The organism is Paraburkholderia translucens (assembly GCF_020881035.1).
Lineage (GTDB): Bacteria > Pseudomonadota > Gammaproteobacteria > Burkholderiales > Burkholderiaceae > Paraburkholderia > Paraburkholderia translucens.
Genome location: NZ_JAJITC010000009.1, coordinates 1 through 114,197, shown reverse-complemented (window position 1 = coordinate 114,197; position 114,197 = coordinate 1). Strand labels below are relative to the sequence as shown.

The following is a 114,197-nucleotide window of genomic DNA, read 5'->3' as shown; positions in this document are numbered from 1 at the left end:
TTTCGCAATCTATTCTCGCGTCGTCAACACGGGCGCATCGCTTGGCCAGGTGCTGGACGGCGCGTTTCCGTGGTGTCGCGAGTGGCAGGACGATCTGCGCCGGCTGTTCGCCGCTTACGTCGAGGCGAAACAGAAGCAGAGTGTGCTCGACTACGACGACCTGCTGCTCTACTGGTCGCATATGGCTGCCGAACCGGCCATCGCTGCCGATCTGTCGGCACGCTTCGATCACGTGCTGGTCGACGAATACCAGGACACCAACCACCTGCAAGCGTCGATCCTCCTTGCGATGAAGCCGGACGGCCGGGGCCTGACCGTGGTCGGCGATGACGCGCAGTCGATCTACTCGTTTCGCGGCGCGACCGTGCGCAATATCCTCGATTTCCCCGCGCTGTTCGACCCGCCCGCCCGCCAGGTCACGCTCGAGCAGAACTACCGGTCGAGCGCGCCGATTCTCGCCGCGTCGAACGCGGTGATCGAGCTCGCGAGCGAGCGCTACACGAAGAACCTGTGGACCGACAAGGCCTCGGCGCAGCGCCCGCGCCTCGTCACGGTCGCCGACGATGCCGCGCAGGCTCGCTACGTCGTCGAGCAGGTGCTGGAAGCGCGCGAGCAGGGGGTGAAGCTGAAGTCTCAGGCGGTGCTGTTTCGCACTGCGCATCACAGCGCCGCGCTCGAAATCGAGCTCACGCGCCGCAATATTCCATTCGTCAAGTTCGGCGGCCTGAAATTTCTCGACTCGGTGCATGTGAAGGACGTGCTCGCGGTGCTGCGCTGGGCCGAAAATCCGCGCGACCGCGTCGCCGGCTTTCGGGTCGTGCAACTGCTGCCGGGCGTCGGCCCCGCCACCGCGGCGAAGCTGCTCGACGACCTCGTCGCTCGCGCGGACGGCGGCGATCCTGTCGCGACCGCCGGCAGCGTGCTGGCCGCGTTTGCCGCCCCCGCACGGGCGCAGGAAGACTGGCATCCGTTCGTCAGGCTGATGTCGAGCGTGTATGGGCGGCAAACGCCGTGGCCCGCCGAGTTCGAAATGGTGCGGCGCTGGTACGAGCCGCACCTGGAGCGCAATCACGAAGACGCGGCGATTCGTCACGCAGACCTGCTGCAGATGGAAAGCATCGCGGGCACGTATCCGTCGCGTGAGCGCTTCCTGACCGAGCTGACGCTCGATCCACCCGATGCGACCAGCGACGAGTCCGGCGTGCCGCTGATCGACGAGGATTACCTGATCCTGTCGACGATCCATTCGGCGAAAGGCCAGGAGTGGCGCAACGTGTTCGTGCTGAACGGCGTCGACGGCTGCATTCCGTCCGATCTCGGCACCGGCAGCGACGAGGAAATCGACGAGGAGCGGCGCCTGCTGTACGTGGCGATGACGCGCGCGAAGGAAGACCTGCATATCGTCGTACCGCAGCGCTTTTACGTGCACAACCAGACGCATCTGGGCGACCGGCATGTCTGGGCGTCGCGTACGCGCTTCATCGCCACGCCGATGCTGCCGCTGTTCGATGCCTACGCGTGGCCGCGCGCGCCGGTGGCGAGCGCCCCGAGCGCGGCGGGACTCGCCGCGGCCGCGCAGGCGAAGATCGAGATCGCGGCGAAGCTCAGGAAGATGTGGGATTGAGCGGGCCGCGCCGGCTTGCGCCCGATGCTCGGCGCAATGCCCGCTCAGCGCGACTGGTGCTGCTGTTGTTTCGCGACCGGAGCCGGCGGTACGAAAAAGTTGCGCAGCCATGCCGCGAGCCGCGAAAACACGTCGTACGGCTCCTCGACGAAGATCTCCGGCTTGAGCAGCCGCAGATATTCCATGATCTGCTGCGCTTCCTGCTTCTGGAACGTGCCATGCGAAATGCCGAGCCGCAAGAGCCCGCGCAGTTCGCCGAGCTTCTCGCGCGCGGTGCTCCCCACGCTCGTCTCGCATGCGATCTTCGCTTCGTAGATGCGCTGACGCAGCGATTCGACGAGCCGCCATGCCGGCGTCTGCATCTCTTCCTCGAGCGCCTGAATGTCCTGCACCGTGCTCTTGATCTGGGCGGCGAGCGGGTCGATCAGCGCCGCATCGCCTTCCGCTTCCTTGACGATCGCAGCCGCCCACTCGCGGCATTGCTTGGCGTGCTCCTCGGGCGTCCATTCGGAGCGTGACGCGAAACCGAAGCCGAACTCGCTCGCCTGGCGCATCAGGATCGAAACGACGTCCGGAAACTCTTTGTCGAGCGTGCGTTTGGCCCACGCGTACTGGCCGCCCTGCAGCATCCGCTGCACTGCGTGCTCGGTGAGCGGCACCATGTTGTCGAGCAGCTTCGCGCGCAAGAAGTCCTCGAACGACGGCGTCGCGAACTGCGGATCGAGCTTCAGCGAGACACGCAAAAACGCCTCGAAGTCCTTGCGCAGCGACGCGACAGTCTCGTCCTTGAGCTTCAGGGTGATTTGACCCATGTGTTATCCCGTTTAATGCGGCCGCGCGCGGCGTGCCGCCGCAAGATCGCCCGTCCGGATGCGGACCGGGGCGACGCGACGCCGGCTGCCGACGCGCCTGATTCCATCCTGTTGCCGCGTAACCAGCGGGACGACTCCCGATGAGCGGACCTCGACTGCATATCGGCGGGGTGGCGGGAAACTTGAGGGCGGCCGGCGCGGCGTCAGCGGAGCGCTGATGAGTTGGTGGGCGGGCGCGAAGAGTGCGCTTACTTCAGCACGACGCCCTGCCAGACGAAGAACACGACGAGGCCGACTGCAATCGTCAGCAGCGGCCGGCGCGTCAGCGCACTGACGACGATCGCCGCGAGCGCGCCGACCAGTTGCGGGTTGCGCCATGTCAACTCGGCGCTGGTGCCGTGCGGCGAAACGGCCATCGGTACGATGATCGCCGTCAGCACCGTGACAGGCACGAAGCCGAGCGCGGTGCGCAGAAGCGGCGGGAACACGAGCCGGTCGCCAAGCACGAACACGGCCGCGCGTATCAACCATGTAATCGCGGCCATGCCGACGATCAGAACGACGTAGCTCATCGCGTAGCCTCCACGCTACGGCGCGTGCCGCGCAGGTTCAGACGCGGCATCGACAGCAGCACGCCGAGCGCGACCCCCGCGAACACTGCGCCGAGCAGGCCGAGCTTGTACGGCCATGCCTGCCAGAAGAACGCCAGCGCACCGGCGGTGACGGCCGCCGCGATATAGCGCAGCGCAACCAGTTGCGGCACGACGATCGCGATGAACGTCGCGACCATCGCGAAGTCGAGACCGAGCGACTGCAGGCCCGGGAAGGCCGCGCCGAACAGCAGGCCGGCGACGGTCCACAACTGCCAGTTCAGATACATCGCGATGCCGGCGCCAAAGAAGTAGTGCGGGCCGACCGTGCCCGGCTCGCGATGCCGGTAGTGCTCCCACGCGACCGCGAAGACCTCGTCGGTAAGCAGCGCGCCGAGCGCCCAGCGCCAGCGCTTCGGCAGATGCGCGACGTGCGGCGCGAGCGTCGCGCTATACAGCACGTGACGCAGATTGACGACGAGCGTGGTCGCCCAGATCACGGCGAAGCTCGCGTGCCCCGCGATGAGCCCGAGCGCGATGAACTGGGCGGAGCCCGCGAAGACGACGAGCGACATCAACTGTCCGTGCCACGGATGCAGCGGGCCGGACGTCACGAGCGTGCCGAAAATTACGCCGAACGGCGCGGCCCCCACCATCATCGGGATGATGTCGCGCGCGCCGGCGGCGAATTCTTTGAGATGGCCGCCCCGGTTGGGCTGGCCTTGGCTGAAATCGGTCAATCTGAGCCTCCTTGATTGCGCAAGCATAGCGGCTGACCGGCGTTCGGACTTGTACGTTCTTGCGGCGGGATGGCTGGTGGATGATGGCAGGGGCGGATTGCGGCGGCGCGCTCACGGCGCGCGTTGCAGGCGCCGATGGCGCCGCGTATGGGGCGTTACGCGGCGCGGTGCGTGCCTTGCCATTGGCCCGGCGGTACGCCGAACATGCGCCGGAAATGCCGCGTGAAATGGCTCTGGTCGGTAAAGCCGCTGGCGGCGGCGACCTCGGTCACCGGAACGCCGGCGCGCAACGGCGCGAGTGCGCGTTGCAGGCGCACCTGATTGCGCCACGCGTGCGGCGGCAGGCCAGTCGATTGCGCGAACAGCCGCGCCGCGTGGAACGGCGACAGACCCGCCGCCTTTGCAACCTCGGCGAGCGTCACCGGTTCGACGAGATCGCCAGCCAGACGCTCCTGCATGAGCGCGACACGCGTGTCGTCGGTGGCGATGCGCGTGGAGACGGGACGCGTCTGTGCGTACCGGACCAGTAGCGTGGACAGTGCGTCGAGCATCGCGGCTTCGGCCGCGAGCGGGTCGTCGCCGGCCTCGAGCAGACGGTGGGCGCGCGCGAGCCGTATGGCGAGATCGGCATCGTGGATCACGCCGGGCGCGAACCATGGCAAGGCTTGCGGCTTGCCGGCCACTTCGTCGGCAAGCGCGCGGATAAAGTCTACCGGCGCATACATCACGCGATACCGCCAGCCGGCCTCGACCGCCCTCGAGCCGGTATGCAACTCGCCCGGATTGATGATCGGCACGCTGCCCGCTTCGGCGACATGGTTCTCGCCGAGATACCGGTAGCATTCCGCGCCCGCCATGATCACTGGAATCGTGTAGGCGTCGTGCCAATGCGGCGCAAACTCATGGTCGTGATATTCGGCGGTGAGCAGATCCGCGCCGGGCAGAAGCGGCGTGCGCCAGTAGCGGGCGGAATCGCGGAAACGAGGCGTGGCGGTCATGACGAAAGTCCGGCAGGACCGCTCAGTTTAACGCCTCGTAGCCGGAGACGGCGGCGGGCCCCCGCGTGCACCGCCGCGCGCCGCCGGCGCCGTCACTCTCGCTTATTTGACAGGAATCGTCGTGCCGGGCGGCATCGGCACGGCGCTTACGCTATTTTTCGCGCTGCCGCTCACCACGCGGTCGCTGTAGGTCAGATAGACCAACGCGTTGCGCTTCGTGTCGACTACGCGTACCACGTGCAGCGACTTGAAGATCAGCGACATGCTGACCGAAAACACGTCGTCCTTCTGTTTGACGGGGCCGGTGAAATTCAGCGGCCCGACCTGGCGACACGCAATCGAGGCCTCGGTCGGATCTTCGGCGATGCCGAGCGTGCCCTTGATACCGCCGGTCCGCGCGCGCGACACGTAGCAGGTGACGCCTTGCACGACGGGATCGTCGTACGCCTCGACGACCACGCGGTCAGAGCCGGTAACGTGGAAATTCGTATTGACGCTGGCGATTTCTTCGCCCTGCGCCGAAGAGAGCAGCAGCGCGCCGACGGCCGCGAGCCCGATGCGTAGCGAGGTGATTTTCATGAGCTTGCCGGTTCAGTGTCTGGAGTGGGCCGGCGCCGGAGAGGAGTGAAACGTGCGCCGTGAAGCCGCCATCGTATAACGGCGCGGGGCCCGGAATCCAAGCCGCGAAAACAAAAGGCCCGCACGGATGCGGGCCTTTCAGAATTTTGGCTCCTCGACCTGGGCTCGAACCAGGGACCTACGGATTAACAGTCCGGCGCTCTACCGACTGAGCTATCGAGGAACAGCAGTACAACTTGATCTACATAAAAAAACCCGTTTTGATTAACGGGCTTTTGCAATTCTTGGCTCCTCGACCTGGGCTCGAACCAGGGACCTACGGATTAACAGTCCGGCGCTCTACCGACTGAGCTATCGAGGAACAGAACAACAACAGCAGAGAAGCGAAATTGTAGGTGCGGCTAAAACGTCTGTCAATACCCCCGCGCTCATCCCGCTATTAAATCTGAATCGGCGGAGCAAGGGTGACAAGCGACGGTTGCCGGCGGCCGCGCTCAGCGCGCGAGCAGCGCGAGCTTTTCCTTCACGTCCTTGAATTCGTCGGCTTCCGGAAGCGGCGCCTTGGTTTTCGTGATGCTCGGCCACGCCTTCGCCAGATCGGCGTTCAGCGCGATGAAGTTCTGCTGGTCGCCCGGCACGTCTTCTTCAGCATAGATGGCATTCACCGGGCACTCGGCCACGCACACGGCGCAGTCGATGCATTCATCGGGGTCGATCGCGAGGAAGTTGGGACCTTCGCGAAAGCAGTCCACCGGGCACACATCGACACAGTCGGTATAGCGGCACTTGATGCAGCTTTCGGTCACAACGTGAGTCATTCAGGCAGCTCCTGCATGCGGAATCAGGGAAGGCGCGGACGCCGAAAGAGCTATTGTAACGTAACGTCAAGAGGCACATGAAGCATCGGCCCGCGCGTCTTATATGTTTTTGTGATTAGTTTATGGGGTGCCGCGAGCCTCCACGGACGACAGGCGAAGGTCCGGTGGCGCGCTGGATTCGGACGCATTCGGGTAACATGCGTCAGGTTGGCGCGCCGCTCGGCTCAGCGCGTCCGTTGCAAGGGTGCCGTGAGCCCTTTTCGTTTTTTCAGCGGTCCAGTTCGTACCATCATGATTATTACTTCGCTGCTCGATACCGATCTGTACAAGTTCACGATGATGCAGGTGGTGTTGCATCACTTCCCCGCGGCGAACGTGGAGTACCGTTTCCGCTGCCGCACGCCGAATGTTGACCTGGTGCCGTACATCGACGAGATTCGCGACGAAGTCCGCAAGCTCTGCGAACTGCGTTTCAGCGACGACGAGCTCGATTACTTGCGGCGCATGCGCTTCATCAAGGGCGACTTCATCGAGTTCCTCGCGCTGTTCCATCTGAACGAGAAGTACATTTCGATCACGCCGTCGCCGAAGGGCAATGGCGAAATCGACATCGACATCAAGGGGCCGTGGCTGCATACGATCCTTTTCGAAATTCCGGTGCTCGCGATCGTCAATGAAGTCTATTTTCGCAATACCCAGCAAACACCCGACTACCACGTGGGCCGCGGCCGTCTGCTCGACAAGATCCAGTTGCTCGGCGCGCGTCCGGAGTTCGCCGACTGCAAGATCGCCGACTACGGCACGCGCCGCCGCTTCTCGAAGCAGTGGCACGAGGAGGTGATCCTCACGCTGAAAGACGGCCTCGGCGAGCAGTTCGCCGGCACGAGCAACGTCTTCTACGCAATGAAGCACAGCCTGACGCCGCTCGGCACGATGGCGCACGAGTATCTGCAAGCTTGCCAGGCGCTCGGTCCGCGCCTGCGCGACTCGCAGATCTTCGGCTTCGAGATGTGGGCGAAGGAGTATCGCGGCGACCTCGGAATTGCGCTTTCGGACGTGTACGGCATGCAGGCGTTCCTGCGCGACTTCGACATGTACTTTTGCAAGCTCTTCGATGGCGCGCGACATGATTCCGGCGATCCGTTCGACTGGGGCGAGCGCCTGCTCAAGCACTACGAGGCCAATCGCTGCGACCCGCGCACCAAGATCCTCGTGTTCTCCGACGCGCTCGACATCCCGAAGGTGCTGCAGCTATACGAGCGGTTCCGCGGCCGCTGCAAGCTCGCGTTCGGTGTGGGCACCAATCTGACCAACGACCTTGGGTACAACCCGCTGCAGATCGTCATCAAGATGGTTCGCTGCAATGGTCAGCCGGTCGCGAAATTGTCGGACTCACCGGGCAAGAACATGTGCGAGGACAAGGCGTATCTCGCCTATCTGCGTCAGGTATTCGGGATCGCGCAGCCGGAAGAAGAAGCGGCGAAGTAGCGCGCTTTGCGGCTTGCTTATCGGTTCATTGCGTGGTCATCATCTGCTTGTGTTCTGGTTGTCGTGGCGAACAGTGTCGCCGCGCTCGCGACGTTCGACAATATGCCGTTCGGCCAGGGTGTTCGCGCAAAGGGCCGCCGGTATAATCCTCGCCATATCGCACGGCTGTCGACACGAGGATTTCGCCCATGGACACATCGATTGCCCGCCGCAACATTCTGGCGCGCATCCGCGCCGCGCAAGGGCGTGAGCCCGAACCGAGCGCCGCCGAGCGCGAAGCCGCGGCAGACTATCTCGCGCGTCATCCGGCCGGTCCGCGCCCGGACATGCCCGCCGACCTGCGCGCGCGCTTCATCGAAGAAGCGCAGAAAATGGCGAGCACCGTCGACACCGTTCAAACCCTCGCCGAAGTGCCCGCCGCCGCGCATCGCTATCTGACGCAACAGGGCTTGCCGTTGCAGGCCATCGCATGGCAAACGCTGCACGAGCTGCCGTGGGCCGAAGCCGGCCTCATCGTCGAATTTCGCAAACCGCAAGACCAGGACGCGGTCGGTCTCACCGGCTGCTTCTGCGCGACTGCGGAGACCGGCACGCTCGTGTTGCTGTCCGGACCCGAGACGTACGCGTCGGCTGCGCTGCTGCCGCAGACGCATATCGCGATCGTGCCGGCGTCACGCATCGTCGCCGGTCATGAAGAGGCGTTCGGTCTGATCCGCAAGGAGCGCGGCGAGCTGCCGCGCGCGGTCAATTTCGTCTCGGGACCATCGCGTACCGGCGACATCGAGCAGACCATCGTGCTGGGCGCGCACGGCCCTTACCGGGTGCATGCAATCGTCGTGCAGGATGCTTGAACGCGTCGCGCGGCGGCGTGGTAGCGCATTCGCGACCCGTGCGGTTGCAAACTGTCGCACGGCCTGTATCGGCATGAGTTCGCGGGCGGGCCGCGCGGGCCTGTGCCTCGCCGTGGCATCAATGCTTGCGCTGTGCTCGCGGCCCGTGCTGGCTGCAACGCTCGACGGCGCGCATCTGTCGGCGCTGTGGGGCTTGCCTTTCGCGGGTGTGCTGCTGTCGATCGCAATCTTTCCACTCGTGGCGCCAGCCTTCTGGCATCACCATTTCGGCAAGATCGCGGCGGCGTGGGCGCTCGCTTTCCTCGCGCCGTTTGCAGCGAGCTTCGGCGTGAGCGCGGCGCTCGGTGCGCTCGCGCATGCCATGTTCGACGAGTACATCCCCTTCATCATCCTGCTGACCGCGCTCTACACCGTCGCGGGCGGCATCTGCGTGCGCGGCAATCTGCATGGCTCCCCGCGTCTGAACACTGCGATTCTCGCGCTCGGCACCTTGCTCGCGAGCGTGATGGGTACGACTGGCGCCGCGATGCTGCTGATCCGCCCGTTGCTGCGCGCAAACGATAATCGCCGCCATGTGACCCACGTCGTCGTGTTCTTCATTTTCCTCGTCGCGAACGTCGGGGGGGCGCTGTCGCCGCTCGGCGACCCGCCGCTGTTCCTCGGCTTTCTCGAAGGCGTGGGCTTCTTCTGGACCACCCAGCATCTCGCGCGGCCCATGCTGTTCGTGAGCGGCATGCTGCTCGTCGCTTTCTATGCGCTCGACTCGTACTACTTTCACCGGCGCGAGGAGGTGCGTTCAGCGTTCCTCGATCCCACGCCCGATGGGGCGCCGCTCGGCGTCGACGGGAAGATCAATTTCGTGCTGCTCGCCGCGGTGATTGCGCTCGTGCTGATGAGCGGGCTGTGGCGCCCGCAAATAGCATTCGATGTGTTCGGCACGCACCTCGCGTTGCAAAACATCGTGCGCGACGCCGCGCTGATCGGCGTCACACTGCTGTCGCTCGCGTTGACACCGCGCGCCGCGCGCGCGGGCAACGACTTCAACTGGGCGCCGATCGAGGAAGTCGGCAAACTGTTCGCCGGTATCTTCGTGACGATCGTGCCGGTCATCATGATGCTGCGCGCAGGCGAAGCCGGCGCATTCGCGGGCATCGTGCATCTGGTGAACGAGCCGTCAGGCGAGCCGCGCGACATCATGTACTTCTGGGCGACCGGCCTGCTATCGTCATTTCTCGACAACGCGCCGACCTATCTCGTGTTCTTCAACCTGGCCGGCGGAGATGCGCAGACCTTGATGAGCACCGGCGCTACGACGCTCGCGGCGATTTCGGCCGGTGCCGTCTTCATGGGCGCTAACACCTACATTGGCAATGCGCCGAACTTCATGGTGAAGGCGATCGCGCAATCGCGCGGCGTGCGCATGCCGAGCTTTTTCGCGTATATGGGCTGGTCCGGCGCGGTGCTGCTGCCGTTGTTTGCGCTGACCGGCTGGCTCTTTTTTGGACGCTGAATCTGCAACGCCGAGGCAATCCCTCGACGTGCGATACGGAGACTTGCAATGCAGAAAATCCTCGTCGCCCGTTCGATCTTTCCCGATGTGATCGACCGGCTCAAGCAGTACTTCGACGTCGACTGGAACGAGGGCGACGTGTTGCCCGCCGACGAACTGAAGCGCCGTCTCGCGGACAAGGACGGCGCGCTGACGGCCGGCGAGATGATCGACGCGGGTGTGCTCGCCGCGGCGCCGCGTCTGCGCGTCGTGTCCAACATGGCGGTCGGCTACAACAACTTCGATATGGCCGCGTTCAACGCGGCGAACGTACTCGGCACCAACACGCCGGACGTGCTGAACGAATCGACCGCTGACTTCGGCTGGGCGCTGATGATGGCCGCCGCGCGCCGCATCGCAGAATCCGAGCACTGGCTGCGCGCCGGGCATTGGCAGAAATGGAGCTACGACGGTTTCCTCGGCAGCGACCTGTACGGCTCGACGCTCGGCGTGATCGGCATGGGCCGGATCGGACAGGCGCTCGCGCGGCGCGCGCGGGGCTTCAACATGCGGGTCATCTATCACAACCGCTCGCGCGTCGCGCCGCAGATCGAGACCGAGCTGAACGCGGAGTACGTGTCGAAAGATGATCTGTTGCGGCACGCCGACCACGTCGTGCTGGTGCTGCCGTACACCAAAGACAACCACCACACGATCGGCGCGGCCGAACTCGCGCTGATGAAGCCGAGCGCGACGCTCACGAACATCGCGCGCGGCGGCATCGTCGACGATGCGGCGTTGGCCGACGCGCTGCGCAACAGACGCATCGCGGCGGCCGGTCTCGACGTGTTCGAGGGCGAGCCGAATCTCAATCCGGCGCTGCTCAACGTGCCAAACGTCGTACTGACGCCGCACATCGCGAGCGCGACCGAAACCACGCGCCGCGCCATGGCGAACCTCGCCGCGGACAACCTGATCGCCGGATTGGGCGTTGGACCGCGCGCCGGTCAGCCGCCGAATCCGATCAACCCCGACGTCATCGGCAAGGCGCGTTCATGACGATGATTCTGGTGGCCGCCGTCGCGGTCCTGGCGGTTGCCCTCGTGATTGCGCTGACGTTGCTGCTGCGCGGTCACGACCGCACGGAATGGCACGAGCAATTCGAGATGCTGAACGAACGCGTCGATGCCGTCGTCGACGCCCACGCCCATACCGCCGAGCGGCTCGAGCGGCAATTGCGCAATGACATCGCCGAGACGGCGCGCGTGTCGCGCACCGAGCAGAGCAGCGGCTTCGCGCAGTTTCAGCAGACGCTCGCCTCGCAGTTCAGCAGCATGACGACGGTGCAAGGCGGCAAGATCGACGGTTTTGCGCAGCAGCTCGATGCCGTGCGCCACAGCCTGCAGGCGCAGGCGCAGCAGGCGCGCGACGAGCAGGGCCGCTCGCTGAAGCAGTTCGGCGACACGCTGAGCCTGCAACTCGGACAACTGACCGAGGCGAACGACCGGCGCTTCGCCGAAGTGCGCGCGACGATCGAGCAGCGCCTGAAGGACATCGAGGCGAACAATGCGGCGCGGCTCGAGGAGATGCGCCGCACCGTCGACGAAAAACTGCACGCGACGCTCGAGCAGCGGCTCGGCGAATCGTTCAAGCTCGTGTCCGACCGGCTCGAACAGGTGCATCGCGGCCTCGGCGAAATGCAGACGCTGGCGGCCGGCGTCGGCGATCTGAAGCGCGTGCTGACCAACGTCAAGACGCGTGGCACATGGGGCGAAGTGCAGCTCGAAGCCTTGCTCGAACAACTGCTGACCGCCGATCAATACGCGAAGAACGTCGCGACGGTGCCGAAGAGCGCCGATCGCGTGGAGTTCGCAATTCGTCTGCCTGGGCGGCCGGAGCCCGGCGGCGCGAATACGCCGGTGTGGCTGCCGATCGACGCCAAGTTCCCCCGCGAGGACTACGAGCGGCTGATCGAAGCGCAGGAGCGCGCCGATCCGCTCGCGGTCGAGGAAGCATCGCGTGCGCTCGAGGCGCGGATTCGCGCGGAGGCGCGCACGATCGCCGAGAAGTACGTGGCGCCGCCGCATACGACCGACTTCGCGCTGCTATTCCTGCCGACCGAGGGCCTGTACGCGGAAGTGCTGCGCCGGCCGGGGTTGACGGACCTGCTGCAGCGCGACTATCGCGTGACGATTGCTGGGCCGACCACGTTGACCGCGTTGCTCAATAGTCTGCAGATGGGTTTTCGCACGCTGGCGATCGAGAAGCGTTCGAGCGAGGTGTGGCAGGTGCTCGGCGCGGTGAAGACGGAATTCGGCAAGTTCGGCGACGTGCTCGCCAGGACCAAGGCGCAGCTCGAAACCGTCACGCGTTCAATCGAGGCCGCGGAAACGCGCACGCGCATGATGAACCGCAAGCTGCGCGATGTCGAGGCATTGCCGGGCGACGAGGCAAACGGGCTGCTCGGCGATGCGCTGTCGGGTGCGGAGCCTGATGAGCAATGAGCGGCGAGGCGCTAGAACTCGAGCGCCTCGAGCCGGCCGCTTCAGATCGTCGCTCAGGCTTTCCTGAGTCGCGGCGAAGATGTGCGTGAGGTCTCCGGCCCGCGCGAGCCCGTGGCGGAGCGGGAAGCTCGCACCGGCATCCGCGTACGTGGCGGCGCGGATCGTCGCCGGCATTACGCTTCTTCCGGTGCGTCGGCCAGATGGATTTCAATACCACCGAAGCGCGACGCGACCCAGTTGTAGGCGTGGCACGCGATCCACAGCAGCACGAAGCCGAGGATCGCGTTCAGCAGCAGCGCGCTGAACACCGTGCTCAGCTCCACCGAGCCATAGCGCACGAACGCGACCACCACGCCGAGCAGCACGATCGGCACTGAGAACGTCAGATACACGAGGATCAGCGCTTTGGCCGTCTGTCCTGGTGCGATGAACGAGATCTGTTTTTTCATGTAAGTCAAACCCGTGTGTGTCGTAGTGATAGGGGGTGGAGTGCGGATGCGGCGCCGATCTGGTGCGATCAATGCGCCGCGCGGAACCTCAGATGAGACCGTCGAACAGCATGATCGACACGCGTTCGCCGACGTCGATGTCGCCCTCGTCGTGGCCGAGCACGATGAAGCAGTTTGCTTCGCTCATCGAACTCAGCACGCCCGAGCTTTGCGAACCGGTCGGGCTCACGTGCCAGTGCCCATGCGCGTCCTGTTCAGCGATGCCGCGCTGGAATTCGGTGCGGCCCGCGCGCTTGGCCAGCGCCACGCGGCTGGTCGCGTGAATCACCGGCAGCGGGCGCGGCGTCGTGCCAGCCATCAGCAGCAGGGCTTCGCGCACGATCTGATAGAACGTCACCATCACGGCGACCGGATTGCCCGGCAGGCCGAAGAATAGCGCAGGATGGCCGAGCCCTGGACGCGCACCGGACCACAGGCGGCCGAACGCGAGCGGCCGGCCGGGGCGCATCGCGAGGCTCCAGAAGGCGACGTCGCCAAAGCTCTGCACCAGTCGCTTCGTGAGGTCAGCTTCGCCGACCGACACGCCGCCCGAGGTCAGCACCACGTCGGCATTGGCCGCGGCGCTGTGCAGCGCGGCTTCGAGCGCGGCCGGCTCGTCGCGCACGACGCCGAGATCGAGCGTGTCGACGTTCAGGCGCCGCAACATCGCAAACAGCGTGTAGCGATTGCTGTCGTAGACCGAGCCGGCATCGAGCGGCTCGCCGAGCGAGCGCAGTTCGTCGCCGGTCGAAAAGAACGCGACCCGCAGACGCCGCCGCACGCTGACTTCGCCGATGCCGAGCGAGGCGAGCAGACCGAGGTCCGACGCGCGCACGATGCGGCCAGCATGCAGCGCGACGTGACCGCGCGCGAGATCCTCGCCGGCGCGGCGGCGGTTCGCGCCCGCCGTGACCGCGTTGGCAGCGAAGCGGATCGACGGGGACTCCGCGCCGTCGCGCGTCACCCGTTCCTGTGGCACGACGGTGTCGCAGCCCGCGGGCATGCAGGCGCCGGTCATCACGCGCACGCACTGATTCGCCGCAACGCGGCCCGTGAACGGATGTCCGGCTAGCGCCGTGCCGGTGACCATCAGCTCGACACTGTGTTCGCCGCCTTGCGTGCCGCCGCCGAGCGCGGCGTGGTTGAACGCATAGCCGTCCATTGCGGAGTTGTCGTGCGCGGGCACGTCGATCGGTGACACGATGTCGGCGGCCAGCACGCGGTCGAGGGCATCGCGCAAGGACACGCGCTCGATGGCCGCGACCGGTGTCGCCCACTGCCGGACAATCGCCTGAGCGGCCGAGACGGGTAGCGCGTGTGGATCGTACTGCGCGACGCAGCGGGAAAAGTCGTTGAGCGTGGTCATGAAGGGCTGGGCGCCGCGACTGGAGACGGGCGCGGCTGTTGCCGTGCGGCCGGAGCGGCTGTCAGCCGGGGCCTCGATTACGTTCGAGGTCGGCGAGTTCTTGTAACGAGTTGGCATTGTAAAACGCGCGCTCGTCGGTAAAGACGACTTCGACTGTCGTGTGGCGCGCGTACCACGCGCGGACCTTGCGCTCGCCAGCGGCCAGAAACGTGGCCATGTCGTCCGCGAGGGCGGCGCGCATGAGCGCGAACACTGGATGCAGCGACGTCCCGCCGTGGGCGTCCACGGTAGTGACGGTGGCGATGTCGGCGTGGTTCGCCTCGAGTGCGTGCGCGAGGCACGCGGCGAGATTGGTGGGCAGCCACGGCGAATCGCAGGGTGCGCTGAGCAGGTACGCGGTGCGGGCGGCGCGCAGTCCAGAGAGCATGCCGGCCAGCGGACCGGGAAAGTCGGGGAGGCTGTCGGCAAGGACGGTGGCGCGATAGGGCGCGCCGAGCGCCGCATAGACGTCGGGATGACGGTTCGCGCTGATCAAGAGCGGGCCGGTCTGCGGAGCGAGGCGCCGCAGCACGTGAGCGGCGAGCGGTTCACCGTGGAGCGGCTGGAGCCCCTTGTCGACACCGCCCATGCGCGTGCCGCGTCCGCCCGCGAGCACGAGGCCGGTGATCTGTTCGCGGGTGATGGACATGCGCCGGCCGCTCAGCCGCCGATGTAGGACATTTCGACGCGACGTCCGCCCGGCTCGCCCGGATCGGCCGGCTGGCTGCCGCGCAGCTGCGAGTAGCGGTCGCTGCGGCCTTGCCAGATTTCGGCAATGGCGGTGGCGATCTCAGCGTCGCTCGCGGCGCCGCGCAGCAACGCGCGCAGATCGTGACCGGTCGATGCGAACAGGCACAGGTACAGCTTGCCCTCGGTCGACAAACGCGCGCGCGTGCAAGCGCCGCAGAACGCGCGCGTGACGCTCGAAATGACGCCGATCTCGCCGCCGCCGTCGACATAGCCCCAGCGCTGAGCGGTCTCGGCGGCGCTGTGCGCTTCGAGCGGCACGAGCGGGAAGTGCTCGGCGATGCGCGAGACGACCTCGGCGGAGGGCAGCACTTCAGTCATGTTCCAGCCGTTCGACGTGCCGACGTCCATGTACTCGATAAACCGCAGCACCGCGCCGGTGCCTTTGAAATGCCGCGCCATCGCGACGATTTCGCCGTCGTTGGTGCCGCGTTTGACGACCATATTCACTTTCAGCGGCGCGAGCCCGACCGCGTGAGCGGCGGCGATGCCGTCGAGTACGTCGGCGACCGCGAAGTCGGCGTCGTTCATGCGGCGGATAAGGGCGTCGTCGAGGGCGTCGAGGCTGACGGTCACGCGCGTGAGGCCGGCGTCCTTCAGGCTGCGCGCCTTGCGCGCGAGCAGCGAGCCGTTGGTGGTCAGCGTGAGATCGAGCGGACGGCCCGCGGGCGTGGTCAGTCGGGCGAGCCGGTCGATCAGGAATTCGAGGTTCTTGCGTAGCAGCGGCTCGCCGCCGGTCAGGCGAATCTTCTCGACGCCATGCGCGACGAATAGCTGCGCGAGCCGTTCGATCTCCTCAAAGCTCAGCAGCGCGCTGTGGGGCAGGAACGCATAGTCTTTGTCGAACACTGCGCGTGGCATGCAGTAGACGCAGCGGAAGTTGCAGCGGTCCGTCACCGAGATGCGCAGATCCCGCAGCGGACGCGCGAGCGCGTCATGCAGCACGCCGCTAGGCGTTTGCGTCGGGCCTGCGATGACCGGCGCCGTGCTGAGATCGGCAACGGGGATGATGCGTCGGGACATGAGGTGCTTCGTCAGGTGCTTGATCGGCTGCGGATGATTCATTCTATCGGAAATGCCCGGGGCGGCAGGCCTGCCGCGGGCGTTGTCGGGGTATACGGGGAGCGGCATGACCCGGCTCGCGGCGACGAAAGGCCACCAAAAGAAAGAGCCCGCCGGGAAGGGCGGGCTCTTTCACTGACAACGACGCGACTTACTGCGGATGCTTGATCGTTTCGACCTGTTGCATCGGCGTGGTGTCGACCGGCGGCAACGCCTTGCGCTCACGGATCACGCGCGGCGGCTTGATCGTCTGCGCCGCCGCTTCCTGCGCGGCGCGCAGCTTGTCGGCGTCGGTGTTGACCCAGATCAGGCCAGCCTGTTCGAGGACCGGCTTCAATGCATCGGCCGATGCGGGTGCGGTGCTGCGAGCGGGAGCCTGCTGCCCCGCCGCGGCGACGGCTGCCGGTTCGAACGCGGCCGGCTCCTTTTCGACGGCCGCTTGCGACTCGACGATTTCGGCCTGCGGTGCCGGCTCAGCCGCCGGTGCCTCGACGATCGTGGCCGGAGCCGCGGTGTCGAGCGCAGCCGGAGCGGCTTGCGGTTCGCTCGGGGCGGCCGGTTGCGCTTGCGCGACCGGCACGACTGCCGGCGCTTCGACATGCGCGACCGGTTCAACCGGCGCAGCCGCTTCGCCTGCGGCCGGAGCGGCTTGTTCTGCTACCGCCGGCGCTTCGACAGCCGGTTCCACCGGCGCTGCAGGTTCGATCGATGCCGCCGGAGCCTCTTCGACCGGCACCATCTTTTCGGTCTTCGCGGCATTTTCCGCTGCCAGAGCCGGCGTTTCGGCCGCCGCGTGCAGTTCGGTCACGACGACGGTTTCCGTCGCAACAGCGGCGACGACCACTTCGACCGGCGTCACGTCTTTAGCTTTGCTGGCTTCAGCCGTGTGCTCGAACGGTTGCTCGATGCGCAAGGGCGCTTCGTCGCTGGCGGCGACGTTGTCGCCTTCTGCTTCCGCGACGTCTGCTGCGAGGTTGCCGTTCACGTCCTCTTCGCGCTCACGACGGCCACCACGACGGCCGCGGCGGCGGCGGCGACGCTCCTCGCCGTCACGCGCGACCGCTTCCTGATCCAGCGGCGCGCCGTTTTCACCGACTGCGGCGCGGTTGCGCGCCTGTTCGTCGGCGGCCTGAGCGTCGGTTTGCGTCAGCGCCGCGGCCGCTTCCGCCTGCGGCTTGCGGCGCTCGCCACGTTCGACGCGTTCAGCGCGCTCGCCACGCTCGCGGCGCTCACCGCGTTCCTGGCGCTCGGCGCGCGCCGCGCCTTCGACGGCTTCTGCGCGCTCAACGGCACGGTTGTCGCGCTCGCGACCTTCGCGGGGTTCGCGCGCCTCACGCGGTTCGCGTGCCTCGCGGCCTTCCCGGGCCTCACGCGGTTCGCGCTGTTCACGGGGAGCGCGCGGCTCGCGGCCCTCGCGCGCCTCACGGCCCTCGCGTTCTTCGCGACGCTGCGACGGTTGCTGACCTTGCGCCTGGCGGCCGCCGGTCACGCCCTCGCCGCGCGTTGCCGCGTCGCGTCCGCCTGCACCGCCACGGCGGTTGCGGTTGCGATCGCCGCTACGCTCGCCCGTGCGCTCACCGCGCTCCGTGCGTTCACCGCGTTGCGGACGGGCTTGCTTGTCGGTCGCGGCTGGCGCGACGGGTGCCGGAGCAGCCGGCTCTATGCCGAACAGATTCTTCAGCCAGCGGATGAAGCCGCCGCTGCCCGGCGTCACCGCGACCGGAGCCGGCGTGGCCACCGGGCGGACCGGTGCGCTCGGCGCCGGCTTCTCGGGCGTGATGCCCTTGACCGCCGCTTCCTGCTTCGGCTTCGCTTCCTCGGCGCGCTTGCTGTAGCCGGTTTCCGATTCGAGCTCGCGGGCCGCTTCTTCGGCCATCTTCCACGATGCGCGCGGGTCGTCCAGACGCGTGTCGTCGTGACGCAGGCGCTCGAGCTTGTAGTGCGGCGTGTCGAGGTGCTTGTTCGGGATCAGCACGACGTTGACCTTGAAACGCGACTCGATCTTGTTGATTTCGGCGCGCTTCTCGTTCAACAGGAAGGCGGTCACTTCGACCGGCACCTGGCAGTGGATCGCCGCGGTGTTTTCCTTCATCGCCTCTTCCTGAATGATCCGCAGCACTTGCAGCGCGGACGATTCGGTATCGCGGATGTGGCCCGTGCCGTTGCAGCGCGGGCACGTCACGTGGCTGCCTTCCGACAGTGCCGGACGCAGACGCTGACGTGACAGCTCCATCAGACCGAAGCGCGAGATCTTGCCCATCTGCACGCGGGCGCGGTCGTGCTTGAGCGCGTCTTTCAGGCGCTGCTCGACTTCGCGCTGGCTCTTGGCCGATTCCATGTCGATGAAATCGATCACGATCAGGCCGCCGAGGTCGCGCAGACGCAACTGCCGGGCGACTTCGTCGGCGGCTTCGAGGTTCGTGCGCGCGGCCGTTTCCTCGATGTCCGCGCCCTTGGTCGCGCGCGCCGAGTTCACGTCGATCGCGACGAGCGCTTCGGTGTGGTCGATCACGATCGCGCCACCCGACGGCAGCGGCACGGTGCGCGAGTACGCGGTTTCGATCTGGTGCTCGATCTGGAAGCGTGAGAAGAGCGGCACGTCGTCGTGGTAGCGCTTCACCTTGCCGACGTTGTCCGGCATCACGATATCCATGAAGGCGCGCGCCTGGTCATGAATTTCGGTGGTATCGATCAGGATTTCGCCGATATCGGGCTGGAAGTAGTCACGAATCGCGCGGATCACGAGGCTCGATTCGAGATAGATCAGCATTGGCTGACCGGCCGTGCCGCTCTGCGACGCGGCTTCGATCGCGCGCCACAGTTGCATCAGGTAGTTCAGGTCCCACTGCAGCTCTTCGGCGCTGCGCCCGATGCCGGCCGTGCGCGCGATGATGCTCATGCCTTCCGGCAGTTGCAGCTGCGCCATGGTTTCGCGCAGTTCCTGGCGGTCGTCGCCTTCGATCCGGCGCGACACGCCGCCGCCCCGCGGGTTATTCGGCATCAGCACCAGATAGCGGCCGGCGAGCGAAATGAACGTGGTCAGGGCTGCGCCCTTGTTGCCGCGTTCCTCCTTTTCGACTTGGACGATCAGTTCCTGACCCTCCTTGAGCGCGTCCTGGATGCGCGCGGAACGCATGTCGACGCCTTCGCGGAAGTACTGGCGGGCGACTTCCTTGAATGGCAGGAAGCCGTGGCGGTCTTCGCCGTAATTGACGAAGCAGGCCTCGAGCGACGGCTCGATGCGCGTGATGATGCCCTTGTAAATATTGCCTTTGCGCTGTTCGCGGCCGGCGGTTTCGATATCGATGTCGATGAGTTTTTGCCCATCGACGATGGCGACGCGCAGTTCTTCCTGCTGCGTCGCGTTGAACAACATTCGTTTCATTGAACGACTCCAGAGCGGCCTCGCCGGTCCGGCTGCGCGGTTGTCAGTCGCGAGAGCGGAGAAGGCAGGCGTGCCGCGTCTTATTGTGTTTTCACAAGCACGCTGGAGCGGGAAAGATGGCGGGAGAATTGCCTGAGAGGGCCCGCGCCCAATAAAAAGAAGGGCGCGGTGCCGCAGGGCACATGCGAACACGGCTTCAAATCATGGCCTGACACGCCGCGTTTTGCCAGCAGACCTTCATAAGCCTTCGGCCTGGGGTGCCGGCGCGCCAGATGGGCGCGCGAGCAAAGGGCCAAAGTCCGCGGTCATGCCGCAACGGGAAGTTCGCGCAGGCGGCGCGTCTTTTCCTGCCGGGGGTGTCTCGCCTTCTTTTGACGTCGCCATGTCTTGTACTTTCTACAAGACGCCTCGGGCGCACGCCGTATTTTCGCGACTTGCAGCTTCGTCCAGCAGGGCGTCATACCACCCGGATCACGAAGCTGAAAGCTAAATTCTTTTTTACCAAGATTCCGTTACCGTCGAAGCCGACCTTGACCGAATGCGCCTGTGGGCGCCGTCCCTGCCGGGTGCTGACTTCGCGCGTGCAACTTGTTGCATCTCATTTTCAGGGTGAGCAACCAGACCCCGGCGCAAGTAAAATAATGGTTTATCGCTTGCGCTCGCGCAATCCACCCGCATTCCGGACACTGCGCGAACACTGCGCCGGCCGTCGCGGACTGCTGGGCAAATTATATTCAGAATGAAAGAGTTAGGCAAAACTTCCCAGAGATCGGTTGCGGGCGCGGTCGAAGGCTCGGTTTCGAGCGACCAGGTCTCGCTGATCGAAATCGACGACAGCGCGGCCGGTCAGCGCATCGACAATTTCCTGCTGCGCGTTTGCAAGGGCGTGCCCAAAAGCCATATCTACCGGATCCTGCGCAGCGGCGAGGTGCGCGTGAACAAGGGCCGGATCGATGCGCAATACCGTCTCGAACTGGGCGATCTCGTGCGTGTGCCGCCGATCCGCGTCGCCCGGCCGAACGAAGCCGCGGCGCATGTGCCGGTGCCCGCCGGCGGCTTTCACATCCTGTTCGAAGACGAGCATCTGCTTGTGATCGACAAGCCGGCTGGCGTCGCGGTGCACGGCGGCAGCGGTGTTGCGTTCGGCGTGATCGAACAGATGCGCGAGGCGCGGCCGCAGGCGAAATTCCTCGAACTCGTGCATCGGTTGGATCGCGAGACCTCGGGCATCCTGATGCTCGCAAAGAAGCGCGCGGCGCTCGTCAATCTGCATGAGCAGATTCGCGAGAACCGGATGGACAAGCGCTACTACGCATGCGTGCACGGCGAATGGTCGAGCGACTGGGGCCGCCGCCGCGCGGTGAAGGAACCGCTGCACAAGTACCTGACCGCCGACGGCGAGCGCCGCGTCCGGGTGCAAGCCGATGGTCTCGCTTCCCACACGGTCTTCAATCTGATCGACCGCTGGCCGCATTATGCGCTGCTGGAGGCCGAGCTGAAGACGGGGCGCACACACCAGATTCGCGTTCATCTGCAACATCTGGAGCTGCCGATCGTCGGCGACGCGAAATATGGCGATTTCGCGCTGAACAAGGCGCTTGCGCGTGCCAACGCGAAGCCGGGCATCAAGCGCATGTTTTTGCACGCCTTCCGGCTCAAGCTGACGCATCCGGCCACTGGCGCGCCGCTGCAGCTGGATGCGCCGTTGCCGGCCGATTGCCGCGGCTTTATCCAACAACTCAATGAACTACGCACTGGGTCCAACCCGGAGACGACCTTGCATGGCTAGAGAGCAATTTGATCTGATCGTCTTTGACTGGGACGGCACGCTGATGGATTCGACCGTGCACATCACCCGCAGCATCCAGGCAGCGTGTCGGGATCTCGGCCTGCCGGTTCCCGCCGACGAAGCCGCGAGCTACGTGATCGGCCTCGGCCTGCGCGACGCGCTGCAGCTTGCCGCGCCGACGCTCGATCCTGCCGACTATCCGCGCCTATCAGAGCGCTACCGCTTTCATTATCTGGTGAAGGACCAGACGACCGAGCTGTTCCCGGGCGTGCGTGAGATGCTTCAGGAGTTGCGCGACCTCGGCTATCTGCTCGCGGTCGCGACCGGCAAGAGTCGCGTTGGCCTGAACCGTGCGCTTGACCAGGCACGCCTGACGAGCCTGTTCGACGGCACGCGCTGCGCTGACGAAACCTTCTCGAAGCCGCACCCTGCGATGCTGCACGAACTGACTCGCGAATTGGGGCAGGACACCGCGCGCACGGTAATGATCGGCGATACGACGCACGATCTGCAGATGGCGCTCAACGCCGGCGTGGCGGGGATTGGGGTAACTTACGGCGCGCATCCGGCGAATTCGCTGAATGCAATGTCGCCGAAGTTCGTCGCGGCGAGCGTCAGCGATTTGTCGGGCTGGCTGCGGGAGAACGCATGAGCGCCGACCGCGTGGACACCGCTGCTTCCATCGCTGCGCCGGTGGTGCGCATCTGCGCGGCCGACGAGCTGGTCGATGGCGGCGACGGCATCCGGCGCGATGCGCGGCTCGGCGAGCAGGATGTCGTGGTTTTTTTCGTCCGCTATGACGGCCGCGCATATGGCTATCTGAACCGCTGTGCCCACGTGCCGATGGAGCTTGACTGGCAGGAAGGGCAGTTCTTCGAATCGTCCGGTTTATACTTGATGTGCGCGACCCATGGCGCGATCTACGCACCGGATACCGGCAAATGCGTTGGTGGTCCGTGTCGCGGGGGCAGATTGCGCCCCCTCCATGTCGAAGAGCGCGATACGCCCGCAGGGCGTGCGGTATTCTGGCTGCCTGACGGCGAATTGCTGCCGGTCACGCGCTGATCTCCTGTTCAATCTTTCCCACTGTCCGCATGTCCGACAATTTGACCCCCGAAAAGGACCCAAGCTCGGGCGGCCGTTCCCGTGCGCCCGCCGACGAGCCGGGCTGGGAACGGGCCGCGCTCGAGCGCATCGCGCTCGCCGCGATCAACGAGCAACGCGCCGCGCGGCGTTGGCGGATTTTCTTCCGCCTTGTGTTTCTCGTGGTGCTCGCCCTGGCGGTTTGGGGTGTACTGACCTTCTCGGGCGAGCGGGTCGCCACTACTGGCCGTCATACGGCAATGGTGTCGCTTAACGGCGAAATCGCGACGGATGCGAATGCGAACGCCGAAGATATCAACACCGCGCTCGATTCCGCCTTCGAAGACTCCGATACCGCCGGGGTGATCCTTTACTGCAACAGCCCGGGCGGCAGTCCGGTGCAGGCGGGTATCATCAACAGCGAGATTCGGCGGCTGCGCGGCAAATATCCGTCGATTCCGCTGTATGTTGTGGTCGGCGATATGTGCGCATCAGGCGGCTACTACGCGGCCGCGGCGGCAGAGAAGATCTATGTCGACAAGGCGAGCATCGTCGGTTCGATCGGCGTGCTAATGGATAGCTTCGGTTTCACCGGGCTGATGGACAAATTGGGGATTCAACGCCGGTTGCACACATCGGGTGAGAACAAGGGATTTTTCGATCCGTTCTCGCCGGAAACCCCGAAGATGGACGCGCATGCGCAGGATATGCTCGATCAGATCCACGCCCAGTTCATCGACGCGGTGCGTCAGGGGCGCGGCAAGCGTCTGCATGAGACGCCGGATATGTTCTCCGGTCTGTTCTGGACGGGGCAGAAGAGCGTCGAACTAGGTCTCGCGGACGGTTTCGGCGACGCAGACTACGTTGCGCGTGAAATCTTCAAGGCACCGGATATCGTCGATTACACGGTAAAAGAGAGCATTACGGACCGCGTTGCCCGTAAATTCGGCGCAGCGCTCGGCGCCGGCGCAGTTCGCGCGATGGCGCTTGGCGAGAAGATGAATCTGCGTTGAGCTGGCAGTTACAAGAGAGAAAGCCCGCGCAATCGATTTGGTCTGTTGCGCGGGCTTTGTCCTGGTGCAGGTGTTTCCTCTCTGGCAGATGTTCATGCTGACCGTCGCCTGCGCTCAGGCCGCCAGAATCAGGAAAATCGCCGGCCGCTTGTGCAGTTCGATGTCGGACTTTTTTTTCCAGTCGCTCACCGTCCGGCTCGCGATCACTTCAGTCGGGAGCGTCAGATCAACCGCCACGCAGACAAGCGTCGAGGGCCCGCAGGTGGCCAGTAAGGTATCGAGCAACGCGCGGTTCCGGTACGGTGTTTCGATGAAAATCTGCGTCTGCCTGCTCTTGCGCGACTGTTGCTCGAGATCGCGCAGCCGCTTGGCGCGCTCGGCGGCGTCGACGGGCAGGTAGCCGTGAAACGCGAAGCTCTGGCCGTTCAGCCCCGATGCCATCAGCGCAAGCAGAATCGAACTCGGCCCGACCAGCGGCACGACCTTAACGCCGCGTTCGTGCGCGCGACGCACGAGCAGCGCGCCCGGATCGGCGACCGCTGGGCAGCCGGCTTCGGAAACGAGGCCTGCATCTGTGCCTGCGAGCAGCGGCGCGAGCAGCTTGTCGATCTCGCCGGCTGGCGTATTGACGTTCAGTTCGCGAATCTCGATTTCCTGAATGGGCCGCTCGGTGCCGACCTTTTTCAGGAACGCGCGCGTTGTTTTCGCGTTTTCACCAATGTAATAGTGCAGCGACGCCGCGCGGGCGCGCACGGGCGCGGGCAGCACCAGCTCGAGCGCGCTTGCGTCGCCTTCGCCGAGCGTATTTGGAATCAGATAGAGCGTGCCGGTCATCGCGCCCCCAGAAGCGGATAGTCGGCCGCGAGCAGCATGCTCGACAGCGCGATCAGCGGCAGGCCGACGAGCGCAGTCGGGTCGTCGGAATGGATGGCGTCGAGCAGTGCGATGCCAAGCCCTTCCGATTTGGCGCTGCCGGCCACGTCGTACGGCGTTTCGGCATGCAGATAGGCGTCGAGCGCCGCGTCCGGCAGGTTGCGGAAGCGCACGCGGGTGATCACGTCGACGGTTTGCGCGCAGTCCGACGCACTGTCGAACAGGCACAGCGCACTATGAAACAGTACGTCGCGGCCGCGCATCGCCTGCAATTGCGCGAGAGCCCTGTCGTGCGTGCCGGGCTTGCCGATCTGCAGACCGTCGTAGGTGGCGACCTGGTCGGAGCCGATCACCAGCGCGCGTTCGTCGTGGGCGAGCACTTGGGCGACCGCGCGGGCTTTGGCTTCGGCGAGGCGCAGTGCGGTGGCTTCGGGTGTTTCGCCGGCGAGTGGGGTTTCGTCGATCGCGGGCACGACGACGTCGAACGGCACGCGCAGGCGTTCGAGCAACTTGCGGCGATACTGCGAACTCGACGCCAGAACCAGGCGTGGCGGGCGTTTGGAGGAATCAGGCATGATGTGCGGGCAACGGGGGAGGCGGGTCGTACGGGGTCGCGAGAGGCGCGCGCGTACGGGCTTAAGTGTTTGACTCGAAAAGACAAAACGGATATGATTTTGGGCTTTTCACGGTATGCTTGCGCTTGAAGGGTCCCGGCGCGTTTCGCGGCTTTCGGAGGGTTAAAGAAAGCGCAGCAGGGTCGGACATAATGGCTGCGGGCTTCGCTGGCTGCCTCGCACACCGGATTATCTTCGCGGCGGATCTGATCGTCCTTCGCGGATCACCCCGGCAATATGTTTGGTTTGCCGACGCAGGAGCGCACATGACTCAACATCCTGGCAAACCTGCAGGTCTGCCCGACCCGCATGAACTCGATCTGTTCGAATTTGCGCGGAGCGGGCGTCAGGCCGCGGGTGTCGTGCGCGTCTCGCAACTGCCGCGCATGTTAAACGAAATCCCTGCGGAAGCGCCAGATCGCGACACCGCGTTCACATGGCAGGCCGAAGGGACGACGCAGCCGGAATTGCAGGACGATGGTACCGAAGGTCCGCAGCCTTATCTGCGGCTGGCGATCCACGGCGTCACGTGGCTCGAATGCCAGCGGTGCTTGACGCCGTATTCGCAGGCGTTCAACGTCGATGCAACTTACCGGATCGTCAATACGGAGGCGGAGGCCGAAGAGTTTCCGCTGGACGAAGATGAAGTCGAGGTGATCGTGGGCTCGCGTCAGTTCGATCTCATCGACTTGATCGAAGAAGAGTTGTTGCTTTCCTTGCCCCTCGTGCCCAAACACGAGGTCTGTCCTGAAGTGCATGAGAGCCTTGTCTCGGGCACCGACGGCAGCGAAAGCGAAGGCGACGAAGCCGCGCGGAACGAGGCTGGCGATGCCAGCGAGCCGAATCAGTCCAACGAGCGGCGCAATCCGTTCGCGGCGCTCGAAAGTCTCAAGCGCGACGAACAGGGCGGCAAGAAGCACTAAACAGTTGCAGGGGGCGCGATGTGGGCATATTGGCCATTTGGCCAGTAGTTAAGACCGTATCGGGCTGTGTTAGAATTCGGAAAATTTTTTGGAGTTTTAGTCATGGCAGTTCAACAAAACAAGAAGTCGCCGTCGAAGCGCGGCATGCACCGTTCGCACGATTTCCTGACGGCGGCGCCGCTGGCTGTCGAGCCGAGCACGGGCGAAGTGCATCTGCGTCACCACATCAGCCCGAACGGCTACTATCGCGGCAAGAAAGTCGTCAAGACGAAGAACGACTAATCGTTGACTGCGATGCGCCCTGTGGCGTTTCGCGCAGCGATCGGCTCGCTTGACATTTTCCTGGTTCGGCAAAAAGGCGGCATTCAATTGCCGCTTTTTTGTGTCGATCGCAGTTGGCGCCTTAGCGCTTCCCGCGATCCCAAGCAGAGCGTCTGAAATTCGTCGCACTCCATGACAGTAAAGCTCACGATAGATTGCATGGGTGGCGACCACGGCCCGTCCGTGACCGTTCCCGCTGCCGTCAACTTCGTTCGTTCGCATCCCGATGCGCAGTTGCTGCTCGTCGGCATTGAAGGTGCGATTCGTGCACAGCTGAAGAAGCTCAAGGCTCAGGACCTGGCGGCGCTCACCGTCGTGCCGGCTACCGAGGTCGTCGCGATGGACGATCCGGTCGAGGTCGCGCTGCGCAAGAAAAAAGATTCGTCGATGCGCGTGGCGTTGAACCGCGTCAAGGAAGGAGATGCGCAAGCCTGTATTTCCGCCGGCAATACCGGCGCACTGATGGCGGTCTCGCGTTACGTGCTGAAAACGCTGGCGGGCATTGAACGTCCGGCCATCGCGTCTGCCCTGCCCAATCCCACCGGCTACACGATGATGCTCGATCTGGGCGCCAACGTCGACTGCGAGCCGCAGCATCTGCTGCAGTTCGCCGAGATGGGGCACGCGCTCGTGTCCGCGCTCGAGGGCAAGGAGCGGCCTACCATTGGTCTGCTCAACATCGGCGAAGAAGTCATCAAGGGCAACGACATCATCAAACGCGCCGGCGAACTGCTGCGTGCGAGTACACTGAACTTTCACGGCAATGTCGAAGGCGACGACATCTACAAGGGCACCGTCGACGTGATCGTCTGCGATGGCTTTGTCGGCAATGTCGCGCTGAAGACGTCGGAAGGTCTTGCGCAGATGCTGTCCAACATCATCAAGGAAGAGTTCGGCCGGTCATGGCTGACCAAGGTGATGGCGTTTCTCGCGCTGCCGGTATTGATGCGTTTCAAGAAACGCGTCGATCATCGGCAATACAATGGCGCCGCGCTGCTCGGCTTGCGCGGCCTCGTGATAAAAAGCCACGGTTCCGCCGATGCCTACGCGTTTGAGTGGGCCATCAAACGCGGGTATGATGCCGTCAAAAACGGCGTGCTGGAGCGCCTGGCGCGAGCGATGGAAGAGAACGCGGGTTCTCTCGAACAGGCAGCGCGCGGTGCAAGCGGTGCGGGTCACGCAAGCCCGATCGCAGGCCAGCCAGCCGAGCCCTACGCTGCGCAATCCTCGAAGGCATAATGGCTCAATCCACAATCTATTCCCGCGTGCTGGGCACCGGCAGCTGCCTGCCGCCTAACCGCGTCACCAATCAGGATCTGGCCGAGCGTCTGGCGAGGCAAGGTGTCGAGACCAGCGACGAATGGATCGTCGCGCGCACGGGCATCCATGCGCGGCATTTCGCCGATCCGGACGTCGCCACCAGCGACCTCGCGCTGATCGCCTCTCAGCGTGCGATCGAAGCGGCAGACATCGATCCGCAGTCCATCGACCTGATCGTCGTCGCCACCTCCACACCTGACTTCGTGTTCCCGAGCACCGCCTGCCTGCTGCAGAACAAGCTCGGCATCAAGAATCACGGTGCCGCGTTCGACGTGCAAGCGGTCTGCTCCGGCTTCGCCTACGCGGTCGCGACCGTGGACAGCCTGATTCGAAGCGGCCAGCATCGCACGGCGCTCGTGGTCGGGGCAGAAACCTTCTCGCGCATTCTCGATTTCAACGACCGCACCACCTGTGTGCTGTTCGGTGACGGCGCGGGCGCCGTGATCCTGCAGGCATCCGACGAGCCGGGCGTGCTGGCAAGCGCGTTGCACGCGGACGGCAGCCATTCGAACATTCTCTGCACGCCGGGCAACGTGAGCGGCGGTGTGGTGGCTGGGAGTGCGTTCCTGCACATGGACGGCCAGGCGGTGTTCAAGCTTGCCGTCAATGTCCTCGAGAAGGTCGCTATCGAAGCATTGGAAAAAGCCGATCTGAAATCCGAGCAGATCGACTGGCTGATTCCGCATCAAGCCAATATCCGCATCATGCAAAGCACTTGCCGCAAGCTCGGCTTGCCGCAGGAGCGCATGGTCGTCACGGTGGGCGAGCACGGCAATACGTCGGCGGCGTCCATTCCGCTTGCACTCGACGTCGCGGTGCGCGACGGACGCATCAAGCGCGGCCAGAACGTACTGATCGAAGGCGTCGGCGGCGGCTTCACGTGGGGCGCGTCGGTCATCCGCTACTGAGGGCGAGACGCATCGCGGGGCGCCGCGGGAGGCGCCCGCGCGGCCGGTGCAATACGCTCGCCATGCAGCGTGCGCGGCCGACCGCCACATCCGATTAAACCGATTTTGGGGACGATATGAAATTTGCGTTCGTTTTTCCTGGGCAGGGTTCGCAGGCACTCGGCATGCTGAACGCATTCGCCGACCATGCAATCGTGAGTGAGACGGTTCAGGAAGCTTCCGACGCACTCGACCAGGACCTCGGCAAGCTGATCGCCGAAGGCCCCGCCGAAGATCTCAACCTCACCACCAACACCCAACCGGTGATGCTGACCGCAGCCTACGCGATCTATCGCGCGTGGCAGCAGGCAGGTGGCCCCGCGCCGGCGATCGTCGCCGGTCATAGCCTCGGCGAATACACGGCGCTTGTCGCGGCCGGCGCGCTCGCGTTCCGCGATGCGGTGCCGCTGGTGCGTTTCCGTGCGCAGGCAATGCAAACCGCGGTGCCGGTGGGTGAAGGCGGCATGGCGGCGATTCTCGGCCTCGATGACGACAGCGTGCGCGCGGTTTGCGCGGAAGCGTCGGTGGCGGGTGTCGTCGAAGCGGTCAATTTCAACGCGCCGGCGCAAGTCGTGATCGCGGGCCGCAAGGCCGCGGTCGAGAAGGCCTGCGAAGTGGCAAAGGCAAAGGGCGCTAAGCGCGCGCTGCCGTTGCCGGTGTCAGCGCCGTTCCACTCGTCGCTGCTCAAGCCTGCGTCGGATCAACTGCGCGAATATCTCGCGAGCATCGACGTGCGGGTGCCGTCGATACCCGTCATCAACAACGTCGACGTCGCCGTGGTCAACGAGCCGGCGGAGATCAAGGACGCGCTGGTGCGCCAGGCGGCCGGCCCGGTGCGCTGGGTCGAGAGCGTTCAGGCGATGGCCGCGCAGGGCGTCACGCACGTGATCGAATGCGGCCCAGGTAAGGTCCTTGCGGGATTGACCAAGCGCATCGACGGCAATCTCGTCGTCGCGTCGGTGTTCAATCCTGCATCGCTCGAAGAAACGCTGAAGCTCGTGACGGCAGGCTGAGCGCGCTGGCGCGGCATCCCTCGGCAGAAGAATCAACAAGAATCAATGAGCCCTACTTGAAGGGCATCCGGACTGACAGATGGAAAAGACTCTCGACAAGCAGATCGCAATCGTGACGGGCGCGTCGCGCGGCATCGGCCGTGCGATCGCGATGGAGCTCGCGCATCGCGGCGCGACGGTCATCGGCACCGCAACGAGCGAAAGCGGCGCGACGGCCATCACCGAAGCGTTCAAAGCGGCCGGCTTGAACGGTCGCGGTGCGGTGCTCGACGTCAACGACGGGGCCGCGGCCGAAGCGCTGATCGACGCCGCAGTCAAGGAATTCGGCGCACTCAACGTGCTCGTGAACAACGCCGGCATTACGCAGGACCAACTGGCGATGCGTATGAAGGATGACGACTGGGACGCAGTGATCGACACCAACCTGAAGTCGGTGTTCCGCCTGTCGCGCGCCGTGCTGCGCCCTATGATGAAAGCGAAGGGTGGCCGCATCATCAACATCACGTCGGTGGTCGGCTCGGCGGGCAACCCCGGGCAGATCAACTATGCGGCCGCGAAGGCCGGCGTCGCCGGCATGACACGCGCGCTCGCGCGCGAGATCGGCAGCCGCGGCATCACGGTCAACTGCGTGGCGCCTGGTTTTATCGATACCGACATGACGAAGGCGCTGCCCGAAGAACAGCAGACCGCGCTGAAAACTCAAATTCCGCTGGGTCGTCTCGGCAGCCCGGAAGATATCGCACATGCGGTCGCGTTCCTCGCGTCGCCGCAGGCGGGCTACATCACGGGCACGACGCTGCACGTGAACGGTGGCATGTATATGCAGTAACCAGTTTCGGTTACTATCCGCGCCTTGATGTGTTTGCGGAAAGCACGAGGCGCATGCATTGACAGGAACCCGATGCGCCGCTTTTTTGCCGGGTCAAACCTGATAAAATGCGCGCACCTGTATTTTTGAACTTCTTTTCCCTTGGAGGGGTAATGGACAATATCGAACAGCGCGTCAAGAAGATCGTCGCGGAACAACTGGGCGTTGCGGAAGCGGAAATCAAGAACGAAGCGTCGTTCGTGAACGATCTCGGCGCCGACTCGCTCGACACCGTCGAGCTCGTGATGGCCCTCGAAGACGAATTCGGCATGGAAATTCCGGATGAAGAAGCCGAGAAGATCACTACCGTTCAGCAAGCGATCGACTACGCTCGCGCGAACGTCAAGGCCTAAGGTCATTCGCGCCTGCGTTTCTGCACGGGCTGCGCATGACGCCCTGCCGTGCCGCTTGCCGGCGCCAGCAGGGGCGGCGCTATTGGAAGTGTCTGTTGGCGCACCATGCGCCGCGCCACTTGCCACGCAGGAGCCAGCGATGTTGACAGCGCAAATTTCCGCGCGATTGCCGACTTAAACAGCCACAGGGCACACAGGGCGATTCCTGTGGGCGCTGTGGCTTTTGCTTTTGTCATCTATGAAAAAGGGGTTACCGTGAGCCGCCGTCGTGTTGTTGTTACAGGCCTGGGGCTGATTTCGCCTGTTGGCAATAATGTTGCCGATGGCTGGGCCAATCTGGTCGCCGGCAAGTCTGGGATTGCCAATATCACGAAGTTCGATGCGTCGAACTTCTCGACTCGTTTCGCCGGCGAGGTGAAGGGCTTCAATATCGAGGACTACATCCCCGGCAAGGAAGCACGCCACATGGATACGTTCATCCATTACGGCGTGGCTGCTGGCATTCAGGCGATGCAGGACAGCGGTCTCGAAGTCACCGACGAGAATTCGGAGCGCATTGGCGTCGTGGTGGGTTCTGGCATCGGCGGTTTGCCGATGATCGAAATCACCCAAACCGAATTGCTTAATCGCGGCCCGCGTCGCATTTCGCCGTTCTTCGTGCCGGCTTCGATCATCAACATGATCTCCGGCCACCTGTCGATCAAGTTCGGCATCAAGGGTCCGAATCTGTCGATCGTTACCGCGTGTACGACCGGTCTGCACTGCATCGGCGAGGCTTCGCGCCTGATCGAATATGGCGACGCCGACGTGATGATCGCCGGTGGCGCCGAATCGACCGTGTCGCCGCTAGGTATCGGCGGCTTTGCGGCGGCGCGCGCGCTGTCTCAGCGCAATGACGATCCGGCGACCGCGAGCCGTCCGTGGGACAAGGATCGCGACGGCTTCGTGCTCGGCGAAGGCGCGGGCGTGATGGTGCTGGAAGAGTACGAGCATGCAAAGGCGCGCGGCGCGAAGATATACGCGGAAATCGCCGGCTACGGCATGAGCGGCGATGCGTATCACATGACAGCGCCGCTCGAAGACGGCGACGGCGCACGCCGCTGCATGCTTGCCGCGCTGAAGAACGCCGGCATCAATGGCGATCAGGTGGCCTACCTGAACGCGCACGGCACGTCCACGCCGCTCGGCGATCTGGCGGAAACGACCGGCATCAAGCGGGCGTTCGGCGACCACGCGAAGAACATGGTCGTCAACTCGACCAAGTCGATGACGGGTCACCTGTTGGGCGGCGCTGGCGGTCTGGAGTCGGTGTTCACGGTGCTCGCCGTGCATCACCAGGTCTCGCCTCCGACCATCAACATCTTCAACCAGGACCCCGCCTGCGATCTCGATTACTGCGCGAACACCGCGCGGGAAATGAAGATCGACGTTGCGCTGAAGAACTCGTTCGGGTTCGGCGGCACGAACGGCACGCTGGTGTTCAAACGCGCCTGACCTGATCACGGGTGACGCGTCAGTTCACGACGCCGGCTTCGCCGGCGCTTTCCCCCGAGCCGGCAACGCTGGGCAGGGCGACGCAGCGGATTGCGCTGCGTCGCTCGGTCGCACTGCGTGCCGCGACGGGGGCGTTCGTCCTGGTAGCGTCCATAGCCGTCTACACTTGCCTCGCGTCGCGACTGGGTGCGGGGCAGGCCGCTTCGTTGACGTTTGCTCTGGCGGCGCTGCTCGCGCTGTGCGCGGCGAGGTGTGACGCGGCGCAGCCCGCCGCGTTGCGTTTCGCGATGGGCGAGATTTCCGTCTGGAACCGCGCGGGCGCGTTGCTCGCGCGAGGTCGCGTGGTCGGTTGCGCGCAGTGGAGCGGCCGTTTGCTGGTGCTCTCGCTTGAGTCAAAGAGGGGTCAAAGGCGCGGGACCGCGCTCAAGCCACACATTCGCACACGCTTCATCCTGCTTGCGGCGGACGCGCTGCCACCCACCGTTTTCCGCGAACTCTCCGTGCTGAGCCGGCGCGCGGCCGGCGCCTGACTGTAACGACTGTAACCGCTGTTACCGTAGTAACGTGCCCTCACAAGGGGGACGCTACAATGGTCCCCCGCCATGCGCCCTATAGTTAACGGATTTACCAGGTGAGCGAAAAAGAAATTGATCAGGTGCTGGTCGAGCGTGTCCAGAAGGGCGACAAGGCCGCGTTCGAGCTTCTGGTCTCCAAATACCACCGCAAGATTCTCCGACTGATCTCGCGTCTCGTGCGGGACCCCGCTGAAGTCGAAGACGTAGCGCAGGATGCGTTTATCAAGGCGTATCGCGCGTTGCCGCAGTTTCGCGGCGAGTCGGCGTTCTATACGTGGTTGTACCGGATTGCGGTCAATACCGCGAAGAACTACCTTGCCACCCAAGGCCGGCGCGCACCGACCTCGACCGAAGCGGATGCTGAAGAAGCTGAAACTTTCTCAGACGCCGACCAACTAAGGGATATCAACACGCCTGAGTCGATGTTGATGAGCAAGCAGATCGCCGAGACGGTCAATGCTGCGATGGCGGTTTTACCGGAAGAATTGCGCACCGCCATTACTCTTCGAGAAATTGAGGGTTTGAGCTACGAGGAAATCGCGGAGATGATGGGTTGCCCAATTGGCACAGTCAGATCACGAATTTTCCGCGCTCGCGAAGCCATTGCGGCAAAATTGCGGCCGTTGCTTGACACACCCGAGGGCAAGCGCTGGTAGACGTTTCTGAGCGGCCTGGCGGGGCGGCGGTGCAATATCTGAATTAGTGGTGTCACTACGGGTTTTTGGGAAGATGGGGAGCATCATGGGGTCGGTCTCGATGCAGTCGCAAGTGAGCTCGCACGGCGAGCGTCTGTCCGCTTTGGTCGACGGTGAGCTGTTCGGTGAAGATCAGCTGAATCTGGACAAGTTTCTTGCGGACCTCGACGGCGACGATCGTGCCGCCTGGTCGAGCTACCACCTGATCGGCGATGCGCTGCGTTCCGACGATCTGGCGGTCAGCCCCGCAAGGAGCAGCGCATTTCTGAGCGGCTTCGCTGCGCGCCTCGAAAGTGAGCCGCATGTGCTGGCGCCGTCCCGCGCATCCGCATCGGTCACGCGGCGCCTGCTCGGGATGCGCCGCCGTGTCGTGCCGGCTTTTGCCGTCGCCGCCGCTGCTGCTACGCTGACCTGGATCGTCGTTCCGCAGTTGCAGGGCGTGCCTGCCGGTCCTGGCGCCCAACTGGCTTCGCTCCAATCGCACGGCGACGCCGCGCAGCGCGTCGCCATGGCCTCGGTGCCCGCGCCGCAGGACTCCAACATCATTCGCGACGCGAGCCTCGATCAATACCTCGAAGCTCACCAGCAGTTCGCGCAACAACCAGTGATGGCAGGCTCGATGCCGGTGATTCGCGCTGCCTCAGTCTCTACGCAGGGCCAATAGTTTGATGCAGACTCCGCGGTTAAATAAAACGACTATCTGGGGGCGGTTGCCGGCATTTCTGTTCTGCGCAGCCGTGTTGTTGTCCGCTACGCCGCGGGTTTTCGCGCAAGACGATCCGGTCGTCGCCCGTCGCACGGCTGCGGAACTGCTCAATCGCATCCATCAGGCCGCCCAGCAGCAGAATTACGAGGGTGCATTCGTCTATCAGCGCGGGAATTTCGTACAGACGTCGCGCATAGCCCACTACTCCACGCATACGGACGGCGAGTTCGAGCAGCTCGAAAGTCTCGACGGCAAGCCGCGCAAAATGCTCCGGCATAACGACGACATGTACACGTTCGTACCGGAGCGGCGTCTCGTGGTCCTCGAAACGCGTCAGAACAAAGACTCGTTCCCTGCGCTGCTGGCCGTGAATGGCTCGCAGGTCCTGTCCGTCTACGAGCCAAAGATGCTTGACGATGACCGCGTCGCGGGCATCGACAGCGTCGTGATGAAGCTCGATCCGAAAGACTCGTATCGCTTCGCGTATAAGCTGTGGGCCGACAAAAAGACCGGTCTGCTGCTGCGCGCGCAGACGCTCGACCCGAGCGGCCAAGTGCTTGAACAGCTGTCGTTTTCACAGGTCCGCATCGGCGTGCCGGTCGATACGGCGGGTATCGTCAACGGCATTCGGAATCTCGCGGGCTGGACCGTCGTGCGGCCGCCAGTCGAGCCGGTCGACATGGCCGCCCAAGGCTGGCAGATCGCGCCGTCGGTGCCGGGATTTCACATGATTCGCCAGTTGCGCCGCCCAATGGCGTCGCGCGAGGCGGGGAAGCCGCCGATCCCGGTCGATCAGGCCGTGTTTTCCGACGGCCTCGCGGCGATTTCGGTGTTCGTCGAGCCCGTCGAGAACAATACGCGCAAAGAAGGCACGGGCGACAGCGGCGCGACCCACGTACTGGTCAAGCGTCAGGGAGACTTCTGGATTACCCTGCTGGGAGAGGTGCCTCAAATCACATTGCAGCAGTTCGCGTCTGCCATAGAATACAAAGCTCCGAAGTAACCCTTCCGAATCCTGAAATCCCTCGGCTTGCTACGATATGACGACTTTCTCGGTGCGCAAATTCCTCGCGGCCGTAGTGGTTGCGGCTTGTTTGCCGCTTGTGCCGCATACGGCGTCGGCGGCGCCCGCTGCCAATCTGCCCGACTTCACTGACCTCGTCGACAAGGTCGGCCCGGCGGTCGTCAACATTCGCACGACAACGCATGTGTCGAGCAGCGGTCCCCGCGGCGGCCTGCCGCCGGGTATGGACGACGGCGACATGTCGGAATTTTTCCGTCGCTTTTTCGGAATTCCGTTGCCGCAGTCGCCACAATCCCCGCACGGTGGCGATAACGGCGGTGGGGGCGGCAGTGGCGGTGGCACTGATACGCCTGACAACCCCGACGCCGAACAGAACAGTGGCGTTGGCTCGGGCTTCATCCTGTCGGCAGACGGCTACGTGATGACCAATGCGCATGTCATCGATGATGCGGACACGATCTACGTGACGCTGACAGACAAGCGCGAATTCAAGGCGAAGCTGATCGGCGTCGACGACCGTACCGATGTCGCCGTCGTGAAGATCAACGCGTCGAACCTGCCGACCATCACGATCGGCGATTCGAACAAGGTGCGCGTTGGCGAATGGGTCGTCGCAATCGGTTCGCCGTTCGGTCTCGAAAACACGGTGACGGCGGGAATCGTGAGCGCGAAGGGGCGCGACACGGGCGATTACCTGCCGTTCATCCAGACCGACGTAGCCGTCAATCCGGGCAACTCGGGCGGTCCGCTGATCAACATGCAGGGAGAAGTGATCGGCATCAATTCGCAGATCTACAGCCGCACCGGCGGATTCATGGGTATTTCGTTCGCGATTCCGATCGACGAAGCGATGCGCGTGGCCGATCAGCTGAAGAGTTCGGGCAAGGTGGTGCGCGGCCGCATCGCGGTGGCAATCGGTGAAGTGACCAAGGACGTCGCGGACTCACTTGGTCTGCCGAAGGCCCAAGGCGCGCTCGTCAGTAGCGTGGAGCCGGGCGGCCCCGCAGACAAGGCCGGCGTGCAGCCGGGCGACATCATCCTGAAGTTCAACGGCCATTCGGTCGACACCGCCACGGACTTGCCGCGCATGGTTGGCGATACGAAGCCGGGCACGAAGACGTCGATCACGGTCTGGCGCAAGGGTCAAACGCGCGACCTGCCGGTCACGATCGCTGAAATGCAGCCAGACAAGGTCGCGAAGACGGATCAGAAGAAACCGCAGGCGCCGAAGCAGCGCGCGACGAACGCGCTCGGCGTCGCCGTCAGCGATATTCCTGCCGACCAGCAGAAGGCGCTGAAGATTCAGAACGGCGTTCAGGTCGACGCGGTCGACGGGCCGGCCGCGCGTGTCGGGCTGCAAAAGGGCGACATTATCCTGCGAGTCGGCGATACTGATGTGACGAGCGCGAAGCAGTTCGAGGAACTGACCTCACACCTCGATTCGCAGAAGATGGTTGCGTTGCTCGTTCGTCGTGGCGACAACACGCAGTTCGTGCCGATTCGCCCGCGCGTCGCGCAGAAATGACGACGACGGCATCGCTCACGCTTTATGGGCGCGCGTGGTGCCACCTGTGCGAGGACATGAGCGTCGCGCTCGCGCCATTGCTGGCCGAGTTCGGCGCGCAGCTGATGATGATCGACGTCGACACCGATCCGCTGCTCGAGGCGCGTTATGACGAGCGGGTGCCGGTGCTGGTCTGCGATGGCGTCGAGCTGTGCCACTACCGTCTCGACGAAGCGCGCGTGCGGGCAGCATTGGCCGCGCATGCGTCGCGTGTCGCCGCCGCATCCGCTCAGGCATCCTGATTCGCGTGATTCATGCGCGTTTTGCCGACTCACCGCAATACACACGGCAATTTTCTCGCAACTACTTCGCTGTCTTTCGGCCTGCGCTTCGCAAGGTGCGCCGGCCGGTGGGCTTTTCGGCTAAAATAGATAGGTTTTTCACCTACTTACAAGGCGTGCTCCGCTATTGTCCGGGCGCGCCTTTTCGCTTGATCGGCACTGAATGGATCATATTCGTAACTTCTCGATCATTGCGCACATCGACCATGGCAAGTCGACGCTCGCCGATCGCATCATCCAGATTTGTGGCGGTCTGTCCGACCGCGAGATGGAAGCTCAGGTGCTCGACTCGATGGATCTCGAGCGCGAGCGCGGCATCACGATCAAGGCGCAAACCGCCGCGTTGACGTATCGCGCGCGCGACGGGCAGGTCTACAACCTGAACATGATCGACACGCCGGGCCACGTCGACTTCTCGTACGAAGTCAGCCGCTCGCTGTCCGCGTGCGAAGGCGCGCTGCTCGTCGTCGATGCGAGCCAGGGCGTGGAAGCGCAAACCGTCGCCAACTGCTACACGGCCATCGAACTCGGCGTCGAAGTGGTTCCGGTGCTGAACAAGATCGACTTGCCGGCGGCGAACCCAGAAAACGCGATCGCCGAAATCGAGGACGTCATCGGCATTGACGCGACCGACGCCACGCACTGTAGCGCGAAGACGGGCCTCGGCGTCGAAGACGTGCTCGAAGCACTGATTGCGAAAGTGCCGCCACCGAAGGGCGATCCGCAGGCGCCGCTGCAGGCGCTGATCATCGATTCGTGGTTCGACAACTACGTCGGTGTCGTGATGCTGGTGCGCATCGTCAACGGCACGCTGCGTCCGAAGGACAAGATACGGCTGATGGCAACCGGCGCGCAGTATCCGGTCGAACATATCGGCGTGTTCACACCAAAGTCGAAGAATCTCGAGTCGCTGTCGGCGGGGCAGGTGGGCTTCATCATCGCCGGCATCAAGGAACTGGCGGCGGCGAAGGTCGGCGACACGGTCACGCTCGTGAACCAGCCGGCGGCCGAGCCGCTGCCGGGCTTCAAGGAGGTGAAGCCGCAGGTGTTCGCGGGTCTTTACCCGGTCGAGGCGAACCAGTACGACGCACTGCGCGACTCGCTCGAAAAGCTGAAGCTGAACGACGCATCGCTGCAGTACGAGCCGGAAGTATCGCAGGCGCTCGGTTTCGGGTTCCGCTGCGGCTTTCTCGGTTTGTTGCACATGGAAATCGTCCAGGAACGTCTCGAGCGCGAGTTCGACATGGACCTGATCACGACGGCGCCGACCGTGGTTTATGAGGTCCTGCAGCGCGACGGCACGACCCTCATGGTCGAGAATCCGGCCAAGATGCCAGAGCCGTCGAAGATCGAGGAAGTGCGCGAGCCGATCGTTACCGTGAACCTGTACATGCCGCAGGAATACGTGGGCGCGGTGATCACGCTGTGTACGCAGAAGCGCGGCAACCAGATCAACATGCAGTATCACGGCCGTCAGGTTCAACTCACGTATGAAATCCCGATGGGCGAGGTCGTGCTCGATTTCTTCGACCGTCTGAAGTCGATTTCGCGCGGTTATGCGTCGATGGATTACGAGTTCAAGGAATACCGCGCGTCGGACGTCGTGAAGGTCGACATGCTGATCAACGGTGACAAGGTCGATGCGCTGTCGGTTATCGTGCACCGTTCGCAAAGCCAGTACCGTGGCCGCGAAGTGGCAGCGAAGATGCGTGAGCTGATTCCGCGTCAGATGTACGACGTGGCAGTGCAGGCCACGATCGGTTCGAACATTATCGCGCGCGAAAACATTAAAGCGTTGCGTAAGAACGTGCTGGCAAAATGCTACGGCGGCGATATTACGCGTAAGAAGAAGCTGCTCGAAAAGCAGAAGGCAGGCAAGAAGCGAATGAAGCAGGTGGGCTCGGTTGAAATCCCGCAAGAGGCTTTTCTCGCTATCCTGCGTGTCGAAGACAAATAAGTTGAATAACGGAACCCTATGAATTTCGCGCTGATTCTTTTTGTGCTCGTCATTTTGACGGGCGTCGCATGGGTCGCGGACAAACTGGTTTTTCTGCCGAAACGGCGCCGCGAGGCGGAAGCCGCGGTCGCCGAATTCGATCGTCAGCAGGCACGCATCGGCGAGCGTTTCGCCGATGAGAACGCCGCACAAACGCGCGCGCGCCTGCGCGACGACAAGCTGCGTCAGCCATGGTGGCTCGAATATACGGCGAGCTTTTTCCCGGTGATTCTGGTGGTGTTCGTCGTGCGCTCGTTCGTGGTCGAGCCGTTCAAGATTCCTTCGGGGTCGATGGTACCGACGCTGGTAGTGGGCGACTTCATCCTCGTCAATAAATTCGAATATGGTCTGCGTTTGCCGATCACCAACACGAGGATCACGCAGGGCCGCCCGGTCCAGCGCGGCGACGTAGTGGTGTTCCGTTATCCGAAGGACGAATCGGTCGATTACATCAAGCGCGTGATTGGTCTGCCGGGCGACGTGATCGAGTATCAGGACAAGAAGCTCACGATCAACGGCAAGCCTGTGCCCGAAACGCCGCTGCCCGATTACCTCGACGAAGAGCGCCTCGGTTATGCGAAGCAGTTCGAAGAAGATATCGACGGTCGCAAGAATGCGATTCTGAATAATCCGGCGGTTCCTCCGTTCATCGTTGGCGCGGAAGATTATCCGTTTCGCGACAATTGCCAGTACAACGCGCGTGGCGTGATCTGCAAAGTGCCGCCGGGAAATTACTTCATGATGGGCGACAACCGCGACAACAGCGCTGACAGCCGGTACTGGGGTTTTACACCGGAGCGCAATATCGTTGGCCGCGCGTTTTTCATCTGGATGAACTTCAGCGATCTGCGACGCATCGGCTCGTTCCAGTGAGTCGAGTCCATCGATAGCTTCGTAATCGTTTCTCACACGCCGCGCGAATAGCCGGTATCCGGTTACCCGGTCGCGGCGTGTTCTTATGCCACTTTAAAAACGCGCGGTAACGTCGCTTCACCAAGCTTTTTCCGCTGGCGCCCCGCGTTTCCGCCGGGTCAGGCGCCCGCGTTATACTCTGCCCATGCCCCTATCTCCGTTGGAAAGCCGTTTGCGCTACGAATTTCGCAATGCGGAATTGTTGCGCCAGGCTTTAACACACCGCAGTCATAGCTCCACGCATAACGAACGGCTCGAATTTCTCGGCGACTCCGTTCTGAATTGCGCGGTGGCTGCGCTTTTGTTCCAACGTTTCGGCAAACTCGACGAAGGCGACCTGTCGCGCGTGCGCGCCAATCTGGTCAAACAGCAGTCCCTCTACGAGATTGCTCAGGCGCTCAATATTTCCGAAGGCCTGCGGCTTGGCGAGGGCGAGTTGCGCAGCGGCGGTTTCCGCCGGCCCTCGATTCTCGCGGATACGCTCGAGGCGGTGCTCGGTGCGGTATTCCTCGACGGCGGCTTCGATGCCGCCCAGACGGTCATCAAGCGCCTTTACGTGCCGATTCTCGACCATATCGACCCGCGCACGCTCGGCAAGGACGCGAAGACGCTGCTGCAGGAGTACCTGCAGGGCCACAAAATCGCATTGCCGACCTATACGGTCGTCGCCACGCATGGTGCGGCGCACAATCAGCAGTTCGAAGTCGAATGCACGGTGCCGAAGCTGGACGTCAAGGTCTCCGGCTCGGGTGCGAGCCGCCGCGCGGCGGAGCAGGCCGCCGCAAAGAAAGCGCTCGACGAAGTAATGGCCGCCGCGCCCGCCGTAGTCGGGAAGCCGAAGCGCTCGAAGGGCGCGCGCGCCGCGAAAAACGGCGAGCGGGACATCGTGCCGGGCATGACTGGCGTGCAGGCCGCGCTGGACTTGCGTACGCCGGATCGCAAGAGCGAGCGCGCCACCGCGCGCGGCGAGGGGCGCATGGCTGTCACGGTGGAAGCCAATGCCGACAAGTCTGGCGTGGAAAAATCGGCCGCTGAAAAGGCTGCGGCCGAGCGTGCCGCAGCGGCTGCCGTCGGCGCCCCGCTGGCCGTCATTCGAGCAGCGCACGTGGAGTACAGCGGGCTGGACAAGCCGGAGCGCGCCGAGAAGTCCGACAAGGCGGAGAGAGCCGACAAGGTTACCGTCCACACGGCCGAGAAACCTGTGGACAAGCCGACGGAAAAACCCGCCGCGGACAAAGCCCCCGACCTCAAAGCCGACGCACCGTCGCACGCTCGCGGCGCAGACCGCCAGCGCAGCCGCGAAATCGCCCCGGGCACTGCTGCATCGAGCGCAACCTCCGCGCCCGTGCCGGCCGCCGCGGCGGTCCCAGCATCTGCCGAACACGAACCCGGCGTCGCCGACGCGGTGCAAACGCGCGTTGCCGATGCGGGCCATTGATTGCCATCGGCGCGCGCCTCGCGTGCGCCAAACCGAACCTGCCGTAGTCCGAATATGAACGCTCCCACTCCCACTGGTTTTCGCTGCGGCATGGTCGCGATCGTCGGCCGTCCGAACGTCGGCAAGTCCACGCTGATGAACGCGCTGGTCGGCCAGAAAGTCAGCATCACGTCGCGCAAGGCGCAGACCACCCGCCATCGCATCACCGGTATCAACACGCTCGAAGACGCGCAGTACATCTTCGTCGACACGCCGGGATTCCAGACCAAACATAGCGGCGCGCTGAACCGCTCGCTGAATCGCGCGGTGACGTCGACGCTGACCTCGGTCGACGCGATTCTGTTCGTGATCGAAGCGGGCCGCTTCGGCCCCGACGACCAGAAGGTGCTCGACCTGATCCCGTCCAAGGTGCCGACGTTGCTGATCGCGAACAAGCTCGATCGCGTGTCGGACAAAGACTCGCTGTTTCCCTTCATGCAGCAGGTCAGCACGCTGCGCGAGTTCAACGAGATCGTGCCGCTGTCGGCCAAAAATCCCGACGACATCAAGCGGCTGATGACGACCGTCAAGCCGTTTCTGCCGGAAGGCGAGCCGATTTACGGCGAGGACGACCTGACCGATCGCAGCGAGCGCTTCCTTGCCGCCGAAATCCTGCGCGAAAAAGTCTTCCGCTGGACCGGCGACGAACTGCCCTACACGAGCACCGTGCTGATCGACAAGTTCGAAACCGAAGGGCGGCTGCGCCGTATCTTCGCGACGATCCTCGTCGATCGCGACACGCACAAGGCGATGATCATCGGCCAGAAGGGCGCGAAGCTGAAGCAGATCAGCACCGAGGCGCGTCTCGACATGGCCAAGCTGTTCGATGGGCCCGTGTATCTCGAGACCTTCGTCAAGGTGAAGAGCGGCTGGGCCGACAACGAAGCCGGGCTTCGTGCTTATGGGTACGAATGACGCGTGGATGACGCTGAATTCAGACGCGGCTCCGGACGATGCGGAGCACGAACCGTCACGGCCCGCCCGTAGCGCGAGGAAATCCTCGGCTTCGGCAAGAAAAAGCGCAAACAGCTCGCCCGCCAAGGACAGCGAGCCGGGTAGAACGCCAGCGCGGCGCACACCGCGTACCCCCGCATCCGAATACCGGATCGCCGAGCAGCCCGCGTTCGTGTTGCATAGCTACCCGTATCGCGAAACCAGTCTGATCATTGACGTCCTGTCGCGCGATCACGGCCGTCTCGCACTCGTCGCGAAGGGTGCGAAGCGCCCGCACTCCGCGTTGCGCGGTGTGCTGCAAACCTTCCAGCCGTTATCGCTCGCGTGGTCGGGCAAATCCGAAATGCGCACGCTGACCGGCGCCGAATGGGTCGGCGGCATGCTGCCGCTGACCGGCGACGCGCTGCTGTGCGGCTTCTACGTCAACGAACTGCTGGTGCGCTTCTGCGCGCGCGAAGATCCCCATCCGCAGCTGTTCCATCACTACGTCGTCACGCTGACGCGGCTCGCGCACGACGAGCCGCCTGTGCAAGTGCTGCGTTCGTTCGAACGCGTGCTGTTGCGGGAAACCGGTTACGCGATGGCGCTCGATCGCACGGTCGCGCGCAAAGCGGTGCTCGCCGAGGGCCGGTACGTATTCGATCCCGAGCGCGGCGTCAGGGAGGCGTCGGACGAATGGCCCGCCCAGTGGCCGGTGGTATCGGGACAAACCTTGCTCGATATGGAACAGGACGATTACCATCGAGCGCAGACCGTCGCGCAAAGCAAAACCCTGATGCGCTTTCTGCTCAACACCTATCTCGGCGGCGCGCCGCTCGCGACCCGTCAGATCCTGATCGACCTGCAGAACTTATGAGCTTCTTCCTGACTTCGCCAACCGTGATCGACCTCGGCGTCAACATCGACCACGTCGCGACGCTGCGCAATGCGCGCGGCACGTCCTATCCCGATCCGATCCGCGCCGCGCTGATGGCCGAAGAAGCCGGCGCCGATGCGATCACACTGCACCTGCGTGAAGATCGCCGGCACATCGTCGACGCCGACGTTCGCAAGCTGCGTCCGCTGCTGAAAACGCGCATGAACCTCGAATGCGCGGTCACGCCGGAAATGCTCGACATCGCGTGCGAAGTGCAGCCGCACGACGTTTGTCTGGTGCCGGAAAAGCGCGAGGAGCTTACGACCGAGGGCGGTCTCGACGTCGCGGGACAGTTCGACTCGGTGCGCGCCGCGTGCAAGCAACTGGCGGACGCGAACTCGCGTGTGTCGCTCTTCATCGACCCCGAAGAAACGCAGATTCGCGCCGCCCATGAAGCGGGCGCGCCGGTGATCGAGCTGCACACCGGCCGTTACGCGGAGGCGCACGATTCGGCGCAACAGCAGCGCGAATACGAGCGCATCGTGCGCGCGGTCGAATTCGGTGCGACGCTCGGCCTCAAAGTGAACGCGGGCCACGGCCTGCACTATACGAACGTGCAGCAGATCGCAGCGATCGACGGCATCGTCGAACTCAATATCGGCCATGCGATCGTCGCGCACGCGATCTTCGCGGGCTGGGACAACGCGGTGCGCGAGATGAAGGCGATCATGGTCGCCGCGCGTCTCGGCGCGCGCGCCTGACGCAATCTGGCGACGGACGCGCGCATGGAAATCTACGGTATCGGCACCGACATCGTTCAGGTGAGCCGCGTGGCTGCGGTGATGGCTCGCACCAATGGCCGCTTCGCCGAGAAGGTGCTCGGTCCCGATGAACTGCGCGTCTACCACGCGCGCCACGCGCGCTCGGCGGCACGCGGGCTGGCGTTTCTCGCGACGCGTTTCTCTGCGAAAGAAGCATTCTCGAAGGCGATCGGCCTTGGCATGCATTGGCCGATGACCTGGCGCGCGCTGCAGACGCTGAACCGGCCAAGCGGGGAGCCGATGGTGGTGGCCTCCGGCGAGTTGGCCGACTGGCTCGACGCGCGCGGCATCACGGCGCGCGTGACGATCAGCGACGAGCGCGATTACGCGGTGTCGTTCGTGATCGCCGAGACCCAGCGGCCGGGCGGGGCGCAGGCCTCATTTGCCACATCGGAGTCCTGGGCTTCGTCCGCGCAATCCGCTACCGAATAAATACGTTGAACGCGACCGTTGCCGGTCCGTTTGTCTTTGCCTCAGGCTCTTTTCCAGCGGAATTCGATGAAAACCACACCCGGACCAGTGATGCTCGACGTGGTCGGCAAAACGCTGAACCGCGATGATAAAAGGCGCCTCGCTCACCCGATGACCGGTGGCGTGATCCTGTTCGCGCGCCACTACGAGAGCCGCGCCCAACTGGTCGCGCTGACCGATGCAATCCGGACGATCCGACCGGATCTGCTGATCGCAGTCGATCACGAAGGCGGCCGCGTACAGCGTTTTCGCACTGACGGCTTCACGGTGTTGCCGTCGATGGGCAAGCTCGGTGCGCTGTGGGACCACGACGTGCTGCACGCGACCAAGGTAACGACCGCGGTCGGCTATATCCTCGCCGCGGAGCTGCGCGCGTGCGGCATCGACATGAGCTTCACGCCGGTGCTCGACCTCGATTACGGGCACTCGCAGGTGATCGGTGATCGCGCGTTCCATCGCGACCCGCGCGTGGTCGCGCTGCTTGCAAAGAGCTTGAACCACGGCCTCGCGCTCGCCGGCATGAGCAATTGCGGCAAGCATTTTCCGGGGCACGGCTTCGCGCAGGCGGACTCGCACGTCGCGATGCCGGTCGACGAACGTCCGCTCGATGAAATCCTCGGCAACGACGTCGCGCCGTACGACTGGCTCGGTTTGTCGCTGGGCGCGGTGCTGCCCGCGCACGTCGTCTATCCGCAGGTCGACGAGAAGCCGGCCGGCTTCTCGCGCATCTGGCTGCAGGACATCCTGCGCGGCAAGCTCGCCTTCGAAGGCGCGATCTTCAGTGATGATCTGTCGATGGAAGCCGCGCGCCAGGGCGGCACGCTGACGCAAGCCGCGACCGCCGCCTTGCAGGCTGGCTGCGATATGGTGCTGATCTGCAATCAGCCCGACGAAGCGGAGAAGGTGCTCGACGCGCTGCGGGTCACGCCGTCGAAGGAATCGCGGCAGCGTCTGAAGCGCATGCGCCCGCGCGGTAAGGCGCTCACGTGGAGCAAGCTGATGGCCGAGCCGCGGTATGCCGAAGCACAGAGGTTGATGCGCGGTGCGTTTGCATAAACGGAAATGGCGCCCTGAAGCAATTCACGGCGCCATCTTTTTATGAACTTCGAGCGGTGCGAACCGCTGCGAAGCCTCAGCAAGCATCCGCGGCACGCGCCATTCGATCACTCAGTTCAGGCGCATGCGCTGTAACTTGTTGTAGAGCGTCTTTGGGCTGATTCCAAGCAGCGATGCCGCGCGATGCCGTGTGCCGCCGACCGCGTCGAGCGTCGCGCGAATCAGCATTTCCTCGACGTCCGCGAGCGGCGTGCCGACCGTCACCTGCACGCGGCTGCCATTCAGGTCGCGGCCGTGCGCCGTGCCAGCCTCGTCGGCGCGCAACGACTCGATCACGTCGCCCGATGCCTGGTACGCGCGCCGCACGCGCTCCTGCAATTCGCGCACGTTACCCGGCCAGTTGTACGCGAGGCATTCGTGCAGGAAGTTCGGCCCCGCCTGCTTGGCGACCTCGGACGTGCCGCGCGCGCGTGCTGCAAGATTCAGTTCGTCGACGACCGCTTGAGCAATCAGCACCGGATCTTCGCCGCGCTCGCGCAGGGGGGGCAACATGACCGCGGCGGCTTCGAGGCGCAGTGCGAGGTCCTGATGCAGCGAGCCGTCGGCGACCGCCGCTCGCGGTGGCTTGCGCGTCGATGCAATGAGCCGGAAGTCGGTCACGATCTGGTTGGTGCCGCCCACGCGCATGAACGTCTGCGAATCGAGCGCGCGCAACAGCGCTTCCTGCTGCGCGCGCGGCAGCTCCGTGATCTCGTCGATGAACAGCGTGCCGCCACTCGCCTGTTCGAAGAGGCCCGGCTCGCGCTGCTCGGCGCCGCCAGGCGCGCCGCGTTCGTAGCCGAACAGCACGCTGTCGAGCGAGCGATTGAGGCCGTCGGCAGCCGCGCTGCGGCAGTCGAGCGTAACGAACGGGCCTTTGCGGCGACGGCTCATGTCGTGCAGCGTGCGCGCGGCGATCTGTTTGCCGGTGCCGGCTTCGCCCGAGATCAGCACTGCGGCCTCGGTCGGCGCGAGACGCTCAATCATGTCGTAGACGTGCTGGATCGTGCCGCTGCGGCCGAGCATCGAGCCGAAGCGGCCGAGCTGACGCAGCGACGCGCGCAGCGCCTGCACTTCCTCGGTCAGCTCGTACGGCCGCGGAATGCGCGCGAGCAGGCTGCGCAGACGCGGGATGTTGACCGGCTTCAGCAGATAGTCCCAGATGCCGTGTCGTAAGCCCTCGATCGCGCTCTCTACCGTCGCATTGCCGGTCATCACGATCACCGGAAGCTCACCGCCCGGCGGATGCGCGGGCAGGTGCTGCAACAGATCGAGGCCGCTACCGTCCGGCAGGTTCAGGTCGACGAGCACGACGTCGGGAATGAAGCGCGTCAGCGCTGCGCGTGCCTCGGCGAGTGTAGTCGCGGTGTCGACGGAAAATCCGTCGGCGGCGAGGATCGCCGACAGACCGGAGAGGCTGTTGGGATCGTCTTCAACAATCAGGGCGTGTGGCATGGCGAGCGCAACTTTGTGAATGGGTTAAATGCCCGGTGCGCCGCCAATACTGAGATGGCGCACGGCGGGTTCTGGCGGGCCCGATGACAGGGCTAAACGAATGGTTCGGAGGGCCGCGAAACCACCGCTGACCGGCACTGCGCCTCGAATCGCGGGCCGGTGCCTGTAGTTCCTGCACGGGTCCTGTCAGAAATCCCGGTTGCTATCGAAAAACCGTCGCACTTCGAGTTCAGCCTGTTCGCGGGTTTTGCCAAAGCGCTCCTGAATCAGCGGTACTCGCGTAACTCTCCACTTAGCAGAGACCGTGCCAAAGAACTTTGTCCGTACGGATCAAGGACTTGCCGCGCGCCTGAGGCGAAATCGGAACGTCGCAATGGCAATTTGGAGAAACTTGCCGGTAAAGTTTTCCTAAACCATACACGGCGCGACAGAAAAGAAAAAGCGCCCAAAAATGAGCGCTTTTTGTGCAGGCCGGCAGGGTACCGGCGCTGGAGGGTGACGCAGACGGGCGCTTAGGCGCGGCTGCGGTATTCGTGCGTACGCGTGTCGATTTCGATCTTGTCGCCGATGTTGCAGAAGAGCGGCACTTGCAGTTCGAAACCGGTGTTCAGCTTGGCGTTCTTCAGCACCTTGCCCGACGACGTGTCGCCCTTGACAGCGGGTTCCGTGTAGATGATTTCACGAACCAGCGTGGTCGGCAGTTCGACCGAGATTGCCTTCTCGTTGTAGAACACGACTTCGCAAGCCATGCCGTCTTCGAGGTAGTGCATCGCGTCGCCCATCATTTCGGCTTCGACTTCGTACTGGTTGTAGTCGGCGTCCATGAACACGTACATCGGGTCGGCGAAGTACGAATACGTCACTTCCTTGCGCTCGAGCACGACGACGTCGAACTTGTCGTCTGCCTTGTACACGGTTTCCATGCCGGCGCCGGTCAGCAGGTTCTTGAACTTCATTTTGACGACGGCCGAGTTGCGGCCGGATTTGTTGTATTCGGCCTTTTGCACGACCATTGCGTCTGCGCCGATCATTACGACGTTGCCGGTGCGGAGTTCCTGTGCGGTCTTCATAAAACTGTCCTGTACGAGATAAATAGCTTAACTGTTGCTCAACGGCATACGGCGCAAGCGGCTTCGGCGTTTCGCCCCCTACCTGCCGTGCGCCGCGCAAAGCGGCGGCACTGACCGGGTGCGTGAAACGGGCCCGGCTCGCGGTGCAGAACCGCGGCGAGATGCCACGGCGTTTCCACCTGTCCGTTACCTGGGTTTTACCCTTTCGGGCGTGTACACGAGTGGCGCCGATCTGCAACACGCCCAAACATACGTCCCTTTTTTGACATTTGCGTGCCCAGCCTGAAGACGGAGCCGCGTGCTGTGTTTTCCACGGGACCGGTCAGACGGGCTGACCGCGGGGTGTGGCTCGATTCGGGCCGCGCTTGCGTCGTCGGCCGTTGGATAACCGCTTATTTTAACTGAGTTTTTGCGAACGAGGTCAGATTTCCGGCGAGATCGCCAACTTGCGCGAGTTCGACTGCCCACGCGGCGGCGCGACGCTTCAGCGCAGGACCGTGGCGCTGGAATTCTGCCCAGTCCGGCTCTCCCGCGCCGTTCCACGCGTGCCAGAAATGTTCGAGTGCGGTGCGCGCTTGCGCGGGCAACGTGCGCGTGTAGTGTGCGAGCGCGGCGTCGAGCTTGGGAAGATGGGCGTCGTCGGCCTGCGGATAGATGTGCCAGACGAACGGCTTCGCGGCCCACTGCGCACGCACGAACGAATCCTCGCCGCGCACGAAATTGACGTCGCTCACCCATAGCAGCGCGTCGTAGCCGGGCTGTTCGGTGAACGCAAGCGAATGGGCACTGAGGTTGCCGCGCGTCGCATGGGTGCCCGCGGTAAACGACGGCAGCCCGAAAAACCGCGCGAGCGCGCCGGAAATGCGTCCCTCGGGCACCAACAGCACGATCGGGCTCACACTGTCGCGCCATTGCTCGAGCAGGCTGTCGACCGCCGGATTTTCGTACGCAAACAGCGACACCACGGTCGCGTCGGCTGGCGGCGGCGCGTGGCCCGTGGCGTTGCGCCACCAGTCGGCGCGGGTGGCCGGCGAGCCCTCGAACGCGGCGCGCGCCGCATCCAGATCCCGCTCCTTCAACACGCCACCGGTGCCGGGGCCGAGTCCGGGGAAAAAAAAGGTCTTGCTGAGCGCGTGGCGCGGGTGCGGCGACGGGCGCAGATGAAAGTCGGCGACCCAGTCCTCGGCGCTCAGATATTCGAGGTTGAGCCACAGCGGCGTGCGCGTGCGTTCGGCCATCGCCGCGATATAGACGGGTGGCAGTTCGCAGGCGAACGCCTCGATCACGACGTCGGCGACTTCGAGCGTATCGCCCGCGTGGGACGGTTCGTGCCAGTGCTCGATGATGATGCCGTCGAGCGTCTGCCGCGCCCGCTCCAGCGCGAGCGACGGGCACAGCTTCTGGAACGCATGCAGATCGTCGACGAATACGCGCACCTGCCAGCCATGCTCGCGTGCGAGTTGGCGCGCGAGGCGCCAGCACACGCCGATGTCGCCGAAGTTGTCGATGACCGCGCAAAAGATATCGCAGGCGATCGGGTTGGCAGAGACAGCGGGTGGTCCGGAAAGGGGCGCAACGCAGGACATGGCAGATCGGCTGGCTCGGTGACTCCGCCGGCGCGGAGCGGGTTCGAACGAACGCGGAATGTTCTAAACTGGCGATTCTAAAGCCTCGCTTGCGATCGCGCGCCCTTTGCCCGACACGCGGGCGGCACGACGCGACGTGCGACACCACCTCCGGCGCCCGATTTCGGTCGCCGGACGGCGCAAGCGGCGAGGCAGCGCGAGACCGTCCCACCCAATCGACCCCGCATGACCGAACCCGAAGCAACCGACACGCCCGATGCTTTCGAGCCGAAAAAAGTGCTCGCCCAATTGCCGCATCTGCCCGGCGTCTACCGCTATTACGACACGGGTGGCATAGTGCTCTACGTGGGCAAGGCGCGCGACCTGAAGAAGCGCGTATCGAGCTACTTCACGAAGACGCAGCTGTCGCCGCGCATCGCGATGATGGTTACGCGCATTGCGCGCATCGAGACCACGGTCACGCGCTCCGAGGCCGAAGCGCTGCTGCTCGAAAACAACCTGATCAAGGCGCTCGCGCCGCGCTACAACATCCTGTTTCGCGACGACAAGTCGTATCCGTATCTGAAGCTGACCGGCCACAAGTTTCCACGCATGGCCTATTACCGCGGCTCGGTCGATCGCAAGAATCAGTACTTTGGTCCGTTTCCGAGCGCCTGGGCGGTGCGCGAGAGCATCCAGATCCTGCAGCGCGTGTTTCAGCTGCGCACCTGCGAAGACTCGGTGTTCAACAACCGCACGCGGCCGTGTCTGCTGCATCAGATTGGCCGCTGCACGGCGCCGTGCGTCGCGAACATCAGCGAAGAGGACTATGCGCGCGACGTCGCCAATGCGTCGCGCTTTCTGCTTGGCCGCCAGGGCGAGGTGATGAAGGAGCTCGAGCAGAAGATGCATGCATTCGCGAGCGAGCTGAAGTTCGAACAGGCCGCGGCGGTGCGCAACCAGATGAGTTCGCTGTCGACGGTGCTGCATCAGCAGGCGATCGAAGTCGGCAGCGATAGCGACGTCGACATTCTTGCGGTGGTCGCGCTAGGCGGCCGCGTGTGCGTGAATCTCGCGATGGTGCGCGGCGGGCGGCACCTCGGCGACAAGGCGTACTTTCCCACGCACGTGGAGAGCGCGTTGACCGCGGAGGAGGGCGGGCTCGAAGACGAAGCCGGGCAAGACGACGCAGCGGCGGATGCGCGAGCGGTCGCGCCGCGAGCCGAAGCAGCGAGCGTCACGGCCGATGCGCTCGCGATCGCGCGGGACATGCCATCGGAAGACGAGGACGCCGATGGTAGTGACGAAGAAGCGATCGAGGCGACGGCAGACGATCCGAACGAAGACGAAGCCAACGATTCAACGTCCCCTCCCCCGCAACGCACAAACCGCGCACCCCGCGGTGTCGAAGCGGAAGTGCTCGAGGCGTTCATCGCGCAGCATTACCTCGGCAATCGCGTGCCGCCGGTGCTGGTGGTTAGCCATGCGCCGGGGCGCGAGCTTGTCGACGTGCTGATCGAGCAGGCGGGCCACAAAGTCACCGTGCTGCGTCAGCCGCAAGGGCAGCGACGCGCGTGGCTTGCCATGGCCGAGCAGAACGCGCGGCTCGCGCTCGCGCGGTTGTTGTCGGAGCAGGGCTCGCAGCAGGCGCGCACGCGCGCGCTGACCGACACGCTCGGCATGGAGTGCGACGACCTCGCGCATCTGCGCATCGAATGCTTCGACATCAGTCACACGATGGGCGAGGCGACCCAGGCGTCGTGCGTCGTCTTTCATCATCACAAGATGCAGTCGTCCGAGTATCGCCGCTACAACATCACGGGTATCACGCCCGGCGACGACTACGCGGCGATGCGCCAGGTGCTGACGCGCCGCTACGAGAAGATGGTCGCGCAGGCAGCCGCGAATGCCAGCGACGGAGCCGCCGAGTCGCAAAGCGACGCGGCCGCCGATCCGTCGCTCGCCGCCGATGTCGCCGAGCCGGCCGCGGCCGGCGGCGTGCTGCCGACCATCGTACTGATCGACGGCGGCAAGGGGCAGGTGGAAATCGCGCGGCAGGTATTCACGGAGCTGGGGCTCGATACCGGCATGCTGGTCGGGGTCGCGAAGGGCGAGGGGCGCAAGGTCGGTCTCGAGACGCTGATTTTCGCGGACGGCCGTGCGCCGCTCGAACTCGGCAAGGAAAGCGCCGCGCTGATGCTGGTCGCGCAGATCCGCGATGAAGCGCATCGCTTCGCGATCACCGGCATGCGCGCCAAACGCGGCAAGACGCGCCAGACTTCGCGGCTCGAAGAACTCGAAGGCGTTGGGGCGAAGCGGCGCCAGCGCCTGCTCGCGCGCTTTGGCGGCTTGCGTGGCGTGGTGGCCGCGAGCGTGGAGGATCTTGCGAGCGTCGAAGGTATCTCGCAGGCGCTCGCCGAGCAGATCTACCGGCAATTGCATTGAATTTGCCGTCGAGTCGCTGAGCGACACCAAGCGCGATCCACGCGCCGCGCGTGGCGCGTGGATCGCGCTGGTAGTGTCATGCCCGAGCCCGCTTGCTTGTGGCAGCCCTTGCGACGCGGCACAATTGCAACTCACTCGTCAGACGCTGCGCCTGCCCCATGCCGTTTAATTTTCCGATATTCCTGACCTGGCTGCGGATCGTGCTGATTCCGCTCGTCGTCGGTGTGTTTTATTTGCCCGACATGATGATGAGCCCCACGCACCGCAATCTGGCGGCCGCGACGATCTTCATCCTGGCGGCGCTTACCGACTGGTTCGACGGCTTTCTGGCCCGTAAATGGAATCAGACCTCCGCATTCGGCGCGTTTCTCGATCCGGTCGCCGACAAGCTGATGGTGACCGCGGCGCTGCTCGTGCTCGTTCAACTCACGCGGCTCGATGCTGCGATCGCGCTCGTGATCGTCGGACGTGAAATCGCGATCTCGGCGCTGCGCGAATGGATGGCGCAAATCGGCGCGTCGAAGAGCGTCGCGGTGAACTCGCTTGGCAAGTTCAAGACTGCTTGCCAGATGGTCGCGATTCCGATGCTGCTGTTCTATGGCCCGCTGCCGCTCGGCGCCGGCGTGACGGTCGACACACGCGTGTGGGGTCTATGGCTGATCTATCTCGCCGCGTTTCTGACAATCTGGTCGATGCTGTACTACATGAAGCTCGCGTGGCCGCAAATTCGCGAGCGCGGTGGTATCGCGTGAGGGGGAAAGAAAGGCCTCTGTGCGGGCGCAAAAGCGTGTTCGAGCCCCGCGTCACTACGAGCGAAATATTTTCTTGAAGTGAGATGGGTAAAAGGGGGTTGACACGTTTCAGTCGTTTCTCCATAATCTCGTTTCTCCGATGCACGCAACGCGAAACACCGGAAACGCAGTAGGTAAGGCGGTAGCAGTAAATGCAGTACAACGCGGGAATAGCTCAGTTGGTAGAGCGCAACCTTGCCAAGGTTGAGGTCGCGAGTTCGAGCCTCGTTTCCCGCTCCAGTTTTCGAAGCATCGCGTTGTTTGGCGAAGGAAAAAACACAGCGCGGTGTGAAGCAGTTCAATGCGGGAGTAGCTCAGTTGGTAGAGCGCAACCTTGCCAAGGTTGAGGTCGCGAGTTCGAGCCTCGTCTCCCGCTCCATACATCAGGGGAAGCAACGCTTCCCTTTTTGTTTGGAGGGCCGCTCGTTCTGAACTTTTCAGAGCTTCGGTTCTTCTGGTGATCACCAGATAAATCTGAGAACCCATGTCCAGGTTCCAGTCCGTTTGCGGCGCGATAGCAAAGCGGTTATGCAGCGGCCTGCAAAGCCGTTTAGGCCGGTTCGACTCCGGCTCGCGCCTCCAGTTTTCGATGTAAAGCAAAAGCCCCGACGTGTCGGGGCTTTTGCTTTTTCTGTTCCATTTTCTCCGTCCTTTGCCGAATCAGACGTTGATTGCGGACTTGAGCGACTGCACGGCAGCGTGGTTCAGAAAGTAGTAGTTCTCTTGCGGCGTACCGTCGGCGAGCGGCGCGATCTGTATGGTCGTGCCGCTCCTGATCATGTAACCCGCATAGATGCCGCCGTTGTACTGGTAGTACACGCGATAGTCGGTCGTGCTATGCCCGAGCACGCTAGTGGCCACCCATGCGCGAGCGCCCTGCAACGTGACGATGTGGCCATCGGAGAGCTGGCAGGTCGTGCGGGCCGCAATATTGCTGCATCGCTATTTATCGCATGTGGTTTTGACTCTCTCGCGAGCCGTGCGTCCCGCTTTACGTCTCATCGAGATCGGGCGATAGAATCGCAGCATCGTCACCGCACGTATTCATTGAAGCCGCATGTATTTCCAGCTCACCGGCACTCGCGTCCGCCTGCTCGGCTCGATGCATCTGTTTCCCGCGACGAGCCGTCGAACACCGCCATGGATCGCCGAGGCCTATGACTGGGCCGACGCGTTCGTATTCGAGTCCGACGCAGCAGCGATCCTGCCGTTTCTCAAAGCCGAGGCGCACCCCGACGCCGCACGGCTTCGGCCTCTCATGCGCGACGAAGCCTGGACGCAGCTGCAGACGCTCTGGCCGACCGATGGCCTGCTCGCGCCGCTTGAAACACTGCGTCCGTGGGCCGCGCTGATCGTCGCGCCGACTCTGCTGCAGCAGGTCGTCGAGGGTGTCGAGCCGCGCATGCTGCGCTCGGCGATCGCGCAGGCGAAGCCGTATCGCTATCTCGAGTCCGCACAGGACGTGGCAGTCGCGCTCGAATCCATTCCGCTCGAAGCGATCGCCGCCGCGCTCGACATGCTGATGGCCGACCGCGGCGAGCCGCAGCGCACGCTCGAACGGATGCATGCGGCGTGGCTGGAAGGCGATCTGCACGCGATACGGCAGATCGCTGCCGAATCGCCGATGTTCAATCTGCCCGGCATCCGTCACGCGATACTCGACGGGCGCAATCGCGCATGGGCCGCGCGGCTGAAGGGATTGCTGGACACGCGCGAGCGCACCCTCGTGGTCGTCGGGGCGCTGCATCTGTGCGGCCCCGGCAATCTGTCCGACTGTCTCGCACGACCCGTCGAGGCGGTGTTCTGAGCACGTCTGCGGATTTCCCGACTGAGCACAGCCGGCTGCCCGGATGAGCGGCTGGCCGCTTCCGCCAATACCATGCCCCGGCACACCGGTGCGAACCGGCAACGGTTCAAGTCACGCATCGGCCTCTACACGCGCGAGACGTCGCGCGACCTGCCGTTGCGCGCCCACGCGCGGCATAATTGCGGATCGTTGCCCGCGCTGCCGCGCCTTGACTCTGAAAGCTACCGATGACTGATTTGCAGCCCACCGCCGCCGCACGGCTTGCCCAACTCGAATGGCGCTGGAAGCCGTTCGTGGATCTGACGCGCGTCGAGGTCTACGAGATGCTGGCCGCACGCAACACGGTGTTCGTGGTCGAACAGAACTGCGTGTATGGCGATATCGATGGGCTCGACGCCGAAGCCTGGCATCTGCTCGCGTATGGCCCGGGCCACGATGCCGCGCAGCCGCCGCTGGCCGGCTATCTGCGCGTGCTGCTGCCCGATGCGGCGGATGCCGACGTGCGCATCGGCCGGGTGTTGACGACCGCGCCGTTTCGCGGCATCGGTCTTGGCAAGGCCATGCTCGAACGCTCGCTCGCGCATATCCGCGCCCAGTGGCCCGGTACGCCGATTCGCCTGCACGCGCAGGCGCATCTGCAAGGCTTTTACGGCGCGTTCGGCTTCAAACCGGTCTCGGAGATTCACGAGGAAGACGGCATCCCCCATGTGTGGATGCGCTCGGCCTGAACGCGAACGTGTCAGCGCTGGCCGTTCGCCGCCGTCGAGGCCGCATGGGTGAGCCCGCGCGTCGCTTTCGCGCGCCGCTCGGTGCGCAGGCGTCCGCGTGACGACAGTCGCATCCAGTGGCGCAGCGCGACCAGCGCGCCGATCACGCTCATCATCGAACCCGGAATCCATAGCAGGAGCCCGCCGATCTGCTGATCGCGCATCGGGCTCAGCCACGTGAACGCGCGGCCACAGATCGAATAGATCGGATATAGCTCGTGCGGCGTGAAGAAGATGAACGCGCCGAGGATGATCTGCGGTGGAATCGCCGCGATCACGACGAGCACGCGCTTGCCCGGCGCCAGACGCGCGGGCGGCGCCGGACGCGGGTCGAGCACGAGCCACCAGAACAGCAGGCCGTCGATCGCCATGCTCCAGTTCATGACGCGATAGAGCCGCCAGTCGAGCATCGCGACGAAATGGATCGGCGACAGCAACCAGAAATAAATCAGCCCGACGAACAGCGTGACCGCGACGACCGGGTGCATGACGACGTCGAGCACCTTGCGCACGAGCGGTGTTTGCAGCGCGGGCCGCACGAAGCGCTGTCGCCAGCGCACCGGAATCCCCGCGCGCAACGCCGCGCCCGGATATGACAGCGCGATGAAGAACGGCCCGAGATGATGCAGCACCAGATGCTGCAAACGATGCATGAAGAACTCATGCTCGAAGAAATAATCGAGCCGCGTATGCAGCACGACATACAGCGCGGCCAGCCCGAACCAGAACGACAGACGCCGCGCGAACGACAGCCGCGCCTTGCGCGCGCCGCGCACGAACAGGATCGCCGGGATCAGCAATGCGATCACGACGGTCGGCGAAAACTCCCAGGGATCGAGCCAGTAGAGCAGGTTCATGGCGACGGCGTTTGCGGTGGCGGCAGCCCGTGGCGCCGCTTACTGAGTCTGGCCCGGCGACTTGACCGCGAACGGCGCGCTCAGCGTTTCGCCATCGGAGAACTTCAGCATCAGATGCACGGTGTCGCCGGGCGCGATCTTGTGCTTCGCGTCCTCGAGCATCACATGATAGCCGCCGGGCGCGAGCGCGACCTGGCCATGCGCGGGCACCGTCAGCTTGTCGACCATCACCATCTTCTTCGACGAGCCGCTCGATACCGTTTGATGCAGCATCGCGTCGCCGTAGTCGTCGCTCGAAATATCGACGAGGTCGATCGGCTTGTCGCTCGCGTTGATGAGCGTTGCGTAGCCACCCGCGGGCAGGTTATTCGGCAGCCAGCGCACCCACGCGTCCTTGACGCTGATCGCGTGAGCGTCGGCCGCCTGCGCGCTCGACAAGACACCGAACGACAGCGCGAGCGCGCAAGCGAGGGAAGCGAATGGTTTGAGCTTGATTGTCATGTTGGGATGGATCGGGAGGGGATAGAAATCAGGAATGGTCATCGATGACGCGGCGCAGGTCTTGCGCGATCGCATCGGGCGTGTCGTGATCGGTGGCGAGCAGGCGCGCGTGGCCCTGGCTGTCGAAGACGTAGACGGCGGAGCTGTGCGTGACCTCGTAGTTGCCATTCGGGTCGCGCTTTTCCATCTGGTACGCGACCCGATAGCGCTTCGCCAGCGACTCGATCTGCGAATCGGTGCCGGTCAGCCCTTCGGCGTGCTGTGGGTCGAACGCGGCGACGTAGTCGTGCAAAGCCTGCGGGGTGTCGCGCGCGGGATCGACGGTGATGAACAGGATGCGCACTTTCTGCGCATCGGGGCCGAGTTTGCCGAGCACCTGCATCAGGCGGCCCATCGTCTCGGGGCAAACGTCCGGGCAATGTGTGTAGCCGAAGTAGACGAGCGATGCCCGGCCTTTGAATGAAGCGGCGCTGACGGCGCGACCGGCGTCGTCGGTCAAGGTGAAGTCCAGATCCGGCAGATGGCCGGTCACGTTGGTCAGCTGCCACGCTTCGGCACGGTGCGTGCAACCGGTCAGTGCCACGAGCGCGACCAAAGTACCCAGCGTCGCTCCCGCGGCGAAACGGCGGCCCAACCCGTGTCTGAGTCGCCAGGGTCGTGAGCGGAGCAGGGTCGGCTGCGAGCGCTGGGGTGGAAGGATCGGGAACAAAGCAGGGTTCAATGACTCGATTGGAGAGCGGACACCACGAATCGGTGGAGCGTGTCGAGCACGCCGTCAGACCGCGTGGCAGCGACTGTAGCGCAAAAACCCGGCCAGCGACGCGCGGCGGGCCCGGCGCGCGATTTGCGGGGCATTATGACGCAGGCGGCCGAAAGCCGCGTGAAGCCCGGTCGTTGTGCTTTTGAACGCAATCGACGCAAACAGGCGGGCGAACTGCCCGCCCGGCTTGAGTCCCGGCTTACTTTCTCGAAAAATTGACGGATGCGCGGTAAGATGCGCACACTTTTCCGGCCGCCCATGGCTGAAAGGCGAACCCACGCGATGCAAGCACTTCCGGCTGTTCTGTCTCCGAGCGAGACGGCATTTTTCTTCGATTTCGACGGCACGCTCGTCGAACTCGCCCCCACGCCGGACGGCGTGCTGGTGCAGCCGCGCGTGATCGATCTGCTGCGCGAGCTGCGCAGTCTGACGAACGGCGCGGTCGCGGTGGTGTCGGGGCGCGGTATCGACAGTATCGACAGTTTTCTCGGCATGCCCGATCTGCCGGTCGCGGGTCTGCACGGCGCCGAGCGGCGCGATGCGAATGGCGACACGCAGCGCATCGGTTTTCACGACCAGCGCCTGTTGCGCATGGAGCAGGTGCTCGCGCAGGTCGTCAACGAACACCCGGGCATGCTGCTCGAGATCAAGGGCGCGGCGCTCGCACTGCACTACCGCAACGCGCCGGACCGCGAGCCGGTCGCGCGCGCGGCGACCGAACGGCTCGTCGCCGATTACCCCGCGTCGTACGTGCTGCAGCCGGGCAAGATGGTCTACGAGATCAAGCCGAAAGATGTCGACAAGGGCCGCGCGACGCGTGCGTTTCTCGACGAATTGCCGTTCACGGGACGCACACCGGTATTCGCCGGCGACGATCTGACCGACGAAAAGGGCTTTGCGGTCGTCAACGAGCGCGGCGGCCTGTCGATCAAGGTCGGGGCGGGCGAAACGATGGCGCGCACGCGCGTCGAATCGGTGTCGTCGCTGCTCGACTGGCTCGAAACGATTGTCGCGGCGGCGCGCGGGGCGTGACGCCGGCGCCCCGCTCAACGAAAACAACATACTGCATCGGGAATCGCGCTTCATGAGCCGACTGATCATTGTTTCGAACCGGGTTGCGCCTATTTCGGAGGGCGGCCCGGCGGCGGGCGGTCTGGCGGTTGGCGTGTACGACGCGCTGAAGGAGACCGGCGGCATGTGGTTCGGCTGGAGCGGCGAGGTGCTCAGCTCCGGCCAGCCGCAGATCAAGGTCGAGGAGCGCGGTCCGGTGACCTTCGCGACCGTCCCGCTGATGCGTCGCGATTACGACCAGTATTACCGTGGTTTTTCGAACGCGACGCTGTGGCCCGCGTTTCACTACCGGTCCGACCTGCTGCACTACGACCGTCACGACTTCGAGGGTTACCGCCGCGTCAACGCGTGGCTCGCGCAGCAGCTCGTGCCGCTCCTGCGCGAAGACGACGTGATCTGGGTGCACGACTATCATCTGATTCCGTTCGCGCAGGCGCTGCGTTCGGCGGGCGTGAAGAACCGCATCGGTTTCTTCCTGCATATTCCGTTTCCAGCCGCGCAGGTACTGCTGACGGTGCCGCCGCATCGCGAGCTCGTCGAGGCGCTGTGTTCGTTCGACCTGCTCGGCTTTCAGACCGGCCCCGATCTGCGCGCCTTCTGCGATTACGTCATCAACGAGGCGGGCGGCTCGGTCGGCGCATCGGCGAACGGGCCGCTCACCGTGCAGGCGTTCGGCCGCACGCTGCGCGCATCGGCCTATCCGATCGGCGTCTATCCGGACGAGATCGCCGAGCTCGCGAAAGCGGGGGAGCGCGGCAAGCCGGTACGCACGATGAAGGCGACGCTGCATTCGCGCAAGCTGATCATGAGCGTCGACCGGCTCGATTATTCGAAGGGGCTGGTCGAGCGATTCCGCGCATTCGAGCGCCTGCTCGAGCATGCGGCCGCGCAGCGCAACAAGGTGTCGTTCCTGCAGATCGCGCCGCCGACGCGCGCCGACCTGCACGCGTATCAGGACATCCGCCTTCAGCTTGAGGGTGAGTCGGGGCGGATCAACGGACGTTTCGCCGAGCTGGACTGGACGCCGATCCTGTACATCCACAAGCAATACGAGCGGTCGGTGCTGGCGGCGCTGTTCCGTACCGCGCACGTCGGCTATGTCACGCCGCTGCGTGACGGCATGAATCTCGTCGCGAAGGAATACGTGTCGGCGCAGGACCCAGAGAATCCCGGCGTGCTCGTGCTGTCGCGCTTTGCGGGCGCGGCGCAGGAGCTGGATGGCGCGCTGATCGTCAATCCGCTCGATATCGACGGCATGGCCGAGGCGCTCGCGCAGGCGCTCGACATGCCGCTCGCCGAGCGTCAGGCGCGCTATCGCGACATGATGGCGCAGCTGCGCGAGAACAACGTGTCGGTGTGGCGCGATAACTTCATGCGCGATCTGCAGAACGCCGACGGTGCGAAGCGGGATAGAAGCGCGAAGACGCGTGCGGCCACGGGTGCGGCCGGCGCCGCGCGCAAGAGGGCGGCGCGCGAGAGCGTGAGCGGCTGAGCCGGCCGCAAGCCCGACAACGAAAAGCCGCTCCACGGAGCGGCTCTTTTCATGCGATGCGCAACCGGGCGCACACCGTGAGCGTTCAGGCCACGTGCTGCTCGTCGACCTTCTTGCCGCCGATATGCAGCGTCTGGCCCTTGCCATACTGCTTCGCGAGCAGGTCGCGATAAAGGCCCGGACGCTGGCGCAGTTCTTCCGGCGTGCCGTCGTCGATGACCTTGCCGGCGCTCATCACGATGATCCGGTCGAAGTTGTTCAGCGTCGACAGACGGTGTGCGATCGCGATCACCGTGCGGCCGACCATCAGCCGGTCGAGCGCCTTCTGGATCGCTTCTTCGGAGGCGCTATCGAGTGCGGACGTGGCTTCGTCGAGCAGCAGGATCGGCGCATTCTTCAGAATCGCGCGCGCGATCGCGATGCGCTGGCGCTGACCGCCCGACAACTTCACGCCGCGGTCGCCGACGATCGTGTCATAGCCGTCCGGCATCGCTTCAATAAAATCCGCGCAACGGGCCTCGCGGGCGGCGGCGAGCACTTCCTCGCGGCTCGCCTCAGGGCGGCCATACGCGATGTTCTCGTACACCGAGCGGTGGAGCAGCGAGATGTCCTGCGGCACCAGCGCGATCGCGTGGCGCAGGCTGTCCTGGGTGATCGTCGCGATGTCCTGGCCGTCGATCCTGATCGCGCCACCCTGGGTTTCGTAGAAACGCTGCAACAGCGCGAGCACCGTCGATTTGCCGGCCCCCGACTTGCCGATCAGGCCGACGCGCTGACCCGGCTCGATATTCAGGTCGAAGTGATCGAGAATCGCCCGGCGGCGCGGATAGGCGAACGTGACGCTGTCGAACGTGACGCGGCCTCCCTGCGGAACGAGTTCGGTCGCGTCGTCGCGATCGGGCATGCCGTGCGGTTCGAGCAGCGTGCGCACGGCTTCCGCGAGTCGCGCGACGTGCTGCGTGACATCGACGAGCGCCACGGCGAGGTCGCGCGTGCCGTGCAGGATCGTGAAGCCGAGCGAACTCACGAGCACGATGTCGCCCGAGGTCGCGCGGCCCTGGTCCCATAGCCACAGCGCCCAGCCGAGCAGGCCGGCCGACAGCAGCGCGGTGATCACGGCGTGCAGCAGACGCAATTTTTCGAGGTAGAGCAGACTCTGCTGGCGCGCGTCCATTTCCGACTTGACCGTCGACGCAAAGCGCTGCTGCTCGCGCAACGTCATGCCGAACGCGCGCACGAGCCCCATGTTGCTGATCACGTCGACGAGTTCGCCATCGACCGATGCCGCCTTGGTCGCGAAATTATGGTGGCGCGCGGAGCCGCGGCCCGCGAGCTTGTACAACACCACCGCGAGGATCGCAGAACACAGCATCAGGCCGCCGGCCATCAGCGGGTTCACCGCAATGATCATCACGATGGCGCCGAGCACCGCGATGCAGGGCGGAAGCACGTTCCACGCGGTGGTGTTTTCGGCGGTGTAGACGGCGTTCGAGGTCGCGGTGATCCGGCTCGCCAGCATGCCGGGCTGCTTTTCGGCGTAGTAGGTCGGCGAGTGGCCGCTCAGGTACTGGAACAGATCGCGCCGCAGATCGCCCGTCACGGCGACGAACGTGTGCGCGGCGAACCAGCCGCCGACCCGCCATAACAGGTTGTCGGCGGCAATCAGACCGACGAGGATCGCGAACGCGCTCCACAACGGCCCCGGATGATGCCGGCCGGCGGCGAGCACGTCGATCAGATGTTTGATCGCATATTGCGAAGCGAGCGCACAGCCCACGGCCGCAAATACACTGCACAACACAATCGCATGCCCGAACGGATGGCGGCGGATAAAGCGGAAGAGAAACGCCAACGGCCGATGCGCATAGCTCGCGAGCTTTGCGTCCTGGGCGTTACGCTGGGCGATGGTCAAGTGTTCCAATTGAGCAGAGATCGATGTGTTGCGGGTTGTGCATGCAAAGCGCGTCCCACACGGAAAAGTATGGCTCTCCGTGCAGCCGATGCTTCGCATTGTAAACATGCAAAGACGATTGCGCCCTGTGTAACCGGGCTTTTGGCGCGACTGATTTCGCGATGGGCCTCCGCGATATGCGTCGTCCCGACGCACCGCAAGCCGGGCGATCCACGCCAGTTGCGGCCTATTTCGAGATAAAATTACAAACAGCATTCAACCGTGGCGCGGCAATTGCTGAATGTCTGGCGGCAAGGTTGGTGCGAGAGAGTCCCCAAATCCAGTACCGTCGTGCCTCGCTGAACCCCGTGAAGACTGTAGAACTGTCTCGGAAAACAAGGGTTTGCAAAGTGTTTCGTGTCTGTAACAACGTAAAGTCTTTGAAATGCCATGGCGCCGCAACGATCCGGGCGCCGATAATGCGGGCTCGTTGGGCCGGCAAATTTTCTGACAGTTTGTCAACGTAGGTGCGGCATGCGCGTTTACTCGCACATGCGCAGACGCTCACCACCGGTCTGGGCTCTTTATCGAAGCGATCCATCGCAGGATTTCTCAAAAGAATCAGGCCCGCGCCGGCATCTCCGGCCAGACTGCCCTGGCGAGCAAGCGAGTCGCTTTTTCCAAATGCAGTACTTTTGCCTGATTTTTACTAGGAGTTCGTCATTATGCGAATCGCTCAAATCGCTCCGTTGCACGAGGCGGTTCCTCCCAAGCTGTATGGTGGTACGGAACGCGTGGTGTCCTACCTGACCGAGGCGCTGGTCGAGCAGGGCCACGACGTCACGCTGTTTGCGAGCGGTGATTCGCAAACCTCGGCGAAGCTCGAAGCGTTCTGGCCGCAGGCGCTGCGCCTCGACCCGACGATCCGCGACGTGATGGCGCCGCACATGCTATTGCTCGAAGAAGTGCGCCGCCGCGCGGACGAATTCGACGTGCTGCATTTCCACATCGACTACTATCCGTTCTCGCTGTTCGCGCGTCAGCCGGTGCCGTTCGTCACGACGATGCATGGCCGTCTCGATTTGCCGGAACTGCAGCCGATCTTCAACACGTTCAGTGACGTGCCAGTCGTGTCGATTTCGGACAACCAGCGCATTCCGCTCGCCCAGGCCAACTGGCAGCAAACGGTTTATCACGGTCTGCCGGAAGACGTGCTCAAGCCGATTCCTAACGTCGAGCCCGGCTACCTCGCATTCCTGGGCCGCGTGTCGCCGGAGAAGGGGCTCGACAGGGCGATTCGCATCGCCGGGCAGGCAGGCATGAAGCTCAAGGTCGCCGCCAAGATCGACAAGGCCGACCGTGCCTACTACGAAGAAGTCATCAAGCCGCTGATGTCGTTGCCGCACGTCGAGTACATCGGCGAGATCGGCGAAGCTGAGAAGCGCGAGTTTCTCGGCAATGCGCAGGCACTGGTGTTCCCGATCGACTGGCCGGAGCCGTTCGGTCTCGTGATGATCGAAGCGATGGCTTGCGGCACGCCGGTGATCGCGTTTAATCGCGGTTCGGTGCCGGAAGTGATCGAAAACGGCGTGTCGGGCTTCGTCGTGGAAGACGAAATCAGCGCGGTCGCCGCCGTGAAGCGACTGCATACGCTGCCGCGCGCTGGTGTGCGCAAGGCGTTCGAGGCGCGCTTCTCGTCGAAGGTCATGGCGAAGAACTACGTCGCTGTGTACGAAGAGTTGCTGCGTCAGAAGCACCGCACGGTGCTGCGTGAAGTCAACGCAAACTGAGGCGCGGTTCACGCTTCGCAGGTGATGCGCAGTAACTAGAACGCTGGCACCAAAGGAACCCGTCGCAGGTTTCCTTTGCTGCGCTCAACGCCCCGTCGGCATTTTGCCAGCGGGGCGTTGTTGCATGCGCGCCGCGTTTTTCATCGGCACCCATCCGAAAGTACGGGATTCCGCGCGGCGCGAACGAGTCAGTCTCGGTAATATCCCTATAATGGCCGTGCCGCAAAATGGGCGGCGCCGCCGACGACAGGAGGAAGCCTTGGCGAGTACGAAAGAGACGCGTGCGAACGCCGCGCCCGGCGCTGGAACGATTTTTACGTTGCGCGCCATCGGTCTCGTGCTCGCCGTCCGCTGGTTTTTCTCGATGTCGGAGATGAGCCTCTCCACCGCGCTGACCGCGATGGCGTCTTCGCCGTGGGCCTGCATCAATCTCGTCTTTATGTTCCTGCTGATTTTCCTGCCGGGCGCGCGCGCCGTCGCCGAGCGTCCGTTTCATCCGCTGCCGCAATGGCTGCGTCAGGCTCTGCGCCTGTTCGCGTTCCTCGGGTTGCTGTTCGCGCTATGGTCGGTCGGTGCGTTCGTCGCGAGCGCCGGCGGGCGTCGCGCGATGCAGGCGGTCGCCGCCACCAACGGCTGGCTGCTCGCGGCGCCGGCGCTGTATGCGATCGTCGTGTGGATCTGCCGGCCGCTACCATTGTGGCGGACCAACGTCGCGGCGCGGCGTTTTGCGATCGGCCGCTATGCGGTGTCGCTCGATCCGCTGACGCGCACCGTCGTCGTGTGGGCCGAGCGGCGCAAGGTCGGGCAATACGATGCGCGCGAATTGTCGGTGCGTTGGGCGAGTGGTCCCCAGGTGCGTTCGACGTCGACCCCCACGTCCACGCCCGCGGTTGTGTTCGGCGCGGCGGGCGAGACCAGCACGTCAGCGGTGCCGATGAGGTCGGTCGCGACGCCCTCTCTTGCGCGCAGCGCGTTCGGCCTGCGTCCGAAGATCGAGTTGTTGTGGGATTCGCCCGCCGCCGCAGGCCATAACCGGCAGACCGTTTTCCGCGCCGCGCTGACGACCGAAGGCGATCGTGTTGCCGCCCGCGCGCTCGACACGACGTTGCGCCAGTTCTGACGCTGCGCGTTTTGTGCTATCGGCCACATCGCGTGGCCGATGCGCGCATCCCGGAGCGTTGCTTCACCGATAATGCAAAAGGCGCCCGGCCAGCAGGCGGGCGAGTGGAACACTCATCGATCGTATCGCGTCTTTCGCAGGAGTCGCTATGCTGGTTCGCTGGTTGCTTGCCGCGCTTCATCTGCTTGCTTATGGTTTCGCGCTGGCGTCGATCCTCCGACGCACCTGGTCGCTGCGTCGCGCGTCGGTGCCGGCGGCGTTGCGTTCGGTGTTTCGTGCCGATACGCGCTGGGGCATCGCAGGGCTGGTGCTGGTCGTGACCGGCCTGATGCGCGTGTTCGGCGGTTACGAGAAGGGCGCCGACTACTATCTGCACGAACCGCTCTTTCACGTGAAGATGGGGTTGCTGGTGCTGATCCTGATCCTCGAGGTGCCCACGATGCTCGGCTTGATGCGCTGGCGCGCGTCGATCCGTAGCGGCGCGGCGCCGAATCTGAAGAAGGCGCGCTCCTACGCCCACTTCAACGTCATCCAGACCGTGGCGCTGGTTCTGATGGTGCTTGCCGCGACGGGCATGGCGCGCGGCATCGGGCTGCCCGCCGGCGCGGTGTAGCGCGGCGGGCTTTCTACTTCTGCGGGCATGGCGCGCGAGGCGTGGCGCCGCGCGCCGCGGCGGCCCGTGCTTCCCTGCGTCGCGCTAGCCGACCATCAAGTCCGAATCATCGACGCGGTCAGCCGCGAAGTCCGCCGGCTCGCCGAGGCCCTTGATCAACTCCAGCGCCTGGCGCTCGAACAGCCGCCGGTACAAGCCGTTGTCGCGTTTGATCAGCGCGTCGTGACTGCCTTCCTCGACTACCTTGCCCTTGTCCAGCACCAGCAGCCGGTCCAGCGCACGTACCGTCGAGAGCCGATGCGCGACCACCAGCGTCGTGCGGCTCTGCATCAGGCGCTCCATCGCGCGCTGGATCAGCACTTCGCTTTCGCTGTCGAGGCTCGACGTGGCTTCGTCGAGAATCAGGATCGGCGCGTCGGCGAGAAAAGCCCGCGCGATCGCGACACGTTGACGTTCGCCGCCCGATAGCTTGATCCCGCGTTCGCCGACCAGCGTGTCATAGCCGTTCGGCAGCGCGGCGATGAAGTCGTGTGCGCTCGCGAGCCGCGCAGCCCGCTCGATGTCTGCGCGGCTCGCGCCGGGCCGCCCATACGCGATGTTCTCGGCGAGCGAGCGGTGAAACAGCACCGGCTCCTGCTGAACGATCGCGATCTGGCTGCGCAGCGACGCCTGCTGGACCTGCGCAATGTCCTGACCGTCGATCGTGATCCGGCCGCCCGAAATGTCGTGAAGACGCTGAATCAGCTTGATGAAGGTCGTCTTGCCCGAGCCCGAATGGCCGACGAGCCCGACGCGCTCGCCCGGCGCGATGCGCACGGAGAAGTCGTCGTAGAGCGGCCGGCTGTGCGCGCCATAGTGAAACGACACGTGCTCGAAGCGGATCTCGCCGTTGCGGATCGAGATGGGGCCGGCGCCGGGCCGATCCTCGATGCCGAGCGGCTGGCTTTCGAGCGACACCAGTTCCTCCATGTCATTGACCGAGCGCTGCAGGTTGCGGATGTGCATGCCGATGTCGCGCAGATATCCTTGGAGCATGAAAAACATGGTCAGCGCGAACGTGATGTCGCCCACGCTCGCTTCCCCGCGCGCCCACAGCAGCAACGCCACGCCGAGAATCGCGGCCTGGATCGCGGCCAGCATGCCGCCCTGAAGGCCACCGTTGAGCGTGCCGCGCACCCATGTGCGGCGCGTGCGCTGTCGCCACTTGCCGATCACGCGGGCGAGACGTGCTTCCTCGCGCGCTTCCGCGCCGAACGCCTTGACGACGCCGTTGCAGCTGACCGCGTCGGCGAGCGCGCCGCCCATGCGCGTGTCCCACGCGTTCGCGAGACGCGCGGATGGCGCCACGAAGCCGAGCGACACCGTCACTGTCACGCCGATGTAGAGCGCCGAGCCGATGCCGACGACGAGGCCCATCATCGGCCAGCGCCAGCCGAGCAGCGCAGTCGCGCCGACCAGCATCACGAGCGACGGCAGCAGCGCGATCAGCAGCGTGTCGTTCAGCAGATCGAGCGCCCACATGCCGCGCGTGATCTTGCGCACGGTCGAACCGGCGAAGCTGTTCGCATGCCAGTCGGTCGAAAAGCGCTGCACGCGATGAAACGCCCGTGCGGCGATCTCGCTCATCATCTTCAGCGTGAAACGGATGATGTTGAAGTACACGCCTTGGCGCAACAGCGTCGCGGCGAGGCCGAGTGCGGCGAGCACGCCGAAGGCCTCGAGCGCGTGATGCCGGACGGACGCCGAGGAAGCCGGGCCAGCCGCGATCGCGTCGACGAGACGTCCGGCGAAGACCGGCGTCAGGATGTCCGCGCCCGCGGTGAGCAGTGCGAGCGCCGCAATCACGACGATGCGCCACGGCTGTTGCGTCCAGTGGCGGAAGGTGAAGCCGAGGACATCCTTGAAGGCTTGTCCGCGAAAGTCGAGTTTTCTATTGGCCATTTACTTTCGACCCGGCGTCGCGCGGGCGCGCCGAGGTTCCAGTCAGAAGCGAAAAGGGCAGACAGCCAACGGATGCCGGAATGCGCAAGAGAAACGCGCGGGGAAAAAACGACGGCATACAACGGCAAGGGAACAGCGGACTGTCTGGAACGAACGCGGTGCGCCTGCGCAACCGGCTCCGCGTCGGCGACTGCTGTGCGGCTTTTAAGGTCGCATCGGTCGTGTCGGATGGGCCGACGGTCGCGAGACCATGAAAGGGAGCGCGCGTTGCATTGCGAACATTTGGCGCCTCCCTGTAATGGTTCAAGATGGAGAAACCGGACGGACCCGGACCGGGCGAATGCCGGAGTGCTGAATATATCAGCCGCGCGCGGTGCTCGCCAAGATACGGAACGACGTGGTTCTGCCGCCAGCCGCACCCCGGGCGACATACGCGAGGTATTACCGGCAAATAGAAAAAGGGCTTGCGCATTGCTGCGTAAGCCCTTTTGTCTTCGGTGATCGACACACCAAGAATCTGGTGGGTAGTACTGGGATCGAACCAGTGACCCCTGCCGTGTGAAGGCAGTGCTCTACCGCTGAGCTAACCACCCGAAGAGATTGAAATTATGTCAGGGAAATTCGGGTTCGTCCAGTCTTTTTTAAGTAGTTTGCTCATCGGCCGCCGGAACGGCTTCAAGACGCCATACGCTCGTGCCTTTGACGGCCTTGTCGAGATCATTGAGCACGGCTTCATGGGCGGCGCTTTCGTCGTCGGTCGCGGCGAGCACGACGAGTTCCAGCGAGTCGAGCGCGACGCGCGGCGCTTGCGTATCGGGGCCGGCCTGCGCGTCACCGAGCATGTCGATGACGAGGCTTTCCTGGCCGCGCGTCATCGCCAGATAGACTTCGGCGAGCAGTTCAGAGTCGAGCAGCGCGCCATGCAGCGTGCGGTGCGCGTTGCTGATGCCGAAGCGGTCGCACAGTGCATCGAGCGAATTGCGCTTGCCGGGGAACATCTGCTTGGCTTGCGCGAGAGTGTCGATGATCTGGCCGCAATGCGTGCTCACCGGCGGCAGCCCGAGCAGCGCGAACTCGGCGTCGAGAAAGCCGATGTCGAACGGTGCGTTGTGGATGATCAGGTCCGCGCCCTGGATGAAGTCGCGAAACTGGTCGATGATCTCGGCGAACTTCGGCTTGTCGCTCAAAAATTCGGTGGTCAGGCCGTGCACCGCGAGTGCGCCCGGATCGCTGTCGCGCTCCGGGTTGATATAGAAGTGCAGGTTGTTGCCGGTCAGCCGGCGGTTCACCAGCTCGACGCAACCGAGTTCGAGAATCCGGTCGCCGCCGCGCGGGTTCAGGCCGGTAGTTTCGGTATCGAGGATCAGCTGACGCATGTCGGATTAACCTGCTTAAAAGGAATGGCAGAAAAAAGCGGAGAAGGCGGCGCTTGTCGTTGCCGACGCGCGCAGTCTGTTTACATTTCAGCGAGCGACGCCACGCCGCGATTGGCCAGCTGGTCGGCGCGCTCGTTTTCCGGGTGTCCGTTGTGCCCGCGCACCCAGCGCCATTCAATTTCGTGTTGCGCGACGAGCGCATCGAGCCGCTTCCACAAATCGGCGTTCTTGACGGGCTGCTTCGCCGCGGTGACCCAGCCTTTCTTCTTCCAGCCGTGAATCCACTCGCTAATGCCTTTCTGCACGTACTGCGAGTCGGTGTGCACGATGGCCTTGCACGGGCGCTTCAACGCCTCGAGCGCGGCGATCACGCCCATCAGCTCCATGCGGTTGTTGGTCGTGTTGGCTTCGCCGCCGAACAGCTCTTTTTCCTGGCTGCCGAAGCGCAGCAGTGCACCCCAGCCGCCTGGGCCGGGATTGCCCTTGCAGGCGCCGTCGGTATAGATATCGATGTGATCAGGAGTCATTCGGTGTGGTTACGTGTGTTCGGGGTGGCGACGGGCGCGAGGCCCGCCGCAAGCACGGGCTTTTTCACTTTGAGCGGCCCGACGAGGTGCATGCCGCGTACGCGCTTGATCGCCTTGATCATGTAGGTTGCGCCGAAAATCGGCCACCAGCGGTCGCCGGCTGCTTCCATGAAACCGTAGCGCGCGAGCCATTGATCGCTCGCGAGCGGCGGACGATAGCAGCCGAAGCGCCCGCGTTCAAGGTCGAAGCCGAGCAGCTTGATCCAATCTTTCAGACGCGTGAACGCGATCAGGTCGATCGCGGCGGGCACGAAGGGGCGGCCGGCCATCTTGCCGACCGACTGCCGCACGCCCCACAGCGACAACGAGTTGAAGCCGAGAATGATCAGCTGGCCCTCGGGCATCAGCACGCGTTCGGCTTCGCGCAGCAGTCGGTGCGGGTCGCTGGTGAATTCGAGCGTGTGCGGCATCACGATCAGGTCGACGCTTTGGGCTTCGAACGGCAGATCGAGCAGGTCGCACCAAACCGCGCTGCGCCCGCCCGGTGCGTGTAGGCCGGAGGCGTCCTGCGCCGCCGTGCCGGGATGGTCGCCGCCGACATCGCCCGCGCCGCTCGTGCCGTTCACTGCGCCGCGCGCCGTCCGCGGATACGTGTACGGTGCGCTCGCGCCGCTCGCTGCGTCGAGCACGAGGCCGCGACACGGCATGCGATTCTCGCGCAGCGCGTCAAGCTGCGGCAGGCCGAGTTGCAGCGCATGATAGCCGAACACGTCCGACACCACGCGATCGAGCTGGGTTTGCTCCCAGTCGAGCACGTAGCGGCCAGGCGGTGAATCGGTCCAGGCGGGCCAGTCTATAATCGCTCGGTCAGTCATATTAAAAATGCGTCGCCTATGAATGCGCTCGAGTACGTACCGGTCCCGGCGTTTGAAGACAATTACATCTGGGTCATTGCGGACGGACAGCATGCGGTCGTCGTCGATCCAGGCGAAGCCGCGCCTGTGCGCGCCTATCTGGCTCAACGAGGTTGGCGGCTGAGCGCTATTTTACTCACGCACCACCATCAAGACCACGTCGGTGGGGTGGCCGATCTGCTGAACGGCCAGGACGTGCCGGTCTACGGACCTGCCGGCGAAGCGATCGCGCGCCTGACGCATCGGCTCAGAAGCGGCGATCACGTGACGATTGCGGCACCCGCGCTCGAATTCACTGTGCTCGAGGTGCCAGGTCACACGAGCGGACACATCGCTTATTTCCAGGCGGCCGATTCGCGCGGCACGCCGCACGTGTTTTGCGGCGACACGCTGTTCGCGTGCGGCTGCGGGCGCCTTTTCGAAGGCACGCCGCAACAGATGCTGACCTCGCTCGACGCGCTCGCCGCGCTGCCCGGCGCGACCCAAGTGCATTGCGCCCACGAGTACACGCTCTCCAATATCCGCTTCGCGCTCGCCTGCGAGCCGCAGAACGCCGAACTCAAGGCGTGGCGCGACAAGGCGAACGAGCTGCGCGCCCGCCAGCAGCCTACGCTGCCGACCACGATCGCGCACGAGCGCGCGGTGAATCCGTTCCTGCGCGCCGGGGAGCCGACGGTCCAATCGAATCTCGAAGCACAATTGCATGAAACGGTGTCTGATCGGCTGACTGCCTTCACATTGATGCGCGAATGGAAGAACCGCTTCCGTTGATCCGGAGCGCATTTGGACGTTGTTCGCGCGATGAATCGGAAAAATTCGCCAAGCCCCAGATTTGGTTGATTTTTTTCTCAATTTTCCAATTGACGGAAACGTTGACGTTTCGTACCATCGGCTGCAAATTCCAGCCCTTGTGGAAGCCGAGACGTTCATGCGATTCATCTTAAGTGCGTTCTTGGTCCTGACGCTCGCCGCCTGCGCGAGTCAGGGACCAATGACGAATACCGCCAATAACCCTGCCAGCCAGCAAGCAGTAGCCGACGCCCTTCGCAAGAACGCCACCGCCAAAGAAACCATCAATGTCGACCAGGGCTCCGTCGATCAGTTGACGAGCCAGGACGCTGATCTGTGGGGCCGCATTCGCCGCGGCTTCCAGATGCCGGACCTGCAGAGCGATCTCGTCGACATGCAGCTCAACTGGTATTTGCAACGTCCCGATTACGTGCAGCGCATGACCGAGCGCTCGCAAAAATACCTGTATCACATCGTCGAGGAGCTCGAGGCGCGCCATATGCCGACCGAGCTCGCGCTCCTGCCGTTCATCGAGTCCGCCTATAGCCCGCAGGCGTTGTCGGTCGCCAAGGCGGCCGGCATGTGGCAGTTCATGCCGGGCACGGGCCGCACTTACAACCTGAAGCAGAACATGTGGCAGGACGAGCGCCGCGACGTGCTCGCGTCGACCAGCGCCGCGCTCGACTATCTATCCAACCTGCACGACATGTTCGGCGACTGGCAGCTCGCGCTCGCCGCTTATAACTGGGGCGAGGGCAACGTGCAGCGCGCGATCGCGCGCAACGAGGCAGCGGGTCTGCCGACCGACTACATGAGCCTGCGACTGCCGAATGAAACGCGCAACTATGTGCCGAAGCTGCAGGCGGTCAAAAACATCGTGACGAATCCGCAGATGTACGGGCTCTCGCTGCCGCCGATTCCGAACCATCCGTATTTCGTGACAGTGACGACCTCGCACGACATTGACGTCGACGTCGCCGCGCGGCTCGCCAATATGTCGACGGACGAGTTCCGTTCGCTGAACCCGTCGTTCAGGAAGCCGGTCATTCTCGGCGCGACGCAGCCGCAGATCCTGTTGCCGTTCGACAACGCATCTGCATTCGAGCGTAATCTGAAAGCGTACTCGGGCTCGCTGTCGTCGTGGACCACCTACACCGTCGATCAGCGCGCCACGCCGGCGGCGATCGCGCAGAAAATCGGCGTCGACGCCGACACGCTGATGGAAGTCAACAAGATTCCGGTCGGCATGCGCCTCAAGCCGGGTTCGACGATCGTCGTTCCGCGCGGCTCGGACGACGACGAGGACATCAGCGCCGACGTCGCCGAAAGCGCGGTGCTTGCCATGGAGCCCGATGTCCCCGATACGCGCAAGATGCTGATTCGCGTGCGCCGCAATCAGTCAATGGCCGCGATCGCACTGCGCTACGGCGTATCGGTCGGTCAGCTGAAGGCGTGGAACAAGACGCATCGCGATCAGGTTTCGCGCGGCCAGGTGATCGTGCTGCACGTGCCGGTCGGCAAGCCCGTGCCGAGCGAGCCGGGTCCGGAGAAGATCGCAACCGACGTGCAGGGCGCCAGTGTGCAGAAGATTGGCGTTCGGATTGCAGACACCCACAGCGATTCCCGCTACGAGAAAAAGAAAGGGCACGGGCGCTCTGCGATCGTCAAGGTGTCCGAGCCGGGCGGCAAGGGCGGCAGGCCAGCGGCGCCCGTCGCCAGCAAGGGCAAGGTGGAGAAAGTCTCGGCCTCCGCGCCCGGCAAGGCGTCGACGGCCGCGGCGGAGAGCCACTCGAAGACCGTGTCGACCGCGAAGAAGAAGGGTAAATAGACCGGTAGCGGCTTCCCCGATCGTGACCACATGCGTTGCACACGCAGCGCATGGATTGCGCGCCAGTCACGCACCGTGTTCGTGCAACGCCGTCACCTTCGGGTGACGGCGTTTTTCATTGTGCGGACGGTACCTGCGGGCTGGTCGCATTTAATTTATTGTTCGTACTTTGGCCGCGTCGGCCGTTGCGTGCCGTTTCGTGCCGATTCGTCCGAACCTCGGGTCGCGTTTTTGAGATTATTTCCGGGCTTACTTCCTGATTTATGTCGTCGACCCGACTGCGCGTCTTTCTGCTGTTTTCCGCCGGCTACTTCGTCTCCTACGTGTTTCGCGGCGTCAATCTCGGCTTCGCGCCCGTGATCGCGCGCGATCTCGGCTTGTCCGCTGCCGACCTGGGTGTGCTGACGAGCCTGTATTTCCTCGGCTTTGCAGGCGCGCAGATTCCTGCCGGCGCGTTGCTCGATCACTTTGGAGCGCGTCGCGTGACGGCCGGCACACTGCTTTTTGCCGCGCTCGGCATCTGGGTGTTTGGCGCCGCGCACAGTCTCGGCGTGATGATGGTCGGGCGGCTGCTGATCGGCGTCGGCGTGTCCGTGTGCCTTGGCGCCGCGTTCAAGGCGCTCGCGCAGCATTTTCCGACGGCGCGTCTGCCGCTGATGAACGGGCTCGTGATGGCGGTCGGCGGCCTCGGCGGCGTGATGGTCGGCTCGCCGCTCACGTGGGTGCTCGGTTTCTCGAGTTGGCGCGCGGTCTGTGTCGGGCTCGGCGTACTGACGGTGGTGGTTGCGCTCGCACAATGGACGCTCGCGCCGGACGCACGCGAGACGAATCGCCATGCCAGCCTCGTCGCGCAGTTCAAGGGCACGTGGCACATTCTGCGCAGCGCCGTGTTCTGGAAAATTGCGTCGTTCTCGGTCGTGACTCAAGGCGTCTTTTACGCGATGCAGTCGTTGTGGGTCGGATCATGGCTGCGCGACGTGCAGGGCTTTGAGCCGCCTCAGGCGGCGGCGCTCGTGTCGATTCTCGGCTTCGCGATGATGGCCGGCTGTGTCGGTTTCGGCGCGGCGGCACGCAGCCTCGAGCGACGCGGCATCTCGCTCTATGCGTTTTGCGGCATCGGCATGGCGCTGTACGTGCTGACCCAGTTGCTGATCATGTTCAAGGCCCCGCTGCCGGCGAGCCTGCTGTGGGCCGCCTACGGAATCTTCGGCGGCACCGGCATTCTGAGCTACGCGGTGATGGCGCGGCATTTTCCGCCGCAGATGATCGGCCGGGTCAATACGACGCTGACGCTGATTATCTTTCTCCTGATCTTCGGTTTTCAGATCGGCGTCGGCGCGGTGCTGTCGCGCTGGCCGGCGAGCGCTGGCCACTATCCGGCGGTCGCGCATCTGACCGCGTGGGAAATCCTTGTCGCCCTGCAGGTGCTGAGCGCGATCTGGTACGTCCTGCCCGGCCGGTTCGCCCGGCCGGCGGAAATCCGCGCCGAGCAGGAGGCCTGAGCGGGCGTGCGGTAGGTCTTGCATCCAAGCGGGTGGTCACCGCTGTTCCGTCCCTTCCAACATTGTTTCGCGGCGCCACCCTGAGTCCGCGTGCTATCTCGAATTTGGAGGGAAGGGCGGATTCAGGCTATAATTTCAAGGTTTGAGCTTATCAACCCGCACCCTAGCGCCTACCTCCCCCATACCGTTCATCCGCCGCGCGCCATTGGCGTAGCAAGAAGGGCCCCACACCCAGTCGAGCCGTCCACACAATGGACCATCGCGCCCTTTGCAACGTCATCGGCAGCTCGCGAGCGAGTCTGCGCGCGCATCCAGGATGTGTTTCGCTGCGGCTCGAAATCGGATAGACAGGTGGCAACAGGGTGTTCCCCCAAGGAGTCTCCCGTGTTGCCGTCATTTTCTCCCGCTCTCCTCGCGCTCGCCGACGGCACGGTCTTTCGTGGTTATTCGATCGGCGCCCCCGGGCATACCATCGGTGAAGTCGTGTTCAACACCGCCATCACCGGCTATCAGGAAATCCTGACTGACCCGAGCTACGCGCGCCAGATCGTGACCCTCACGTACCCGCATATCGGCAACGTCGGCGTGAACGCCGAAGACGTCGAAGCGACGAAAGTCCATGCCGCCGGCCTGATCATCCGTGATCTGCCGGTTCTCGCGTCGAACTTCCGCATGGAGCGCACGCTCCCGCAATACCTGCAGGACGAAGGCGTGGTCGCCATCGCCGGCATCGACACCCGCAAGCTGACCCGCGTGCTGCGCGACAAGGGCGCCCAAAACGGCGCGATCCTCGCTGGTTCGGCCGACGAAGCCAAGGCCATCGAACTCGCGCGCTCGTTCCCGGGCCTCGCCGGCATGGACCTCGCGAAGGTCGTATCGACGAAGGAAACCTACGAGTGGAGCAGGACCGAGTGGCGTCTGGGCACCGGCTACGGCGAGCAGAAGGCGCCGAAGTACCGCGTGGTCGCATTCGACTACGGCGTCAAGCAGAACATCCTGCGCATGCTGGCCGAGCGTGGCTGCCACGTTACCGTCCTGCCCGCGCAGTCGAGCGCCGCTGACGCGCTCGCGCTCAACCCGGACGGCGTGTTCCTGTCGAATGGCCCCGGCGACCCGGAACCGTGTGACTACGCAATCGCGGCGACGAAGGCGTTCATCGAACGCGGCATCCCGACCTTTGGCATTTGCCTCGGGCACCAGATCATGGGCCTCGCGGTCGGCGCGAAGACGATGAAAATGAAGACCGGTCACCACGGCGCGAACCACCCGGTCAAGGATCTCGAAGACGGTCGCGTGGTGATCACATCGCAGAACCACGGTTTCGCGGTCGATGCCGACACGCTGCCCGCCAACGCACGTGTGACCCACGTGTCGCTGTTCGACGGCACGCTGCAGGGCTTCGCCCTCACCGACAAGCCCGCGTTCTGCTTCCAGGGCCACCCGGAAGCATCGCCCGGCCCGCACGACATCGCGTATCTGTTCGACCGCTTCACCACGTTGATGGAAGCGCACAAGAACGGCAAGAGCGTAGCGGCTTGAAGCGGTAAGGCCGGCCGCCGAAGCCAGATGGAAACGGCCGGCGGCGGCCCGCGGCAGGCGTGCCGCGAAACAGCGCGCGCAACGTGAAAGCGGCGCGCGCCGACGGAAAGAATTCAGCAATACACTAGCGAGAGCGTTATGCCCAAGCGGACAGACATCAAGAGCATCCTCATCATCGGCGCGGGTCCGATCATCATCGGCCAGGCGTGCGAGTTCGATTATTCGGGCGCGCAGGCATGCAAGGCGCTGCGTGAGGAAGGCTACAAGGTCATTCTCGTCAACAGCAATCCGGCGACGATCATGACCGACCCGAACACGGCCGACGTGACCTATATCGAGCCGATCACGTGGGAAGTGGTCGAGCGCATCATCGCGAAGGAACGCCCGGACGCGATCCTGCCGACGATGGGCGGCCAGACCGCGCTGAACTGCGCGCTCGACCTGCACGCGCACGGCGTGCTGGCGAAGTACGGCGTCGAACTGATCGGCGCATCGCCCGAAGCGATCGACAAGGCGGAAGACCGTCAGAAGTTCAAGGACGCGATGACGAAGATCGGCCTCGGTTCGGCCAAGTCGGGCACCGCGCATTCGATGGAAGAAGCCCTTGCGGTGCAGGCGAAGATCGCCGCGGAAACCGGCAGCGGCGGCTATCCGGTCGTGATCCGTCCGTCATTCACGCTGGGCGGCTCCGGCGGCGGCATCGCGTACAACCGCGACGAATTCGAGGAGATCTGCAAACGCGGTCTCGACCTGTCGCCGACGCGCGAACTGCTGATCGAAGAGTCGCTGCTCGGCTGGAAAGAGTACGAGATGGAAGTGGTCCGCGACAAGGCGGACAACTGCATCATCGTCTGCTCGATCGAGAACCTCGACCCGATGGGCATCCACACCGGCGACTCGATCACGGTCGCGCCGGCTCAGACCCTGACCGACAAGGAATACCAGGTCCTGCGTAACGCGTCGCTCGCGGTGCTGCGCGAAATCGGAGTGGACACGGGCGGCTCGAACGTGCAGTTCTCGATCAATCCGAAAGACGGCCGGATGATCGTGATCGAAATGAACCCGCGTGTGTCGCGTTCGTCGGCGCTGGCCTCGAAGGCCACCGGTTTCCCGATCGCGAAGGTCGCGGCGAAGCTGGCGGTCGGCTACACGCTGGATGAACTCAAGAACGAAATTACCGGCGGCCAGACGCCGGCGTCGTTCGAACCGACGATCGACTACGTCGTCACGAAGATCCCGCGTTTCGCATTCGAGAAATTCCGCGAAGCCGATCCGCGCCTGACCACGCAGATGAAGTCGGTCGGCGAAGTGATGGCGATCGGCCGCACGTTCCAGGAGTCGTTCCAGAAAGCGCTACGCGGCCTCGAAGTCGGCGTCGATGGTCTCGACGAAAAGACCGCCAATCGCGACGAGATCATTCGCGAGATCGGCGAAGCCGGTCCGGATCGCATCTGGTATGTCGGCGATGCGTTCCGCGTCGGCATGAGCGTGCAGGAGATCTTCGAAGAGACCGCGATCGATCCGTGGTTCCTCGCGCAGATCGAGCAGATTGTGCTGAAGGAAAAGGCGCTGGCCGGCCGCGCGCTCGCGACCCTCACGAAGGAAGAGTTGAAGTTTCTGAAGCAGAGCGGCTTCTCGGATCGCCGTCTGGCCAAGCTGCTCGGCGCGAAGCCGGCGGATGTGCGCGCACGGCGTATCGAGCTGAACGTACGTCCGGTGTACAAGCGCGTCGATACCTGCGCGGCCGAGTTCGCGACGAAAACGGCTTACATGTACTCGACCTACGAGGAAGAGTGCGAAGCCAATCCGACCAGCAACAAGAAGATCATGGTGCTGGGCGGCGGCCCGAACCGGATCGGCCAGGGCATCGAGTTCGACTACTGCTGCGTGCATGCCGCGCTCGCGATGCGCGAGGACGGCTATGAAACGATCATGGTCAACTGCAATCCGGAAACCGTGTCGACCGACTACGACACCTCCGACCGCCTGTATTTCGAATCGCTGACGCTCGAAGACGTGCTCGAAATCGTCGACAAGGAGAAGCCGGTCGGCGTCATCGTGCAGTACGGCGGCCAGACGCCGCTGAAGCTCGCGCTCGATCTCGAAGCGAACGGTGTGCCGATCATCGGCACGTCGCCGGACATGATCGACGCGGCCGAAGACCGCGAGCGTTTCCAGAAGCTGCTGCAAGACCTCGGTCTGCGTCAGCCGCCGAACCGCACCGCGCGCACGGAAGACGAAGCGCTGAAGCTCGCCGACGAAATCGGCTATCCGCTCGTCGTGCGTCCGTCGTACGTGCTGGGCGGCCGCGCGATGGAAATCGTCCATGAGCCGCGTGATCTCGAACGCTACATGCGCGAGGCGGTGAAGGTGTCGAACGACTCGCCGGTGCTGCTCGACCGCTTCCTGAACGACGCGATCGAATGCGACGTGGATTGCATTTCGGATGGCGAAGCCGTGTTTATCGGCGGCGTGATGGAGCACATCGAACAGGCGGGCGTGCACTCGGGCGACTCGGCCTGCTCGTTGCCGCCGTATTCGCTGTCGCAGGCGACCGTTGCCGAACTGAAGCGCCAGACCGCCGCGATGGCGAAGGCGCTGAACGTGGTCGGCCTGATGAACGTGCAGTTCGCGATCCAGCAAGTGCCGCAGGCTGACGGCTCGAAGGATGACATCATCTACGTGCTCGAAGTGAACCCGCGTGCGTCGCGCACGGTGCCGTACGTGTCGAAGGCGACCAGCCTGCCGCTTGCGAAGATCGCGGCGCGCGCGATGGTCGGCCAGAAGCTCGCCGCGCAAGGCGTGACGAAGGAAGTCGAGCCGCCGTATTTCAGCGTGAAGGAAGCGGTGTTCCCGTTCGTCAAGTTCCCGACGGTCGACCCGGTGCTCGGACCTGAAATGCGTTCGACTGGCGAAGTGATGGGCGTCGGCCAGACGTTCGGAGAGGCGCTGTTCAAGTCGCAGCTCGCGGCGGGTTCGCGCCTGCCGGAATCGGGCACGGTGCTGCTGACCGTGATGGACGCCGACAAGCCGAAGGCGGTCGAAGTCGCGCGCATGCTGCACGAGCTCGGCTATCCGATCGTCGCGACCAAGGGCACGGCTGCCGCGATCGAGGCGGCCGGCGTGCCGGTCAAGGTCGTCAACAAGGTGAAGGACGGCCGTCCGCATATCGTCGACATGATCAAGAACGGCGAGATCGCACTCGTCTTCACGACCGTGGACGAAACGCGCGCCGCGATTGCCGATTCGCGTTCGATCCGCATGAGCGCGCAGGCGAACAAGGTCACCTACTACACGACGATGTCGGGCGCACGCGCGGCGGTGGAGGGTCTTCGTTATCTGAAGAACCTGGAAGTCTATGATTTACAAGGACTCCATGCTCGCCTAAACTAAGGCTTCGACTACCTGTCCAAGATGTTAGTGCCGCGGTTAAGCGGCGTTCCGCAGGTGCTGCGGCCCGGGTCTGTCCTCGGGCGGCGGCTTCAGCGGAATGCACTTAACCGCGGTGATTTTTTTTATGGCCGTTTTTTGCCTCCAGAGTTGTTTATGAGCACTATTCCATTGACGAAGCGCGGCGCAGACATGCTGCGCGATGAATTGCAGCGCCTGAAATCGGTTGAACGTCCGGCCGTGATCAACTCGATCGCGGAAGCGCGCGCTCAGGGCGATCTGTCGGAAAACGCGGAATACGACGCTGCGAAGGAAAAGCAGGGCTTCATCGAAGGCCGTATTGCCGAAATCGAATCGAAGCTCGCGGGCGCGCAGGTGATCGACCCGTCGCAAGTGGAAGCGGACGGCCGCGTGGTGTTCGGCGCGACGCTCGAACTCGAGGACCTCGAATCGGGCGCGTCGGTCAAGTACCAGATCGTCGGTGACGATGAAGCGGACATCGATCACGGCCTGATCTCGATCAGCTCGCCGATCGCGCGTGCACTGATCGGCAAGTCGGAAGGCGACGTCGCGTCGGTGCAGGCGCCGGGAGGCGTACGCGAATACGAAATCATCGCGGTCAGCTACGTCTGAGGATGGCGCCGGTGTCTCTGATGCCGCATCGATTCTTCCGCCTCTTGACGGTGGTGTGGGTCGGTAGTCTGCTGACCATCGGCTATGCGGTGGCGCCCGTGCTGTTCACGACGCTCGACCGGATGACGGCGGGTTCCGTCGCCGCGCAGCTGTTTCGCATCCAGGGCGTGATTGGCGTCGTGTGCGGCATTTTGCTCCTCGGTCTCGCCAATCTGCTCGTGCGGCGCGGTAGCGGCGCGTATCGCCGCTTGCGCTGGCTGCTCGCCGGCATGCTCGTATGCGTGCTGGTCGGATATTTCGCGCTGCAGCCGTTCATGAACGCAATGCGCGCGGCCGCGCTCGAGGCGGGCACCGACGTTGGGCATTCCGTTTATGCGACGCGATTCGGCATCCTGCACGGCGTGTCAAGTGTGTTCTATCTGATCGAAAGCCTGCTGGGTCTTGCGCTCGTGTGGTTGCTGCCGGCGCGTGTCGGCGTGGCGGCTGAGGAAGAGGGCGCGCGCAGCGATGCGGGAAAGGTGATCGGCTGAAGTTCGCGGGTGGCCCATGGTATTAAGCGGTGCGATTGCCGCTGGTTGTGCCGATACCTGGCAATAGCGTCGCGTTGCGGTGAATCGTCGCGAACCCGGCGGCTAACCGCGCGGCGCACAACGGCAACTCATTCGCGTGATGATTCGAGCGTTTCGCTCAAGGCGACCGATGGGTGGGTGCAGATCCGGTCCGCACCCTTGCTGCGTCTTCGCTTACTTCGACGACTGATGCGAGCGCTTCGCGCTGGTTTGGCGCTTCTTCGCGCGCTTGATGTTGCCGCCTTGCGTCACGCGTTCATTGCCGCGCACCAGCACCGCTTTGGCTCGCGGCTTGCGCATCGGTACGTCGGTCGGCTTGACGACCTTGACGATGCGCGGTGCGCGCCCCTTGGCCGGCCGGGTTTCTTCGGCCGCCGCTTCGCGCGCGCTCGGCAAGGCGCCACGCTTGGACTTTGCCGCCGGTTGTGCCGATTCGGGCTTCCAGATCACGAGCAGCTTGCCGATATGCTGGATCGGCGCGGCGTTCAGGGTGTCGCAGATTTCTTCGTAGATGGCGACGCGCTCCTCACGTTCGTCTCCGAACACACGGATCTTGATCAATTGGTGCGCGGCGAGGTGCACCTTGATTTCAGCGAGCACCGCGTCGGTCAAGCCTTCGGCGCCGACGAGCACGACCGGTTTGAGCGCATGTGCCTGGGAGCGCAACTCGGCGCGTTGGTCGGGGGAGACTTTGAGGGCTGGCATGGAAAGTGGGAGACTCGACTAAAATAGCGGCTCCTGCGTTTTTCGTCCGAGCGATTCGGGCGGCTCGATTTGGCAGGGCGCGCGTCAGAACAACAGAGTCGCGGATGGCCGCCAGTCTGGCGGGGCCGCGCGAATTAACCGCGTATTATCCCCTAAAGCGCGACCCGACGCAGCAACAGTTCAATCTTTAATGGCAAAAAACAAGTTCAATACCGCGTGGCTGCATGATCACATCAACGATCCGTACGTCAAAATGGCGCAGCGGGAGGGCTATCGCGCCCGCGCGGCCTACAAGCTCAAGGAAATCGACGAGCAGGACAAACTGATCCGTCCGGGGCAGGTGATCGTCGATCTAGGTTCCTCGCCGGGAAGCTGGAGCCAGTACGCGCGCAACAAGCTGGCGAGCGGCGCGCAGCGCAATGCGGAGCGCGAAGGCGGTATCGACGGCACGATCATCGCGCTCGACATCCTGCCGATGGAGCCAGTGGCCGACGTGCACTTCATCCAGGGCGATTTCCGCGAAGACTCGGTGCTGGTGCAGCTCGAAGAATTGGTCGGTGCGCGCCAGGTCGACCTTGTAATTTCGGATATGGCGCCCAACCTGTCCGGCGTGGCGATCGCAGATGCGGCGCGGATCGAGCATTTATGCGATCTTGCGCTGGAATTTGCGCAAAACCACCTGAAACCGGATGGCGCCCTTTTAGTGAAATGCTTTCACGGCAGTGGCTATAGTCAGATTGTCGAAAAGTTCAAGCGCCAATTCAAGGTAGTGGGAGCCCGCAAGCCGAAGGCATCGCGGGATAAATCGTCAGAAACATTTATTTTGGGTAAGCATTTGAAGCGTCCCGCATAGGGGCGCGGCAGGACGGTTCCACCTCTGCCAATACTGAGCCCGATACGCCGGAGAGCGGCGACGAGCCGGCCGCTACCCTTTTTGGCGGTAGCGAAACGTTATGGCAGGGGTCTTCGGACTGGATTAGAATGCTTTCGTGGTGCCGCAAGGCAAATGTAGGCGCCCGTCTAAGTGAAGGAGTGGTGCTTTGAACAACAATATGTTTTCGAAAGCAGCAGTGTGGCTGGTAATCGCACTGGTGCTGTTTACGGTGTTCAAGCAGTTCGACAAGCCCCGTGTTCAGGAAGGCGTTTCCTATTCGCAGTTCATGGACGACGCGAGGAACGGCAAAATCAAGAACGTCATTGTCCAGGGGCGGAACCTCACGGTCACTCCAGCAGACGGCCAGAAGTACCAGATCGTGTCGCCCGGCGACATCTGGATGGTCGGCGATCTGATGAAGTATGGCGTACAGGTGAGCGGCAAGGCTGACGACGAACCTAATGCACTGATGTCCGTGCTGTATTACCTCGGACCGACGATCCTGATCATCGGCTTCTGGTTTTACATGATGCGACAGATGCAGGGGGGCGGCAAAGGCGGTGCCTTCTCGTTTGGCAAGTCGCGCGCGCGGCTGATTGACGAGAACAACAACGCAATCAATTTCACCGACGTTGCCGGCTGCGACGAAGCCAAGGAAGAAGTGTCGGAACTCGTCGACTTTCTGCGCGATCCGCAGAAATTCCAGAAACTCGGTGGTCGTATTCCTCGCGGTGTGCTGCTCGTCGGCCCGCCGGGAACCGGTAAGACGCTGCTTGCCCGTGCTATCGCCGGCGAGGCAAAGGTGCCGTTCTTCAGCATTTCGGGCTCCGACTTCGTGGAAATGTTCGTCGGTGTTGGCGCGGCTCGCGTGCGCGACATGTTCGAACAGGCCAAGAAGCACGCACCGTGTATCGTGTTCATTGACGAAATCGACGCGGTCGGTCGTCATCGCGGCGCCGGGATGGGCGGCGGTAACGACGAGCGCGAACAGACGCTGAACCAGATGCTCGTCGAAATGGACGGCTTCGAGGCGAACTCGGGTGTCATCGTGATCGCCGCGACGAACCGTTCGGACGTGCTCGACAAGGCGCTGCTGCGCCCGGGTCGTTTTGATCGTCAGGTGTATGTCGGTCTGCCCGATATCCGCGGCCGCGAGCACATCATGAAGGTCCATCTGCGCAAGGTGCCGATCTCGAACGATGTCGACGCGGCAGTAATCGCGCGCGGCACGCCCGGTTTCTCGGGCGCCGATCTCGCGAACCTCGTCAACGAAGCAGCACTATTCGCGGCGCGCCGCGGGAAGCGTATCGTCGAAATGACGGACTTCGAAGACGCGAAGGACAAGATCTTCATGGGCCCGGAGCGCAAGTCGGCCGTGATCCGCGAAGAATCGAAGCGTGCTACGGCGTATCACGAATCGGGTCACGCGGTGATCGCGAAGCTGTTGCCGAAGGCCGATCCGGTGCACAAGGTCACGATTATTCCGCGCGGCCGAGCGCTGGGCGTTACGTGGCAGTTGCCGGAGCATGACAACGAAACGTACTCGAAGGACTACCTGCTCGATCGCCTCGCCATCCTGTTCGGTGGCCGCGTCGCGGAAGAGCTGTTCCTGAACCTGATCAGCACGGGCGCGTCGGACGACTTCAACAAGGCGACGCAGACGGCTCGCGCGATGGTCGCCCGCTTCGGCATGACGGACGCGCTCGGACCGATGGTCTATGTCGACGACGAGAACGACGCTTCGCCGTTCGGTCGCGGCTTTACACGGACCATTTCGGAAGCGACGCAGCAGAAGGTCGACGCGGAAATCCGCCGTGTGCTGGACGAGCAGTACAATCTCGCGCGGCGCCTGCTCGAGGAGAACCGCGACAAGGTCGAGGCGATGACCGCCGCGCTGATGGAGTGGGAAACGATCGACGCCGATCAGATCAACGACATCATGGCAGGCCGTCCGCCGCGTTCGCCAAAGAGCTCGCCGCCGTCGGCAAGCGACACCTCGTCGGGCGGCAGCCCGGGCGCCGAAGTCAAGCCGGGCAGCGCAACGGCGCCGGCCTGATCGGTTATCAGTAGAAAGTGCGGGCCGGTGTGCTACACACCGGCCCGTTTGCATTCATCCGTTCCAAGTGAAGCACTGCTACGTGTCGAAAGTCGAATCTTCTTCCGTTCCCTCACCAGAGCCGCTGCAATGCGGCCGCTTCAAGCTGACGTTTGAACGCCCATTGGTCATGGGCATCCTGAACGTCACACCCGATTCCTTCTCCGATGGCGGCAAGTTCGCGATGCGCGGCGATGCGCTGCGCCAGGCTGAGCGCATGATGCTCGAAGGCGCGGACATCATCGATATCGGCGGCGAATCGACGCGTCCTGGCGCGCCGCCGGTGCCGCTCGACGATGAGCTGGAGCGCGTGCTGCCGCTCGTCGAGCAACTCCGCGGCGCGAACGTGCCGTTGTCGGTCGATACATACAAGCCGGAAGTGATGCGTCAAGCGTTGAACGCGGGCGCCGACCTGATCAACGACATCTGGGGCTTCCGCATGCCCGGCGCCATCGACGCGGTGCGCGACAGCGACTGCGGCCTTTGCGTGATGCACATGCTCGGTGAGCCGCAGACCATGCAGCTCGGCGAGCCGCATTACGACGACGTGGTCAGCGACGTGCGTCACTTCCTCGAAGAACGTGTCGCAACGTTGCAGCAGGCGGGGATTGCGCGAGAGCGCATCAGTGTCGATCCGGGATTCGGCTTCGGCAAGGCCGTTATCGAGCATAACTACGCGTTGCTCGCGCAACTGCGAGACACCGCGCCGCGCGCCGCGTCGCCGTATCCGATTCTTGCGGGTCTGTCACGCAAGTCGATGCTCGGCGCGGTGACCGGGCGCCCGGCGCCCGAGCGCCTCTCTGCCAGCATCGCCGCGGCGGTGTGCGCGGCCGAGCGCGGCGCGGCGATTCTGCGTGTACATGACGTCGCACCAACCGTCGACGCATTGAAAATATGGGCAACCCTGCGCGACGCGGCCAATGCGAGCCGCGCGCACGGTTGAACCCGCAGCCACATACAAGGGGGATCAAATATGGCACGTCGTTACTTCGGAACGGACGGCATTCGGGGTAAGGTCGGCGAAGGGCCAATCACGCCGGAATTCGTGTTGCGGCTGGGTTACGCTGCCGGCAAGGTGCTGGCAGGCGCCGACCAGTGGGCGAAGACGGGCACTCGCCCGACGGTGCTGATCGGCAAGGACACGCGCGTGTCGGGCTACATGCTCGAAGCCGCGCTCGAATCGGGCTTCTCGGCAGCCGGCGTCGATGTGATGCTGGCCGGCCCGATGCCGACGCCCGGCATTGCCTATCTGACGCGCGCGCTGCGGCTTGCCGCGGGCGTCGTGATCAGCGCGTCGCACAACCCGTACTACGACAACGGCATCAAGTTTTTCTCGGCCGACGGCAACAAGCTGCCCGACGACGTCGAGGCGCAAATCGAGGAGCAACTGGAGTTGCCGCTCGCGTGCGCGACTTCCGAGCGCCTGGGCAAGGCACGCCGTCTGGACGACGCGGCCGGCCGCTACATCGAGTTTTGCAAGAGCACGTTCCCGGCCGCGTACGACCTGCGCGGCATGAAGCTCGTCGTCGATTGCGCTCACGGCGCCGCGTATGACGTCGCGCCGCATGTGTTCCATGAACTCGGCGCAGAAGTGATCCCGATCGGCGTCTCGCCGAACGGCTTCAACATCAACGACGGCGTCGGCGCGACCGCGCCGGATGCGCTAATCCGCGCGGTGCGCGCGAACCACGCGGACCTCGGTATCGCGCTCGATGGCGACGCCGATCGTCTGCAGGTCGTTGACGGGTCCGGGCGCCTGTTCAACGGCGACGAGCTGTTGTACGTGCTGGTCAAGGACCGTATCGCGACCGCCGGCCACGTGGAAGGGGCGGTCGGCACGCTGATGACCAACATGGCCGTGGAAGTCGCGCTGCAACGCACCGGCGTGAAGTTCGTGCGCGCCGCGGTCGGCGACCGCTATGTGCTCGAACAGCTTCGCGAGCACGGCTGGCAGCTTGGCGCGGAAGGCTCGGGCCATATTCTGTCGCTGGATCGCCATTCGACTGGCGACGGCATCGTGTCCGCGCTGCTCGTGCTGGCGGCGATGCAGCGCAGCGGCAAGTCGCTCGCGGATCTGCTCGACGGCGTCACGCTGTTCCCGCAGAAGCTGATCAACGTTCGCATGAAGCCCGGCGCGGACTGGAAGGGCAGCGAGACGATCCGCCGGGCGATCAAGATGGCTGAAGGCGCGCTTGACGGGCGCGGCCGCGTGCTGATCCGTGCGTCGGGCACCGAGCCCGTACTGCGCGTGATGGTCGAGGCGCAGAACGTCGCGGACGCGGTTCAGCATTCCGAAGCGATTGCCGACGCGGTGCGGGAAGCGACGACCTGATCGATACACGGACAGGCGAAGGCGGGCCGTGCCCGCCGTCGCCTGTCCGGTCGGCCCAACCAGAGTTGCCTCAGCGGTGCCGCGAACCGCGTGGCCGGCATTCACCCTCAAACGAAGACGCGTTCCCCAGCCGCCCGAAGAGCGGCACATCCCGCGCAAAACACCATCCTCCACGCTGGGCGCAAACGTTCACGCCCCATCTTTTTCGCCTACCTTAGAGGAGGCGATGCAAAGTACATCGTCACGGCGGCAATGTGGCAGCTTCGGCACCTTTCACCCGGTAATATAAGTGTCATACGCGTTTCACGGTTAGTCACGTTTTTGTCATAAAGAGACCCTAAGCTTCGCGGTGTTCAAGTTTCACGCTCACACCACACGCTCACACTGCCTTGGAGGTCTCATGAAATTGATGCAAACCGTGTTCGCTGGCGTCGCTGGCGCGCTCTTCGCAATTGCAGCGCAAGCCGCAGACATCACGGGCGCGGGCAGCACGTTCGCGGCACCGATCTACACGAAGTGGGCTGACGCCTATCAGAAGTCCGGCGGCGGCAAGGTCAACTACCAGGGAATCGGTTCGTCGGGCGGCGTGAAGCAGATCGTCGCGAAGACCGTCGATTTCGCCGGTTCGGACGCTCCGCTGAAAGACGACGAACTCGCCAAGGAAGGCCTGTTCCAGTTCCCGACGGTGGTCGGCGGCGTGGTGCCGGCAGTCAACGTGCCGGGCGTGAAGCCGGGCGAACTGGTGCTCTCGGGTGAAGTGCTCGGCGACATCTATCTCGGCAAGATCAAAAAGTGGAATGACCCGGCTATCGTTGCGCTGAACCCGAAGGTCAAGCTGCCGGATCTGGACATCGCCGTGGTGCGCCGCGCTGACGGTTCGGGGACCAGCTTCATCTGGACGAACTACCTGTCGAAGGTCAACCCGGAATGGAAGGCGAAGGTCGGTGAAGGTTCGACGGTCAACTGGCCGACCGGCACGGGCGGCAAGGGCAACGACGGCGTCGCGGCATTCGTGCAGCGTCTGCCGGGTTCGATCGGCTATGTGGAATGGGCGTACGCGAAGCAGAACCACATGAACTACGTCGCGCTGAAGAACGAAGCCGGCGCAGTGGTTCAGCCGCAGACCGAGACCTTCAAGGCAGCGGCTGCTGGCGCTGACTGGTCGAAGTCGTTCTACCAGATCCTCACGAACGAGCCGGGCAAGAACGCATGGCCGATCGTCGGCGCGACGTTCGTGCTGCTGCACACGACGCAGGAGAAGGCGCCGCAAGGCACGGAAACGCTGAAGTTCTTCGACTGGGCGTTCAAGAACGGCGGTCAGGCCGCGAACGATCTGGACTACATCTCGCTGCCGGAATCGGTCGTTTCGGAAATCCGTACGCAGTGGAAGCAGAAGGTGAAGGATTCGGCAGGCAAGTCGCTCGCCGAGTAACAGGCAAAAGCGAGGCACAAGCGCCTCGATAGCGCGGGCGCGGTCGGTCGACGCGCCCTGCAGTACCCCGGCCGTCCTCGAATGAGGACGGCCGATGGCTTTCACGCGGCATGCGCCGCAGGCGTCATCGGCCGCCCGACATGTGTCGTCCGGCAACTGGAATCAGGTCCTTCAGGCTCTCATGTCCGATATTCATCTGGCGTCCGGCACGGGCCGGGCCACTCCGCCCGGCAGTGCGTCGCAGCAGAAAGCGCCTGGCCGCTCCGGCGATGTGATCTTCGGCGGCCTCGCACGCCTTTCCGCCATCGTTACGCTGTTGCTGCTCGGCGGCATCATCGTCTCGCTGATCATCTCCTCGATGCCGTCGATTCGCGAGTTCGGTCTCGCGTTCCTGTGGACCGCAGTCTGGGATCCGCCCAGCAAGCAATTTGGCGCGCTCGTGCCGATCTACGGCACCGTCGCGACGTCGATCATCGCGCTCATCATCGCGGTGCCCGTCAGCTTCGGCATCGCGCTCTTTCTGACCGAGCTGTCGCCCACATGGCTGCGCCGGCCGCTCGGCATCGCGATCGAGCTGCTCGCCGCGATTCCGTCGATCGTGTACGGCATGTGGGGCCTGCTCGTGTTCGCGCCGATCTTCGCGACGTGGTTCCAGAAGCCGCTCGGCGCGGTACTCGGCGGCATTCCGATCATCGGCGCGCTGTTCGCGGGTCCGCCGATCGGCATCGGTATTCTGTGCGCAGGCGTGATCCTCGCAATCATGATCATTCCGTATATCGCATCGGTGATGCGCGACGTGTTCGAAGTCACGCCGGTGCTGCTGAAGGAATCGGCGTACGGTATCGGCTGCACGACGTGGGAAGTGATGTGGAAGATCGTGCTGCCGTTCACCAAGAGCGGCGTGATCGGCGGCATCATGCTCGGCCTCGGTCGCGCGCTGGGTGAGACGATGGCGGTCACGTTCGTGATCGGCAACACCAATCTGCTCGACAATATTTCGCTGTTTTCGCCGGGCAACAGCATCACGTCCGCGCTCGCCAACGAGTTCGCGGAAGCGGACCCGGGCCTGCATACCTCGGCGCTGATGGAGCTTGGCCTGATCCTGTTCGTGATTACGTTCATCGTGCTGTCGATTTCTAAAATCATGCTGCTGCGTCTCGAGAAAGGGGAGGGCGCGAAATGAGCGGGCCGTCCCTGAACATGCCGGGTCTGAAGGACCCTGCGACGCTCCAAACGATGCGCGCGCGCCTGCAAGGACGCCGGCGCCTGACGAACGCGGTCGCGCTGACGCTATCGCTCACGGCGATGGCGTTTGGTCTGCTGTGGCTCGTGTGGATTCTCTATACGACGCTGCGTCTCGGAATCGGCGGTCTGTCGCTCGACCTGTTCACGCAATCGACGCCGCCGCCGAACACCGACGGCGGCGGTCTCGCCAATGCGATCGTCGGCAGCCTGCTGCTGGTGGGGCTCGCGACTTTCGTCGGCACGCCGATCGGCATCATGGCCGGTGTCTATCTCGCCGAATACGGCCAGAAGAGCTGGCTCGCGAACGTTACGCGCTTCATCAACGACATCCTGCTGTCGGCGCCGTCGATCGTGATCGGTCTGTTCGTCTACGCGCTCGTCGTCGCGAAGATGGGCCACTTCAGCGGCTGGGCCGGCGTGCTCGCGCTGGCGCTATTGCAGATTCCGATCGTGATCCGCACGACCGAAAACATGCTGAAGCTCGTGCCGAACGCGATGCGTGAAGCCGCGTTCGCGCTCGGCACGCCGAAGTGGAAGATGGTGCTGGCGATCACGCTGAAGGCGTCGATCGCGGGCATCGTCACCGGTGTGCTGCTCGGTGTTGCCCGGATCGCCGGCGAAACCGCGCCGCTGCTCTTCACCGCGTTGTCGAACCAGTTCTTCACGGTCGATATGGGCCAGCCGCTCGCGAACCTGCCGGTCACGATCTACAAGTTTGCGATGAGCCCGTTCGCGCAGTGGCAATCGCTCGCGTGGGCCGGCGTCTTCCTGATCACGCTCGCGGTGCTGGGATTGAACATCCTCGCGCGCACGATCTTCTCGAACAAGTAAGGGCGGAGTGAATCCGATGAACATGGCAGAAACCCAACTCAATCCGATCGGGCACGCAGCCGCGCCCGCGGGCTCCGACCCCGAACACGGCGCTCAGGCGCAGACTCCGTCGCGTCCGAAGATCGAGGTCAAGGACCTCAACTTCTTCTACGGCAAGTATCACGCGCTGAAGAACATCAATCTGGAGATTCCCGAAGGCAAGGTGACCGCGTTCATCGGCCCGTCGGGCTGCGGCAAGTCCACGTTGTTGCGTACCTTCAACAAGATGTACGCGCTCTATCCTGAGCAGCGTGCGGAAGGCGAAATCGTGATGGACGGCGAGAACCTGCTGACCACGCGCCAGGACATTTCGCTGCTGCGCGCGCGCATCGGCATGGTGTTCCAGAAGCCGACGCCGTTTCCGATGTCGATCTACGACAACATCGCGTTCGGCGTGAAGATGTTCGAGAAGCTGTCGCGCTCGGAAATGGACGACCGCGTCGAGTGGGCGCTGACCAAGGCGGCGCTTTGGAACGAAGTGAAGGACAAGCTCGGCCAGAGCGGCTATGGTCTGTCGGGTGGCCAGCAGCAGCGTCTGTGCATCGCGCGCGGCATTGCGATTCGGCCCGAAGTACTGCTGCTCGACGAGCCGTGCTCGGCGCTCGACCCGATTTCGACGGGCCGTATCGAAGAGCTGATCGCCGAGCTCAAGAGCGACTACACGGTCGTGATCGTCACGCACAACATGCAACAGGCGGCCCGCTGTTCGGACTACACTGCCTATATGTACCTTGGTGAACTGATCGAATTCGGCGACACCGAAAAGATCTTCATCAAGCCGGTCCGCAAGGAAACCGAGGACTACATCACTGGCCGCTTCGGCTGATCCGCCGGGCAATACAACGGAGTACGACATGTCCGATAAACATCTGTCCAGCCAGTTCGACGCCGACCTGAATCTCGTTTCGTCGAAAGTGCTCGAAATGGGCGGCCTCGTCGAATCGCAGATCGTCAACGCGATGCAGGCGCTCAACGAATTCGACCTCGGTATCGCCGAGCAGGTCATCGCCACCGAAGATCGTCTGAACAAGATGGAAGTCGAGATCGACGAGGAGTGCAGCAACATCATCGCGCGCCGTCAGCCGGCCGCGCGCGATCTGCGTTTGCTGATCGCGATCTCGAAGACCATCACGAACCTCGAGCGCGCCGGCGACGAAGCCGAAAAGATCGCGAAGCGCACCAAGCGCCTGATGGAAGACGGCGCGTCGCGCACCATCAATATCGCCGAGATCAAGCTCTCCGGCGAGATGGCGGTGTCGATCCTGCGCCGCGCGCTCGACGCGTTCGCGCGTCTCGACACGGTCGCTGCCGCGCAGATCGTGCGCGATGACAAGGCGATCGACGAGGAATTCCGTGCGTTCGTGCGCAAGCTGATTTCGTATATGACCGAAGATCCGCGTTCGATCTCGGTCGGCCTCGACTTCCTGTTCATCGCGAAGGCGATCGAGCGGATCGGCGACCATGCGAAGAACATCGCTGAATTCATCATCTACATCGTGAAGGGCACCGACGTGCGGCATCAGTCGCGCGACACGCTCGAACGCGAAGCGCTCAGCTAATCCAGAGATAAGGAACAGAGGTGTCGATGCCCAGCAGCATTCTCGTCATTGAAGATGAGCCCGCCATTTCCGAACTGATTTCGGTCAATCTTCAACACGCCGGGCACTGCCCGATTCGCGCGTACAACGCGGAGCAGGCACACAACCTGATCAGCGACGTGCTACCCGATCTCGTGCTGCTCGACTGGATGTTGCCGGGCAAATCGGGCATTTCGTTCGCGCGCGATCTGCGCAACAACGAGCGCACCAAGCATATCCCGATCATCATGCTGACCGCGCGCGGCGACGAGCAGGACAAGGTGCTCGGCCTCGAAATCGGCGCGGACGATTACGTGACGAAGCCGTTCTCGCCGAAAGAGCTGATGGCGCGCATCAAGGCGGTGCTACGCCGCCGCGCGCCGCAGCTGACCGAAGACGTTGTAGCGATCAACGGCCTGAGGCTCGATCCGGCCACGCATCGCGTCGCGGCGCATGCGCAAGGCAACGAGATCAAGCTCGATCTCGGCCCGACCGAATTCCGTCTGCTGCACTTCTTCATGACGCACCCGGAGCGCGTGCATAGTCGCACCCAACTGCTCGACCAGGTGTGGGGCGATCACGTGTTCGTGGAGGAGCGTACCGTCGACGTGCATATCAAGCGTCTGCGTGCGGCACTCAAGCCGGCCGGGTGCGATGCTATGATTGAAACGGTACGCGGCAGCGGCTACCGGCTGGCGAAGAGCGCCTGACAGCCGCCGGCGGTGCAGCGCGTTGCGCTGTGCCGCGACACTTTCCTCCTGCGCCGTACTTTCTCTTCGATCGCTAGACCATGAACATCATCTGGGCGCGCTCCATCGTGTCCGTCGTGCTGCTTGCTGTTCTGTGCGCGGTGGTCGGCGCACTGGTGAACGTCAAGGCGGGCCTCGCCCTCGCCATCGCCATGCTGCTCGCACAGAGCTTCTTCGGTACCTTCCACAAGCAGCGCCTCTGGCGTCTGCTCGATGCGCCGGTGTACGGCGAAGTGCCGAGCGCCCCCGGCATCTGGGGCGAAATCTACTACCGTCTGCACAAGCTTGCGAAGCGCTGGCACGCCCAGGTGCGCCAGGTCGAGCAGCAGCATTCGCGTTTCATCCAGGCGATCCAGGCGTCGCCGAACGGCGTCGCGATGCTCGACGATCACGATCAGATCGAATGGTGCAATGCCATTTCCGAAAGCCACTTCGGGCTCGACGCGAAGCGCGATCTGCGTCAGCACATCACGCATCTGGTGCGTCATCCGGATTTCGTGCGCTACCTGAATTCGCACCGGTATGAGGAAATGCTGATCATGCGCGGCATGGGCGAGAAGCGCCAGAACGTGCTGTCGGTGCAGGTGTTTCCGTATGGGGACAATCGCAAGCTCGTGCTGTCGCAGGACATCACCGAGCTCGAACGCACCGATGCGATGCGGCGCGACTTCGTCGCCAACGTATCGCACGAGCTGAAAACCCCGCTCACCGTGCTGTCCGGTTTTCTCGAAACGATGCGCGAGCTGCCGCTGAGCGAAGCCGAGCGGGCGCGCTATCTCGACCTGATGGAGCAGCAGGCGTCGCGCATGCGTCATATCGTCAGCGATCTGCTCGTACTCGCGACGCTCGAGGGCGACAACAGGCCGCCGAGCGATCAGATGATCGACATGCAAGCAGTATTGCGGCATCTGGAGGACGATGCACAGAGCCTCTCCGGCGATCATCACAAGATCGTCTTCGACGCCGATGAATCGCTGACCGTTACCGGCGTCGAAACCGAGATTCTCAGCGCGTTCGGCAATCTGGTCACGAATGCGATCCGCTATACACCAGATGGCGGCTCGATCAAGGTGAGCTGGCGCGCGCTCGGCGGCCATGCGGTGTTCTCGGTGGCCGATAGCGGCCTTGGCATTCCGGCAGCCGATATCCCGCGGCTCACCGAGCGCTTCTATCGTGTCGATCGCAGCCGTTCGCGCGACACGGGCGGCACCGGGCTCGGCCTTGCGATCGTCAAGCACGTGCTGCAGCGACACGACGCGCAACTCGAGGTGAAGAGTGAAGAAGGGCGCGGCAGCACGTTCACGGTCCGCTTTCCGGCGTCCCGAACGGCGCGTTGCCAGACTGCGCAGGTGTGAGTGCGGCAGTCGGCGAGAGCGCCGGTCCATGAAAAAAACCGCCTGCGAAAGGCGGTTTTTTTATGCTCGCTCATCCCGGAGTGGCCGCATTCGCGGTGAGCACTCCGACCCGCGGGTGGCTACGAACAGAACCTGCCTAGCAGACTCATCTGCGCGTTGCGCGACGACTTGCCCGGGCGACGCCGGCGATAGTGGCCGTCGCTTTGCATCAACCAGGCCGACTGGTTGTCGCCGAGAAACGCCGAGAGCCCTTCCGCGATCACGCGCCGTTTCAGGCGCCGGTTATTCACCGGGAATGCGACTTCGACGCGCCGGAACAGATTTCGATCCATCCAGTCGGCGCTCGACAGATAGACCTGCTCCTTGCCGCCGTCGTAGAAGTAGTAGATGCGGTGGTGTTCGAGAAAGCGTCCGACGATCGAGCGCACCGTGATGTTCTCGGAGAGCCCTGCCACGCCGGGCTGCAGCGAGCACACGCCGCGCACGATCAGATCGATCTTCACGCCGGCCTGCGATGCTTCGTAGAGCTCAGCGATCACCGTCGGTTCGAGCAGCGCGTTCATCTTCGCGACGATGCGCGCCTTCCTGCCCGCGCGCGCATGCTCGGCTTCCCTGCGGATCGCCTCGATGAGCTTGGGATGCAGCGTGAACGGCGACTGCCAGAGCTCGTGCAGCTTCAGCTCACCGCCGATGCCGGTCAGCTGCTGGAACACGTGGTGCACGTCCTCGCAGATTTTCTGATCGGCGGTCATCAGACCAAAGTCGGTATAGAGGCGCGCGGTGCGCGGATGATAGTTGCCGGTGCCGAGGTGCACGTAACGCTTGAGCGTCGACTTGCCGTCCGTCAACACGCGTCGCACGATCAGCATCATCTTCGCGTGGCACTTGTGGCCGACAACGCCGTAGACCACATGCGCGCCGACCGCTTCGAGCTGCGAGGCCCAATTGATATTGGTTTCCTCGTCGAAGCGGGCGAGCAGCTCGACGACCACCGTCACTTCCTTGCCGTTGCGGGCGGCCTGCATCAGCGCGTCCATCAGCGGCGAGTCGGTGCCAGTGCGGTAGATGGTCTGTTTGATCGCGACCACGTTCGGGTCCTTGGCCGCCTGGAGCAGCAACTCGAGCACCGGCTGGAAACTCTCGTACGGGTGATGCAGCAGCACGTCGCCCTGATCGATCACGTCGAACATGCTGGCGCTGTTGGCGATCTGCGGCGGCGTCGACGGAATGTGCGGCACGAACTTCAGATCGGGCCGGTCGACCATCTCGGGCAACTGCATCAGCCGCACCAGATTGACGGGGCCGTTCACGTAGTAGCAGTCCTTGTTGGACAGACCGCTTTCGTCGAGCAGGCGCTGCACCACATGCGCGGGAGTTTCCGCCGATACTTCGAGCCGCACCGCATTGCCGAGATGGCGCGCCGGCAGTTCGCCCTGCAACGCAACGCGCAGATTGGTGATTTCGTCTTCGTCGACGAACAGTTCGCTATTGCGCGTGATGCGAAACTGATTGCAGGTGCGCACGACCAGCCGCGGAAACAGCTCGTTGACGAAGCGCTGGAGCAGCGAGCTCAGCAGCACGAAGCCATGCGGGTAACCCGACAGTTCCTGGGGCATGCGCACGAGCCGCGGCAGCGCGCGCGGCGCCTGCACGATGCCCATCATCGCCTGACGGCCGAACGCGTCCTTGCCTTCGAGTTCGACGACGAAGTTCAGGCTCTTGTTGAGCACCCGCGGAAACGGATGCGCGGGATCGAGGCCGATCGGCGTGAGCACCGGCAGCAGTTCGTCGAAGAAGTAGTTGCACGCCCATTCGGTCTGCGCGTCGCTCCATGCTTCGGTGCCGTGGAAATAAATGCCTTCCTGTTCGAGCGCGGTGAGCACGGTGTCTTGCAACATCGTGTACTGCCGATGCACGAGCTTCTGCGCGCGCTCGACCACAAGGTCGTACGCGTGCTGCAGCGACATGCCGTCGGGAGACAATGCGCCGGGGTTGTCGCGCATCTGTTCCTGGAGCCCGGCCATACGGACTTCGAAGAATTCGTCGAGGTTGCTGCTGGTGATGCAGATGAAACGGAGGCGTTCGAGCAAGGGGACGGCGGGATCGGCGGCTTGCGCCAGTACGCGCTCGTTGAAACCCAGAATGCCCAGCTCGCGATTCAATAAGGGATAGCGGACGGACATCGGCGGTGAGATCGGAATGTCTGAAATGGTGACAGAAAGACGCTCGGAAATTCTCACGGTTTGATGACGTCCTGATGACATCTGGAATGTTTTTAACATTTATGCCGCAATCGTATTCTGTCGTCAATATGACGCATTACCTATGCGACGATACTGAACTCCCTGCGCCGCGAGGTGACATCGTGAAGGCTGCTACGCTTAGAATGGCGTCTTTGAACAGTGCGGCAGGCCGCGACACGCATCATGCGCCGAAGGCGCAGGGCAGGCGGGTGGCGGTGCCGGCGTCCGGCGCCACGCCAGCGGCCGCAGCCGCAGCGCTCGCGCGTATGGAGTACGCTTACCCGATGCCACATACCCCTCACCTCCTCGCTGCCGTCGATCTTGGTTCGAACAGCTTCCGGCTGATCGTGGGCCGGGTCGAGGAAACCGACGCGGGCAGCCAGATCTATCAGGTCGATGCCTTGCGCGAACCGGTGCGGCTGGCCGCCGGGTTGTCGCGTGACAAGATGCTCGATCGCGCCTCGCAGGTGCGCGGCTGGGACGCGCTGAAGCGCTTTGGCGAGCGCCTGCGCGATTTTCATCCGGACCACGTGCGCGCGGTCGCGACCAATACCTTGCGCATCGCCAAGAACGCGGCCGAATTTCTCGGCGAGGCACAGGCCGCGCTCGGATTTCCGATCGAAGTGATCGCGGGGCGCGAGGAAGCGCGTCTGATTTATGCGGGCGCAGCGCACTCGGTGCCGGCGAGTGCGGGCACACGTCTCGTCGTCGATATCGGCGGCGGCTCGACCGAATTCATCATCGGCTCGCACTACACGCCGATCATGATGGAAAGCCTGTATATCGGCTGCGTGAGCCATAGCCGCGCGTTTTTCCCGGCCGGCAACGTCGACGAGTACACGATGCGCCAGGCCGAGCTCGCCGCGCGCCGCGAAATCCAGATCATCTCCGCCGAGTACAAGAAAACCGGCTGGGAGCAGGCGATCGGTTCGTCGGGTACCGCGCGCGCGCTCGCCGAACTGGTCGAGGCGAACAATTTCAACGATGCGGGCGTGACCCACGGAATCTCGCGCGGCGGCCTCGAGCGGCTCAAGCGCGCGCTGATCAAGGCCGAAAACGTGAACCGGCTGAAGCTGGTCGCGCTAAAGAGCGACCGCGTGCCGGTGCTCGCAGGCGGCCTGTCGATCATGATCGCGGTGTTCGACGAATTGGGCATCGATTACGTCGATACCACCGACGGTGCGCTGCGTCTCGGTGTCATGTACGACCTGCTCGGCCGGACGCAGCACGAGGACATGCGCACGGTGACGGTCGAAGGCTTCATGCGCCGCTACGGCGTCGATCGCCCGCAGGCGGCCCGTATCAGCGATCTGTCGACGAGCTTCTACGATCAGTTCGCCGAGCCGGACGAAGAGCGCCGCGAGGAAAATCGCATGTTCATCGGCTGGGCGGCCTCGCTGCATGAAATCGGGCTGTCGATCTCGCATAGCGCGTATCACAAGCATTCGGCGTATATCGCCAGCAACGCCGATATGCCGGGCTTTTCGCGCACCGACCAGGCGCGCCTCGCCGCCCTCGTGCTCGGTCATGCAGGCAAGTTAGGCAAGCTGTCGCAGACGCGCGAGGTCGAATGGCCGCTGCTGTTCTGCTTGCGACTCGCGGCGTTGCTGTGCCGTCGACGCGCCGATGTCGGCCTGCCGGGCATCACGGTCGCTCAGGCCAATGGCGGTTACGAGGTGCGTCTGCCCAACGAGTGGGTTGCCAACAATCCGTTGACGGACTACAGCCTGATCCAGGAAGCGGCGGAATGGGAGAAGGTTGGGATTCCGTATCGTGTGGTTTATACGGACGATTGATGTGAACCGGCTCAGCGCACGCGTTGGTTCGCGGCGTGCGCATGAACAAAAAAGCCCTGCAAATGCAGGGCTTTTTCATTGCTCAGCTCAACTTATCGGGGCAACGCGTCGCCAAGGAAGTGCCGGGCGTAACGCGCATTGATTTCCGACAGACGGAACAGTGTCAGAAAGTCCGCGGTATTGAAGTCGGGATCCCACGCCGGTGCGCCACAAATCTTCGCGCCCAGACGCAGATAGCCCTTCACGAGCGGCGGCGGCGCGACGGCGGCGCCCGTCTGCAGCTCGTCGACCGGCAGCGGCGTATGCGGGAACGCTCGATATTCGGGTGCGGTGAGCGCGTTATCGCGCAGCGAGCAATACAGGTTCGCCGCATAGTGTCCGCCGTCGGCCATCGCGACGCTCGCGCAGCCGAGCATGGTCTCGTAGCCATTGTGCTGCATGTACGCGCCGAGCCCCGCCCACAGCGACATGATCACCGAGCCGCTGCGATAGTCGGGATGCACGCACGAGCGGCCGACTTCGACCATCTTCGCGCGCAGGTGCGTGAGACGCGACAGGTCGAACTCGCTTTCGGCGTAGAGACGGCCGATGCGCGCGGCCTGATGAGGCGGCAGCGCGCGATACGTGCCGACTACCTTGAGCGTGTCGAGATCACGCACCAGCAAATGATCGCAGTACGAATCAAATGCATCGACGTCGAGGCCGGCGGGGCCACTTAGACGAGCGCCCATTTCGTCGGCAAATACACGGTAGCGCAGCCGCTGTGCTTCGCGCAGCTCTTCGTCGGTACGCGCCCACGACACTTGCAGGCGATGCTGCGCGGTGACCGTTTCCTCGGCGCGCGGCAGACGGCGCGATTCGAAGAGCGAGGCGAAGGGCAGGGTGGGCGTCGGCAGTTCTCGCATTGGCGGTCCTGGTCAAAAAGAGTGAGGATTTCTTTTTTCGCCAATGTAGTAACGCGGGGTGACGCTCGCGTGGCAAAGCTATGACGATTGGATGACTGCCTGTAAGCCCTCGCAAATGCCATCGTCATGCCGGACGCGTCGCGCGACGCACGAAGAAGTCAGATCAGATCGGGGCTGATCGCGGCGCGCAGCACCGCCTGTGCTTCGCCCTCGCGCTCGCGGCTCTCGATCCACCAGATGGCGGATTTTTTCAGCGGCCAGCTCGCGCCGCTTTCGCCGAGCAACTGAGCGGCGACGTGGCCGAGCGTCGGTTGATGGCCGACGATTACCACGGTCTGCGCGATGCCGCCGGGCCAGCCGGCCGCTTCGAGGACATCGTCCGCGCTCGCATTCGGCGCCAGTTCGCGGACGACGCGATACTGGTCGCTCAACGTCTCGGCGGTCTGGATCGTGCGCACGGCGGGGCTCGCGAGTATGACCGCGTGGTCGGGCAGGCGCGCGCGCAGCCATTTCGCGGTGTTCTGCGCCTGTTTGCGGCCGCGTGTGGTGAGCGCGCGGGAGAGATCGCTCGCCGCGACGTCTTCGGCTTCGGCGTGACGCCAGAGGATCAGGTCCATAGGGGAGTCTCCTAACTGACTGGCTTGAGATCGCGTTGCGGCGGGTTTGCGTTCGGTATTGCGCGCCATCGGAGCAACGTACGTGTGCAAGCACTGTCGCATGTGCGCATGATGATGTGCAAGGCGGGTGCCCAGACCCGACGCGAGCCAAGACCCGACGCGAGCCAAGACCAAACGCGAGCCAAAAAGCAAAAACCCGCGAAGCCGGAGGCTTCGCGGGTTTCGTGTTGCTTTTCGTGGTCGGAGCGAAAGGATTCGAACCTTCGACCCTCTGATCCCAAATCAGATGCGCTACCAGGCTGCGCTACGCTCCGACGAATCCGAGAGTATAGGGGGTGCTTGCTGGAGCGTCAATCCCTTGATGACGTGTGGCGCACACGCGGCTCTTACTGGCCCGAATCCAGCAATGCATGCGCTCCTATCACGACGATAGACGCGACGCCGGCTTTCGCGCCGACAAGTCCAGAAGCCATTCGATCCGAATCGAAGATCGCCCGCGTCAATGCCGTGGACGCCTCCAATGCGGCATATGCAGATGCGCATGCGCCCAGTGATGCAGCATGCCCTCACCATCGTGTTCGCGCCGGTAGGCCCGGAATTCGAAAATCGACAACGCCACCAGCACGAGCAGGCCTATTGTGAGCCCGACCAGGCCCGCGATCGATTCACTGTCCATGGCAGTCTCCTGATAGCTCCAGCCATGAGCTCATAGTAGCTCACGTCTCGCGAAATCTCACGAAATGGAAAGGGCGCGGGAGAGGCGCGCGTGATGGCGTCGCGCAACGTGCTTTGCGGGTAGACTCTTGGCGCGCCGGCGGGCGTCCGCTCGCCACCTCTTTATCCCGGAGACGATTGCATCATGACCCGCGTTCTGACTCTTGCGTTGCTACTGTGCGCCGGCGTTGCCGGCTGTGCGGACAATCCGTCCGCGCATCACGGCCCGCCCCCGCACGATCCCGCTGACTACCACGGCGTGCCCACGGACGACAGGCCACCCTCGATGGTGCCCGCGCCCGACGCGCAATGAGCCGGTCGCGCGGAGAGCAGGGGCTGAAATCATTCCAGGACGCGCTCGTCGTGCGATATGTATGCGCTTGTTTCAAGCCGTAACTGCCCCTTGGCGGCTCAATCGCCAACGGAACGCAGCGCGCCGCATTACGCCGCCGCAATTCCCCGCGATACTGCGGGCAAATAACGAGCGAGCGTCACGCCGCGCGTCGCCATGAAGATCAGCAGCGCGACCCACAGCCCGTGATTGCCGTGCAACGCGAGCAGGACCGACGACGCCGCCACGAACACCGCAAGCGACACCCACATCGCCATCATCAGCTCGCGCGTACGCGTTGCGCCGATAAACACGCCGTCGAGCAGGAAGCCCCACACCGAGATCACCGGCGACAGCGCCGCCCACGGCAGATAGGTTTCGGCGGCCGCGCGCACCGCGGCTTGATCGGTGAGTCGCTCGATAATCCACGCACCTGCGCCCCAGTACACGCATGCGAACCCGATCGCGCCGAGCGCCGACCACAGCGCGGTGACCTTGACCGCCTGCGCGAATGCGTGGCGATCGCGCGCGCCGATTGCCGCGCCGACAAGCGCCTCGGCCGCATGCGCGAAGCCGTCGAGCCCGTACGCCATGAAGGTCTGAAAATTCAGCAGCAGCGCGTTGGCCGCGAGCGTTGCGTCGCCTTGCCGCGCGCCAAGATGCGCGAACCAGCCGAACGACGACAGCAGGCATAGCGTGCGCACGAAGATGTCGCGATTGAGCACGACGAGCCGCTTGAGCGCCGCGGCGTCGAACAGCGCGGCGCGGTCCAGCGCGGGCAGGCCGCGTGGTCTGCCGTGCCAGAGCAGAGCGAGGCCGAGCACGAAGCCGAGCGCGTCGGCGGTCGCCGTGGCCGCGCCGATGCCGGCCACGCTCCAATGAAACGCGTACACGTACAACAGCACCGCAACGATGTTGGCACTGTTGATGAACACCTGCGACAGCAACGCGAGCCGCACTCGCTGCGTGCCGAGCAGCCAGCCGAGGACCACGTAGTTGCCGAGCGCGAGCGGCGCGGCCCAGATGCGCGCGTGACAATAGACCTGCGCGTGCTGCTGGACGGCATCGCTGCCGCCGATCAGCCGCAGCGCGTAGGTGATCAACGGTTGCTGCACGAGCAGCACCAGCGCGCCGATCGCGGCTGCCATCAGCAGTGCCCGCACGACGGTGTTGCGTAGCTCGCCGCCCTGGTTCGCGCCGTGGGCCTGCGCGACAAGGCCGGTCGTGCCCATGCGCAAGAAGCCGAAGCCCCAGAACACGAAGTTGAAGAAGAGCCCGCCGAGCGCGACGCCGCCGAGATAGGACGCGTCGTCCAGGTGTCCGGCGACGGCGGTGTCGACCGCGCCGAGGATCGGTTGCGTCAGATTCGCGAGAACGATCGGAAACGCGAGCGCGAGCACCCGGCGGTGCCAGCGCACCGGCAGCACGGACGTGCTGGCTGCGTGCGCGGCGTCGCTCAAGAACGCTCCTGCACACAGACCCACGGCGAGACGACGACCGCCCACAGGTCGGGGTCGCGCGCGGCGAAATCGGCGGCCGTCTCCGACTGCACGCGCTCGATGAGGCCGGCGGACAGCCATTGCGCGACCTGAGCGGTGTTGTCGCTGGCGATCGCTTCGGCGACGCTCACCAGATCGAGGTCGCGTGCGACGCGCAGCAGCATGCCGCGCGCGAAGAAACGTTCGAGTTCGCTCCAGCCGATCTTGGCGGTTTCGCCGAGCAGCTTCGCGTAGAGGGGGCTCTGGGAGGCGTCGTTGGAAGTCATCGTAAGCGAGGGCGGATGGGGGCCGTCACTATAAACCAAAGTCGCTGGCCGGCAGCCCGCGCGGCGGCCTTGCGCAACGCGCTGCGCGGTCGTTCGCGCGACACCGGGCTGAGTCGGATTCTGAACCTGGACGCCCGCGGATTCAACGACGGCGGCTCGCCAACCCTGCCCAACTCACCGCCGCCATTAATCATCCGATTTTATTGAATCGGAAGCGGAGTTTGAATAAGGCTTCGGGTTAGTCGGTCGATTTGCGAATTTCGAATATTTCGCCATTCGCGAATTCGTTGTTGACGCGATAAACGAAAACTTATTCGGAGCTATCGTTGGGACTAATCGGTCCATTACGTGCGTTTCCGCACCAAGTTAATATCCGCAACCAGAAACGGCTTTAAAGCCCGATGAGTTAGCGTCATTCGGCCAAATCTCTTTCATCTGCTGTTTCGGGATGGCTTTCCGCTGATTGCCCGAGAACCTTGGCTGATGCGGGATTCGCGCGATCCGCGCTGGATGGATTCGCACGTTGAGTATTGCAGCGGCGGCGTATTTAGCCGGTCCCGTTCCGACATTTCCGATTCACGGATTGCGGAATCCGTACGGCGTGTAACATTGACCGCAAGATTAATAGATTGCGCTTGTAAATGCGGGTTGTTAGATTTCGTTCTGGCGCATGGTGAACCGGTCCTTTGCCGATATGCGCCGAACCCCCGTTAGCCCGGCTTCGTGCCGGGCTTTTTTTTAATAGGCTTGCCGGCGGCGCTGCCGTCATCATTGTTTGCAGCGAATCACCATCGAGCGGTTTTTCACATTCGCGCCGAAAATCCCACCGATCGTGCCGCCCGACGTCGCGCCGTTGTCGACGTCTTTCGATACCACATCGTACCCATAGTTGCCGCAGACTTGGCCCGCGCGCTTGTAACATTCGGCCCAGCTCGTGCTGGCATCGCTGCCGCTGCAGTTGATTGCGAAGCCGGTGTCGCCGCTCGGCAGATAGGTCATCGTGGTCGTGCTCGAGCAGCCGCCGAGGCCGCCGAGCGTCAGGAGGCCAAGACAGATCGTCGTAGCGGTGGCGACGCACGCGAATGGGCTCTTCATTTCAGATTCCTTGCAAATGACGGTAGCGGCGTGGACCGTAGCCACGCCGCTTCGAATTGAGCGTTCATCGCCCGTTGGGTTGCCGGTCCTGCGCCGCCTAGCGCGGCGGCAGCTCCTTCGACGGATCGATCGAGTGTCCCTGATAGCGCAACTCGAAATGCAGCATCACGCGATCGGTATCGGTGTCGCCCATTTCGGCGATCTTCTGGCCGCGCCGGACCGATTCGCCTTCCTTCACGAACAGCGCGCGGTTATGCGCGTAGGCGGTCAGGTAGTCGGCGTTGTGCTTGAGGATCAGCAGGTTGCCATAGCCGCGCAGGCCGTTGCCCGCATACACGACGGTACCGGGTGCCGCCGCGACGATAGGCGTGCCCGCTGCCGCGGAAATATCGATGCCCTTCGAGTTGGCGCCGTCGAAGCGGCGGAACACGGTGCCGTCGGCCGGCCAGACGAGCGAGATCGGCGCGGGAGCGGTAGCCGGCGGGGTAGCGGGCGCGGTATCCGCGGGCGCCGGACGCGGCGCGGCCGACACACTCGCGTTGCCGCCACCGCTGCGGATCGCGCCGCCTGTCGAGGCCGCGCCCGTGGGAGGCGTGACGCGCAGCACCTGGCCGACCTCGATGCTGTCGGGATTCGTCAGGTTGTTCCAGCGCGCAACGTTCTGCACCGATTGCCGGTTGTTGCGCGCAATTTTCGACAGCGTATCGCCCCGCTCGACCCGGTAGTAGCCCGGCCCCACCGGCGCCGACCCGCACGCGGCGAGCAGCGCGAGCCATGCCGCGCAGCCGAGTTGCTTGATTCTCGTTGTTTCCAGCATTGGACCTCGCAAAGCGCGGCCGCGCGCCGATCCCGATCACGCGGCACAGACAGATAAAACGTCGGATTCTAACGGTTTTGTGTTGCGGCCCCGGCCGGGCAGGGTGAGGGCGCGAGTGGCGGCCTCATCAGGCGCCTCGGCGGCCGCGGCCTTTTAGCCGGTTCTCTCGACGGTGATGCGCAGCGCCGCCGTTTCGGTCTGGGCAGGTTCGAGCCAGCGCAGACCCCGACCGTTATGGATCGCGTCGGGCAGTCCGAGCCACGGCTCCACACAATAAAAGTCCGACTGCGGCGTCTCGGTCCACGTCGTCACCGCGTACCAGGGTACCGAGCCCGGCCGCTGCAGATCGATCGTAATCACGCGGTTGATGCCAGGAGCCTCGACCCGCACCGGTCGATCCGGTGTGCCGGTCAGGCAATGGAAGCGGTCGTAGATGCGGTCTTCGTCGAGCGTGTAGCTCGCTTCGCCCGGCTCGGCGGCGCTGATCGAGCCGTCGTCGAGCTGACGACACCGCTCGGTGCGCGGCAGCTCGATCGTGGTCTCGCCCCGCTGCGCATGCGGCAGCGTGAAATAGAAGTGATGGCCGGCGTAGTAGGGCAGGCGCGTGTCGCCGGTATTGGTGGTCGTGAGCGTCACGTCGAGCGTGCGCGGATCGACGAGCTCGTAGGATGCCTCGAAGCGAAAGTTAAACGGATAGCAGGCGCGAGTCGCTTCGCTGTCGGTCAGGACCATGCGCAGGCCGGCGCCGTGCACGTCGGCGTGGGGCTCGAAGGGCAGGTCGCGCGCGAAGCCGTGCATCGGCAGTTCGCGCACGGTGCCCTGCGCGTCACGCCAATAGCCGATCTTGCCGTCGACGCGATGACGCCCGAGAAACGGAAACAGCAGCGGATTGCCGCCGCGAATCCGCGCGGGCACGCTCCAGTCGGCGTGCTCGGGCCAGTGGATGACCTCTTCGCCGTCGATCGTCCACGACAGCAGACGGCCGCCTGCTTGCGGCGAAAAGCGGAGCACGGAGGTGTCCTGGGCGATCTCGAGAATGTCCTGTTCCGGGGAGAGGGGCATGGTCAATGGGTAGCCAGATAGAGGTTGAGGGTCGCGCAAAGCGGACGCGCGCCGGTCGCTGCATGTGCATCGAATCGGCGTTTCGCGCCACTCGCCGCGGCTGCGCCGCGCGCGCGAAACAGCGATTTTGCGCTGCTTTGCGCTACGGGGAAACCCTTCCCGGGAAATTGCGGGTGTCGTAAAAGGGCGAACGCTACCGATAATTCGTCTCAGCGTCCGGTCAATCCTACTCCCGGGCGAATCGGCTCAGGAGACATCATGGATCTCGCAATGGCAATGGCGGTGGGCCTGTTCGGCATATTCACGGCCAGCACCTACTACTTCTTCCACTCGCTCAAACGCTGATTCCGCCACCTGTCGTCGGTCACCCTCCGCATCACATCGCGCTGCGTTCGTGCGCGCAGCGTGCTTTCTTGCTCTCGCGTAACAACGGTGTCGAGTTGTGACGCAGCGCGTCAATATTTCCCCGAATGTGACTTAACCGCTTGGCGCTGCCTGTGCAGCCAGGCATAATCGGTGCGCCTTTGACGCGCCGGCTTACTTTTTGTGCGGCGCGCAGTTCCCCGACACTTTCCTTACAAGGACCGCCGCGTGAACCTGTCGTTTCTGATCTTTCTGAGCGTGCTGCAAGGCGTCACCGAACTGTTTCCGGTGAGCAGCCTCGGCCACACTTTGCTCGTGCCGGCGGTGTTCGGCATGCATATCGATAAGCATGCGCCGCAATTGCTGCCCTTCCTCGTCGCACTGCATCTCGGCACCGCGTTAGCGTTGCTGTGGTACTTCCGCTCGCGCTGGGTCGCGCTGGTGCGCGGCTTCTTCGCGTCGCTGGGCGGCCGCCGCAACGACGACGGTCATATGATGTGGGCGCTGATCATCGGTACGATTCCGGCGGGTCTTGTCGGCCTCGTGCTCGAAAAGCGCCTCGAGGCGCTTTTTCATGATCTGCGGATCGTGGCGATCGCGTTGATCGTCAACGGCGTGCTGTTATGGATCGGCGATCGTCTGCAACGCGCGCGCGCGCACCGGCCTCCTGAGAAGCTGACGTTTCGCCAGGCGTTCTTCGTTGGCCTCGCCCAGATCGGCGCACTGATTCCCGGCTTCTCACGCAGCGGCCTGACGATGATCGCCGGCAATGCAGCCGGCCTCACTACCGAGAAAGCCGCCGAGTTTTCGTTCCTGCTCGGCACGCCGATCATTTTCGCGGCTGGCGTGCTCGAACTGCCGAAGCTGCTGCACGCACCGAGCCAGCTCGTCGACGCCGTGCTCGGCGGCGTCTTGACCGCGATCGCCGCGTACCTGAGCGTGCGTTTCCTGATGCGCTATTTCGAAGGCCGCGGACGCCTCGCGTCGTTCGGCGCGTACTGCGCGATCGCGGGGATACTGTTCCTCGGCTGGTTCATGCTGCATCCGCAGCCGGTCTGATCGTGCCGAGCGATCGGTTATAATCCGGGCCCGGTTGGTTTCAGGTCAGTTAGAATTTTGATTTGCGGGAAATCGGACGGCTCGCCGCGAGCGCCGGTTTCATGCAGATGCCGATCCATACGGCAGTAGCTCAGCTGGATAGAGCATCGGCCTTCTAAGCCGAGGGTCGGGGGTTCGAGCCCCTCCTGCCGTACCAGTTTTTTCTTGCTAAATCAGTCGCTTACGCCAATCTCAGCTCGGCGGTGTGAATTGAGAAAGAGCCCGTAGTCACAGCTCAGTGTGACTGCGGTGTGACTGATTCTAGCTTGCTCCGAGTCCTTCGGCAGCAAGTACCTTTCCCATTCATCGGCATAATGCTGTAATTGCGGCTTGTCCCGCCGCATTCTCGCAACATGCTAACAATGACCGCCCTCGAACAGCTTCTCGACACCTTCCGCCATGCCGCTGTCACCGAACGCGAGAAGGGAATGTATTTCGAAGAGTTGATCGTTTGCTATCTGCGCAACGAGGCCACGTACAGCGACCTGTACAGCGACGTGTGGACCTATGCGCAGTGGGCGGACCTGCAAGGGCTGGATAGGCGGGACGCAGGTATCGACCTCGTGGCGAAGACTCGCGGCACCGACGAGTTCCACGCGATCCAGTGCAAGATGTATGCACCCGATTACAAGGTCCAGAAGAGCGACATCGACAGCTTCTTCACAGCGTCGGGAAAGAAGCCATTCACGCGCCGGATCATCGTCGCCACGACGAACCATTGGAGCGAGCACGCCGAAGATGCCCTTCGGGACCAGCAGCCCCCTGTCAGCAAGATCGACCTGACCGCCCTCGAAGAGAGCCAGATCGAGTGGAGCCAGTACCAGCCGAAGACTGCTCCTGTCATCAGGGCGAAGAAGCAGTTGCGGCCCCACCAGAAGAATGCACTGGACGCGGTTGTTTACGGCCTAGCCGACGCCGACCGGGGCAAGCTCATCATGGCCTGCGGAACGGGCAAGACGTTGGGCAGCCTGAAGATCGCCGAAACGCTGACCGGAGCAGGCGGGCGCGTCCTGTTCCTCGTGCCGAGCCTGTCGCTGCTCTCGCAGACGCTCACCGAATGGACGCAGGAGAGCGGCGTCCCGCTGCATAGTTTCGCGGTCTGCTCCGATAGTGACGTGGGCAAGAAGCGCAAGAAGGACGACGACGAGGTGAAGACCTTCGTCCATGAGCTGCGTTATCCAGCTACGACGGATTCGGCCCGTCTGGCGGCAGAGATCGGCAAGCGACATGACGCGTCGCACATGAGCGTCGTCTTCAGCACCTATCACTCGATTGACGTCATCAGCCGTGCGCAGCAGCAGTTCGGGATGGCGGATTTTGATCTGATCGTCTGCGACGAGGCGCACCGCACGACGGGCGCAACTTTCGGCGACGATGACGAAAGCGCGTTCGTCCGGGTTCACGATGCTGACTACATCCGGGCGGCCAAGCGCCTGTACATGACGGCGACCCCACGCATCTACGGCGATTCGGCCAAGGCCACAGCCGAGCGCGACAACGTGGTGCTCTGCTCGATGGACGACCCGGCGCTGTACGGGGAAGAACTGTTCGTCATCACGTTCTCGGAAGCCGTGAAGCGGGGGCTGCTTGTCGATTACAAGGTGATCGTGCTGGCGGTGGAGGAAGCGCATGTGAGCCGCCGTCTGCAAGACCTGCTGCGGGACGACAACAATCAATTGAAGGTGGACGACGCCGCGAAGATCGTCGGCTGCTGGAAGGCGTTATCGAAGCAGGGGCTGACGCAAGACCTGATCGGTGACGGCGACCCAATGAAGCGGGCCGTGGCCTTCTGTCAGGTCATCGAGGTTTCGAAGGGTGCGAAGACACACAAGGTCAGCTCGAAACAGATCGCGGGGATGTTCCAGTCGGTCGTTGAGGCGTATCAGGAGCAGGACGAGTTCGAACAGGCGGTACGGCTTCACTGCGAAGCCGAACACGTAGACGGCGGGATGAACGCCAGCGAGAAGGAGGCGAAGCTGGCATGGCTGAAGGCGCAAGCCCCCGACAACACCTGCCGCATCCTTAGCAACGTCCGCTGCCTGTCGGAGGGAGTGGACGTTCCGGCGCTGGACGCCGTGCTGTTCCTGACACCACGTAACTCGCAGGTTGACGTGGTGCAGTCGGTGGGTCGCGTCATGCGCAACGCACCGGGCAAGAAGCGTGGCTATGTTGTCTTGCCGGTAGTAATTCCGGTCGGTGTTGAGCCGCACGAAGCCCTGAACGACAACAAGACCTACGCTGTCGTATGGCAGGTCTTGCAGGCGCTACGGTCGCACGATGACCGCTTCGACGCGATGGTCAACAAGCTGGACCTGATCGGCAGGGACACCAGCAAGATGGAAGTCATCGCGGTCACCGACAAGGTGCAGAAGAAACAGCCGAAGGCTAGGGGACCGAAGAACAGGGACGCCGGTAAGGGTGGCTTCACGATTGGCGAAGCAGTCCGGCAGCACACGCAGCAGGAACAGCACGAGCTGCAATTCGAGATCGGCGAAATCGAGCGCGCCATCTATGCGAAGCTGGTGCAGAAGGTTGGCAACCGCCACCACTGGGAAGATTGGGCGAACGACATCGCGAAGATCGCCCGGACCCACATCGACCGCATCACCGGCATCGTAGAGAACCCAGCGAACAAGAAGGAACGCGAGGCGTTCGACACTTTCGCCGTCGAGCTGCGCGACGACCTGAATAGCAGCATCACGGACGGGGAGATCGTCGAGATGCTGGCGCAGCACCTCATCACGAAGCCAGTGTTCGACGCCCTGTTCGAGAACTACAGCTTCGCGAAACACAACCCGATGTCACTGGCGATGCAGGGCGTGCTGGATGTGTTGCAAGAGCACCGGCTGGATAAGGAAGCCGACACGCTGGAGCGGTTCTACGAGAGCGTGAAGCTGCGTGCCGAGGGGATCGACAGCGCGGTGGGCAAGCAGAAGATCGTCGTGGAGCTGTACGACAAGTTCTTCCGTAACGCCTTCCCAAAGATGACCGAGCGGCTGGGAATCGTGTACACGCCGGTCGAGGTCGTGGACTTCATCATCCATAGCGTCGGCCATGTGTTGCAGAGCGAGTTCGGCCAGACCTTGGGGAGCAGGGGCGTCCACATCATCGACCCATTCGTTGGCACAGGCACGTTCGTGACGCGCCTGCTGCAAAGCGGTCTCATCAGGCCGGACGAGCTACCATACAAGTACAAGAACGAAATCCACGCAAACGAGATCGTCCTGCTGGCGTACTACATCGCCGCGATCAACATCGAAGCCGTCTATCACGGCATCGCAGGCGGGGAGTACCAACCGTTCGAGGGCATCTGCCTGACGGACACGTTCCAGATGTACGAGAAGGAAGACATGGTGGACGCGCTGTTGGTGCAGAACAGCGCCCGCCGAAAGCGCCAGAAGAAGCTGGACATCAGGGTCATCATTGGTAATCCGCCCTATTCGGTAGGTCAGGCAAGCGCCAATGACAACAATCGGAATGTAGCCTACCCGCATCTCGATCAGCGAATCACGGAGACCTACGCTGACCGTTCGGTGATGACATCGGTAAAACCACTTTACGACAGCTACATACGTGCGATTCGGTGGGCCAGCGACCGGATCGGCACGAGTGGTGTGATCGGTTTCGTGACCAATGCGGGGTATCTTGAGGCCGGTTCGTCAGACGGCTTACGGAAGTGCCTGGCCGATGAGTTCAGCAGCATCTATGTGTTTCATCTAAGGGGTAATGCCCGCACGTCAGGGGAACTGCGCCGCCGAGAGAAAGACAATGTGTTCGGTATGGGGAGTCGCGCTCCGGTTGCTGTCTCGATTCTGGTCAAGAACCCCGACGCCGCGCAGCACGGCCAGATTTACTTCCACGACATCGGCGACTACCTGACACGCGAGGAGAAGCTGGGCAGGATCGGCGCCTTCGGCGCTATCGACGGAATCACACAGGCGAATGGTTGGCGGACTATCACGCCCGACCAGCATGGAGATTGGCTGAATCAGCGTGACGACAGCTTTAACCAGTACATCGTACTCGGGGATAAGAAGAGCGATGCCGTCAAGCTGTTCGAGAGTTTTTCGCTCGGGGTGGTCACAAATCGCGATGCATGGTGCTACAACGGATCGAAGGCCGGTGTGGAAGCAAACATGAAGCGCATGATTGACTTCTACGATTCGGAAGTCTTGCGATTTAGCACCGTCAACAGTGCGCTAGACAGAAAGGCTCGGGAAGCCAAGGTGGACGGTTTCATTGATACTGATCCGAGCAAAATCAGTTGGACGCGTGGATTGAAGCAAGAGTTGGTGAAAGGGCGGCGCTTTGATTTTGATGAGAAATGTATCGTCCAAAGCCTGTACCGTCCATTCACGAAACAGTGGTTGTACTTCAATCGTCGCTTCAACGAAGTCGTGTCCTTGATGCCACGTATTTTCCCGCCGCAGGCTGAGAACCGAGTCATTATGATCAAGCAGCGTTGGACCGGCAATGGTCAGTTGGCGTTGATGGTTGATCGGGTTGTGGAACTGCAAATTGATGGCGGCGCGCAGTGCTTTCCTCTCTACCTGTACGAGGACATGGCGGAAGAGTTCGACGCAACTTCGCCACAAGGCGGGCTATTTGACGCTACGGCCCCACACAAGACTGGTCTCAATCGTCGCGATGCGATTACAGACGAAGGGTTGGCGCACTTTCAGAATGCATACCCGGGTGAACAATTTAGCAAGGAAGATGTGTTCTACTACGTCTACGGCTTGCTGCATTCGCCGGACTACCGCGAACGCTATGCCGACAATCTGTCCAAGGAGTTGCCGCACATCCCTTGCGTGAAAACTGCTGCTGACTTCTGGGCATTCTCGAAGGCTGGTCGTGAGCTGGCGGACCTCCATGTGAACTATGAGACGGTCGAGATGTACCCGTTGCAGATTGACAGCGGCGGACGGCCCTTGGCCGATTCGGACTACCGCGTCGAGAAGATGCGGTACGGCAAGCAAGGCAAGGACAAAGACCTTACGACACTGGTCTACAACGACACGATCACAGCGAAGGGCATCCCGCTGGATGCCTACGAGTATGTTGTCAACGGCAAGCCCGCATTGGACTGGGTCGTCGAGCGGCAGTGCGTCAAGACGGACAAGGATAGCGGTATCGTCAACGATGCGAACGACTACGCCATCGAGACGATGAACAATCCTCGCTATCCGCTCGAACTGTTCCAGCGAGTCGTGACTGTCAGCCTGGAGACGATCAAGATCGTCCGCTCGCTCCCAAATCTGGACATCGGTGAAACGGAGCAGGGGAACACCCCTGCAATACAATCGGCGCAACCGGCTTTACAAGCGGCGGGTTCCGTGCCGAGCCGACCTGCCGCCCGTTCGCCGCGCCGTCTTGTACGGTGAATCGTGCAACGCCCAGACCCAAAATTGCCTCGGCTATTCGCGGGCGCTTACGCCGCCCGCTTGCGTCCACGCGTCCCCATGCGCCCCGTCTGCGCATTCTCCACAGCGCGGGGAGGGAGCATGGTGCCCGGACGCGGGCTCTGCCAGCGTCGCATGCCTGCGGCGCGTTCCTCCTGCTGCTCGACGGTGACGACGCGGAGCGTGCGCTGACTTGCTCGCGTGACCGCCCCATGAGCGGTCAGGTACTGGGACCATCCGAGTACCTTTTGTACGCCCGTAACTTGACCGACGTGAAGGCAAGTGAGCCACGACCGACAACCCGCACCAGCAGCCTGAGTCGCCAATCTGGACCAACAGGGTAAACCGTAGCGGTCCATTGACGAGTCTGCCGGAAGTTGGACCAACAGGGTTGAATTCGAGAGTCGGTCCAGGTAGGATTGCGGTCCAATACCTAAACGGACCAAGGAGGCGGACATGCGCAAGGTGTACTACGGTCGTATCTCGACAGACGACCAGACGCTCGACAGTCAGATTGATGACGCGGCCAAGCAAGGTATCGAGCGGGATGATTGCTACGTGGAGACAGCCAGCGGCTTCAGGACGAAGCCAGAGGACCGGGAACAATGGCGGCACGCGATGACGGCGCTGAAGCGCGGCGGCGTGCTGTACGTGCGTTGGATCGACCGTATTAGTCGGGACATGGATGTTGCGAGCAAGACCCTGCGGGAGTTCATGGAGCGTGGTGTCTCAGTCCATTGCACGCTCACCGGACTGGTGTTTGATGCCACGCTGAAGCAGCCGTTGGACAAGGCCATGCGCAACGGCATGATTGAGTTCATGGCCGCGATGGGCCACGCGGACTACCTGAACCGGCGAGAGATGCAGGCACGCGGTATTGAGGCGGCGCTGAAGCGGCAGCCGGAGAAATACGCAGGTAGGGAACGAGTACACGACTACAAGGCCATTCGTGAGTGGCGCGCAGAGAACGGCACTGCCGGAAAGCCCGCGAGCATCGCTCAGACGGCCGCGCACTTCGGTATCGGCACCTCGACGGTGAAGCGTGCGCTACTGGACTCCGCTACATCTGTGTAGCGCAAGTTGTGCCGCACCGGGTGATTGGAGGGTTCCTCCGATTGTCACCGTGTCGATGCGAAGGCACGCCGGGGCGGTTCGGGCGGCGGCGCGGCGTTCTCATGTCCCATCGTTCGAATTTGTGTTCGATGCTTAGAACCCTGTTCGGGATACTGGACGGATGGTTGCTTTCATGATGTAATGTAGATGGTTGTGCGGTGTGAACAGCACTGGCAACCGAGGCCCGGATAGTTCGTCCGGTGCTTGAGAAAGGCCCGAATGTGAGTTTTGTGCAGCGCCCGAAGTGGGTGTTGTGCGATAGCTGACATTCGGGCCTTTTTGCGTTTACGGCCCGGAGTCGGACGCTTGTAGTTGCTCTTTGACAATTCGGATGAGGTTGTCGTCGGCTTGGTGGACCGACGGCAAGCCGGAGACACCCCGGCGACGCATTACTTCACTGGCGAGCCATGTCCGGCAGGGTGGCGCTTGTCTATCCGTATGGATCGGGCAACGCCGGACAAACATGAGATGTCATGCCCAGAGTCGGCGTGTCTGGGTATGCGCATCAGTAGCTATGAACTAACGGGGGTGGTTCCAATAAGACTTTTCTTTGGGCTTACCCCGACTAACTTTGGAGGATGAACGATTGCAGATTTCAACGTTGCAGGAACGTACTGCTGCTCTCGCGGCAAGGGCTCATGACCGCCTGTTGAGTACTCTCATGAACCGCAATGCTGTATCGGAGATGCATGAACGGGCGACGCAACAGATGCTGAACGGAATGGCTTCGCAGGCGGTAGGGCTTGATCGAGGCCGGTATGCGTACGGCTTACCGTGTGGTGGCGGGAAGACCCAAGGCGTCATCGCGCTAATCAGCGCATCGTACGAACTGGGACTGGAACTGTCCTTTGCCGTTGCTACTTCGCAGATCGAGGCACTCTGCGGTATCAAGCGAGACTGCGTATTCCACGCCAAACCGAACGCTGATTCCACGGCAAGCCGAGCTCGGATTCCACAGCAAAGCGAGCGCCGATTCCACGGCAAACCGAGCAGGGATTCCACGACTGCCCGAGCGCGAATT

100 protein-coding genes, 8 tRNA genes and 1 pseudogene (1 of these 109 running past the window's edge) are annotated in these 114,197 nt (G+C 63.6%); 69 read left to right on the top strand and 40 right to left on the bottom strand.

Annotated elements, in window-relative coordinates; all coding sequences use genetic code 11:
• On the top strand, positions 1 to 1,624 hold the 3' portion of the coding sequence (locus LJ655_RS18130) for an ATP-dependent helicase (protein WP_230562615.1). The gene continues 524 nt to the left of window position 1, outside the view; the window shows 1,624 of its 2,148 coding nt (coding positions 525-2,148); the start codon falls outside the window, past its left edge; the stop codon is at positions 1,622 to 1,624.
• A gap of 44 nt (positions 1,625 to 1,668) precedes the next feature.
• Here LJ655_RS18130 and LJ655_RS18125 read toward each other — a convergent pair whose 3' ends face one another.
• The 8 genes from LJ655_RS18125 to fdxA all read right to left on the bottom strand — a co-directional run bounded on the left by LJ655_RS18125 (position 1,669) and on the right by fdxA (position 6,161).
• Positions 1,669 to 2,436 carry a DUF4088 family protein gene (locus LJ655_RS18125; protein WP_230562614.1) on the bottom strand — a complete coding sequence of 256 codons (768 nt, stop codon included), beginning with the start codon at positions 2,434 to 2,436 and terminating at the stop codon, positions 1,669 to 1,671.
• 248 nt (positions 2,437 to 2,684) lie between these two features.
• The gene (locus LJ655_RS18120; protein WP_230562613.1) at positions 2,685 to 3,008 is read right to left on the bottom strand and encodes an AzlD domain-containing protein; all 324 of its coding nucleotides are present in this window, start codon (positions 3,006 to 3,008) and stop codon (positions 2,685 to 2,687) included.
• Positions 3,005 to 3,766 carry an AzlC family ABC transporter permease gene (locus tag LJ655_RS18115; protein WP_230562612.1) on the bottom strand — a complete coding sequence of 254 codons (762 nt, stop codon included), beginning with the start codon at positions 3,764 to 3,766 and terminating at the stop codon, positions 3,005 to 3,007. Before LJ655_RS18115 ends, LJ655_RS18120 begins: the two co-directional genes overlap by 4 nt.
• 155 nt (positions 3,767 to 3,921) lie before the next feature.
• Positions 3,922 to 4,764: a helix-turn-helix transcriptional regulator gene (locus LJ655_RS18110; protein WP_230562611.1), complete on the bottom strand. Its 843-nt coding sequence runs from the start codon at positions 4,762 to 4,764 to the stop codon at positions 3,922 to 3,924.
• 102 nt (positions 4,765 to 4,866) lie between these two features.
• A complete protein-coding gene (locus LJ655_RS18105) occupies positions 4,867 to 5,343 on the bottom strand; it encodes a CreA family protein (RefSeq protein WP_230562610.1) in 477 nt (158 codons plus the stop codon).
• Between the two features lie 147 nt (positions 5,344 to 5,490).
• A tRNA-Asn gene (locus LJ655_RS18100) sits at positions 5,491 to 5,566 on the bottom strand.
• Between the two features lie 62 nt (positions 5,567 to 5,628).
• Positions 5,629 to 5,704: transfer RNA gene (locus tag LJ655_RS18095), tRNA-Asn, on the bottom strand.
• Positions 5,705 to 5,837: 133 nt separating this feature from the next.
• Complete coding sequence (gene fdxA, locus LJ655_RS18090) at positions 5,838 to 6,161, bottom strand: ferredoxin FdxA (protein WP_230562609.1); 324 nt, start codon at positions 6,159 to 6,161, stop codon at positions 5,838 to 5,840.
• A gap of 291 nt (positions 6,162 to 6,452) precedes the next feature.
• Here fdxA and pncB point away from each other — a divergent pair, with 291 nt between their 5' ends.
• The 5 genes from pncB (at position 6,453) to LJ655_RS18065 (ending at position 12,493) form a co-directional block, all read left to right on the top strand.
• Entirely contained in the window at positions 6,453 to 7,649 is a 1,197-nt protein-coding gene (pncB, locus tag LJ655_RS18085) for a nicotinate phosphoribosyltransferase (protein WP_230562608.1), read from the top strand.
• 188 nt (positions 7,650 to 7,837) lie between these two features.
• Positions 7,838 to 8,500, top strand: coding sequence for a LutC/YkgG family protein (locus LJ655_RS18080; RefSeq protein WP_230562607.1), 663 nt, complete (start codon positions 7,838 to 7,840; stop codon positions 8,498 to 8,500).
• A 73-nt stretch (positions 8,501 to 8,573) separates the two neighbouring features.
• Positions 8,574 to 10,010, top strand: a complete 1,437-nt coding sequence (locus LJ655_RS18075) for a sodium:proton antiporter (protein WP_425605817.1) — start codon at positions 8,574 to 8,576, stop codon at positions 10,008 to 10,010.
• A 48-nt stretch (positions 10,011 to 10,058) separates the two neighbouring features.
• Positions 10,059 to 11,048: a 2-hydroxyacid dehydrogenase gene (locus LJ655_RS18070; protein WP_230562606.1), complete on the top strand. Its 990-nt coding sequence runs from the start codon at positions 10,059 to 10,061 to the stop codon at positions 11,046 to 11,048.
• A complete protein-coding gene (locus LJ655_RS18065) occupies positions 11,045 to 12,493 on the top strand; it encodes a DNA recombination protein RmuC (protein WP_230562605.1) in 1,449 nt (482 codons plus the stop codon). Before LJ655_RS18070 ends, LJ655_RS18065 begins: the two co-directional genes overlap by 4 nt.
• A gap of 173 nt (positions 12,494 to 12,666) precedes the next feature.
• Here LJ655_RS18065 and LJ655_RS18060 read toward each other — a convergent pair whose 3' ends face one another.
• From LJ655_RS18060 to LJ655_RS18040, 5 genes are all read right to left on the bottom strand, one after another.
• Positions 12,667 to 12,942 carry a hypothetical protein gene (locus tag LJ655_RS18060; RefSeq protein ID WP_008923126.1) on the bottom strand — a complete coding sequence of 92 codons (276 nt, stop codon included), beginning with the start codon at positions 12,940 to 12,942 and terminating at the stop codon, positions 12,667 to 12,669.
• An 88-nt stretch (positions 12,943 to 13,030) separates the two neighbouring features.
• Positions 13,031 to 14,347 carry a molybdopterin molybdotransferase MoeA gene (gene moeA / locus LJ655_RS18055; protein WP_230562604.1) on the bottom strand — a complete coding sequence of 439 codons (1,317 nt, stop codon included), beginning with the start codon at positions 14,345 to 14,347 and terminating at the stop codon, positions 13,031 to 13,033.
• Between the two features lie 61 nt (positions 14,348 to 14,408).
• Positions 14,409 to 15,035, bottom strand: a complete 627-nt coding sequence (mobA, locus tag LJ655_RS18050; protein ID WP_230562603.1) for a molybdenum cofactor guanylyltransferase MobA — start codon at positions 15,033 to 15,035, stop codon at positions 14,409 to 14,411.
• Positions 15,036 to 15,046: 11 nt separating this feature from the next.
• Positions 15,047 to 16,156 carry a GTP 3',8-cyclase MoaA gene (gene moaA, locus LJ655_RS18045; RefSeq protein WP_230562602.1) on the bottom strand — a complete coding sequence of 370 codons (1,110 nt, stop codon included), beginning with the start codon at positions 16,154 to 16,156 and terminating at the stop codon, positions 15,047 to 15,049.
• A gap of 190 nt (positions 16,157 to 16,346) precedes the next feature.
• Positions 16,347 to 19,580, bottom strand: a complete 3,234-nt coding sequence (locus tag LJ655_RS18040; protein ID WP_230562601.1) for an Rne/Rng family ribonuclease — start codon at positions 19,578 to 19,580, stop codon at positions 16,347 to 16,349.
• Between the two features lie 739 nt (positions 19,581 to 20,319).
• Here LJ655_RS18040 and LJ655_RS18035 point away from each other — a divergent pair.
• From LJ655_RS18035 to LJ655_RS18020, 4 genes are read left to right on the top strand one after another with little or no spacing between them, the layout of a single operon-like run.
• Complete coding sequence (locus tag LJ655_RS18035; RefSeq protein WP_230562600.1) at positions 20,320 to 21,369, top strand: RluA family pseudouridine synthase; 1,050 nt, start codon at positions 20,320 to 20,322, stop codon at positions 21,367 to 21,369.
• Positions 21,362 to 22,021 (top strand): HAD-IA family hydrolase, encoded by a 660-nt coding sequence (locus tag LJ655_RS18030; RefSeq protein ID WP_230562599.1) that lies wholly within the window; start codon positions 21,362 to 21,364, stop codon positions 22,019 to 22,021. The genes LJ655_RS18035 and LJ655_RS18030 overlap by 8 nt, the downstream gene beginning before the upstream one ends.
• Positions 22,018 to 22,434, top strand: coding sequence for a Rieske (2Fe-2S) protein (locus LJ655_RS18025; RefSeq protein WP_230562598.1), 417 nt, complete (start codon positions 22,018 to 22,020; stop codon positions 22,432 to 22,434). The genes LJ655_RS18030 and LJ655_RS18025 overlap by 4 nt, the downstream gene beginning before the upstream one ends.
• Before the next feature lie 29 nt (positions 22,435 to 22,463).
• The gene (locus LJ655_RS18020; protein ID WP_230562597.1) at positions 22,464 to 23,465 is read left to right on the top strand and encodes a S49 family peptidase; all 1,002 of its coding nucleotides are present in this window, start codon (positions 22,464 to 22,466) and stop codon (positions 23,463 to 23,465) included.
• Between the two features lie 114 nt (positions 23,466 to 23,579).
• On the opposite strand, the gene LJ655_RS18015 is transcribed toward LJ655_RS18020, so the two are convergent.
• Positions 23,580 to 24,299: an SAM-dependent methyltransferase gene (locus LJ655_RS18015; protein WP_230562596.1), complete on the bottom strand. Its 720-nt coding sequence runs from the start codon at positions 24,297 to 24,299 to the stop codon at positions 23,580 to 23,582.
• Entirely contained in the window at positions 24,296 to 24,913 is a 618-nt protein-coding gene (locus tag LJ655_RS18010; protein WP_230562595.1) for a Maf-like protein, read from the bottom strand. The genes LJ655_RS18015 and LJ655_RS18010 overlap by 4 nt, the downstream gene beginning before the upstream one ends.
• 305 nt (positions 24,914 to 25,218) lie before the next feature.
• Here LJ655_RS18010 and LJ655_RS18005 point away from each other — a divergent pair, with 305 nt between their 5' ends.
• The 22 genes from LJ655_RS18005 to nagZ all read left to right on the top strand — a co-directional run bounded on the left by LJ655_RS18005 (position 25,219) and on the right by nagZ (position 45,579).
• A complete protein-coding gene (locus LJ655_RS18005) occupies positions 25,219 to 25,875 on the top strand; it encodes a DUF177 domain-containing protein (RefSeq protein ID WP_230562763.1) in 657 nt (218 codons plus the stop codon).
• A gap of 102 nt (positions 25,876 to 25,977) precedes the next feature.
• On the top strand, positions 25,978 to 26,157 hold the full coding sequence (gene rpmF, locus LJ655_RS18000) for a 50S ribosomal protein L32 (RefSeq protein WP_006401275.1): 180 nt from the start codon (positions 25,978 to 25,980) through the stop codon (positions 26,155 to 26,157).
• A 171-nt stretch (positions 26,158 to 26,328) separates the two neighbouring features.
• Positions 26,329 to 27,435 (top strand): phosphate acyltransferase PlsX, encoded by a 1,107-nt coding sequence (gene plsX / locus LJ655_RS17995; protein ID WP_230562594.1) that lies wholly within the window; start codon positions 26,329 to 26,331, stop codon positions 27,433 to 27,435.
• The gene (locus LJ655_RS17990; protein WP_230562593.1) at positions 27,435 to 28,424 is read left to right on the top strand and encodes a beta-ketoacyl-ACP synthase III; all 990 of its coding nucleotides are present in this window, start codon (positions 27,435 to 27,437) and stop codon (positions 28,422 to 28,424) included. The genes plsX and LJ655_RS17990 overlap by 1 nt, the downstream gene beginning before the upstream one ends.
• Positions 28,425 to 28,540: 116 nt before the next feature.
• On the top strand, positions 28,541 to 29,476 hold the full coding sequence (gene fabD, locus LJ655_RS17985; RefSeq protein WP_230562592.1) for an ACP S-malonyltransferase: 936 nt from the start codon (positions 28,541 to 28,543) through the stop codon (positions 29,474 to 29,476).
• Between the two features lie 79 nt (positions 29,477 to 29,555).
• Positions 29,556 to 30,305 (top strand): 3-oxoacyl-ACP reductase FabG, encoded by a 750-nt coding sequence (gene fabG, locus LJ655_RS17980; RefSeq protein WP_230562591.1) that lies wholly within the window; start codon positions 29,556 to 29,558, stop codon positions 30,303 to 30,305.
• A gap of 152 nt (positions 30,306 to 30,457) precedes the next feature.
• Complete coding sequence (acpP, locus tag LJ655_RS17975; RefSeq protein WP_004197638.1) at positions 30,458 to 30,697, top strand: acyl carrier protein; 240 nt, start codon at positions 30,458 to 30,460, stop codon at positions 30,695 to 30,697.
• A 255-nt stretch (positions 30,698 to 30,952) separates the two neighbouring features.
• Complete coding sequence (fabF, locus tag LJ655_RS17970) at positions 30,953 to 32,191, top strand: beta-ketoacyl-ACP synthase II (protein ID WP_230562590.1); 1,239 nt, start codon at positions 30,953 to 30,955, stop codon at positions 32,189 to 32,191.
• A gap of 11 nt (positions 32,192 to 32,202) precedes the next feature.
• Positions 32,203 to 32,721: a hypothetical protein gene (locus LJ655_RS17965; protein WP_230562589.1), complete on the top strand. Its 519-nt coding sequence runs from the start codon at positions 32,203 to 32,205 to the stop codon at positions 32,719 to 32,721.
• A gap of 101 nt (positions 32,722 to 32,822) precedes the next feature.
• On the top strand, positions 32,823 to 33,422 hold the full coding sequence (rpoE, locus tag LJ655_RS17960; protein WP_006051939.1) for an RNA polymerase sigma factor RpoE: 600 nt from the start codon (positions 32,823 to 32,825) through the stop codon (positions 33,420 to 33,422).
• Between the two features lie 85 nt (positions 33,423 to 33,507).
• On the top strand, positions 33,508 to 34,125 hold the full coding sequence (locus LJ655_RS17955; protein WP_230562588.1) for a sigma-E factor negative regulatory protein: 618 nt from the start codon (positions 33,508 to 33,510) through the stop codon (positions 34,123 to 34,125).
• Between the two features lie 4 nt (positions 34,126 to 34,129).
• Positions 34,130 to 35,170, top strand: coding sequence for a MucB/RseB C-terminal domain-containing protein (locus LJ655_RS17950; protein WP_230562587.1), 1,041 nt, complete (start codon positions 34,130 to 34,132; stop codon positions 35,168 to 35,170).
• A gap of 37 nt (positions 35,171 to 35,207) precedes the next feature.
• Complete coding sequence (locus tag LJ655_RS17945) at positions 35,208 to 36,716, top strand: DegQ family serine endoprotease (RefSeq protein ID WP_230562586.1); 1,509 nt, start codon at positions 35,208 to 35,210, stop codon at positions 36,714 to 36,716.
• Positions 36,713 to 36,997, top strand: a complete 285-nt coding sequence (locus LJ655_RS17940) for a glutaredoxin family protein (RefSeq protein ID WP_230562585.1) — start codon at positions 36,713 to 36,715, stop codon at positions 36,995 to 36,997. The genes LJ655_RS17945 and LJ655_RS17940 overlap by 4 nt, the downstream gene beginning before the upstream one ends.
• Before the next feature lie 202 nt (positions 36,998 to 37,199).
• Positions 37,200 to 38,993, top strand: a complete 1,794-nt coding sequence (gene lepA, locus LJ655_RS17935; RefSeq protein WP_230562584.1) for a translation elongation factor 4 — start codon at positions 37,200 to 37,202, stop codon at positions 38,991 to 38,993.
• An 18-nt stretch (positions 38,994 to 39,011) separates the two neighbouring features.
• Positions 39,012 to 39,905 (top strand): signal peptidase I, encoded by an 894-nt coding sequence (lepB, locus tag LJ655_RS17930; protein WP_230562583.1) that lies wholly within the window; start codon positions 39,012 to 39,014, stop codon positions 39,903 to 39,905.
• A gap of 184 nt (positions 39,906 to 40,089) precedes the next feature.
• Positions 40,090 to 41,382 (top strand): ribonuclease III, encoded by a 1,293-nt coding sequence (gene rnc / locus LJ655_RS17925; RefSeq protein WP_230562582.1) that lies wholly within the window; start codon positions 40,090 to 40,092, stop codon positions 41,380 to 41,382.
• Positions 41,383 to 41,436: 54 nt separating this feature from the next.
• On the top strand, positions 41,437 to 42,336 hold the full coding sequence (gene era, locus LJ655_RS17920; RefSeq protein WP_230562581.1) for a GTPase Era: 900 nt from the start codon (positions 41,437 to 41,439) through the stop codon (positions 42,334 to 42,336).
• Complete coding sequence (gene recO, locus LJ655_RS17915) at positions 42,323 to 43,231, top strand: DNA repair protein RecO (RefSeq protein ID WP_230562580.1); 909 nt, start codon at positions 42,323 to 42,325, stop codon at positions 43,229 to 43,231. Before era ends, recO begins: the two co-directional genes overlap by 14 nt.
• Complete coding sequence (pdxJ, locus tag LJ655_RS17910) at positions 43,228 to 43,992, top strand: pyridoxine 5'-phosphate synthase (protein ID WP_230562579.1); 765 nt, start codon at positions 43,228 to 43,230, stop codon at positions 43,990 to 43,992. The genes recO and pdxJ overlap by 4 nt, the downstream gene beginning before the upstream one ends.
• A 24-nt stretch (positions 43,993 to 44,016) precedes the next feature.
• A complete protein-coding gene (acpS, locus tag LJ655_RS17905) occupies positions 44,017 to 44,484 on the top strand; it encodes a holo-ACP synthase (RefSeq protein ID WP_230562578.1) in 468 nt (155 codons plus the stop codon).
• A 66-nt stretch (positions 44,485 to 44,550) separates the two neighbouring features.
• Positions 44,551 to 45,579 (top strand): beta-N-acetylhexosaminidase, encoded by a 1,029-nt coding sequence (gene nagZ, locus LJ655_RS17900; protein WP_230562577.1) that lies wholly within the window; start codon positions 44,551 to 44,553, stop codon positions 45,577 to 45,579.
• A gap of 111 nt (positions 45,580 to 45,690) precedes the next feature.
• Here nagZ and LJ655_RS17895 read toward each other — a convergent pair whose 3' ends face one another.
• The 4 genes and pseudogenes from LJ655_RS17895 to earP form a co-directional block, all read right to left on the bottom strand.
• Positions 45,691 to 47,073, bottom strand: coding sequence for a sigma-54-dependent transcriptional regulator (locus LJ655_RS17895; RefSeq protein ID WP_230562576.1), 1,383 nt, complete (start codon positions 47,071 to 47,073; stop codon positions 45,691 to 45,693).
• A gap of 186 nt (positions 47,074 to 47,259) precedes the next feature.
• Positions 47,260 to 47,343 (bottom strand): annotated as a pseudogene (locus tag LJ655_RS30375) (CsbD family protein); the annotation flags it as partial.
• A gap of 242 nt (positions 47,344 to 47,585) precedes the next feature.
• Positions 47,586 to 48,143 (bottom strand): elongation factor P, encoded by a 558-nt coding sequence (efp, locus tag LJ655_RS17890; RefSeq protein ID WP_008919334.1) that lies wholly within the window; start codon positions 48,141 to 48,143, stop codon positions 47,586 to 47,588.
• Positions 48,144 to 48,535: 392 nt separating this feature from the next.
• Positions 48,536 to 49,729 (bottom strand): elongation factor P maturation arginine rhamnosyltransferase EarP, encoded by a 1,194-nt coding sequence (gene earP, locus LJ655_RS17885; RefSeq protein WP_230562575.1) that lies wholly within the window; start codon positions 49,727 to 49,729, stop codon positions 48,536 to 48,538.
• Positions 49,730 to 49,954: 225 nt separating this feature from the next.
• Here earP and uvrC point away from each other — a divergent pair, with 225 nt between their 5' ends.
• The 5 genes from uvrC (at position 49,955) to LJ655_RS17860 (ending at position 53,526) form a co-directional block, all read left to right on the top strand.
• A complete protein-coding gene (gene uvrC, locus LJ655_RS17880; protein ID WP_230562574.1) occupies positions 49,955 to 52,153 on the top strand; it encodes an excinuclease ABC subunit UvrC in 2,199 nt (732 codons plus the stop codon).
• A gap of 158 nt (positions 52,154 to 52,311) precedes the next feature.
• Positions 52,312 to 52,905 carry a CDP-diacylglycerol--glycerol-3-phosphate 3-phosphatidyltransferase gene (pgsA, locus tag LJ655_RS17875; protein ID WP_230562573.1) on the top strand — a complete coding sequence of 198 codons (594 nt, stop codon included), beginning with the start codon at positions 52,312 to 52,314 and terminating at the stop codon, positions 52,903 to 52,905.
• Positions 52,906 to 53,108: 203 nt separating this feature from the next.
• Positions 53,109 to 53,184 (top strand) — tRNA-Gly (locus LJ655_RS17870).
• 63 nt (positions 53,185 to 53,247) lie between these two features.
• Positions 53,248 to 53,323: transfer RNA gene (locus LJ655_RS17865), tRNA-Gly, on the top strand.
• Between the two features lie 129 nt (positions 53,324 to 53,452).
• Positions 53,453 to 53,526: transfer RNA gene (locus tag LJ655_RS17860), tRNA-Cys, on the top strand.
• A 78-nt stretch (positions 53,527 to 53,604) separates the two neighbouring features.
• Here the strand turns inward: LJ655_RS17860 and LJ655_RS17855 are convergent.
• Complete coding sequence (locus LJ655_RS17855) at positions 53,605 to 53,805, bottom strand: hypothetical protein (protein ID WP_230562572.1); 201 nt, start codon at positions 53,803 to 53,805, stop codon at positions 53,605 to 53,607.
• Positions 53,806 to 54,001: 196 nt separating this feature from the next.
• Between LJ655_RS17855 and LJ655_RS17850 the strand changes: the two genes are divergently transcribed.
• Together LJ655_RS17850 and LJ655_RS17845 are read left to right on the top strand one after the other, a co-directional pair.
• Positions 54,002 to 54,751, top strand: a complete 750-nt coding sequence (locus tag LJ655_RS17850; RefSeq protein WP_230562571.1) for a TraB/GumN family protein — start codon at positions 54,002 to 54,004, stop codon at positions 54,749 to 54,751.
• 227 nt (positions 54,752 to 54,978) lie between these two features.
• The gene (locus LJ655_RS17845; protein WP_230562570.1) at positions 54,979 to 55,479 is read left to right on the top strand and encodes a GNAT family N-acetyltransferase; all 501 of its coding nucleotides are present in this window, start codon (positions 54,979 to 54,981) and stop codon (positions 55,477 to 55,479) included.
• 11 nt (positions 55,480 to 55,490) lie between these two features.
• Here LJ655_RS17845 and LJ655_RS17840 read toward each other — a convergent pair whose 3' ends face one another.
• Genes LJ655_RS17840 through LJ655_RS17830 form a run of 3 tightly spaced genes read right to left on the bottom strand, consistent with a single transcriptional unit; the run spans position 55,491 to position 57,510 of the window.
• A complete protein-coding gene (locus LJ655_RS17840) occupies positions 55,491 to 56,375 on the bottom strand; it encodes a cytochrome c oxidase assembly protein (protein WP_230562569.1) in 885 nt (294 codons plus the stop codon).
• 39 nt (positions 56,376 to 56,414) lie between these two features.
• Positions 56,415 to 56,876 (bottom strand): copper chaperone PCu(A)C, encoded by a 462-nt coding sequence (locus LJ655_RS17835; RefSeq protein ID WP_230562568.1) that lies wholly within the window; start codon positions 56,874 to 56,876, stop codon positions 56,415 to 56,417.
• A gap of 28 nt (positions 56,877 to 56,904) precedes the next feature.
• Positions 56,905 to 57,510, bottom strand: a complete 606-nt coding sequence (locus LJ655_RS17830; protein ID WP_230562567.1) for an SCO family protein — start codon at positions 57,508 to 57,510, stop codon at positions 56,905 to 56,907.
• 408 nt (positions 57,511 to 57,918) lie between these two features.
• Between LJ655_RS17830 and otsB the strand changes: the two genes are divergently transcribed.
• Positions 57,919 to 58,668, top strand: coding sequence for a trehalose-phosphatase (otsB, locus tag LJ655_RS17825; protein ID WP_230562566.1), 750 nt, complete (start codon positions 57,919 to 57,921; stop codon positions 58,666 to 58,668).
• Positions 58,669 to 58,720: 52 nt separating this feature from the next.
• Complete coding sequence (gene otsA, locus LJ655_RS17820) at positions 58,721 to 60,199, top strand: alpha,alpha-trehalose-phosphate synthase (UDP-forming) (RefSeq protein WP_230562565.1); 1,479 nt, start codon at positions 58,721 to 58,723, stop codon at positions 60,197 to 60,199.
• A gap of 85 nt (positions 60,200 to 60,284) precedes the next feature.
• Here otsA and LJ655_RS17815 read toward each other — a convergent pair whose 3' ends face one another.
• On the bottom strand, positions 60,285 to 62,120 hold the full coding sequence (locus LJ655_RS17815) for an ABC transporter ATP-binding protein (RefSeq protein ID WP_230562564.1): 1,836 nt from the start codon (positions 62,118 to 62,120) through the stop codon (positions 60,285 to 60,287).
• A gap of 695 nt (positions 62,121 to 62,815) precedes the next feature.
• Between LJ655_RS17815 and LJ655_RS17810 the strand changes: the two genes are divergently transcribed.
• The 3 genes from LJ655_RS17810 (at position 62,816) to LJ655_RS17800 (ending at position 65,613) form a co-directional block, all read left to right on the top strand.
• Positions 62,816 to 63,880, top strand: a complete 1,065-nt coding sequence (locus LJ655_RS17810) for a glycosyltransferase family 4 protein (protein WP_230562563.1) — start codon at positions 62,816 to 62,818, stop codon at positions 63,878 to 63,880.
• A 259-nt stretch (positions 63,881 to 64,139) separates the two neighbouring features.
• Positions 64,140 to 65,000 (top strand): hypothetical protein, encoded by an 861-nt coding sequence (locus tag LJ655_RS17805; RefSeq protein WP_230562562.1) that lies wholly within the window; start codon positions 64,140 to 64,142, stop codon positions 64,998 to 65,000.
• Between the two features lie 148 nt (positions 65,001 to 65,148).
• A complete protein-coding gene (locus tag LJ655_RS17800; RefSeq protein ID WP_230562561.1) occupies positions 65,149 to 65,613 on the top strand; it encodes a DUF2214 family protein in 465 nt (154 codons plus the stop codon).
• An 84-nt stretch (positions 65,614 to 65,697) separates the two neighbouring features.
• On the opposite strand, the gene LJ655_RS17795 is transcribed toward LJ655_RS17800, so the two are convergent.
• The 5 genes from LJ655_RS17795 to LJ655_RS17775 form a co-directional block, all read right to left on the bottom strand.
• Positions 65,698 to 67,554, bottom strand: a complete 1,857-nt coding sequence (locus LJ655_RS17795) for an ABC transporter ATP-binding protein (RefSeq protein ID WP_230562560.1) — start codon at positions 67,552 to 67,554, stop codon at positions 65,698 to 65,700.
• Between the two features lie 518 nt (positions 67,555 to 68,072).
• Positions 68,073 to 68,147, bottom strand: a tRNA-Val gene (locus LJ655_RS17790).
• Positions 68,148 to 68,195: 48 nt separating this feature from the next.
• Entirely contained in the window at positions 68,196 to 68,930 is a 735-nt protein-coding gene (gene dnaQ / locus LJ655_RS17785; protein ID WP_230562559.1) for a DNA polymerase III subunit epsilon, read from the bottom strand.
• Positions 68,931 to 69,010: 80 nt separating this feature from the next.
• Positions 69,011 to 69,457 (bottom strand): ribonuclease HI, encoded by a 447-nt coding sequence (rnhA, locus tag LJ655_RS17780; RefSeq protein WP_230562558.1) that lies wholly within the window; start codon positions 69,455 to 69,457, stop codon positions 69,011 to 69,013.
• On the bottom strand, positions 69,454 to 70,332 hold the full coding sequence (locus LJ655_RS17775; protein ID WP_230562557.1) for a class I SAM-dependent methyltransferase: 879 nt from the start codon (positions 70,330 to 70,332) through the stop codon (positions 69,454 to 69,456). The genes rnhA and LJ655_RS17775 overlap by 4 nt, the downstream gene beginning before the upstream one ends.
• An 18-nt stretch (positions 70,333 to 70,350) precedes the next feature.
• Here LJ655_RS17775 and gloB point away from each other — a divergent pair, with 18 nt between their 5' ends.
• The 7 genes from gloB to LJ655_RS17740 all read left to right on the top strand — a co-directional run bounded on the left by gloB (position 70,351) and on the right by LJ655_RS17740 (position 80,582).
• A complete protein-coding gene (gloB, locus tag LJ655_RS17770) occupies positions 70,351 to 71,142 on the top strand; it encodes a hydroxyacylglutathione hydrolase (RefSeq protein ID WP_230562556.1) in 792 nt (263 codons plus the stop codon).
• Between the two features lie 157 nt (positions 71,143 to 71,299).
• Positions 71,300 to 72,988, top strand: coding sequence for a transglycosylase SLT domain-containing protein (locus LJ655_RS17765; RefSeq protein ID WP_230562555.1), 1,689 nt, complete (start codon positions 71,300 to 71,302; stop codon positions 72,986 to 72,988).
• Positions 72,989 to 73,251: 263 nt separating this feature from the next.
• Positions 73,252 to 74,490 (top strand): MFS transporter, encoded by a 1,239-nt coding sequence (locus LJ655_RS17760; protein WP_230562554.1) that lies wholly within the window; start codon positions 73,252 to 73,254, stop codon positions 74,488 to 74,490.
• A gap of 384 nt (positions 74,491 to 74,874) precedes the next feature.
• Positions 74,875 to 76,029: a glutamine-hydrolyzing carbamoyl-phosphate synthase small subunit gene (gene carA, locus LJ655_RS17755; RefSeq protein ID WP_230562553.1), complete on the top strand. Its 1,155-nt coding sequence runs from the start codon at positions 74,875 to 74,877 to the stop codon at positions 76,027 to 76,029.
• Between the two features lie 138 nt (positions 76,030 to 76,167).
• Entirely contained in the window at positions 76,168 to 79,422 is a 3,255-nt protein-coding gene (carB, locus tag LJ655_RS17750; protein ID WP_230562552.1) for a carbamoyl-phosphate synthase large subunit, read from the top strand.
• Positions 79,423 to 79,575: 153 nt separating this feature from the next.
• Entirely contained in the window at positions 79,576 to 80,052 is a 477-nt protein-coding gene (gene greA / locus LJ655_RS17745; RefSeq protein WP_062127755.1) for a transcription elongation factor GreA, read from the top strand.
• Positions 80,053 to 80,072: 20 nt separating this feature from the next.
• The gene (locus tag LJ655_RS17740; RefSeq protein ID WP_230562551.1) at positions 80,073 to 80,582 is read left to right on the top strand and encodes a DUF4149 domain-containing protein; all 510 of its coding nucleotides are present in this window, start codon (positions 80,073 to 80,075) and stop codon (positions 80,580 to 80,582) included.
• A gap of 213 nt (positions 80,583 to 80,795) precedes the next feature.
• On the opposite strand, the gene LJ655_RS17735 is transcribed toward LJ655_RS17740, so the two are convergent.
• Positions 80,796 to 81,326 (bottom strand): YhbY family RNA-binding protein, encoded by a 531-nt coding sequence (locus LJ655_RS17735; protein ID WP_230562550.1) that lies wholly within the window; start codon positions 81,324 to 81,326, stop codon positions 80,796 to 80,798.
• Positions 81,327 to 81,516: 190 nt separating this feature from the next.
• On the opposite strand from LJ655_RS17735, the gene LJ655_RS17730 reads away from it, so the two are divergent.
• The 11 genes from LJ655_RS17730 (at position 81,517) to phoR (ending at position 93,855) form a co-directional block, all read left to right on the top strand.
• On the top strand, positions 81,517 to 82,179 hold the full coding sequence (locus LJ655_RS17730; protein WP_008919305.1) for an RlmE family RNA methyltransferase: 663 nt from the start codon (positions 81,517 to 81,519) through the stop codon (positions 82,177 to 82,179).
• Positions 82,180 to 82,366: 187 nt separating this feature from the next.
• Positions 82,367 to 84,256 carry an ATP-dependent zinc metalloprotease FtsH gene (ftsH, locus tag LJ655_RS17725; protein WP_230562549.1) on the top strand — a complete coding sequence of 630 codons (1,890 nt, stop codon included), beginning with the start codon at positions 82,367 to 82,369 and terminating at the stop codon, positions 84,254 to 84,256.
• 82 nt (positions 84,257 to 84,338) lie between these two features.
• Positions 84,339 to 85,238: a dihydropteroate synthase gene (gene folP / locus LJ655_RS17720; RefSeq protein ID WP_425605816.1), complete on the top strand. Its 900-nt coding sequence runs from the start codon at positions 84,339 to 84,341 to the stop codon at positions 85,236 to 85,238.
• Positions 85,239 to 85,268: 30 nt separating this feature from the next.
• Positions 85,269 to 86,627, top strand: coding sequence for a phosphoglucosamine mutase (glmM, locus tag LJ655_RS17715; protein ID WP_230562548.1), 1,359 nt, complete (start codon positions 85,269 to 85,271; stop codon positions 86,625 to 86,627).
• A 400-nt stretch (positions 86,628 to 87,027) separates the two neighbouring features.
• Positions 87,028 to 88,059 (top strand): phosphate ABC transporter substrate-binding protein PstS, encoded by a 1,032-nt coding sequence (gene pstS, locus LJ655_RS17710; protein ID WP_230562547.1) that lies wholly within the window; start codon positions 87,028 to 87,030, stop codon positions 88,057 to 88,059.
• A gap of 181 nt (positions 88,060 to 88,240) precedes the next feature.
• Positions 88,241 to 89,242, top strand: a complete 1,002-nt coding sequence (gene pstC / locus LJ655_RS17705; RefSeq protein ID WP_230562761.1) for a phosphate ABC transporter permease PstC — start codon at positions 88,241 to 88,243, stop codon at positions 89,240 to 89,242.
• Entirely contained in the window at positions 89,239 to 90,135 is an 897-nt protein-coding gene (gene pstA / locus LJ655_RS17700; protein WP_230562546.1) for a phosphate ABC transporter permease PstA, read from the top strand. Before pstC ends, pstA begins: the two co-directional genes overlap by 4 nt.
• Positions 90,136 to 90,151: 16 nt before the next feature.
• Complete coding sequence (gene pstB, locus LJ655_RS17695) at positions 90,152 to 91,000, top strand: phosphate ABC transporter ATP-binding protein PstB (RefSeq protein WP_230562545.1); 849 nt, start codon at positions 90,152 to 90,154, stop codon at positions 90,998 to 91,000.
• A 28-nt stretch (positions 91,001 to 91,028) separates the two neighbouring features.
• Complete coding sequence (gene phoU, locus LJ655_RS17690) at positions 91,029 to 91,733, top strand: phosphate signaling complex protein PhoU (protein ID WP_230562544.1); 705 nt, start codon at positions 91,029 to 91,031, stop codon at positions 91,731 to 91,733.
• A gap of 26 nt (positions 91,734 to 91,759) precedes the next feature.
• Entirely contained in the window at positions 91,760 to 92,461 is a 702-nt protein-coding gene (gene phoB / locus LJ655_RS17685; protein ID WP_230562543.1) for a phosphate regulon transcriptional regulator PhoB, read from the top strand.
• A gap of 80 nt (positions 92,462 to 92,541) precedes the next feature.
• Positions 92,542 to 93,855, top strand: coding sequence for a phosphate regulon sensor histidine kinase PhoR (gene phoR, locus LJ655_RS17680; protein WP_230562542.1), 1,314 nt, complete (start codon positions 92,542 to 92,544; stop codon positions 93,853 to 93,855).
• A gap of 119 nt (positions 93,856 to 93,974) precedes the next feature.
• On the opposite strand, the gene ppk1 is transcribed toward phoR, so the two are convergent.
• Entirely contained in the window at positions 93,975 to 96,038 is a 2,064-nt protein-coding gene (ppk1, locus tag LJ655_RS17675) for a polyphosphate kinase 1 (RefSeq protein WP_230562541.1), read from the bottom strand.
• A 203-nt stretch (positions 96,039 to 96,241) separates the two neighbouring features.
• Here ppk1 and ppx point away from each other — a divergent pair, with 203 nt between their 5' ends.
• Positions 96,242 to 97,894 carry an exopolyphosphatase gene (gene ppx, locus LJ655_RS17670; protein WP_230562540.1) on the top strand — a complete coding sequence of 551 codons (1,653 nt, stop codon included), beginning with the start codon at positions 96,242 to 96,244 and terminating at the stop codon, positions 97,892 to 97,894.
• 92 nt (positions 97,895 to 97,986) lie between these two features.
• Here ppx and LJ655_RS17665 read toward each other — a convergent pair whose 3' ends face one another.
• The 4 genes from LJ655_RS17665 to LJ655_RS17650 all read right to left on the bottom strand — a co-directional run bounded on the left by LJ655_RS17665 (position 97,987) and on the right by LJ655_RS17650 (position 100,092).
• Complete coding sequence (locus LJ655_RS17665; protein ID WP_230562539.1) at positions 97,987 to 98,799, bottom strand: GNAT family N-acetyltransferase; 813 nt, start codon at positions 98,797 to 98,799, stop codon at positions 97,987 to 97,989.
• Positions 98,800 to 98,957: 158 nt separating this feature from the next.
• Complete coding sequence (locus LJ655_RS17660) at positions 98,958 to 99,416, bottom strand: SixA phosphatase family protein (RefSeq protein ID WP_230562538.1); 459 nt, start codon at positions 99,414 to 99,416, stop codon at positions 98,958 to 98,960.
• Positions 99,417 to 99,653: 237 nt separating this feature from the next.
• Positions 99,654 to 99,730 (bottom strand) — tRNA-Pro (locus LJ655_RS17655).
• A gap of 185 nt (positions 99,731 to 99,915) precedes the next feature.
• Positions 99,916 to 100,092: a hypothetical protein gene (locus tag LJ655_RS17650; RefSeq protein WP_230562537.1), complete on the bottom strand. Its 177-nt coding sequence runs from the start codon at positions 100,090 to 100,092 to the stop codon at positions 99,916 to 99,918.
• A 183-nt stretch (positions 100,093 to 100,275) separates the two neighbouring features.
• Between LJ655_RS17650 and LJ655_RS17645 the strand changes: the two genes are divergently transcribed.
• Positions 100,276 to 100,443: a hypothetical protein gene (locus tag LJ655_RS17645; protein ID WP_230562536.1), complete on the top strand. Its 168-nt coding sequence runs from the start codon at positions 100,276 to 100,278 to the stop codon at positions 100,441 to 100,443.
• Positions 100,444 to 100,571: 128 nt separating this feature from the next.
• On the opposite strand, the gene LJ655_RS17640 is transcribed toward LJ655_RS17645, so the two are convergent.
• The 5 genes from LJ655_RS17640 to LJ655_RS17620 form a co-directional block, all read right to left on the bottom strand.
• The gene (locus LJ655_RS17640) at positions 100,572 to 101,921 is read right to left on the bottom strand and encodes an MATE family efflux transporter (RefSeq protein WP_230562535.1); all 1,350 of its coding nucleotides are present in this window, start codon (positions 101,919 to 101,921) and stop codon (positions 100,572 to 100,574) included.
• Positions 101,918 to 102,226, bottom strand: coding sequence for a DUF2288 domain-containing protein (locus LJ655_RS17635; RefSeq protein ID WP_230562534.1), 309 nt, complete (start codon positions 102,224 to 102,226; stop codon positions 101,918 to 101,920). The genes LJ655_RS17640 and LJ655_RS17635 overlap by 4 nt, the downstream gene beginning before the upstream one ends.
• 768 nt (positions 102,227 to 102,994) lie before the next feature.
• Entirely contained in the window at positions 102,995 to 103,321 is a 327-nt protein-coding gene (locus LJ655_RS17630; protein WP_230562533.1) for a hypothetical protein, read from the bottom strand.
• Between the two features lie 97 nt (positions 103,322 to 103,418).
• Positions 103,419 to 104,138 carry a peptidoglycan DD-metalloendopeptidase family protein gene (locus LJ655_RS17625; RefSeq protein WP_230562532.1) on the bottom strand — a complete coding sequence of 240 codons (720 nt, stop codon included), beginning with the start codon at positions 104,136 to 104,138 and terminating at the stop codon, positions 103,419 to 103,421.
• Between the two features lie 153 nt (positions 104,139 to 104,291).
• Complete coding sequence (locus LJ655_RS17620) at positions 104,292 to 105,200, bottom strand: aldose epimerase family protein (protein ID WP_230562531.1); 909 nt, start codon at positions 105,198 to 105,200, stop codon at positions 104,292 to 104,294.
• A 591-nt stretch (positions 105,201 to 105,791) separates the two neighbouring features.
• Here LJ655_RS17620 and LJ655_RS17615 point away from each other — a divergent pair.
• From LJ655_RS17615 to LJ655_RS17595, 5 genes are all read left to right on the top strand, one after another.
• A complete protein-coding gene (locus tag LJ655_RS17615) occupies positions 105,792 to 106,622 on the top strand; it encodes an undecaprenyl-diphosphate phosphatase (RefSeq protein WP_230562530.1) in 831 nt (276 codons plus the stop codon).
• A gap of 119 nt (positions 106,623 to 106,741) precedes the next feature.
• Positions 106,742 to 106,818: transfer RNA gene (locus LJ655_RS17610), tRNA-Arg, on the top strand.
• A gap of 205 nt (positions 106,819 to 107,023) precedes the next feature.
• The gene (locus tag LJ655_RS17605; protein WP_230562529.1) at positions 107,024 to 112,045 is read left to right on the top strand and encodes a DEAD/DEAH box helicase; all 5,022 of its coding nucleotides are present in this window, start codon (positions 107,024 to 107,026) and stop codon (positions 112,043 to 112,045) included.
• Positions 112,046 to 112,519: 474 nt separating this feature from the next.
• A complete protein-coding gene (locus LJ655_RS17600; RefSeq protein ID WP_230562528.1) occupies positions 112,520 to 113,137 on the top strand; it encodes a recombinase family protein in 618 nt (205 codons plus the stop codon).
• A 700-nt stretch (positions 113,138 to 113,837) separates the two neighbouring features.
• On the top strand, positions 113,838 to 114,197 hold a 360-nt coding region (locus LJ655_RS17595; protein WP_230562527.1), incomplete at its 3' end, for a hypothetical protein.

Excerpts from the sequence above, each read along its gene's own strand:
- LJ655_RS18065 (WP_230562605.1), top strand. The coding sequence starts at position 11,045 with ATGACGATGATTCTGGTGGCCGCCGTCGCGGTCCTGGCGGTTGCCCTC.
- LJ655_RS17645 (WP_230562536.1), top strand. The coding sequence starts at position 100,276 with ATGACCCGCGTTCTGACTCTTGCGTTGCTACTGTGCGCCGGCGTTGCC.
- LJ655_RS18040 (WP_230562601.1), bottom strand. The coding sequence starts at position 19,580 with ATGAAACGAATGTTGTTCAACGCGACGCAGCAGGAAGAACTGCGCGTC.
- LJ655_RS17735 (WP_230562550.1), bottom strand. The coding sequence starts at position 81,326 with ATGCCAGCCCTCAAAGTCTCCCCCGACCAACGCGCCGAGTTGCGCTCC.
- phoU (WP_230562544.1), top strand. The coding sequence starts at position 91,029 with ATGTCCGATAAACATCTGTCCAGCCAGTTCGACGCCGACCTGAATCTC.
- fabD (WP_230562592.1), top strand. The coding sequence starts at position 28,541 with ATGAAATTTGCGTTCGTTTTTCCTGGGCAGGGTTCGCAGGCACTCGGC.
- acpS (WP_230562578.1), top strand. The coding sequence starts at position 44,017 with ATGGAAATCTACGGTATCGGCACCGACATCGTTCAGGTGAGCCGCGTG.
- greA (WP_062127755.1), top strand. The coding sequence starts at position 79,576 with ATGAGCACTATTCCATTGACGAAGCGCGGCGCAGACATGCTGCGCGAT.
- earP (WP_230562575.1), bottom strand. The coding sequence starts at position 49,729 with ATGTCCTGCGTTGCGCCCCTTTCCGGACCACCCGCTGTCTCTGCCAAC.
- LJ655_RS17620 (WP_230562531.1), bottom strand. The coding sequence starts at position 105,200 with ATGCCCCTCTCCCCGGAACAGGACATTCTCGAGATCGCCCAGGACACC.
- LJ655_RS18060 (WP_008923126.1), bottom strand. The coding sequence starts at position 12,942 with ATGAAAAAACAGATCTCGTTCATCGCACCAGGACAGACGGCCAAAGCG.
- rnc (WP_230562582.1), top strand. The coding sequence starts at position 40,090 with ATGCCCCTATCTCCGTTGGAAAGCCGTTTGCGCTACGAATTTCGCAAT.
- LJ655_RS18030 (WP_230562599.1), top strand. The coding sequence starts at position 21,362 with ATGGCTAGAGAGCAATTTGATCTGATCGTCTTTGACTGGGACGGCACG.
- fabG (WP_230562591.1), top strand. The coding sequence starts at position 29,556 with ATGGAAAAGACTCTCGACAAGCAGATCGCAATCGTGACGGGCGCGTCG.
- LJ655_RS18025 (WP_230562598.1), top strand. The coding sequence starts at position 22,018 with ATGAGCGCCGACCGCGTGGACACCGCTGCTTCCATCGCTGCGCCGGTG.
- LJ655_RS17730 (WP_008919305.1), top strand. The coding sequence starts at position 81,517 with ATGGCAAAAAACAAGTTCAATACCGCGTGGCTGCATGATCACATCAAC.
- LJ655_RS18125 (WP_230562614.1), bottom strand. The coding sequence starts at position 2,436 with ATGGGTCAAATCACCCTGAAGCTCAAGGACGAGACTGTCGCGTCGCTG.
- LJ655_RS17990 (WP_230562593.1), top strand. The coding sequence starts at position 27,435 with ATGGCTCAATCCACAATCTATTCCCGCGTGCTGGGCACCGGCAGCTGC.
- LJ655_RS17775 (WP_230562557.1), bottom strand. The coding sequence starts at position 70,332 with ATGACTGACCGAGCGATTATAGACTGGCCCGCCTGGACCGATTCACCG.
- carB (WP_230562552.1), top strand. The coding sequence starts at position 76,168 with ATGCCCAAGCGGACAGACATCAAGAGCATCCTCATCATCGGCGCGGGT.
- pstA (WP_230562546.1), top strand. The coding sequence starts at position 89,239 with ATGAGCGGGCCGTCCCTGAACATGCCGGGTCTGAAGGACCCTGCGACG.
- ppk1 (WP_230562541.1), bottom strand. The coding sequence starts at position 96,038 with ATGTCCGTCCGCTATCCCTTATTGAATCGCGAGCTGGGCATTCTGGGT.
- gloB (WP_230562556.1), top strand. The coding sequence starts at position 70,351 with ATGAATGCGCTCGAGTACGTACCGGTCCCGGCGTTTGAAGACAATTAC.
- LJ655_RS17945 (WP_230562586.1), top strand. The coding sequence starts at position 35,208 with ATGACGACTTTCTCGGTGCGCAAATTCCTCGCGGCCGTAGTGGTTGCG.
- moaA (WP_230562602.1), bottom strand. The coding sequence starts at position 16,156 with ATGTCCCGACGCATCATCCCCGTTGCCGATCTCAGCACGGCGCCGGTC.
- phoR (WP_230562542.1), top strand. The coding sequence starts at position 92,542 with ATGAACATCATCTGGGCGCGCTCCATCGTGTCCGTCGTGCTGCTTGCT.
- pstB (WP_230562545.1), top strand. The coding sequence starts at position 90,152 with ATGAACATGGCAGAAACCCAACTCAATCCGATCGGGCACGCAGCCGCG.
- moeA (WP_230562604.1), bottom strand. The coding sequence starts at position 14,347 with ATGACCACGCTCAACGACTTTTCCCGCTGCGTCGCGCAGTACGATCCA.
- LJ655_RS18035 (WP_230562600.1), top strand. The coding sequence starts at position 20,320 with ATGAAAGAGTTAGGCAAAACTTCCCAGAGATCGGTTGCGGGCGCGGTC.
- rnhA (WP_230562558.1), bottom strand. The coding sequence starts at position 69,457 with ATGACTCCTGATCACATCGATATCTATACCGACGGCGCCTGCAAGGGC.
- mobA (WP_230562603.1), bottom strand. The coding sequence starts at position 15,035 with ATGTCCATCACCCGCGAACAGATCACCGGCCTCGTGCTCGCGGGCGGA.
- fdxA (WP_230562609.1), bottom strand. The coding sequence starts at position 6,161 with ATGACTCACGTTGTGACCGAAAGCTGCATCAAGTGCCGCTATACCGAC.
- LJ655_RS17630 (WP_230562533.1), bottom strand. The coding sequence starts at position 103,321 with ATGAAGAGCCCATTCGCGTGCGTCGCCACCGCTACGACGATCTGTCTT.
- LJ655_RS17605 (WP_230562529.1), top strand. The coding sequence starts at position 107,024 with ATGACCGCCCTCGAACAGCTTCTCGACACCTTCCGCCATGCCGCTGTC.
- efp (WP_008919334.1), bottom strand. The coding sequence starts at position 48,143 with ATGAAGACCGCACAGGAACTCCGCACCGGCAACGTCGTAATGATCGGC.
- pstS (WP_230562547.1), top strand. The coding sequence starts at position 87,028 with ATGAAATTGATGCAAACCGTGTTCGCTGGCGTCGCTGGCGCGCTCTTC.
- otsB (WP_230562566.1), top strand. The coding sequence starts at position 57,919 with ATGCAAGCACTTCCGGCTGTTCTGTCTCCGAGCGAGACGGCATTTTTC.
- pgsA (WP_230562573.1), top strand. The coding sequence starts at position 52,312 with ATGCCGTTTAATTTTCCGATATTCCTGACCTGGCTGCGGATCGTGCTG.
- pstC (WP_230562761.1), top strand. The coding sequence starts at position 88,241 with ATGTCCGATATTCATCTGGCGTCCGGCACGGGCCGGGCCACTCCGCCC.
- pncB (WP_230562608.1), top strand. The coding sequence starts at position 6,453 with ATGATTATTACTTCGCTGCTCGATACCGATCTGTACAAGTTCACGATG.
- LJ655_RS17765 (WP_230562555.1), top strand. The coding sequence starts at position 71,300 with ATGCGATTCATCTTAAGTGCGTTCTTGGTCCTGACGCTCGCCGCCTGC.
- LJ655_RS17810 (WP_230562563.1), top strand. The coding sequence starts at position 62,816 with ATGCGAATCGCTCAAATCGCTCCGTTGCACGAGGCGGTTCCTCCCAAG.
- lepA (WP_230562584.1), top strand. The coding sequence starts at position 37,200 with ATGGATCATATTCGTAACTTCTCGATCATTGCGCACATCGACCATGGC.
- LJ655_RS17950 (WP_230562587.1), top strand. The coding sequence starts at position 34,130 with ATGCAGACTCCGCGGTTAAATAAAACGACTATCTGGGGGCGGTTGCCG.
- LJ655_RS17665 (WP_230562539.1), bottom strand. The coding sequence starts at position 98,799 with ATGCGAGAACTGCCGACGCCCACCCTGCCCTTCGCCTCGCTCTTCGAA.
- phoB (WP_230562543.1), top strand. The coding sequence starts at position 91,760 with ATGCCCAGCAGCATTCTCGTCATTGAAGATGAGCCCGCCATTTCCGAA.
- ppx (WP_230562540.1), top strand. The coding sequence starts at position 96,242 with ATGGCGTCTTTGAACAGTGCGGCAGGCCGCGACACGCATCATGCGCCG.
- acpP (WP_004197638.1), top strand. The coding sequence starts at position 30,458 with ATGGACAATATCGAACAGCGCGTCAAGAAGATCGTCGCGGAACAACTG.
- rpmF (WP_006401275.1), top strand. The coding sequence starts at position 25,978 with ATGGCAGTTCAACAAAACAAGAAGTCGCCGTCGAAGCGCGGCATGCAC.
- LJ655_RS17835 (WP_230562568.1), bottom strand. The coding sequence starts at position 56,876 with ATGACAATCAAGCTCAAACCATTCGCTTCCCTCGCTTGCGCGCTCGCG.
- LJ655_RS18010 (WP_230562595.1), bottom strand. The coding sequence starts at position 24,913 with ATGCCTGATTCCTCCAAACGCCCGCCACGCCTGGTTCTGGCGTCGAGT.
- pdxJ (WP_230562579.1), top strand. The coding sequence starts at position 43,228 with ATGAGCTTCTTCCTGACTTCGCCAACCGTGATCGACCTCGGCGTCAAC.
- LJ655_RS17760 (WP_230562554.1), top strand. The coding sequence starts at position 73,252 with ATGTCGTCGACCCGACTGCGCGTCTTTCTGCTGTTTTCCGCCGGCTAC.
- LJ655_RS17940 (WP_230562585.1), top strand. The coding sequence starts at position 36,713 with ATGACGACGACGGCATCGCTCACGCTTTATGGGCGCGCGTGGTGCCAC.
- LJ655_RS17850 (WP_230562571.1), top strand. The coding sequence starts at position 54,002 with ATGTATTTCCAGCTCACCGGCACTCGCGTCCGCCTGCTCGGCTCGATG.
- LJ655_RS17800 (WP_230562561.1), top strand. The coding sequence starts at position 65,149 with ATGCTGGTTCGCTGGTTGCTTGCCGCGCTTCATCTGCTTGCTTATGGT.
- LJ655_RS17660 (WP_230562538.1), bottom strand. The coding sequence starts at position 99,416 with ATGGACCTGATCCTCTGGCGTCACGCCGAAGCCGAAGACGTCGCGGCG.
- LJ655_RS17895 (WP_230562576.1), bottom strand. The coding sequence starts at position 47,073 with ATGCCACACGCCCTGATTGTTGAAGACGATCCCAACAGCCTCTCCGGT.
- LJ655_RS17845 (WP_230562570.1), top strand. The coding sequence starts at position 54,979 with ATGACTGATTTGCAGCCCACCGCCGCCGCACGGCTTGCCCAACTCGAA.
- LJ655_RS18110 (WP_230562611.1), bottom strand. The coding sequence starts at position 4,764 with ATGACCGCCACGCCTCGTTTCCGCGATTCCGCCCGCTACTGGCGCACG.
- plsX (WP_230562594.1), top strand. The coding sequence starts at position 26,329 with ATGACAGTAAAGCTCACGATAGATTGCATGGGTGGCGACCACGGCCCG.
- glmM (WP_230562548.1), top strand. The coding sequence starts at position 85,269 with ATGGCACGTCGTTACTTCGGAACGGACGGCATTCGGGGTAAGGTCGGC.
- LJ655_RS17600 (WP_230562528.1), top strand. The coding sequence starts at position 112,520 with ATGCGCAAGGTGTACTACGGTCGTATCTCGACAGACGACCAGACGCTC.
- uvrC (WP_230562574.1), top strand. The coding sequence starts at position 49,955 with ATGACCGAACCCGAAGCAACCGACACGCCCGATGCTTTCGAGCCGAAA.
- LJ655_RS18020 (WP_230562597.1), top strand. The coding sequence starts at position 22,464 with ATGTCCGACAATTTGACCCCCGAAAAGGACCCAAGCTCGGGCGGCCGT.
- lepB (WP_230562583.1), top strand. The coding sequence starts at position 39,012 with ATGAATTTCGCGCTGATTCTTTTTGTGCTCGTCATTTTGACGGGCGTC.
- LJ655_RS17740 (WP_230562551.1), top strand. The coding sequence starts at position 80,073 with ATGCCGCATCGATTCTTCCGCCTCTTGACGGTGGTGTGGGTCGGTAGT.
- era (WP_230562581.1), top strand. The coding sequence starts at position 41,437 with ATGAACGCTCCCACTCCCACTGGTTTTCGCTGCGGCATGGTCGCGATC.
- otsA (WP_230562565.1), top strand. The coding sequence starts at position 58,721 with ATGAGCCGACTGATCATTGTTTCGAACCGGGTTGCGCCTATTTCGGAG.
- LJ655_RS17840 (WP_230562569.1), bottom strand. The coding sequence starts at position 56,375 with ATGAACCTGCTCTACTGGCTCGATCCCTGGGAGTTTTCGCCGACCGTC.
- LJ655_RS17635 (WP_230562534.1), bottom strand. The coding sequence starts at position 102,226 with ATGACTTCCAACGACGCCTCCCAGAGCCCCCTCTACGCGAAGCTGCTC.
- dnaQ (WP_230562559.1), bottom strand. The coding sequence starts at position 68,930 with ATGCGTCAGCTGATCCTCGATACCGAAACTACCGGCCTGAACCCGCGC.
- LJ655_RS17955 (WP_230562588.1), top strand. The coding sequence starts at position 33,508 with ATGGGGTCGGTCTCGATGCAGTCGCAAGTGAGCTCGCACGGCGAGCGT.
- LJ655_RS18080 (WP_230562607.1), top strand. The coding sequence starts at position 7,838 with ATGGACACATCGATTGCCCGCCGCAACATTCTGGCGCGCATCCGCGCC.
- LJ655_RS17625 (WP_230562532.1), bottom strand. The coding sequence starts at position 104,138 with ATGCTGGAAACAACGAGAATCAAGCAACTCGGCTGCGCGGCATGGCTC.
- nagZ (WP_230562577.1), top strand. The coding sequence starts at position 44,551 with ATGAAAACCACACCCGGACCAGTGATGCTCGACGTGGTCGGCAAAACG.
- LJ655_RS18005 (WP_230562763.1), top strand. The coding sequence starts at position 25,219 with ATGACTCAACATCCTGGCAAACCTGCAGGTCTGCCCGACCCGCATGAA.
- LJ655_RS18015 (WP_230562596.1), bottom strand. The coding sequence starts at position 24,299 with ATGACCGGCACGCTCTATCTGATTCCAAATACGCTCGGCGAAGGCGAC.
- LJ655_RS18070 (WP_230562606.1), top strand. The coding sequence starts at position 10,059 with ATGCAGAAAATCCTCGTCGCCCGTTCGATCTTTCCCGATGTGATCGAC.
- LJ655_RS17795 (WP_230562560.1), bottom strand. The coding sequence starts at position 67,554 with ATGGCCAATAGAAAACTCGACTTTCGCGGACAAGCCTTCAAGGATGTC.
- LJ655_RS18105 (WP_230562610.1), bottom strand. The coding sequence starts at position 5,343 with ATGAAAATCACCTCGCTACGCATCGGGCTCGCGGCCGTCGGCGCGCTG.
- LJ655_RS18120 (WP_230562613.1), bottom strand. The coding sequence starts at position 3,008 with ATGAGCTACGTCGTTCTGATCGTCGGCATGGCCGCGATTACATGGTTG.
- LJ655_RS17650 (WP_230562537.1), bottom strand. The coding sequence starts at position 100,092 with ATGGACAGTGAATCGATCGCGGGCCTGGTCGGGCTCACAATAGGCCTG.
- LJ655_RS18075 (WP_425605817.1), top strand. The coding sequence starts at position 8,574 with ATGAGTTCGCGGGCGGGCCGCGCGGGCCTGTGCCTCGCCGTGGCATCA.
- recO (WP_230562580.1), top strand. The coding sequence starts at position 42,323 with ATGGGTACGAATGACGCGTGGATGACGCTGAATTCAGACGCGGCTCCG.